The organism is Shewanella sp. MR-4 (assembly GCF_000014685.1).
Taxonomy (GTDB): domain Bacteria; phylum Pseudomonadota; class Gammaproteobacteria; order Enterobacterales; family Shewanellaceae; genus Shewanella.
Window position 1 is genome coordinate 402,308 of record NC_008321.1, and the last position, 115,343, is coordinate 517,650.

Consider the following 115,343-nt stretch of genomic DNA (forward strand, 5'->3'; position numbering starts at 1 on the left):
GATTTTTGACCCTGAGCTGAATCATCATTTACCGCCTAATGCCATGTCGGCCTTGTATCAATTTGGCCGTTTTATTGTCGATACCGGGGAGCACGCCGAGCGAGGCGAACCAGTTGAGGCGGTAAAACAATTGATCCGTAAGATTAATTACGAAGACTATTTATACGAGACCAGTACCAGCGCTAAGGCCGCCGAGATGCGGATGAAAAACATCTCCGAGCTCTATCGCTGGGTGACGGAAATGCTCTCGGGGGATGAGTTAGAAGAACCCATGACCTTGCCTGAGGTGGTTAACCGCCTGACGCTTAGGGATATGATGGAGCGTAACAGCGAGGATGAAGGCGGCGATCAAGTGCAGTTAATGACGCTGCATGCCTCTAAAGGGTTGGAATTCCCCTTCGTGTTTATGGTGGGGGTTGAGGAGCGCATTCTGCCGCATCAAACCAGCATAGATGAAGATAACGTCGACGAGGAACGTCGTTTGGCGTATGTGGGGATTACGCGTGCCCAGCGCGAGCTGTGGTTTACTCTTTGCCGAGAGCGTCGCCAGTTTGGTGAAACCATGCGCTGCGAGCCGAGCCGTTTTCTGCATGAGTTACCGCAGGATGACCTTATTTGGGAGAACCGTAAACCGCAGCAAACCGAACAGGAGCGCATGCAGACTGGCCGCAGCCATATCTCAAATTTAAGGGATATGTTTAAAAAGCAGTAATCACAAGATTCATCATGTGATTACTGCATTCAGGCACAGACCTGTTGTGTGGTGTCTGACAATAAAAAAGGTGAGGCTAAGGCACCGCCTTGGCCAAAGCGATAACCTAATGCGTGGAAGATTTTTATCTGCTCGGCGGATTGCAGGCCATCGACAAAGGTTTGTAAGTCTAAGGTCGAAGCCGCTTTCTGGTAAGCCGACATCAGCTTAATGTGTTGCTCATCCTGCAATTGTTTGGTGATGTTGGCATCGAGCTTTAAGCCCTTGATGGGTAAGAATAACAAACTATTTAATGAGCTGTGGCCACTGCCGTAGTGGCTGATCCCCAAGTTCACGTCCAGCTTTTTCAACAACTCAAAGCCATTAATGTGATTCTCTGTTTCCAGCACTAACGCCTTTTCATTAAAAAACAGCCATAGCTGTGGCAGCGCAAGCTTAGTCTGCTTTAGGGCGTTTTTGAGTCCACGCAGCGCGTGCTTATGCTTTAGATGTTGGCTCGATAGCATAAGGTGTAATTCAACTTTATCCCCTTGGCTGGCAAGTAGTTGATGATAGCTCTTATCCAGCAAGCTAATCGTATACTTATCCAGTTCGACCATCAGGTTCGCTTGTTCGGCTAACTGGCTGAGGATCTCCTGTGGAATGGTGCCCCACTGTGGATGTTCCCAAGTCAAACGGCATTCTAATGCTTGGGTTTGCTGCGTCTGTAAATCGACAATCGGGCAAAATTGCAGTTGTAACTCACCGGTTTGTAATGCCTGTTTAAAATCATTCTCGAAGGCAATGTCCTGCATCTTTTGCTGAGAGGCGCTATCGTCGAAGATGACATAACAGCCTTTGCCATTCGCCTTGGCTTGGTACATGGCGGTGTCGGCATTGCGCAGCATAGACTCACTGGTATCTAGCTTATTGCCACTGATGGTGATGCCAATACTGGCGCCCGAATGAAACTCGATTGCCCCTAAGGTATAGGATAGTGAGATTTTTTGAATCACCCGCTCGGCAACATCACGGGCATCGTTAATACCATTAATGCTATCGAGCAGGATGACAAACTCATCGCCACCGAGTCTGGCTAAGGTATCGTTACTGCGAATACAGGCGCGTAGGCGGGTAGCGGTTTCAATTAAGAACCTATCCCCCTCTAAATGCCCCATAGTGTCGTTAATTTGCTTAAAGCGGTCAAGGTCGATAAAGAGCAGGGCAAACTGCTCTAGGCTATGGCGCCGCACGTGCTTTATGGCTTGGTTGAGTCGCTCCATAAACATGGCGCGATTCGGCAGCCCTGTGAGCGCATCGTGCTTGGCATCATGCACTAGCTTGGCTTCCATATTGCGGCGTTGGCGGATTTCTTTTTCAAGATCCTTATTCAACTCGGCAAGAGCCGTGGTGCGTGCCGCGACTTTTTCTTCTAATTCTTCATAGCTGCGGCGCAAAGATTCTGCCGTTAGCTTTTTCTCGATGGCCGCACCGATATGCTGGGACACAAAAGTCAGCAATTCCAAATCTTTAGTTTGGTAGTTTTGGGTCATGCTGAAACTGTAGATGGTCAAGGCGCCACGCACTTCGTCATGGATAAACAGTGGAATACCTATCCATTGATGCATTGTTTGGGTGTGGTTTAGTGCGGGGGCTTTAGCGTAAAGCTCGCCAGAGATGATTAAATCATTGAGATCATTTCGGTCGAGCAATAATGGTCGCTTGTGTTTGAGCACATACTCGGTCAGCCCATCCTGCAAGGGCCTTGAACCTGGATGCTGGTTGCCTAATTGCGACACGTAAAACGGGAAGGTTAAGTGAGTGCCTTCTTCATTCAGCAGAGCGATATAACAGTTATTGGCGGGGATAAGATGGCGGATAACATTATGTAGCTGGGCATAGAAGTCGGGGTTATCAGAGCCTGAGCTAGCAAGCTCAGCAATCTCAAATAACGACTTTTGCAACCGCTCGGCTCTACGTCGCTCATACACTTCTTGCTTGAGTTTATCGTAGGCTTGGCTGAGTTCCTTGGTGCGTTGCTGAATGGCTTGTTCTAGTTGTTCTTGATGTTTAAGCCTTTCCATCACGCCGGCAATGTGGTGGCAAATAAAGGTCATTAACTCGACCTCGATATCGCCGTAATTTACATTGGTATCATAGGTCTGTACTACGAGTACCGCGGTCACTATGCCTTCATGTTTAATGGGGACGCCTAGCCACAGGTGACAAGGCGAACCGAGATTCAGTATCTCCCCAGCATGAACCAATTCATCGACTTTAGTCTCATCGCACAATAAGGTTTCACCCGAGCGAAAGACATAACCGGTTAATCCCTGTTGTAGCAGGGTGGAGAGCGATTGTTCAGGATAGAGTTGGGCTGGGTGGGCGTCTTTTTCATCGGCGAAGAAGGGGACAGAAATGTCTCCGCTATTCACATCTAGAGTGGCAATAAAAAAATTATCGGCAGAGATCAGTTGCTTTAGGTGGTGATGCACACCAAGATAGAACTCTTCGAGGGAAGGAACCTGCGTCGCAATATGGGATAATTCGAGTAACGCATTTTGAACGACTTCGGCACGCTTATACTTATGCGCCAAATATTTGAGGCGATTAAGTCTCTTTTTTAAGCGTTCAACCTCATGAGCTCGAGGCGGGGTAGTTCCATCTTCATCCCTAAACATGATACTCACTAATCAGTTCTGCGTTAATTGTTTACCAAACGTTATAATTAACATGAAATACCGTAACATCCAAGCCATATTTACGATGGTGTTTCGCTGAAAAAGCATGCGAATGTATCAAAACTTGAGCAGTCAGTAAAAAAAGTGCAAAACAGCTATAGACTCAAGGGCTATTTGTCCATACTATATGCGGCGCTAACCAAGGCGAGCGCCCATAGCTCAGCTGGATAGAGCGCACCCCTCCGGAGGGTGAGGCCGAAGGTTCGAATCCTTTTGGGCGCACCATTTCTCCGAATGAGTTGTGAGCTTGAAGGTTAGCAGTAAAGTGAAAGTCAGTGGTGATTGTAGCTCAGTTGGTAGAGTCCCGGATTGTGATTCCGGTTGTCGTGGGTTCGAGCCCCATCAGTCACCCCATTTCATTTACATCTCGGTGATTAGCGCAGTCCGATGGCGCATCCAGATTTTTGGATAAGAACGGACCAGAGGGTTTGACTCTCTTTAGTTAAAGTAAATTTCGGTGATTAGCGCAGTCCGGTAGCGCATCTGGTTTGGGACCAGAGGGTCAGAGGTTCGAATCCTCTATCACCGACCACATTATTCGCATAACTAGCGCGCTTGATTTTTCAGGCAAATAGTTAACAGTTACGGTGATTAGCGCAGTCCGGTAGCGCATCTGGTTTGGGACCAGAGGGTCAGAGGTTCGAATCCTCTATCACCGACCAATTACATTGAAGCCTCAGAATTCCTTAGGGATCACTGGGGCTTTTTTGTATCTGTCTCTCGGTTGTATGCCTCTGTTCAAGCCTTGCCATCAGGCGTTATTGCACAACATAGTTTGTGGCGCCCCAAGCAATTCTTCCCGCTCAAATAATTAAGGCTCCCTAAGGAGCCTTAATGCAAACATATTCGACTTAGTCGATATTCTCTGGCGGTACTATAAAGCCTTGATAGGCGTCAGTTTTAAGCTCATTAAATCGTTCTAACTGCGCTTTCTCTTGGATACCAGTCACTATCACCTGAATATCCAATCCTTTGGCCACATTGATAATGGCGCGGCAGAGCTCGCTATTATGTGAGGCTTCGTCATAGTAGGAGAAGGATTGATCGAGTTTCACGTAACTCGGTCTTAGCTCTTGAAGGTACGACATAGATCCAAATTGGCGACCAAAGTGGTCGATACCAAACTTAGCACCATTATCACGAATGATATTACATAGCTGCACACAGGATTCTAAATCGCTGTAGACGCCTGCTTCGGGGATTTCAAAGCATATACGTTCTACCTGTGGCATGCTGCGCAAGAAGTGATTGAGCCAGTCGTGGAATTGAGTATCACTAAGGCTCTGATGTGTCAGGTTGATTGCCAGTGGTTCATAGTTACGCTCAAGCAATTTATGCTCATTCACAGTCTCAATCAGGCATTTATCGAGCAGCGAGCCGAGTGACAGTAGCTCGATATAAGGCATAAACTGGCCTGCATGGGCCACCTTATCGCCAAGTTCAAGTTGGCAGTAGAGTTCTCGCTGTGCAACACCTTCCCCATTACAAAATTGGATGGGTTGCCAGCGGAACTTAAACTTCTTATTGCTGATGGCATGGCTTAAGTTGTCGCGCCACTGCTCTCTAGTGAATAGCTGTTGCTCTGTGGTTTCAAACCAATGGAAAGACTTATGTTCTTTCAGCGCTTTTTGCAGCGCGTTATCCGCCTGCGCCAGAATATCTGACACCTTCATTTGACCGATGCGTTCAGCAACACCGATGGCAAAGTTCTCATTGGGCTTACAGCCTGCTTTAGAGATCTCTTGGTTGATGGTGCGGATCAGGGTTTGCAGGTACTTACTGATTTGATCGTGTTCGACATCGGTAACGAGGAACGCAAATTCAAATGCGGCAATACGCGCCACGACGGATGGGGTGATCTCATTGAGTTGCTCGACCAGTTTTTCGGCCAACAGGCGAATGGTTTCATCCCGAACCTGATAGCCATATTTACTGTGTACCTCCTCGAGCCAATCGAGCTTAGCTAAGAAAAGGGCACCGCTGCTCGGTTCACTTAACCAGCCGTTGAGGCGGCTGACTACGTATTGGCGATTAGGCAGTCCAGAGGCGGGGTCGGTGAGGTTCTTTTTGCGTAAAGAGCCGACTTCTTCATCAAGTGATTGGAACAATTGCTTGAGCTGGGCTGACATGCTGTTGAATGCGGTAACCAAGTCCTTGAGCTCAGTGGTCTTGGGCAGCGGCATATCGGGACCAAACTGGCGAGCCGCAATCTTTTTGGCATGATCAGATAAGGCATGCAGTGGTTTTAAGATCCAGGTTAAGCCTAATCTTGCGGTAAAAATGGCGACTAAAAAGAGCAATGAGAAGGCGATAATGGTATTAGACATAATGCGCCATAATTCATGGTAACCAAAACCTGGGTGCGCGGTGATTTCTAGTTGTGCGAGTTGTAACCATCCCGAAGTAATAGTGCTTTCTTTTTTGATGGTTTTAAACAGGTTGAGATTGATGAACCATTGAGGCACGTCTTCAATTTTGAGTGGGTTGTTCCATTCTTGTTGTTTGCCATCAACCATCCAAGTCAGCTTAATGTTTTTGTAATAGCCGCCCTCAAAAATCACATTGACTAAGGTTTCGGCTGCGGCGGTATCGCCTGCTTGCAGTGCTGGAGTAAGCATGAGTCCAAGCGAGGTACTGGTATTGTTTAGATCCGATTCCATTTGCTTGGTCAAAAAGCTTTGTGTCTCAGTAAATTGCACATAGCCAAGGCTTGCAACAACCAGCAAGAACAGGCTAAAAAGCAGCGAATATATCTGTCTAAACAGTGTCATCTTTGGTGCTACTCCAGTTTTAATTTGGGCTGCCTGAGTCGGTCAACCCCTAACCTATGGTTAAGGTCATTCCATTTTTCGAGTCGTGTCGACGAGCCTGCTAACACACCTCGTCCCTGTTCTTTATTTAGCCATAACTGTTTACCGTTAAAGCTGTAAACAGGGATGAGATCTTTACGCTGAGTCGCAGGTTTAATGACATGGTCGAGGTTATCGAGAACTAAAGGGACTGACGAAGGGGTGTCATAGTAAGCCAACACCATATGATACTGATTCACGCTCGTGGCCTTAACCATAGTGATCCGCATCTTATCTTCGGGCACGCCTAATTGGAGTAGCGTGAAATATTTGGCAATGGAAAAGTCCTCACAGTCGCCACCATTTACGCCAATAAACTCCATTGGAGTCGCCCAGTAGTTTGATTCTCCCCATAACTTGATGTCATCGACGAAGCGGAATAAGTTAAAAAAGTTGTTCACTTTTAATAGTTTATCTTTTTCGTCGAGCGTGCTGGCTTCAGCCACCACTTTAAACCAAGCTCTTGCACGCATACCCGCGCGCTCACCATAACGCTTCTCCAGCGTTGAGGTAATTTTGGCTTCATCCAGCTTTTGGGTCGGGCTGGCATATAAACAGCCGACCGCAAGCGCAGACGCGATTAGGCTTAAGCGACAGGCCCGCAAAAACGAATTGTAATCCCTTAGCCTGCCGTTCATAGCCTATTCTGTTAGCCTTTATTTAGTGGGTTCATCAACAGAGTAAATCGTCCATTTCATATCTGTCGTCGTATCATCACCAGTCACTTCCGCGACTACGCGGCGGTTACGGGTTTCTGCATCAGGCGTATGCTCGAGTACCAATGGACGGCTAGAGCCGTAGCCAATGGCTGTGAGTCGAGATCTGTCGATGCTGAAGCGGTCTGCTAGCACCGCGGTGACGGCATCAGCACGTTCTTGAGAAAGTACGGCGTTTCTTTCATCTGTCCCAGTGCGGCTAGTGTGACCTTCGATGGTCACTTTAGTCGTGGGATATTGACGTAAAAACATCGCAATTTCTTCAATCTGAGGATAGTACTCTGGTGCAATATAAGCTGAGTCGTTTGGAAATAATACATTGATTTCCTTACGCTCATTAATCGCTTTTACTTGACCGCAACCATAATTATCCGTACCTGCGCCTTTGGCGGTGTCGTTGCAACGCTCACGAGCTTCAATCACGCCATCACCATCCTTGTCGGACAGATCATAGGCCTGAGTCGTGGTCATTTCTTCAATATTAACGGTATCCCGCATGGAACAACCAGCTAAAAGCGCCACGCTCATAAATAGAATTAGGGTTTTCATTGGTTGGCTCCTCCCTCGTAGTTGCGTTCACCACGCCATGCTTCTGGGCGAGTAACTTTTAAGGAGTCAAGTAAACGTCCAGTAGAGTTGAGTACGCGATATTTTGCAATGATTTCATCGTATTCGGCTTGTAAGTAATCTTTACGTGCCTCAAACAGCTCGTTTTCGGTATCGAGTAAGTCGAGTAAGCTGCGTTGGCCTAAGTTAAACTGTTGGGCATAGGCAGATTGGGTATCTTTTGCTGCCATAACATGGTCGCGAATATATTGCTTCTGTGGGGCCAACATTTCATAGGCGTTCCACGCCAAATTCACGCCCTCAACCACCTCGCGCTGTGCGCGTTGGCGGATTTCTTTAGCTTCACCTAACTTGTAGGCGGTTTCCTTTTCGCGGGCAAGATCTTTACCGCCAGCGAAGAGGTTGTATCTCACTCGCACCATGGCGACGAGATCGTTGTTATAGCCTCCGACGTTTTGGCTGGCTAATGCGCTAACACCGTCTTCGCCGCCGACATCGTTATTCCAGTTACCATTTAGCTCTAACGAGACTTGTGGGTAGTAGCTGGCTTGAACCGATGAGCGTTCGTTCTCGGCGGCACGAATATCATTGGCAGCCGATTTGAGGATCGGATGATTTTCTTGCGCATCGCTAAGACCTGAATTGAGATCTTTCGGCAATAAATCTGCATCTGGTACTGGTTGGATCAAGTCCACGGGATCGGCCGCGATCACACGAATAAATTGTGCTTTGGCATCCAGTAGATTATTGCGGGCAGAAATCACATTGGCATTGGCACGTGCAAGACGGCCGGTAATTTGCGAAAGATCCGCGGTAGAGCCTAAACCTGAATCGGTACGTTGTTTGATTTGCTCATAAATCTCTTTGTGGCTGTTGAGGTTTTTCTCTGCCAGCTTGAGTACTTCATCGGTACGCAGGTAGTTTAGATAGACTTTGCTGACATCCAGCGCCATGTCTTCTGCTGCGGCAAGAAGTGCCCATTGGTCTGCACTGGCTTCAAAGCTATAACGATCAACTTCACTGCTGGTATAAAAGCCATCAAATAGCATTTGCTTTAAGCTAACACCAAACTCACCACGGTTGAGTTCAGCAACCCCATCGCTATCAACATCACCCACATTTGGACGTCGGCGGGTCGATACGCTGTCGGTTTGTTCATAGCCATAGCCGCCAGTGACATCAATAGTTGGCATATAGCCAGCAATTGCTTGGTTCACTTGCTCTTCTCTGGCTTTGAAGCGGTTAAAGGCAACGCGTAGATCAGGGTTTGTATCGAGTGTGTATGCTACCGCTTGCTCTAGTGTTTGGCTTTGAGCCGAAAGTGGTAACAGGATCACTGACAATACAATCGCTAGTTTTGAACATTGAAATTGTTGTCTTACTGAAGTCTTCATTGCAAACCTCCCGGTTTATAACAGGCTTAACGCTCTCTGAGCGCGGTATCCTTAGCCCTTAAAATTGGATTTAAAATGTACTCAAGAATGGATCTTTGTCCGGTGATGACATCAACGGTTGTTAACATCCCCGGGATAATTGGCATCTGTGTGCCATCGTCTTTTACTAAACTGGATTCTTCTGTTCTCACCTTTATAAGGTAGAAGCTATTTCCTTCTTCGTCCTGTGAAGTATCAGCACTAATATGCTCAACTGTACCTTTTAGGCCGCCGTAGCGCGTAAAATCGTAGGCTGTGACTTTCACCACTGCAGGTAATCCCGTGTGCAGAAACGCGATATCCTTTGGCAGGATTTTCGTTTCTATTAGCAACTGATCTTCTGAAGGAACGATTTCTACAATATCGACGCCAGGCTGGACAACCCCGCCTAAGGTATTGATATGCACAGACTTGATGGTGCCGTTAACGGGAGAAGTAATAATGGCTTTACTCACCTTATCCTGTGCCCCGACTTGGGCTTCATTCATGCGTGATAAGCGAGTTTGAGTTTCGTTAAGTTGGGCGCGTAGATCGGCTGCATAGACAAATACAGCTTCACGGCGTTTGAGAATGGCTTCGTCTAATGCAGCCTTCAGCTTAGGTCTGAGTAATCGTAAGGAGTTTAGCTCACCTTGGGCATCGTTAACGGCACGTTCTAATTTGAGTAATTCGACTTCGGGCACGATGCCCTTTTTGGCGAGTGGTCGAGTGAGTTCGAGTTCCCTCGAAATCAGTTGCATACTCGTTGTCAGGGTCGTGGTTTTTGAGGCGAGATCATCAATTTCCTGTTGTCTTTGCTGGATTTGACGCACCAGAATTTCCAACTGGTTACTCAGATTGTCTAAACGGCCGTTGTACTCTTCTTGCTGTCTTTTCACCAACGCGGGCTCTGCCTCTGTCAGGCTTTCGGGGAAGACTAAGGCTTTTTTGGTGATTTTAACTTGCTCACGCCAATCAGATGTCATGTCTGATATCAGTATGCTATCCAACTCGGCACGCATACGGATAACATTGGTTTTTAAACCAAAAACCTCTTGCTCTTGTTGTGCGAAATCGGAGCGAAAACGAGTGTCATCGATGCGAACTAAGGGTTGTCCCTTAGTCACTATATCCCCTTCTCGCACGTAGAGTTCCTGCATGATCCCACCGTCGAGACTCTGGATCACTTGCACTTGCGAAGAGGGTATCACCTTACCCGAACCTGTGGTGACCTTATCCAACTGGGCAAAACCTGCCCATAACAGGAAGCAGACCACCATAGCAGCTAAGGCCCAGATGATGAGTCGGTGTCCACTAGGGGCATCAGTCATCATTGCACCATAAACATCATCCACCATGTCTAAATCGTGTGCGGTTAGATTTTTACTCATTTTTTAGCGCCTCCGGTGACAAGGCCAAAATTGAGTTTTTCTAACACTTCGGCCTTAGGACCATCGGCAACCACATGGCCGCGCTCTAGCACGATAATTCGGTCAACTAGTTGCAATAAATGCATTTTGTGAGTGATCAGCAGCAAGGTTCTATCCTTACTGACATTTTGCATAGAGCGAATAAATTGCTGCTCGGCACGGGCATCCAAACTGGCTGTGGGTTCATCCATTAACAGCACTGGCGGATCATTTAGTGTCGCACGGGCAAGGGCAACGGTTTGTCTTTGACCGCGGCTCAGTGACATACCACCTTCACCAACCTGTTGATCCAGACCTTCCGCTTCCAAGTGAGTGAACTGGCTAACACCAGACAGTTGGACTGCACGGATAAGTTGGTGCTCGGTTACTTGGCGGGTACCGAAAAGAATGTTATCTCTGATGGTGCCGTGGAAAAGGGTGACATCCTGTGGCAGATAGCCAAAGTTACGACGTAGATCGCTTGGGTGGATTTGCGCCGAGTCAACACCATCGTAACGCAGGCTCCCAGTTGTTGGTTGAAATAACCCAACCAAGAGTTTGGCTAGGGTGCTCTTACCCGACCCATTACGGCCAATAATAGCGATGCGTTCACCCGGATTTATGGTGAGAGTCATAGGGTAGAGCACTGGTTTTTCTGAGCCTGGGTAGCTAAAACCAACATGATCGGCGTTGATTTTACCCATCAAACGCTGTTTGCTGACTAGGTGGCCTTTATTCTCGAATTCGTCTTCTTGCACCATTAGCTCGTTGAGCTGGCGTAGTGCACTGGCGGTATGGTTAGCGCGGGTCATCAAACCAGCTAGCTGCGCCATTGGTGCTATGGCTCGGCTCGATAACATCACGGCCGCAATAATGCCCCCCATAGAAATGGCGTTATCGGCAACTCGGTATACCCCTAAAATCACTACGCATACAACCGTAAATTGTACGATGAAGTTAGCCATATTGGAGACCGAGTTGGAGAGCTTTTTCGATCTTAATTGCCAGTTAGCACTATGACCAATCATCTGTTGCCAGCTTCGTTGAACAATCCCTTCGGCACCATTGGCTTTTATCGATTCAAGTGCGGAAAGACTTTCGATCAGATGGCCGTGTTTTAAGCTAGAAAACTTATTACCTTCTTCAATCGCGGCTTTTAGCTTAGGCTGGGTATAAAGGGTAAAACCGATAATGATTAAGCCGCCGACCACGGGAATGACCGCTAAATCTCCCGCCACAATATAGATAATGATGATGAAAAATAGTGCAAACGGTAAGTCGACCAAGGTTGTGATGGTCGCTGAGGTTAAAATTTCCCGAATATTATCGAATTCTCCAAGCTGCTTGGCCATGCCGCCAATACTCGGGGATCGTCTCTCTAGCGGAATACCAATGGCTTTGGCAAATAACCGAGACGACACTATAATGTCGACCTTTTTACCTGCTACATCAATTAAGTAGCTACGTAATTGCCGCATGACTAAGTCAAACAAATAGGCAATGGATGCACCGATGGCGAGTACCCATAGGGACTCAAAGGCTAAGTTAGGCACAACCTTGTCATACACATTCATGATAAACAGCGGAGAGACTAACGCAAAGATGTTGACTAGCACCGAGGCGATTAGCGCATCTCGATAAATGGGTGCCGAGTCTTTTAAGGTTTGTACTAGCCAGTGAGTTTTATTGTCGTGCAAGTAAACATCGAATCCCATGTCGCCACGGTATTCTTGTTTAACGAGGAATAAGTAACCAACATATAAGGTTTCGAGTGACTCTATTGTGAGTACTTCTTCTCCGCCAGTTTCTGGCAATTGAATAACCGCTCTATCGGACTCGAGTTTGAGTTCACGCAGGATACATGCTTTCTTGTCTTTTAATAACAAGATGCACGGTAGCAGTATCGGGGAGATTTCGTTTAACCCTTTACGCGACAATTTGGCCGCTAATCCAGCTCGAGAGGCTGCTTGTGGTACTAAATCTGGTGTTAAAACTGCCCCAGACAAGGGCAGACCTGCCGCAAGTGAATCACTTGAGCATGGGTTTCCAAAGTGTTCAGTGAGTAACACTAAACAATCAAGTAGAGGGTCGACTATTACCCGCTGTGAAGCGGAAATAGTCCACTGCTCAACTTTTTCTGAGGCTGTAACAGACACCTACTTATCTATCCTTTGATTTTTATTTTATTATCAGAAGTATGGGTCATGATGGCCTATATTTCTATAGGCCACATGAACTGATTGTTTAAGGAATGATAGTACCGTTATTGTGATGAGGGTCTGTCAGTGATGTTACGCCCTGTGGAGCTTCTGGTGTGACGGGCGCTGCATCGATGATCAGAGGACCGTTACCATTGGAACCTAGTAGGCCATTGATGACGCCAGCATTATCAGTTGCGCTATATTGGTCAAAAAGATTTACTCCATCTAGCACTATATGCTGATCAAACACGCCGTCCTTATTGGCATCGATATCAATGACTGTCGAACCATTATCTAAGCTAAACTTCAGATAGCTTTCTAGAGTATTAGCGGTTTCTCCTTGGAGTAAGTCGCTAAGATCTAGCTTATCTTCTCTTACATTAAAGTCCATGATGTGGTCTGTACCTTGATCGGCATCTGCGTAACGCCATACAAAAGTGTCAGAACCGCCATCTCCGCGAAGCACGTCATCACCTAGGCCACCAATCAAAGTATCATTGCCATCGCCACCACGAAGACCATCAATACCTGCGCCACCTATAAGTAAATCATTACCCGCACCACCATAGACCATTTGGGTGCCTTCACCACCATATACAGTATCGTCACCCTCACCGAGATTAACTGTATCTGATTTAGGTTGAACCTCATTTAGCACGTTTTGTTTTAGGTGATCGTAACGATTCACGATAGCTGTATCAGACATAAACTTACTGGTCAGCACATCCTGCTGTGACAGTTGATTGCTCACATTGGGTAAGGAGCTACCAGTTTCTACTATGTTATTAGCGGTTGATATGCCAAGATCCACAAAGTCGTTGCTAGCACCAGCTTTAATGTGCAATGAGGTATCTAGATTGATAATGTCGACTGAGGTTTTTGACGCTACAGTTTCATAACCACCCAGTGAGGTTGCAAACTGACCTTTATCTCCCCAATTGTTGAGCAAGAAGGAGTCTACGCCTTGAGCTCCTTCATACATGATTGGTAACACTTCGACAGCATTGAGATTAATATTTAACTCTGCAGTGCTGAGGTCTCCATCGCTATCTTCAATGGTGTAGTTAAATGTGTCGACAGCATTGTCCGGGATAAGGCTACCCACAGTAGTTACCTGGTAGCTATAGCTGCCATCGCTATATAACTTTAGTGTTCCGTAAGTACCCTGTACCACAAAGGTGCCGTGGGATTCGGATGCGTTACTGCCATTATGTGACAATCCGTAGATTTCCATATTGCCGTCGGCGCCTTGGATATCATTGTGGAGCACATTACCGTTGACTGTGGGTAGTTCGAAGCCATCACCAGGGATAAGTTTTACTACTAATGGGAAGCTGGTCGATCTGTTTTCAGCAGTTTCAATGCTGGTCACAACATTGCCGTGACTATCTAAGAAGCCCATAACCTGCAGGGTGTAACGAGCACCATCATAAACAAACACAGAAGATGTATTGGCAACGGTGACGATGTCGGGTGGATTGTTGCCGAAATTTCCTCCTGTTTCATTATGGTTAAACTCAAGCGTAACTTTGGCGGGGACACCATTAATCATTAAGGTGACTTCAAGTGTTGCCTTAGTTATTGCTGAATATCCATTGATAGGATAGTTAAGGTGCGTGAAAGTCCCTAAAACTATGTTTTGATTTAAACCAACATCACCAACTTGAATATTGGTATTCTCATCAAAGTTATAGCCAGAGCGAGGTTCCCACGATTCTACGTTACCCCAACGAATCCTGTCGTGTGCAGTATCATCGTCATTACTGTCGTAGATTCTTACATCGGAATCACTGGATTCGGCTATCCACCCTGTCCATTCAGCAGTGATTCCGCGCACTTCAAAGCTATCAATTAGTACATCGACATTATTAGTATCATCGACAGCGATGTGTTGACTATCTGCAACTAATACCGTTACATCGGCTTTTACTGTCTGACCACTAGAGTCAGTTGCGACAACCTTAATGCCACTCACAGATAGCGAATCATAGTCGATATTATGTGGCAGTTTGCCAAGGAGTTCAGCTTCAACAACCACAAAACCTTCTTTACCGGCTGCAATTGCGTTCCCATTCCAATCCAGTGTCAGTTTTAGTAAATCACCTCTGCCAGGCATTGAACCAATTAAAACGCCACCCTCGATTCTCCAGCTCATCGGTTGACGTATGCCCTCAACATGGATATTGCTTATGTCAGTGCTAAAGCTGACATTGTTAATATTTTTGTCACCTGCCTTGAAGACTAAGGTGTCGGAGTCTGTATCCATTACATCGGTTAACGACTTGGCTTCAGCAAGGCTCGTAAAGGCAACTGGTGTTATAACGCTAGCCGTGCTGCCGCTGGCATTTAAATGTACTGTAAAGTCGTCTTGGCTGGAATCTCCATCACTGTCGGTGACATCAACAATGAATTTTAAATCCATATCGGTTGTGGAGCTGACGATAGTTGTTGCAGTGGTGCCAGTGAGTTGGAAGGCTGTATTGCCCACCGCACTTAGTTTTACATAACTTATAGCCCCCAAATCACTAATGGCCTCGCCCGATGAAATAATACCATAACCAAGTAGTTGGCCGCTGCTACCATAGGCTTCGTAAAGCACGGTTGGTGCGCCAGTGAAGGTAAATTTAGCCCCTGCAACATCTTGTACATAATCAACAATAAGCTTCTCTGTACCGGACACTGTTACTCCATCTTCAACTCCGAAACCATTATTGTTACCGTTTACGCGCGCAATTTGACCATTATCTTCTGCACGTAAAGAGAAGAGTATAGTGCTAAGGTTTGGAACTTCAGTAATGTCTCTGTAAACGTTGGTGGTACCTGCACTGTTCTGGGCGATATAAAATATTTCCTCCATTCCACCTAAGCCCTTAAGGGCGCTCACGCTGAAGGACTCTAGTGTGTCAATAGCTTGTTGCAGTTCCAGCTGGTACTGATAGCCATCACCATCAATGTCATTGGGGTCAAGTTTGAGGGTGAATATAACATTATGATTAGTGTTGTATTTATCATAGGCAGCAGCGCCACCGCTGCTTATGGTATAAGCAATTAATAAGTCTGGTTCATCTTTATCAATGAAGAAGTAAACATACTTGCCGCCAGCTGTGATGCCTGAATCCGCGAAGGTTTTATCTGTACCGTTCCAACCCGTAATATTGGCCGTTAAGCTGGCGCTGTATTGATCGGGATCTTGGTTATCATTACCATCGGCACCGCCTATTTGTAACACTCCATTGATTGTAGTGTTGTTTTTGTTGTCGCCAGAACTGTTTAGGGCGTCTAGCGACAGAGTGTCGTCGGTGACAGTAACGCTGATTGTGTTGCTGATTACGCCGTTGCTACCTGCAGCCTCAATCACTATGCCACTGATAAGAGCATCAATATTGATAACTTCGTCATTAGTACCTGACTCGTTGGCTACGTGTTGAAGGTTGTCGAGTAGGGTTACCTCTACACTAACATTACCAGTTTGGCCTGCACCAATGTCGCTGCCGCTCAAAGACAGCTGTAGTACCTCAATACCGTTAAGTTTACCGATCAACACTGTTCCGCCATCTCTGGCTTCCCAAGTCATGATGCCAATGAGGCCAGCTATGGTGACGCCATTAATGTTACCATTAATATCAATAATATTGCCGAACTGGAAGCTTGTTAGAGCACCATTGCCAGCAGTAAAACTAACGTTGGCTGTGACCTTGGAAGTTGCGTCTACTGCACCACGCAGACTGGCTTCGTTTACTGTCACATTGGTGTTTTGCGCACCTATTACACGTGCGCTGTCGCTGCCTTGGGTAGAAGTGTTGTTGTTGGAATCAGTCTGGGTGGCGGTCACTGTGATGTTTTGGCCGATAGCTGGCGCGGTTTCACTCCAGCTGATAACGCCGTTAGCGTAGGTATAGTTATCAAAGGTCAGGCTACCACTGCCATTATCAGTGAAGTCAGCAAAGCTCAGTTGAATTGCGGCACCGCCATCAATGGTGAGTGTGACATAGCCACCGGCTTCAAAATCAGTACCGTTGATTGATACGGTAAGCTGCACACCATCGTTGCCCATTTCAGCCGCAGTTAACAGGCCATCACCTGGGTTACCATCATCAACAATTAGTACGGTTGGTGTATTAGGTGCCGAGGTGTCGACCCCAGCGGTATCGACGCCGCTGGTGCCGAGGTTGCCGTTTAGATCTGTATAGCTGCCGGCGGTGACAGTAACACTGGCGGTGCCAGTGAAGCCTGGGGTCGGCGTGAAGGTTGCAGTCCAATTGATACCATCTGTGCTGCTAAGGTTACTGAGCGTGCCGCCCACAACCACTAAGTCAGAGGCGTCAAAACCGGTGACTTTCTCACTGAAGGTGAAGGTCACTTCACTGGTTTCGCCAACCGTTAGCACGTCATCGACAATGTTCACCACGACGCTTGGGCCTTGGGTATCCACGCCTGCAGTATCACTGCCGCTGGTGCCGAGGTTGCCGTTTAGATCTGTATAGCTGCCGGCGGTGACAGTAACACTGGCGGTGCCAGTGAAGCCTGGGGTCGGCGTGAAGGTTGCAGTCCAATTGATACCATCTGTGCTGCTAAGGTTACTGAGCGTGCCGCCCACAACCACTAAGTCAGAGGCGTCAAAACCGGTGACTTTCTCACTGAAGGTGAAGGTCACTTCACTGGTTTCGCCAACCGTTAGCACGTCATCGACAATGTTCACCACGACGCTTGGGCCTTGGGTATCCACGCCTGCAGTATCACTGCCGCTGGTGCCGAGGTTGCCGTTTAGATCTGTATAGCTGCCGGCGGTGACAGTAACACTGGCGGTGCCAGTGAAGCCTGGGGTCGGCGTGAAGGTTGCAGTCCAATTGATACCATCTGTGCTGCTAAGGTTACTGAGCGTGCCGCCCACAACCACTAAGTCAGAGGCGTCAAAACCGGTGACTTTCTCACTGAAGGTGAAGGTCACTTCACTGGTTTCGCCAACCGTTAGCACGTCATCGACAATGTTCACCACGACGCTTGGGCCTTGGGTATCCACGCCTGCAGTATCACTGCCGCTGGTGCCGAGGTTGCCGTTTAGATCTGTATAGCTGCCGGCGGTGACAGTAACACTGGCGGTGCCAGTGAAGCCTGGGGTCGGCGTGAAGGTTGCAGTCCAATTGATACCATCTGTGCTGCTAAGGTTACTGAGCGTGCCGCCCACAACCACTAAGTCAGAGGCGTCAAAACCGGTGACTTTCTCACTGAAGGTGAAGGTCACTTCACTGGTTTCGCCAACCGTTAGCACGTCATCGACAATGTTCACCACGACGCTTGGGCCTTGGGTATCCACGCCTGCAGTATCACTGCCGCTGGTGCCGAGGTTGCCGTTTAGATCTGTATAGCTGCCGGCGGTGACAGTAACACTGGCGGTGCCAGTGAAGCCTGGGGTCGGCGTGAAGGTTGCAGTCCAATTGATACCATCTGTGCTGCTAAGGTTACTGAGCGTGCCGCCCACAACCACTAAGTCAGAGGCGTCAAAACCGGTGACTTTCTCACTGAAGGTGAAGGTCACTTCACTGGTTTCGCCAACCGTTAGCACGTCATCGACAATGTTCACCACGACGCTTGGGCCTTGGGTATCCACGCCTGCAGTATCACTGCCGCTGGTGCCGAGGTTGCCGTTTAGATCTGTATAGCTGCCGGCGGTGACAGTAACACTGGCGGTGCCAGTGAAGCCTGGGGTCGGCGTGAAGGTTGCAGTCCAATTGATACCATCTGTGCTGCTAAGGTTACTGAGCGTGCCGCCCACAACCACTAAGTCAGAGGCGTCAAAACCGGTGACTTTCTCACTGAAGGTGAAGGTCACTTCACTGGTTTCGCCAACCGTTAGCACGTCATCGACAATGTTCACCACGACGCTTGGGCCTTGGGTATCCACGCCTGCAGTATCACTGCCGCTGGTGCCGAGGTTGCCGTTTAGATCTGTATAGCTGCCGGCGGGGACAGTCACACTGGCGGTGCCAGTGAAGCCTGGGGTCGGCGTGAAGGTTGCAGTCCAATTGATACCATCTGTGCTGCTAAGGTTACTGAGCGTGCCGCCCACAACCACTAAGTCAGAGGCGTCAAAACTGGTGACTTTCTCACTGAAGGTGAAGGTCACTTCACTGGTTTCGCCAACCGTTAGCACGTCATCGACAATGTTCACCACGACGCTTGGGCCTTGGGTATCCACGCCTGCAGTATCACTGCCGCTGGTGCCGAGGTTGCCGTTTAGATCTGTATAGCTGCCGGCGGTGACAGTCACACTGGCGGTGCCAGTGAAGCCTGGGGTCGGCGTGAAGGTTGCAGTCCAATTGATACCATCTGTGCTGCTAAGGTTACTGAGCGTGCCGCCCACAACCACTAAGTCAGAGGCGTCAAAACCGGTGACTTTCTCACTGAAGGTGAAGGTCACTTCACTGGTTTCGCCAACCGTTAGCACGTCATCGACAATGTTCACCACGACGCTTGGGCCTTGGGTATCCACGCCTGCAGTATCACTGCCGCTGGTGCCGAGGTTGCCGTTTAGATCTGTATAGCTGCCGGCGGTGACAGTAACACTGGCGGTGCCAGTGAAGCCTGGGGTCGGCGTGAAGGTTGCAGTCCAATTGATACCATCTGTGCTGCTAAGGTTACTGAGCGTGCCGCCCACAACCACTAAGTCAGAGGCGTCAAAACCGGTGACTTTCTCACTGAAGGTGAAGGTCACTTCACTGGTTTCGCCAACCGTTAGCACGTCATCGACAATGTTCACCACGACGCTTGGGCCTTGGGTATCCACGCCTGCAGTATCACTGCCGCTGGTGCCGAGGTTGCCGTTTAGATCTGTATAGCTGCCGGCGGTGACAGTAACACTGGCGGTGCCAGTGAAGCCTGGGGTCGGCGTGAAGGTTGCAGTCCAATTGATACCATCTGTGCTGCTAAGGTTACTGAGCGTGCCGCCCACAACCACTAAGTCAGAGGCGTCAAAACCGGTGACTTTCTCACTGAAGGTGAAGGTCACTTCACTGGTTTCGCCAACCGTTAGCACGTCATCGACAATGTTCACCACGACGCTTGGGCCTTGGGTATCCACGCCTGCAGTATCACTGCCGCTGGTGCCGAGGTTGCCGTTTAGATCTGTATAGCTGCCGGCGGTGACAGTAACACTGGCGGTGCCAGTGAAGCCTGGGGTCGGCGTGAAGGTTGCAGTCCAATTGATACCATCTGTGCTGCTAAGGTTACTGAGCGTGCCGCCCACAACCACTAAGTCAGAGGCGTCAAAACCGGTGACTTTCTCACTGAAGGTGAAGGTCACTTCACTGGTTTCGCCAACCGTTAGCACGTCATCGACAATGTTCACCACGACGCTTGGGCCTTGGGTATCCTCGCCTGCAGTATCACTGCCGCTGGTGCCGAGGTTGCCGTTTAGATCTGTATAGCTGCCGGCGGTGACAGTAACACTGGCGGTGCCAGTGAAGCCTGGGGTCGGCGTGAAGGTTGCAGTCCAATTGATACCATCTGTGCTGCTAAGGTTACTGAGCGTGCCGCCCACAACCACTAAGTCAGAGGCGTCAAAACCGGTGACTTTCTCACTGAAGGTGAAGGTCACTTCACTGGTTTCGCCAACCGTTAGCACGTCATCGACAATGTTCACCACGACGCTTGGGCCTTGGGTATCCACGCCTGCAGTATCACTGCCGCTGGTGCCGAGGTTGCCGTTTAGATCTGTATAGCTGCCGGCGGGGACAGTAACACTGGCGGTGCCAGTGAAGCCTGGGGTCGGCGTGAAGGTTGCAGTCCAATTGATACCATCTGTGCTGCTAAGGTTACTGAGCGTGCCGCCCACAACCACTAAGTCAGAGGCGTCAAAACTGGTGACTTTCTCACTGAAGGTGAAGGTCACTTCACTGGTTTCGCCAACCGTTAGCACGTCATCGACAATGTTCACCACGACGCTTGGGCCTTGGGTATCCACGCCTGCAGTATCACTGCCGCTGGTGCCGAGGTTGCCGTTTAGATCTGTATAGCTGCCGGCGGTGACAGTAACACTGGCGGTGCCAGTGAAGCCTGGGGTCGGCGTGAAGGTTGCAGTCCAATTGATACCATCTGTGCTGCTAAGGTTACTGAGCGTGCCGCCCACAACCACTAAGTCAGAGGCGTCAAAACCGGTGACTTTCTCACTGAAGGTGAAGGTCACTTCACTGGTTTCGCCAACCGTTAGCACGTCATCGACAATGTTCACCACGACGCTTGGGCCTTGGGTATCCACGCCTGCAGTATCACTGCCGCTGGTGCCGAGGTTGCCGTTTAGATCTGTATAGCTGCCGGCGGTGACAGTAACACTGGCGGTGCCAGTGAAGCCTGGGGTCGGCGTGAAGGTTGCAGTCCAATTGATACCATCTGTGCTGCTAAGGTTACTGAGCGTGCCGCCCACAACCACTAAGTCAGAGGCGTCAAAACCGGTGACTTTCTCACTGAAGGTGAAGGTCACTTCACTGGTTTCGCCAACCGTTAGCACGTCATCGACAATGTTCACCACGACGCTTGGGCCTTGGGTATCCACGCCTGCAGTATCACTGCCGCTGGTGCCGAGGTTGCCGTTTAGATCTGTATAGCTGCCGGCGGTGACAGTAACACTGGCGGTGCCAGTGAAGCCTGGGGTCGGCGTGAAGGTTGCAGTCCAATTGATACCATCTGTGCTGCTAAGGTTACTGAGCGTGCCGCCCACAACCACTAAGTCAGAGGCGTCAAAACCGGTGACTTTCTCACTGAAGGTGAAGGTCACTTCACTGGTTTCGCCAACCGTTAGCACGTCATCGACAATGTTCACCACGACGCTTGGGCCTTGGGTATCCACGCCTGCAGTATCACTGCCGCTGGTGCCGAGGTTGCCGTTTAGATCTGTATAGCTGCCGGCGGTGACAGTCACACTGGCGGTGCCAGTGAAGCCTGGGGTCGGCGTGAAGGTTGCAGTCCAATTGATACCATCTGTGCTGCTAAGGTTACTGAGCGTGCCGCCCACAACCACTAAGTCAGAGGCGTCAAAACCGGTGACTTTCTCACTGAAGGTGAAGGTCACTTCACTGGTTTCGCCAACCGTTAGCACGTCATCGACAATGTTCACCACGACGCTTGGGCCTTGGGTATCCACGCCTGCAGTATCACTGCCGCTGGTGCCGAGGTTGCCGTTTAGATCTGTATAGCTGCCGGCGGTGACAGTAACACTGGCGGTGCCAGTGAAGCCTGGGGTCGGCGTGAAGGTTGCAGTCCAATTGATACCATCTGTGCTGCTAAGGTTACTGAGCGTGCCGCCCACAACCACTAAGTCAGAGGCGTCAAAACCGGTGACTTTCTCACTGAAGGTGAAGGTCACTTCACTGGTTTCGCCAACCGTTAGCACGTCATCGACAATGTTCACCACGACGCTTGGGCCTTGGGTATCCACGCCTGCAGTATCACTGCCGCTGGTGCCGAGGTTGCCGTTTAGATCTGTATAGCTGCCGGCGGTGACAGTAACACTGGCGGTGCCAGTGAAGCCTGGGGTCGGCGTGAAGGTTGCAGTCCAATTGATACCATCTGTGCTGCTAAGGTTACTGAGCGTGCCGCCCACAACCACTAAGTCAGAGGCGTCAAAACCGGTGACTTTCTCACTGAAGGTGAAGGTCACTTCACTGGTTTCGCCAACCGTTAGCACGTCATCGACAATGTTCACCACGACGCTTGGGCCTTGGGTATCCACGCCTGCAGTATCACTGCCGCTGGTGCCGAGGTTGCCGTTTAGATCTGTATAGCTGCCGGCGGTGACAGTAACACTGGCGGTGCCAGTGAAGCCTGGGGTCGGCGTGAAGGTTGCAGTCCAATTGATACCATCTGTGCTGCTAAGGTTACTGAGCGTGCCGCCCACAACCACTAAGTCAGAGGCGTCAAAACTGGTGACTTTCTCACTGAAGGTGAAGGTCACTTCACTGGTTTCGCCAACCGTTAGCACGTCATCGACAATGTTCACCACGACGCTTGGGCCTTGGGTATCCACGCCTGCAGTATCACTGCCGCTGGTGCCGAGGTTGCCGTTTAGATCTGTATAGCTGCCGGCGGTGACAGTAACACTGGCGGTGCCAGTGAAGCCTGGGGTCGGCGTGAAGGTTGCAGTCCAATTGATACCATCTGTGCTGCTAAGGTTACTGAGCGTGCCGCCCACAACCACTAAGTCAGAGGCGTCAAAACCGGTGACTTTCTCACTGAAGGTGAAGGTCACTTCGCTGGTTTCGCCAACCGTTAGCACGTCATCGACAATGTTCACCACGACGCTTGGGCCTTGGGTATCCACGCCTGCAGTATCACTGCCGCTGGTGCCGAGGTTGCCGTTTAGATCTGTATAGCTGCCGGCGGGGACAGTAACACTGGCGGTGCCAGTGAAGCCTGGGGTCGGCGTGAAGGTTGCAGTCCAATTGATACCATCTGTGCTGCTAAGGTTACTGAGCGTGCCGCCCACAACCACTAAGTCAGAGGCGTCAAAACCGGTGACTTTCTCACTGAAGGTGAAGGTCACTTCGCTGGTTTCGCCAACCGTTAGCACGTCATCGACAATGTTCACCACGACGCTTGGGCCTTGGGTATCCACGCCTGCAGTATCACTGCCGCTGGTGCCGAGGTTGCCGTTTAGATCTGTATAGCTGCCGGCGGTGACAGTAACACTGGCGGTGCCAGTGAAGCCTGGGGTCGGCGTGAAGGTTGCAGTCCAATTGATACCATCTGTGCTGCTAAGGTTACTGAGCGTGCCGCCCACAACCACTAAGTCAGAGGCGTCAAAACCGGTGACTTTCTCACTGAAGGTGAAGGTCACTTCACTGGTTTCGCCAACCGTTAGCACGTCATCGACAATGTTCACCACGACGCTTGGGCCTTGGGTATCCACGCCTGCAGTATCACTGCCGCTGGTGCCGAGGTTGCCGTTTAGATCTGTATAGCTGCCGGCGGTGACAGTAACACTGGCGGTGCCAGTGAAGCCTGGGGTCGGCGTGAAGGTTGCAGTCCAATTGATACCATCTGTGCTGCTAAGGTTACTGAGCGTGCCGCCCACAACCACTAAGTCAGAGGCGTCAAAACCGGTGACTTTCTCACTGAAGGTGAAGGTCACTTCACTGGTTTCGCCAACCGTTAGCACGTCATCGACAATGTTCACCACGACGCTTGGGCCTTGGGTATCCACGCCTGCAGTATCACTGCCGCTGGTGCCGAGGTTGCCGTTTAGATCTGTATAGCTGCCGGCGGTGACAGTAACACTGGCGGTGCCAGTGAAGCCTGGGGTCGGCGTGAAGGTTGCAGTCCAATTGATACCATCTGTGCTGCTAAGGTTACTGAGCGTGCCGCCCACAACCACTAAGTCAGAGGCGTCAAAACTGGTGACTTTCTCACTGAAGGTGAAGGTCACTTCACTGGTTTCGCCAACCGTTAGCACGTCATCGACAATGTTCACCACGACGCTTGGGCCTTGGGTATCCACGCCTGCAGTATCACTGCCGCTGGTGCCGAGGTTGCCGTTTAGATCTGTATAGCTGCCGGCGGTGACAGTAACACTGGCGGTGCCAGTGAAGCCTGGGGTCGGCGTGAAGGTTGCAGTCCAATTGATACCATCTGTGCTGCTAAGGTTACTGAGCGTGCCGCCCACAACCACTAAGTCAGAGGCGTCAAAACCGGTGACTTTCTCACTGAAGGTGAAGGTCACTTCACTGGTTTCGCCAACCGTTAGCACGTCATCGACAATGTTCACCACGACGCTTGGGCCTTGGGTATCCACGCCTGCAGTATCACTGCCGCTGGTGCCGAGGTTGCCGTTTAGATCTGTATAGCTGCCGGCGGTGACAGTAACACTGGCGGTGCCAGTGAAGCCTGGGGTCGGCGTGAAGGTTGCAGTCCAATTGATACCATCTGTGCTGCTAAGGTTACTGAGCGTGCCGCCCACAACCACTAAGTCAGAGGCGTCAAAACCGGTGACTTTCTCACTGAAGGTGAAGGTCACTTCGCTGGTTTCGCCAACCGTTAGCACGTCATCGACAATGTTCACCACGACGCTTGGGCCTTGGGTGTCGATGATCACATCTTGGGTCACTGTCTTAAAGTTACCCGCAACGTCTGTCACTGTGGCGTTCACTGTGTAGGTGCCATCGGCTAACACTGTGCCAGTCAGATCCACACTCCAGTTACCTTGTGCATCAATCACTAAGCCGTTGCCCACGGTATAAGTATTACCGTTGATGGTGACGGCTAAGGTGCTGTTGTCATCCAAATCGACGGTGCCGTGGAACACTAAGGTGTTGTCGTTGGTGATAAAGTCGCTGCTGGAGCTACCGGTGTCCTGGGTGATGCTGGTGATGGCCACGGTGTTGCCGTCGCCGTCCTCATCAATCTTGGTATCAATCACTACATCTTGGGTGACGGTTTTGCTGTTGCCGGCCAGGTCAGTGACGGTGGCGACCACAGGGTAGGTGCCATCAGGCAGCACGGTACCGGTCAGGTCCACACTCCAGTTACCTTGCGCATCAATCACTAAGCCGTTAGCGGTGGTGTAAGTCACCCCGTTGATGGTGACGGCTAAGGTGCTGTTGTCATCCAAATCGACGGTGCCGTGGAACACTAAGGTGTTGTCGTTGGTGATAAAGTCGCTGCTGGAGCTACCGGTGTCCTGAGTGATGCTGGTGATGGCCACGGTGTTGCCGTCGCCGTCCTCATCAATCTTGGTATCAATCACCACATCTTGGGTGACAGTTTTGCTGTTGCCGGCCACGTCAGTGACGGTGGCGACCACGGGGTAGGTGCCATCAGGCAGCACGGTACCGGTCAGGTCCACACTCCAGTTACCTTGCGCATCAATCACTAAGCCGTTAGCGGTGGTGTAAGTCACCCCGTTGATGGTGACGGCTAAGGTGCTGTTGTCATCTAAATCGACGGTGCCGTGGAACACCAAGGTGTTGTCGTTGGTGATAAAGTCGCTGCTGGAGCTACCGGTGTCTTGGGTGATGCTGGTGATGGCCACGGTGTTGCCGTCGCCGTCCTCATCAATCTTGGTATCAATCACCACATCTTGGGTGACAGTTTTGCTGTTGCCGGCCACGTCAGTGACGGTGGCGACCACGGGGTAGGTGCCGTCAGGCAGCACGGTACCGGTTAAGTCGACGCTCCAATGGCCATTTGCATCGATCACTAGACCATTACCTATGGTGTATTCCACGCCATTGATCGTGACAACCAAGTTACTGTTGCCATCTAATTCTACGGTACCTTGGAACACTAAGGTGTTGTCGTTGGTGATAAAGTCTGTATTGGAACTACCTGTATCTTCGGTGATACTTGTAATTGTTACAGCGTTATCTCGTCCCAGTCCTATCTGTGTATCGACAATCACATCTTGCGTTGCACTAGTGGTGTTACCAGCAATGTCGGTGACAGTGGCGACCACGGGGTAGGTGCCGTCAGGCAGCACGGTGCCTGTCAGGTCCACACTCCAGTTACCTTGCGCATCAATCACTAAGCCGTTGGCGGTGGTGTAAGTCACCCCGTTGATGGTGACGGCTAAGGTGCTGTTGTCATCCAAATCGACGGTGCCGTGGAACACTAAGGTGTTGTCGTTGGTGATAAAGTCGCTGCTGGAGCTACCGGTGTCTTGGGTGATGCTGGTGATGGCCACGGTGTTGCCGTCGCCATCTTCATCAATCTTGGTATCAATCACCACATCTTGGGTGACGGTTTTGCTGTTGCCAGCCACGTCGGTGACGGTGGCGACCACAGGGTAGGTGCCGTCAGGCAGCACGGTACCGGTCAGGTCCACACTCCAGTTACCTTGCGCATCAATCACTAAGCCGTTAGCGGTGGTGTAAGTCACCCCGTTGATGGTGACGGCTAAGGTGCTGTTGTCATCCAAATCGACGGTACCGTGGAACACCAAGGTGTTGTCGTTGGTGATAAAGTCGCTGCTGGAGCTACCGGTGTCTTGGGTGATGCTGGTGATAGCCACGGTGTTGCCGTCGCCGTCCTCATCAATCTTGATATCGACATTACCATTATCAGTGGCATTGCCCGTATTGCCAGCTGGATCTGTCACTGTTGCGGTTGCAGTATAACCACCATGAGGAATTGGATTAATAACATCAACAGCATATGTTCCGTCAGGATTCACAGTGGTGGTAAGAGTTTGCTGCACCCCATTGCTGTCAGTAACAACAATAGTGATGACGCTGCCAGGGGCGGCATCCGTTGTACCTGTGATGGTTGGCGTGGTATCTCGGGTATCATCAGGCGCGCTGACGGTAATAGTGGGGGCCGTCGTGTCGAGTAGTGCGGAATCACTGCCTTCAGGCGAAGTATTACCCGCTGGATCGGTAATGGTTGCAACTACAGTGATAGTTTCACCTTCAGCTGGCGCAGGAAGTGTTAAGTTTACATAACCATTATTTATATCTTCTTGTGTCAACACATAGTCAACACCATTCACTGTCAGGGTATCGCCTGCATTCGCACCTGTGCCGCCTAAGCCGATGGTCACACTGACGTCTGTTGCCCCGCCGAGCTCTGCATTACTGATAAAACCATCATCGTTTGTATCAGTGGTAATGGTAACGCTTGGTGCACCATCGGCTACAGGCGTGACATTAATGGTTAAAGTTGCAGTCGAACCAGTATTAGTGGTGTAGGTAATCACTGGAACTTGGCCGTTCCAATCTGCATTAGGGGTAAAGCTGTAAGAGCCATCGGCATTGAGTACTAAGCTGCCGCCTTCGAGAGCGACAGTTGTGCCTGCAGCAAAGGTGCTGCCCGATACTGTAAAGCTCACCACACTTAAGCTGGAATCGACATCGGTGTCGTTGTCGAGCACATTGCCTGTGGCGACGGTATCTTCATCGACGGTATTGGTGTCGTTTGCTAATACCGATGGGTCATCAACTGGGGTGACGTTAATCGTTAATGTGGCAGTCGAACCAGTATTGGTGGTGTAGGTAATGACAGGAACTTGGCCATTCCAATCTGCATTAGGGGTAAAGCTGTATGAGCCATCGGCATTGAGCACTAAGCTGCCGCCTTCGAGAGTGACGGTTGTGCCTGCAGCAAAGGTGCTGCCCGATACTGTAAAGCTCACCACACTTAAGCTGGAATCGACATCGGTGTCGTTGTCGAGCACATTGCCTGTGGCGACGGTATCTTCAGCAACAGTATTAGTGTCGTTGGCTAATACCGATGGGTCATCAACTGGGGTGACATTAATGGTTAAAGTTGCAGTTGAGCCAGTATTGGTAGTGTAGGTAATCACTGGAACTTGGCCATTCCAGTTTTCATTCGGGGTAAAGCTGTACGAGCCATCGGCATTGAGTACTAAGCTGCCGCCTTCGAGAGCGACGGTTGTGCCTGCAGCAAAGGTGCTGCCCGATACTGTAAAGCTCACCACACTTAAGCTGGAATCGACATCGGTGTCGTTGTCGAGCACATTGCCTGTGGCGACGGTATCTTCAGCAACAGTATTGGTGTCGTTTGCTAATACCGATGGGTCATCAACTGGGGTGACATTAATGGTTAAGGTCGCGGTTGAGCCAGTATTGGTGGTGTAGGTAATAACAGGAACTTGGCCGTTCCAGTTTTCATTCGGGGTAAAGGTATAAGAGCCATCGGCATTGAGTATAAAGCTGCCACCTTCGAGCGTAACAACTGTGCCCGCCGCAAAGTCGGTTCCGTTGATATTAAATCCAACCACACTTAACACATTGTCGGCATCGCTGTCGTTATCGAGCACATTGCCAGAAGCAACAGTATCCTCATCGACCGTAATACTGTCGTTAACTAATACCGAAGGAGAGTCGGTTGCTACGGTTTGCTCTGGTGTGGCAGTTGTGGCTGCGGTGAGCGTTTGTCCTGAGGTTGAATAACCAGATGTCGCTAAGGCTTCTGTGCCATCACGGGCTAAGGTGACATAGCCTGAGTTACCGTCACGGCCAGCTGGTGCATTACCTGCGGCGGTTTCTGGTAAGTTTTGGGTTGGGTCCTCACCCGATGCAATGAGATCTTGCAATGCTTGAATTTCATCTAGGGCAGCTTCATTTGCCGTGTTGGGGGCGGCAGCTGTTGCATTAGGGGGAACTTCATTAGAAAGTTTAGTACCATCATCAAAGGTGATTTCGTAGGTCGCATTTTCACCAATATGTAGCACAGCACCTTTAGGGAGTTGCTCGCCATCCTTAGCGGGTTGATTTGAACCATTAACCTCGACTTCGATTTGCCCTTTGACTAGTTTCAGCAAACCTTTCTTTGTAGTAATGATCGATCCCATAATAAGCTCCCAACACCCGATGGTGTTAATCAAAAGATGCGCAAATCCAACAAATGTGTTGGGCTTGTGATGCAAGTGATGAAATTTTAGCTTGGCACTAATGGGAAGTCAATTTTTTGACGCAGCTATATAACTTGCTATGACTGGGTTTTACAGAGAGTGGTGCGAAAAATTGGCGTTTAAATCTGCCTTAACTAGATGTGGTATCTTAAAGCAGAATAGGCGCTGCATCTAGTACCCTTGTTTTATATATAGAAACATATTTATAACAAATCGATCTGTGTATAGACATTAAAATTTTATGAATTCTGCTAAAACGGAAGTGATTGGTTAGATTTGAGGGGCCGCAACTCCGATAGGAGAGCTGCGGCTATAGCAAATTACAGGTTAACCGCCTGGCGATAACTTTGATTCGCGTTACCTTGTTCGCCGAGTTGTTCTTGAATACGGGCAAGTGATAACCAAGACGCTTGGCTTGGGGCGAGACGACACACATTCTGCCAGCAGGTTTTAGCTTCTTTCATGTCGCGGGTTTGTTGGTACAGTAGTGCTAAGCACTTTTGGTAATCAGCATTGTTCTCATGGGTTATTTCATGTTTGAGCAATTGCTTGCGGATCTCTTCGTCATGGGCGGTGACTATTTGTGGTATCACTTCTAACAGTGCCGACTCTGGCGAGCTACGTAGCTTTTTCGAGAGTAATTTAAGCGCTTGATCTTTGCGATTGAAGCGGCATAAGCCCATGGCATATATTGCTAAAAACTCTGACTGATTACGTTCATCACGGGAGAGCCATTGCCAGCATTGCTCTAGGGCATCTTCCCCTTTAAGACTCGCAGCTTTTAACAGGGCGCAATGGGTTTCAACACTCAGTGCATTTAGCTTGGCATCCTCTAAGATCTGCCGTTTCTTCAGTATTGGCAGCAACAGCTTAAGCGCCTCCCAATCTTCTTGCGCCCGGTACAACTCTAGGGCGAGTTTCAGCACTGGGGCTTTACTCTTGCTAGTTGGGGCTAACTTATCGAGTTCCGCTCTGGCTAAGGCGAGTTCCCCTTGCTTGAGCAAGTAACGTGTACGAGTAGTCGCCACCGCATTGGCCGTCATAGGTTGGGCTTCAGCGCGGGCAAGGTATTGATCTCGCTCGGCGATTTTATTTTGATGTTGCGCAGCACGTGCAGCGGCTAACAAATTTAATGCTGGCAGTTCACCGTTGTCAGCCCCTTTAATCATGGCGCGCTCTGCCGCTGGCCAATCTTCTTCGGCAATGGCGAGTGCGCCGATTAGGGTGTGTTTCTTGGCGGAGCGGCGACGCCAATGCTGCGGGATAAAACGGCTGCGAAGCAGCAAATTAATCACAGTGATCACTAGCCATTCCAACACTTGGAACAGGGCATAGAACACGATTAACATGATGATCCCAAAGACTAAACTGGTTTCAAGCTGGTAATCACCCGCGGCAATATACACATAGCCAGTATTGCCGACAATCCAAGGGCTGATACACAGGCCTATTAATATGATCCCAAGAAATATCAATGCCTTAATCATAGCTGTGGTTCCTCTGAAGAGGTGAGTTCACCATAGCTGGTTAACTGTAATAACAGCGGTTTAGCGGCAAAGGATTTCAGCGTAATAGGGTCAAGCTCCAATGTCGCCAGTTTGTCGATTTCGGCAATCGCTTCACTAGTTTGATGGGCTTGAACATCAAAATAGGTTTGGATCCACTGGCGTGCCATCATCAGTGATTGATGATAAGCCGCTCTATCATAGCGATAGAGTGCTAGTTGCGATTGCAGCAGCTTATGGCGAATATTCTCGACCAAATACCATTTTTGCTCCGGTGCGAGCAGGGCAGGCGCATCGGCGGTTCTGTGGCGAATGGTAACAAAATCTTGGGTTAACGCCTTCCAAGTTTTACTTAGATTACTTTGCCAATCATTCAGATCGCCAGAAATGGTTGTATCTTCAGGGGCGCTTGCGTCAGCATCCGCGCGGCTGAGGGGTAACTTGTCGAGTTGGTCGATTAAGGCATCGAGAGCCAATACACTGCCTTCAATATCCGCACTCTTAATGTTTGTGGTTGCGGCAATATCCTTGGCCAGCGCCTTACGGATTGGCAGTAAAGCAGGGTTATTCATTGCGGCAATGGTTTCGTCGGCGGACTTTAGTAAGTCAGTTGCCGTACGTGGATCTTTTTCGAGCCACAGCTTACGACCTGCCATATTCACTAGGTATTCGGCTTCGGAGGCCATCCAGTGGGTTGGGCTACGCTGGGCCAGCTTATTCAACCTGTCCTGCAACTGGCTTTGATCCGTGGCGAGTTTAGCTAGCTCTTGGAAGGTTTTGGTATTCGACAGCTGTTGCTGTTCCAGTTGAGCAATGCGCTGATTAGGAACGAGTAACGCTTGCTGTAATTGATCTTGCAGGGCTAAATTTTTCGTCGCTTGCAATTGAAGCTGTTGCTGCATTTGTTGATACAGCAAGTAGCCCCCACCGAGGGTGCATGCAGTTAAACCTAACGCTAATAGCACACCGAAACGAATGGCCCAGGAGCTGCGATTCACTTGCACCACTTGGCGAGTCGCTTGGGTCGATTCAGGTTTGCTGGCTTGCGGCTTAGTATCGGCAGGTTTGACGGCTTTATCTTCGAGCTGATTGACCTGCGGTTCAGTCGCTTGGGTCTTTGCAGCAGCGTCATCGGTATTGACCGATGGAGCGGGAACTGGGGTAGCCTGTGACTCTGGGCTTTGGGCGTCGTGCTTGTTGTTATCCATTTAACAGTCCTTAAAATCATGCTACTGCCGAAATTCGAGTAAAATCGGGCTAAATAGCGCTTAGAGTTTAAGGGCGTTTAGCACGGCTTTGCTGTTGGCGGCATTGGCATTGGTGACTTGGGTTATACCAAAGGCATGAGCTTGAGCTTCTACTCGGTTACTGGGGACTATGATATGACATGAGCGCAGCCATGCAAATAACTCTTTTGGCACTAGATTAATCAGATTATCCAGTACTTCACCACTCGTTATGACGATAGTATCTATCCCAAAGTCTCGCCATTGTTGACTAACAGCGGCACCATCGAGCGGCGGGCAAGCGCGTTGATAGACTTCCCAATAGCGCACCTTCGCGCCTCTGGCATTCAGTTGCTCGGCGAGGGCTTCACGACCACCGACGCCACGAATGATAGTGATATGTTTACCTTGGATATGTTGCAGTGCTGGCAGGGTAAGCAAGCCTTCCGTTTGCTGGCAATCGTCCGGTGCTTCGAGAGCCTCAATTCCCTTTTCTTGCAGCGCTTCCCAAGTCGCATGACCCACGGCGAAATAAGGCACGCTTGGCCAGTCTTTAACTTGGGCAGTATCGACTTTAAACGCAGCATCAGCAAAGCTCACCGCATTGGCGCTGATACAGATAACCATATCGACATCGGCTAGGGGATGTGAAGTGTCAGGTGGCAGCGGAGGCGTTGCCTCAACACAGAGGAGCGGAGTAACGCAGTGGTCGATACCCTTTTCAGTTAAGGCATCGACCATGGACTGATTGCGCCCCTCGGGGCGCGTCAGTAAGACTTTCATCGTCTTAGGCTTTTGCGTAAACAGCGTCGAGGATGCTTTTGGCGCCTTTGCTGAGTAGTTCTTCAGCCAGGGCCACACCGAGTTTCGTTGCTTCGGTCTTTGGACCTGTAATCACGCCTTCGATGATTTCGCTACCATCTGGGTTACCTACGAGGCCGCGCAGTGTCATCTCATCACCGTGGATTTCGGCAAAGGCACCAATAGGTACTTGGCAGCCGCCTTCGAGGCGAGTATTCATGGCGCGCTCGGCGATCACGCGGTAGCGAGTCTCTAAGTGTTCTAAAGGTGCTAGGAGTGCTTTTACGCGTTCATCGTTAGTGCGGCACTCGATACCGACAGCACCTTGACCGTTGGCGGGTAAGGATTCTTCCGCAGAGATAAAGCTGGCGATACGCTCAGACAATTTCAGGCGGATTAAACCTGCAGCAGCCAGGATAATCGCATCGTATTCGCCGTTATCGAGTTTCGCGAGGCGAGTACCGACGTTGCCACGCAGATCTTTGATAATCAGGTCTGGACGTGAGGCGCGCAGCTGGCACTGACGACGTAGGCTTGAGGTGCCGACTGTGGCGCCAAGTGGCAACTCACTGATTGACTTATAAAGGTTAGACACAAAGGCGTCGCGCGGATCTTCGCGCTCACAAATCACTTCCAGTCCTAAGCCTTCGGGGAAATCCACTGGCACGTCCTTCATCGAGTGCACAGCGATATCGGCTTGGTCTTCCAGCATGGCGACTTCGAGTTCTTTTACGAACAGGCCCTTACCACCAACCTTAGCTAATGGGGTGTCTAAGATAACATCGCCCTTAGTGCTCATTGGCAATAGCTCCACCACGATACCTGGGTGAACGCGTTCTAATTCTGCTTTAACAAATTCTGCTTGCCACATGGCCAGCGGGCTCTTGCGGGTAGCGATACGTATGCGGTTTTCAGACATGCCTAGTTTCCATCCGAGATCTTAGTTGCGCCAATGCTAACATTGGCTATTCGTGAATGTAAGGAAGGCGTATCGATTCTTTGAAGTCGGCGGCGTTCTAAATTGGCTTAAAGTGTGACGAACTTCTCATTTGGTTGCTCAACTTTGCAAAAGTGTTAACATGAGCACACTTCTTACTCGTGCTTAAGTGTCGTGTTCTTGGATGGATCAGCAAGGTCAATTTCCTGATATTGCAGAAAGACTTAATCAAGTTCGTATCGCACGAGCTTTAGCCTTGTTGTCGCCGCTTCAAAAGCATTTGTTCCGTTTGATCCCCTTCCTTATTCAGCAGAATAGCGTCCAGTATCCCGGCTTTGTCGATGCCGACACGCCGTGTGGGATCCAAGGTTATCGTCCTGATTCACTTGAGGCACAGGCCTGTGATGTATTTAAGCTCCCCTTTATTGCCAGCGAGGTTGAAAATCCGGCCTTTGAAGGCGTTTACGCTATGGGTAGCACGGCCAGTTTTGGCCAGAATGCCAAGAGTGATGTGGATGTATGGCTAGTGCACCATGCACAGCTGTGTGATGAGGACTTAGCCTTAATCAAATTAAAAGCCGAGCGTTTAACTGCTTGGTTTGCCGAATATCAATTTGAGGTGAACTTTTACTTAGTTCACCCGCTGCAATTTTCTGGCGATAAATCGCAGCGTTCCGGTTGCCAATCGTCGATGGCCCATGAGCACAGCGGCAGTACGCAACATTGGTTATTACTTGAGGAGTTTTATCGCAGCCAAATTCGGTTAGCGGGTAAAACCATTGCATGGTGGCCCGATGCCAAGCTTAATCCTGAGCTGTTGTACCTAGGTAATGTGCACGAGCTACCGGCGAGTGAGTACTTTGGAGCGTCGCTGTGGCAGCTCTATAAAGGCCTTAATAAACCCCATAAGGCGTTGATAAAAGTACTGCTACTGGAAGCCTACGCGAGTGAATATCCTCACTCGCAGCTGTTGTGCGACAGGTTATGGCAAAAGACCTTAGCGGGGGATTTCTCCACCTCTAACGATGCCTATTACGCGATTTATGAGGTCATCGAAGCCTATCTATTAAAGCAGAATGATAATCGTCGACTTGAGATTGTGCGCCGCTGTTTTTATCTCAAATGTGGCGTGTATTTAAGTATCGCGGATCAAGGCAAAGACTGGCGCTACGCCAAAATGCAAAAGCTAGTGCAAGAATGGCAGTGGCCCGACAGCTTAATTTCGACCTTAGATGACTGTGAGCATTGGCATAGCGGACAATTGAACTGGTTCAATGAACAGCTCAACGAGTTGCTGCTGGCGAGTTACCAAACGCTGCTGCGCTTCGCCTCGACCCATGAGTTGAATGAGGGGCTCAGGATTGAAGAGTTGGGGATGCTCACCCGCAAGTTGCACACTTACTTCAGCCAAGATGAAGATCAAATTGCTAAGTTAAATCTGCTCTGGAGTCGCTCGGTCGCCGAATCTGAAGTGACCATGGTGTCTAGCGCCAAGGAAAACCAATATTACCTTTATCGTCAGGGGCCAAAGCCGCAAAATCTGTTGGGCGAATCGGCGATATGTAAGGGGAAAACTCCCTCAGCATTGATGATCTGGGCCTGCTTGAACGGCGTGTCGACGCCAGAAACCAAATGGTATGAGTTTGGCCAGAGTAAGGTTAAGTCTCGGCGCCTAACCGAGGCGGCGCGGCGGCTCTTGAACTTTATCGACCACGACTGGCGGGTGTCGAAACTCGACCTATGCCAGCCCTGGCATTTTAGAAAGCTGATTTTTGTTCTTAATCTCGACTGCGACCCTACCGTCCACTGGCATGGGCAAGAGATGATGGTCGATGTGATGAATGCCAACGTGTTTTCATTGGGCCGTAAGAAGGAAAATATGCTCGGCGCCCTCGATGCCATCTGTCTCAATAGTTGGGGAGAGTGGCAATGCCACCGTTTTGAGGGCGAAACCGCAGTATTGCAGGCGCTATCGTTTGTCACACCGGGATTAAGGCGAGCGACCCATCCGGTGGATATGGATGTGATTAGCTGCTCACAAAAACTCAGGCCTCAGCTTAAGTTAGCGGTGAAAAACCTGCTGAAACAAACTGTGCGCCTATGTCAGCAAGTGCAACAATCGAGCACTTTAGTGCAGCCGCTGCAAATCAGTCATACCCGTTATGGGATCTTCTTTAACCCCTTGGGGATGGCGTATCAGGACTTGAGTGATGCTAAATCCTTCTATCAGCAGTTGTCACGCAGTCATTTGGTGCAATTGCCTCGGCCCGAGTTGGGCGACGATCCTTTTTCGAGTATGCCAAAAATTATTCAGAACTTCGCGGCTAAAGGAGCGATTCAATATTTTCTGCGCCAGCGGCCCGAAAGTTTGGATGTGTTTATTCTCGATGAAGATAATCAGCTCAGCCATTATGTGCAGCCTGGCTCGAATATGATGGAGTTGGTGAACAAAGTGAGTCATCACTATGTATTTGATGAGTATTATGCTTCGAAGGCGAGGTTTAATATTCCGCAGTTTTTCCATCTCGTGCGGGTAGCGGGCGAGTTGACTGTCATGCCCTTTGGGGTCGATATCAATAACGCTAACGTGGAGTTTTAAGCGGGAATAGCTCCCGCTTGTTAAAGCTGCACGCGCTTATTAGAAGCTCAGTGCGATACCGCTCTGGCGAAGGATTGAGTCCTGTACAAAGGGCATAAACTCGCCACCATTACGGCCATCAATCCATTTACCATCAACAAAACCAAAGTGATAGCCACCGAAACGGGTTGCAACCCAAATCTCATGCAAAGGCTCTTGTTTGTTGATAACAATTTTCGAACCATCGACAAATTCCAGCTGTAACACGTTACCGCTGGCATCAATATCGACATCGGCGTCTTGTTCATCAATTGCGGTTTCGATAGCGGTCTCTATCGCTTGGAACATGTCATCGGCGAGCTGGTGAAATTCTGTATCTGTCATGGCCATGCATTTCTGTCCTTTGCTTTCGTCAAGATGGGTGCGATTATAAGGCTATTAGTCACCAGATGCACAGATGTTGAGAAAAATGAGACTGTTTTTATTGTTATTGCTTGGTAGCCTATTCATTACAGCATGCGGTCAAAAAGGCCCCCTGTATAAATCCTCTCCCGCAGAGGTGAGTCAGCCTACAGAAATTAAGGCGCCGAAGAGTGAGGCAACCCCTGCCGAGCCGGCGGAGCCTCAAGCTGAAACTGAAAAAACACAATAATAATCAGCATAATTACAACAAAGCGCAGTAAGGAATCGGACATTGGATCACTTTCTCTACCAAGACAATACCCTGTACGCCGAAGGCTGTCGGGTCAATGATTTAGCCCAGCAGTATGGCACGCCATTGTATATCTATTCCCGTGCGACGCTCGAACGTCACTGGCATGCGTTTAACAATGCGGTGGCCGACCATCCACATTTAGTGTGTTACGCGGTGAAAGCCAACTCGAACTTAGCCGTGCTAAACGTCTTGGCTCGTTTAGGCAGTGGTTTTGATATTGTCTCGGGCGGAGAGTTAGCGCGGGTGATTGAAGCCGGTGGCGACCCGGCCAAAGTGGTATTTTCGGGCGTGGGTAAAACCGTTGCCGAAATGGAACAGGCACTTAACCTCGGTATTTATTGCTTTAATGTCGAATCGAGCGCCGAGCTTGAGCAGTTAAATCAGGTCGCGGGCCGCTTAGGTAAAATTGCTCCCGTGTCATTGCGGGTGAATCCCGATGTCGATGCCGGTACGCATCCTTATATTTCGACGGGCCTTAAAGAGAACAAATTTGGTATCGCTATGGATGAGGCCGAAGTTGTATTCGCCCGTGCCCATGCGCTGCCACATTTACAGGTAAAAGGGGTCGATTGCCACATTGGTTCACAACTGACTGAGATCCAGCCTTTCCTCGATGCGATGGACAGAATGTTAGCCCTTATCGACCGTTTGGCCGAGCAAGGCATTGTGATTGAACACTTCGATGTGGGTGGTGGTTTAGGGGTGACCTATGATGATGAAACCCCGCCACATCCTGATGTTTACGCCGCAGCCCTGCTCGCGCGTTTAGGCGATCGCAAGCTCAAGTTAATTTTCGAGCCGGGTCGTGCCATTGCCGCTAACGCGGGTATTTTCGTCACGCAGGTGCTGTACCTTAAAGAAAACAGCGATAAACGTTTTGCGATTGTCGACGGCGCGATGAACGACTTAATTCGTCCCGCACTCTATAGCGCTTGGCAAAATATCATTCCGGTAAATCCAAGGGATGAACAAGCGCAAGTATTTGATATCGTAGGGCCTGTGTGCGAAACCGGTGACTTTTTAGGTAAAGACAGAGCACTTGCGATTGCGGCAGGGGATTTATTGGTTGTGCGCTCGAGCGGTGCCTACGGTTTTGCCATGGCCTCTAACTATAACACTCGTCCCCGTGCGGCCGAGGTGATGGTCGATGGTGACAAGGCTTATCTGGTGCGTGAGCGAGAAAAATTAGCGCAGCTCTGGCAAGGTGAGCAACTCCTGCCGTAAACTAGAAAATTATATTGATTCAGGCGCTTGGCTAGTTAATGGCGGCGCCTAGGCTTAAAGGATAAGTATCTTGATCCAATTCACTAAGATGCACGGACTGGGCAACGATTTTATGGTGGTCGATGGTGTCACGCAGAACGTGTTCTTTTCGCCTGAGCAGATCCGCCGTTTAGCCGACCGTAACTTTGGTGTCGGTTTCGATCAACTTTTACTGGTTGAGCCGCCCTATGATCCCGATTTGGATTTTCACTATCGTATCTTTAATGCCGACGGTGGTGAGGTCGAAAACTGCGGCAATGGCGCCCGTTGTTTTGCGCGCTTTGTTCGTAATAAAGGGCTGACGAATAAGAATAAAATTCGTGTAAGTACCTCGGCGGGTAAGATGACTCTGCGCCTCGAACGTGACGGTACTGTGACTGTGAATATGGGCGTGCCTGTGCTCGATCCTAGCCAAATTCCTTTCAAAGCCAAGAAGGCCGAAAAAACCTATCTGCTGCAAACGTCGCAACAAACCTTTTTATGTGGCGCGGCGTCGATGGGTAACCCCCATTGCGTGCTCGATGTGGAAGATGTTGCTAACGCTAATGTCGCCGAGATTGGTGCACTGCTCACTAAGCATGAGCGTTTTCCGCGCGGAGTAAACGTCGGCTTTATGCAGGTAGTGAACTCGGGCCATATCAAGCTTAGAGTTTATGAACGCGGTGCGGCCGAGACTTTAGCCTGTGGTACTGGGGCTTGTGCCGCTGTGGTGGTTGGGCAAATCCAAGGCAAACTCGATCAACAGGTACGTGTCGACTTGCCCGGGGGCACCTTAACCATCAATTGGGAAGGCGAAGGCAAACCCCTGTGGATGACGGGGCCAGCGCAGCACGTTTACGATGGACAAATTCAGTTATGACCGAGCCTTTGATGCCGCAGACCGATCTTCCCTTCGATGAGTTGATTATTCGCGAGTACCTACTCGATAACCCAGACTTTTTTAATCGTTATCCCGAGCTGTTACTTGCGATGCGCTTACCCCATTCGGAGCGCGGCGCGATTTCCTTGGTCGAGCGTCGTCAAGAGTTACTGCGCCAACGGGTTGGGCAACTCGAAGAAGAAATCACCAGTCTGCTGGCGATGGCAGCGCGCAATGAAAAGATATTCCTCTTTAATACCGAGCTGTCTTTTAAATTACTCAATTGCGTTAATTTAGAAGCCCTTAAAGAAGTGCTGGCCGATAGTTTAAAGACGCAGTTTAATTTTACCCATGTGCGCCTGATCAGCGTGTTAGATGCTGATGTGGAGATGCAAGTGATTTGGGCTCAGCGTTTGCGCAAGGATTACTACTTTGGCCGGTTAACCCAGCAAGAAGCGAAACGCCTGTTTGGTAGCGAAGTGGGCTCTGTCGCGTTAGTGAAATTAGCCGATGAGATCCCGATGATTTTTGCCGTTGCTAGCCAAGATGCGGCGCATTTCCATCCCGATATGGACAATATGTTGCTCGAACAATTGCGCCGATTACTCGCACATATGCTGGCCAAGCTTTAAGGTACATGGTTCGCCTTGCCTCAATTGCATAATGATGAGGAGATGGAGATGACCCCGCAGTGTCAGTCCTATTTGCAGCAGTTTGAAACCTATATGCAGTCTGAGCGCCAGTTATCGGCGCATACGGTTCGCAATTATATGTACGAATTGCAGCGGGGAAGCGAGTTACTGCCAGAGGGCGTCGATCTGCTCAATGTGGGTCGTGAGCATTGGCAACAGGTGCTTGCTAAGCTGCATCGCAAGGGCTTGAGCCCGCGCTCGCTATCATTGTGGTTGTCGGCCATCAAACAGTGGGGAGAATTTTTATTGCGCTCAGGCGTGATTGAACTTAATCCTGCCAAGGGGCTGAGTGCGCCCAAACAAGCCAAACCGTTACCGAAGAATATCGATGTCGATTCTATCTCGCATCTGCTCGCGATTGAGGGCAATGATCCGCTGACCCTGCGTGATAAAGCCATTATGGAGCTGTTTTACTCTAGTGGATTGCGCTTGGCTGAACTGGCGGCGCTGGACTTATCCAGCGTGCAATACGACCAGCATGAAGTGCGCGTGTTAGGCAAAGGCAACAAAGAGCGCATCGTCCCCGTTGGGCGTTACGCCATAGAGGCCATCAGTGCTTGGCTTAAGTGCCGCAAACAAATTTCCTGTGAAGATAATGCATTGTTTGTCACGGAGAAGGGCAAGCGTTTGTCCCATCGCAGTATTCAGGCGCGCATGAGCAAATGGGGTCAGGAGCAGGCGCTTTCTATGCGGGTGCATCCCCATAAGTTACGCCATTCCTTTGCGACGCACATGCTGGAATCCAGTGCCGATTTGCGGGCGGTGCAGGAATTATTGGGTCACGAAAACCTGTCGACCACGCAAATTTATACCAGTTTAGATTTCCAACACTTAGCTAAGGTGTATGATAACGCCCATCCTAGAGCGAAAAAACAACAGGATAAATAATGCGTTGTTATCTTAGACCCCAGAATATTCGTGCGATCAGCTTCGATCTCGACGATACCTTATACGATAACGAGCCTCATATTCTGAATGCCGAAGCTGAGCTAACACAGTTTTTGCATCAGGCTTTTCCGCTGACTCAGGCTTGGCAACCGCAGCAATGGCGACTGCTCAAGTTACAGTTGCTACAGCAAAATCCAGCCTTAGCCCATGACACCTCGGCGGCGCGAATTGCGACTCTGCATAAAGGCCTTTCGCTGCTCGGTTATAGCGAGTCGGAGGCAAAACGGGGCGCGCAGGAAGGTTTGGATTGTTTTTATTTCCATCGCAGCCATTTTCAGGTTTCAGACGAAGTCTTGGCACTGCTCACGCGCTTATCGGCCCATTTTCGGTTGATTGGTATCACCAATGGTAATGTGGACGCACAACGCATTGGCTTGAGTGAGGTGTTCGAGTTTGTGCTGCATCCTGGTAGTGGTGTGCGGATGAAGCCTGCTAAAGATATGTTTTCACAAGCCTGTGAAAGGCTGGATATCGGTTTAGATGAACTGCTGCACGTGGGTGATAGTATGAATGCCGATGTTCGCGGTGCGCGCTTAGCGGGCTGCCAGTCGGTCTGGCTCAACCCGAGTTTTGGCCGCGTGGCGTCGTTGCCCATTGCTGCACTGTTACCCCATATGGAAATTGCGACCCTCGATGCTCTGCTGGAGATCTTGTTGCCTTAATTTGGTTTAGGAAAGTTGAGCTAAGTTATCCGCTGAATTAAGCGATAGCTTAAGGTGATAAGGATCAAAGATTGCTTCACGGCTTTGCCGTAGAGTGTTCGATATATTCACTCGGTTGTTACGCCATCACTGTCAAGGAACTGCTATGGTGCGTTTAAGTCTGTTGCTCCTCTTGAGTCTCTCGTTTATTGCCCCTGCGTCGGCGCACGAAATCCACTCCGGTGGTGGTTTTATGGCGGGCTTTAACCATCCCGTTTTAGGTTTTGACCATCTCCTTGCCATGCTGAGTGTGGGCATGCTCAGTACTCAATTGGGCGGCCGCGCCATTTGGACTGTGCCCTTAGCCTTTGTGTGTTTTATGTTGGTCGGTGGCATTTTAGGCCTGTATGCGATTCCGGTGCCCTTTGTCGAAATTGGCATTGCCCTATCTGTCTTATTGCTTGGGCTGGCGATAGCTTTTGACCGCCAACTTCCGCTGTTGTTTGCCATGGCTTTTGTGGGCGTGTTTGCGATTTTCCACGGCCATGCCCATGGGATGGAAATGCCCGAACTCGCCAGTCCCATACTCTATGCCTTCGGTTTCTTGTTTGGCACTGCGGTCATTCATCTTGGTGGGGTCATGTTAGGATTAGGCATGCAGCGCGTGACGGGCCAGCGCAGCTTAATGCGGGTATCGGGCGTTGCGATTGCCGCCATGGGTGGATATTTACTCGCTGGCTTTTAATGGCTTAACGCGCCTTGAGTTGCTTAGTGCAATGATGGGCGCGGCGCAGCATTTGCGTGACCTGTCTTCGGCTGGCGTGCATGTCGGCATCCCCAACGCGAAAATAAGTCCCCGCATAAGGATCTGTGCCGATAAACACGGGCTTTAGGTGCTCTGGCGCGAGTGGCACGCGAATCCTTATCAGCTTTTTATTCATAATTTCAATTAGCTGTACATCAGAAATCGCCAGGATATTATGGCTGGTGCGGCTTGGATCATCGAGGATTTCCCAAAACTCCTGCAACACGGGCAGGGGATTCGGAATGCCTTCAATGGTGAAATGACCATGTTCTTCACGCACCCCGAGGATAATCTCGCCACCTAAGGTGTTAGCGAAGGAGCTATAGGTCGCCCAAATATCTTCGGGGAGCTGACCTTGACCATCGCGGCCCCGCGCGAGTTTGAACTCCACTTGGGCGGACTCATGCAGTGAACCAATATCATCGAGTGCGAATGTTGGGTATGTCATGGCGGCGGCTCCTTGCGTAGCACACCACTTTTTGTAACACGCCAAAATAACAAAGGCCAGCAGTTGTGCTGGCCTTTGTTGTGAATCAGCAGTCTGTACTAGGCGAGTTGTAGCGCCTTAGGGAAGAGAATGTTGTTCTCTAAATGGATGTGTCGGTGCAAGTCTGCCTCAAATTCGACCAGAGTCGCGTAACAAACGCGCCATGTGGTGCAGGCGTATTCCGGCGGCGTAAAGTCATTGGTTAACTCGTGTAGCTTTTGCAAAATTTGCCCAGCTTCTTCGTGCTCGTATTGCATCGCATTGATGGGGTTGCCTATATGGCCAAAACAACCTTGCACTTGTTCACCTTGGCTCATGGCGCGGATCGCCGGGAAGAGGATATTTTCTTCCTTCATCAAATGCGGCATTAAGTCTTCAATTAAGGCGCGCACCCAGCCAGCGAAGGGAATAATCTCGGCATAATGCTCACCATGGGCGCGAACCATTTTCTCTGAATATTCGAGCAATAACGGCGCCTTAGCGCGAACGTATTGATGGTGGGTACGCTCGATATAATCGATCAACTGGTCGAGTGGCAATTGATTGAGTTCATCTTCTTTAGCTCCCGAGTGGGAAACGGCCTCCAGTGCGGCGACGACTTGCTCAGGATTGGCCTCTGCTCGCTCGCAGGCATTAACGAGTGCTCGACCACCCCCGCAGCAGAAATCGATACCAAATTGGCTAAACACGTGGGCGCGGCGAAAATCCTCTGCGACCAATTCCCCCACTTTGCGTTCAAGCCATGGGGTGATTGAGGCTGACGGTGCTTCAACTGGGTTTTCGGATGAGAGATGGGCAGATAACATAGCAACACTCCAAAGCGAGAATAATTTTACATGCATAATATTTGCAGCTTTATATTCGCGCAATAAATCCTGACTAAATTAGTCGGGCATATCACATTTCATGCTGTGAAATATCTCTAAGGGAGTAGCTTTAGGTCAGCGCTGTTCTATTACTTTGCTGTGGCAGGGAATTGTCGCTAATAAAGCAAAAAGGCGAGTCATTGCTGACTCGCCTTTTTAATACAACAGCTTAATCCTTGCGGATTAGTTCATGCCGTATTTCTTTAATTTTTTACGCAGAGTACCACGGTTGATACCTAGCATGTTTGCTGCGCGGGTTTGGTTGCCGCGAGTGTGTTGCATGATGATGTCAAGCAGAGGTGCTTCAACTTCACTTAGCACCATTTCATACACTTCTTGTGCTTCCTGACCGTCCAACTGTGCGAAGAAGTTAGTTACGGCACGCTTAACAGCGTCACGTAATAACTGGGGCTTGATAGTGCCGTTTGCGGTTTCGATTTTGCCAACGGTAAGCTGGTGAACTTCTGTGTTAGTTGTCTGATCAAACATTCTATTCTGCTCTTTATTAATTCTGTACTAATTCATCAAAATAATATTCCACCAGGGAATACTGTTCTGCAGCGGTTTCCAGCTGATTAAAGTCAGCCCGAAATTGGCGCTGATCCTCTTGGTCTAGGTACCATCCAATATGCTTTCTGGCGAAGCGGATACCCTTATATTCACCATACAAATCATAAAGTTTGGTGAGGTGTTCCAGCATCACTTGACGCTGTTCAGCCACCTCAATGGGCGCTAGCTTATTACCCGTATCCAAGTAGTGCTGGATTTCTCTGAAAATCCAAGGCCGTCCTTGAGCACCCCGTCCTATCATCAGAGCATCGACACCGGTATAGTCCAGCACGAAGCGGGCTTTCTCCGGACTGTCGATATCCCCATTCGCGACAACAGGAATCGAGACATTCTGTTTAATTGCTTTGATGGTGTCGTACTCGGCGTCGCCTCTGTACATGCATTGTCTCGTGCGGCCGTGAACGGCGAGCGAGGCGATACCACAATCCTCTGCAATCTGGGCGATTTGAACACCGTTCCTGTGTTCAGGCTCCCAGCCTGTGCGAATCTTTAACGTGACAGGCACCTCTACTGCAGCGACCACGGCTTGTAAAATTTCTTTCACTAAGGGTGGATTTTGCATTAGGGCAGAACCTGCCAGCTTTTTATTCACTTTTTTTGCCGGGCATCCCATGTTGATATCAATGATGTGGGCACCTTGTTCGACGTTGAACTGGGCGGCCTGCGCCATTAACTCTGGATCTGCACCTGCAATTTGCACTGAGCGAATACCTTCCTCGCCGGAATGCGTCATACGCTGGCGGCTCTTATCTGTGTCCCAAACTTCAGGATTCGATGAAAGCATCTCCGACACCGCTAAGGCTGCGCCATAACGAAGACAGAGATTACGGAAAGCTTGATCGGTGACACCTGCCATTGGTGCCACGATCAGCTGATTCTTCAGTTGATAGGGTCCAATCTGCATTTACTGTTTCACCTTAGCTCTTCAAAGGGGCGCTATAGTAGCCCTTTTTATTGGCCGTGAAAAGGTCAATAAATGACCTAGGAGCAATTTTTTTTCTTGACTTTTTAGCCTTGAGAAGTCATCGACAAAATAAGCCTAAGCCAGTGGTGGCGCATGTTGCGCCACCCTTTAGCGTTATTTGCGCTTACCTGTCAAGCGGCTCCAATCTTCTTTGTGAGCGGCTTCGTCCATATCAAACCATTGGCTATAGAAGTCAGAGATTTCTTGCGCTTGCTCTTTAAGCAGTCCAGAGAGGGCTAATTTACCGCCAGATTTGACGCGCTCGGCGATAAGGGGGGCAAGTTCACGCAGTGGGCCTGCGAGAATATTGGCAACTAACACATCGGCCTTAAGATCGGCGGGTTGATCTTCTGGCAGATAAAGTGCTAATTGGTCGGCAACATCGTTACGCTCGGCATTGGCTTTAGAGGCTTCGATGGCTTGATAGTCGATATCGATACCTGTGACCTTTTTTGCGCCCAGTTTCAGCGCCGCCACGGCAAGAATGCCTGAGCCACAGCCAAAGTCGATCACTTCTTCATTGCTGAGATCTAAGCTATCTAACCACTCTAAACACAGTGCTGTCGTTGGGTGAGTGCCTGTGCCGAAGGCCAGGCCCGGATCTAAGATCACGTTCACTGCGCTCGGATCGGGAACTTCACGCCAGCTTGGGCAAATCCATAGGCGTTTACCGAATTGGATTGGGTGGTAGTTATCCATCCACTCGCGAACCCAGTCTTTATCTTCAATTTGCTCGATTTTGTGGCTGAAGTGCTCGCCTAAAAACGGCAGGGTTTTCAGCATCTCGATAGTCGGTGCGAGATCCGTGTCCGCCTCGAACAGGGCAACTACTACGGTATCTTGCCACAGAGGGGTTTCGCCCAGTTTAGGCTCAAAAATCGGGGTGTCTTTACCATCTTCAAAGGTAATAGAAACGGCGCCTTCTTCCATAAGTAAGTCGCTGATGGTTTCAGCATCGTCACTGTTAGTGTTAATGCGAAGTTGGATCCAAGGCATGGGTAAAATCCTGTGGCTAGGTTTAAAAAATATCGCGCTATTGTATACCCAAACTGCGCTAATTTGCAGAATTCGATGGCAATTAAACGTGAGTGATGGTGATGAGGTGGGTTGAGGGATTCGTGCTAAAAATCTAGGGAGTTTTGGGTAGTAAACGAGGTTTATTTCAGCATGGACAAGGAGTTAGCTTGTCAGCTGTTGGTTGTACGCAAAATCGAACCGCTCGTTTCGATTTTTAATATAAAGCCATGAAATATAATGGTTAATTGGTTTTACCTTTGTTTGGTTTTTACGACTTTTTTGTGATCCTCTTCTAAGAGTTGACGCTTATCCCGTGAGTTGCCTCACGCTTTAAATCTGTGACACTCAGCCGCGTTTTTTGTAGCTGCTATGGTGTAGTTTGCAAAGAGGCGTCAACAAACCATTAAAGGGTAAAAGCAAGATGACAAGCGTAACGCGCGTTCACACTAGCGTGAAAACACAGGGGATAGGTCACCCTTGGTCGGCTAAGGCCGATAGATTACAGAGCGCGACTGGTATTATGCTGGGCTGCTTTCTGTTGTTACATATGCATTTCGAGTCGAGCATTCTGCTGGGTAAAGAGGCCTTTTACCATGTGGTGCAGTTGCTCGAAGGCGGTATGTTTAGCAGTACAGGCCATGGCTTTCCGATTGTCACTAAAGTCTTCTCTGTGTTTATGCTGCTCGTGGTGATTTTACATGCAGCCGTTGCTCTTAGGCGGTTTCCGGCGCAGCTTGGGCAGTGGCGAGCGTTGCGATCACATTTAGGTGGCATTAAACATCGCGATACCCATGCTTGGTTTTGGCAGTTGATCACGGGTTTTATTCTGTTTTTCTTGGTGCCTGTCCACCTCTTTACCATGATCTTAAATCCTGAAATTGGTCCACATTTATCGGCCGAGCGTGTCTATCACGATAATGCTTGGTTGCTCTACGCTCTGTTGCTGCCCGCAGTCGTCATCCACGCCATGATTGGTTTATACCGAGTGGCGGTTAAATGGGGCATCACGACCCAGCGCTCTGGCTTACGTAAGCTTGCTAAGGTATTGATTATCTATTTGTTATGCCTAGGTGGTGCGAGCTTAGTCTCCTATATGTTTATCGGTAGTGAGCTAAGTGTGCCGGTGCAGCCTTACGTGCCCCATTGATTGAAATCCAATTCTGCTGCGTTTATCCCTGATGGATTTGGGCGCAGCAGGATTTTGTTTCGCTGCTAATATTTAAGCATTCGATTAATTATTCGCCTCCTAGTTGATCTAACTCAGGTTTTTTGATGGATTTGTGAGCGATATTAATTTTCGAGGACAACTTATTAAGCAGGGCTCTTAGGAGCCTGCGGCGCGAGGCGAAAGCAATGGCAATCAAACTAAGTATAAAAAAATGGAGTGCGTGGCTGGATTTAAGCCAGAGTTTGTCGGGTGTCATTCTGGCGGTGTTTTTGTGGACCCACTTAGTGCTGGTGTCGTCCATTTTATTGGGTGGCGATGCCATGAACTGGGTGGCTCGCACTATGGAGCTGAGTTTTCTCTCCAGTGATGGTCATGGCTATCCCTGGGTGGTGACTTGTATTGCCGTCGGTATTGCCGCCCTAGCATTGGTGCATGTGATTGTTGCACTGCAAAAGTTACCCATGAGTTTGCGCCAGCAAAGAGCGCTAAAACAACAGATGCAAGTGATTAATCACAGTGATACACGCCTCTGGCGTTGGCAGGCCATTACGGGCGTGGTGATCCTGTTATTGCTGCCAGTGCATCTATGGCTTATTGGCTCGGCGCCAGAAACCATAGGCCCGCAGGGCAGTGCAGAGCGGATTTGGAATCAAGGCGTGTGGATGGTGTATCTGCCACTATTGCTGACGGTGGAGTTACATGCGGCCATCGGGATTTACCGCGTAGCACTGAAGTGGGGTGCGGCGCGGGATCTCAATAGTCGCAGCCGTTTACGTAAGATTAAAACCATTGTGAGTATCGCGTTTGTCACTGTAGGGATTGCCTCCTTATTGGCATTTTTACCCCACGCGAGTTAGCGAATATAACAAAAGAGTGTTGTCCTAAAACAATAACAGCAGTACCCGTTAAGGAGCAGGCGTGAAACTGATTTATACCGATTCATTAGTGGTTGGTGCCGGATTGGCTGGCCTGAGGGTGGCCATTGCCTCTAAAGAGCGCGGGTTAGATACCTTAGTGCTTTCGCTTATTCCCGCCAAACGTTCTCACTCCGCTGCAGCGCAGGGGGGAATGCAGGCCAGTCTTGGCAATGCCGTCAAAGGCATGGGCGATGATGAAGACGTGCATTTTCAAGATACGGTGAAAGGATCGGACTGGGGCTGCGATCAAGAAGTCGCCAGAATGTTTGCCCATTGTGCACCTAAGGCGGTGCGTGAATTAGCCAACTGGGGCGTGCCTTGGACACGTGTGACTGCAGGCCCAAGGGAAGTGATTGTTAACGCCCAAAAAGTCACATTGCAGGAAGCCGAAGAAGCCCACGGTCTGATCAATGCTCGCGACTTTGGCGGCACTAAAAAGTGGCGCACCTGCTATACCGCCGACGGTACAGGTCACTCCTTACTCTATGCCATGGATAACAAAGCGATTTCGTTGGATATTCCTGTTCACGAGCGCGTTGAAGCACTGGCGATAATCCACGATGGTCAACGCTGTCACGGAGTGATTGCCCGCTGTTTAATCACGGGCGAGCTGCGTGCCTATGTGGCTAAATCGACCACGATCGCCACCGGTGGCTATGGCCGTATTTATGAAGTCTCAACCAATGCGATTATCTGCGAGGGTATAGGTCAGGCGCTGGCGCTCGAAACGGGGGTCGCGACCCTTGGCAACATGGAAGCGGTACAGTTCCACCCAACGGCAATTGTGCCCGTGGGGATTTTAACCACAGAAGGTTGCCGCGGTGATGGTGGCTTGCTGCGGGATAAAGACGGTTACCGTTTTATGCCGGACTATGAGCCAGAGAAGAAAGAACTGGCGTCGCGGGACGTGGTGTCTCGCCGCATGACCGAACATATGCGTAAAGGTAAGGGCGTCGATAGTCCCTATGGCCCACATTTATGGCTCGATATCACCCTGCTTGGGCGCAAGCATATCGAAACCAACCTGCGTGAAGTGCAGGAGATTTGCGAAAACTTCCTCGGTATCGATCCCGCGAAGGATTGGATCCCCGTTCGTCCAACTCAGCACTATTCCATGGGCGGGATCCGCACTAAGGCAACGGGCGAGAGTCCGCAGCTTAAGGGCTTATTCAGCGTGGGTGAGGCGGCCTGTTGGGATATGCATGGCTTTAACCGATTGGGCGGCAACTCGCTCGCCGAAACTGTGGTTGGCGGCATGATTATCGGCAAATATGTGGCTGATTTTTGTGAGAATAACAGTCTTGAAATCGACACTCAGCTTGCCGAAAAGTTTATGCGGCAGGTACAGACTGAAATTGACACCTTAGTCGATGGTGAAGGTCATGAAAGTCCCTTTGAACTTAAGCGCGAAATGCAGCGGATTATGATGGATTACGTGGGGATTTTCCGTAATGGCCCAGAACTCGATAAGGCGGTGACAGAGCTAAAGGTGCTGCTTGAACGCTCACGTAAGCTCGGAGTTAAGTGTAAGAAACGCCATGCCAATCCTGAGCTAGTAGAAGCACTAAGGGTAAAGCGGATGCTTAAGGTGGCGTTAACGGTGGCCTGTGGCGCAGCAGCGCGTACCGAGAGCCGTGGTGCCCACGCCCGTGAGGATTATCCGCAGCGTAATGACAGAGACTGGCTCAACCGTACTCTCGCAAGTTGGCCCGATGCCGAGGCGTTGGCCCCCGTTTTAAGCTACGAGCCGCTGGATGTGATGAAGATGGAGTTGCCGCCGGGATACCGGGGTTACGGTATCGATAATGCCATTGTTCACCCTGATACCGCTAAACGCGAGCAGCAAATTGCCGAGATTTTGGCCGGGCTGGGTGATGATGCTGACCGTTACCAGCGCCAAACGGCGCTGATGCCCTTCGAGCTGCCGCCTAGCCTGCAAGCAAAAAATGAACGTTTAAGTGATACCTTACAAAGACCATCTGCCAATGCGCTAGGAGAAAAATCATAATGAGCCAAGGTCGCCAGCTAACCTTTAATATTTTTCGTTATGATCCGCAGGAGCCAAACGATAAGCCGAAGATGGTGCGTTATCAGCTCACCGAAACGCCGGGAATGACGGTATTTATCGCACTCAATAAACTTAGAGAAGAGCAAGATACGTCGTTGCAGTTTGACTTTGTCTGTCGTGCGGGGATCTGCGGTAGTTGCGCCATGGTGATCAATGGTTTCCCTACTTTGGCTTGCCGTACTTTAACCGCCAAATATCCTAAGGGCGAGATCACCCTGATGCCACTGCCAGGCTTTGAATTGATTGGTGATTTATCAGTTAACACGGGTAAGTTTATGCGTGAACTCGCCGAGCGATTAAAGCTGTGGTTACACCCTAAGGCGAATGATATCAGCATCCACCGCCTCGAAGAACCGATGGCGCCTGAGGAAGCGGCGCGTCTCTATGAATTAGAGCGCTGCGTCGAGTGTGGGGTTTGTGTGTCAGCCTGTGCGACTAAGCAAATGCGTGAAACCTTTGTCGGCGCAGTAGGGATGATGAAAATCGCCCGCTTTGAACTCGATAGCCGCGATGCACGCACGGCTGAAGACTTTTACCATGTGATTGGTAATCAGGATGGCGTGTTTGGTTGCATGACCTTGCTCGGCTGCCAAGACAACTGTCCGAAGGATTTACCCCATATGCAGCAGATTGCCTATCTGCGCCGTAAAATGGCGATGACCTTGGTTTAAAATCTCTTTAGCTGTTTGATTCAACATAAAAAGCGCCTTCGTAGGCGCTTTTTATGTGTGGGTCTTAACAGGCATAAGTCTTATGAATATTAACCTGCTTAACCAATCCCTCTGAGGCCGCTAAAAAAGTATTAAAGTGCGGACTTGCCATATGTTCGTCCAGTGCAGCTTGGGATTGCCACACTTCATACACCCAAAATTGGTTGGCATCATCTAAGGCATTATGCAGTGTGTATTCTATGCAACCTGCCTCAGTGCGGGTATCACTCACCAACTGTTTGAGCACCCTAAACAACGCATCGCTTTGGCCCGAATGTGCTTGGACTTGCGCAAAAACCGTGATTTTCATTGGCTAAATCCTTCCAGCACAATTTTCCCAATCGCTTTGCCCGACTCTATTTGGGTATGGGCTTTTAGCAAATTCTGTGCATTGATGGTGCCGTAATGTTCACCAAAGGTGCTTTGGAGTGTGCCTGCATCGATAAGTTCGGCGATACGATTCAGCAGGTGATGCTGGGCAATCATGTCTTCAGTTTGATACAGGCTGCGGGTAAACATAAGTTCCCAATGTAGTGACAGGCTTTTACGCTTAAGTTTCATTACATCTAAGGGGCCGACAGGATCGTCAATCAGCGCCAGCTTGCCTTGCGGTCTGAGGACTTTTACGATTTCGTCAAAATGTTTATCGGTTTGGGTCAGGCTAATCACATGGGTGACATCGGCAATATCCAACTTTGCCAGTTCCTGCGAGAGTGGCTGTTGGTGATTGATAACCTGATTAGCGCCTAACTTTTTCACCCAAGCGGCAGATTCTGGGCGTGATGCCGTGCCAATCACCTCGGCGCCTGTCAGTTTGACCGCAAGCTGAGTGATGATAGAACCTACGCCGCCTGCGGCACCTATAATCAAAATCCGCGCATTCGTGGCCGAGCCATCCTGAGGTAAGCCTAAACGGTCAAACAGTAATTCCCAAGCCGTGATACTGGTTAGTGGCAGGGCGGCAGCCTGGGCATTGTTTAAGGTTTGAGGTTTATGGCCAACGACGCGCTCATCCACTAACTGGTATTCGGCATAGCTGCCGCTGCGGCTAATATCGCCGGCATACCAGACTTCATCGCCCACCTTAAACAGGCTAACTTTATCCCCTACGGCTTTAACGACACCGACCGCATCCCAACCGAGGATTTTATATTCCCCTGCTGGAGCTGAGCTTGATATGCGGATTTTGGTATCGACGGGGTTAACGGATATGGCTTTCACCTCAACTAACAGGTCAAAACCTTGTGGTGTTGGTTCGGGTAAGGTGATGTTCTGTAATGCATTGGGTGCATCGATGGTTCCCGCGGTTTGATAACCTATGGCTTTCATATTCTTCCTCTATGGTGACTCGTGTCTGTACTTGTCAATGGCAACTATTGTGTGGAATATTAAAGCCTAGATAAACGGGGTAAACTTTGTAATTTTTTCAAAGGATTTTTGAAAATCATGCTGCTGAATGATCTCGCACTATTTGTTCGCGTTGCCGATTGCGGCAGTATTTCTGCAGCGGCTGCCGAGATGGAGCTTTCTGCGGCTTCGGCCAGTGCAGCGATTAAACGCCTAGAAAAACAGCTTGATACTAGTTTATTTGTGCGCACGACCCGTAGCCTTAGGTTAACCGCCCAAGGTGAGCGTTATCTAATCCATTGCCGCCGTGCCTTAAGTGATCTCGCCCTCGGAGAGCAGGCGATCGCCAGCGATAAAGGCAAGATATCTGGCACCTTGAGCCTATCGGTTTCATCCGACTTTGGGCGCAACTTATTTGTCCCTTGGCTCGATGACTTCCTGTTAGATTTTCCGCAGCTACAAGTACGTTTGCATTTAGGCGATAACATCAGCAGCTTTTACCACGACAAAATCGATGTCGCGGTGCGTTACGGTAAGCCGCAGGATTCAAATCAGGTCGCCTTCCCGATTTGTTCTGTTGATAGGGTGTTATGTGCTTCGCCTGAATATCTAGCAAAGTTTGGCAAACCCGAAACCTTAGAGCAGCTAACTCAACACAATTGCTTGTTTTATAAGTTAGATGATAGAACCCATGACCAATGGCAATTTGAACGGGATGGGCAAGAATTTAAAATCCGCGTCACGGGGAATCGTAGTGCGAACGATGCGGAAATTGCACGCCGCTGGGCAGTTGCAGGGAAGGGCTTAGTATTTAAATCGAGCCTAGATCTGGCTGAAGATATTATGGCGGGGCGCCTTGTGCCCTTGCTGCCTGAATATCGAGGAGAGGCGGTTAATCTATACTTAGTGTGCCCTGGGCGTGAGCATGTCACACCCGTCGTGCTATTGCTGCGCGAAATGCTTAGACAACAGACCCAAACTTTAAGCCGTGCCTTGGTGGTGTATTTAAAATCTTAAACGCAGTTTACACGCCATTTGAATTCAAACCTGATTTGAACCTTTGATGTTTAGCGATGAAGCGACGATGGCTATGCCCCGTTAAAGGCTGTTTAATGTCGGAGGATTCTGTTCGAGAAATGGCTAACAAAGCGCAATAAAAAAGCCGCATTAAGCGGCTTTCCGTGGAAGATGGAGCTCGGATTAAGACTTAGCGCGTTTCATTGCGGTGAAGAACTCTTCGTTGGTCTTAGTCATCGCCAGCTTATCGATCAGGAATTCCATTGCGCTGACTTCATCCATTGGATTTAAGATCTTACGCAGGATCCACATCTTTTGCAGTTCATCAGGCGTGGTCAGTTTTTCTTCGCGACGAGTACCACTGCGGTTGAAGTCAATCGCTGGGAATACGCGTTTTTCAGCGGCCTTGCGTGACAGATGCAGTTCTTGGTTACCAGTACCTTTAAACTCTTCGTAAATCACTTCGTCCATTTTCGAGCCGGTATCAACCAGTGCGGTAGCAATAATAGTTAAACTGCCGCCATTTTCGATGTTACGAGCCGCACCGAAGAAGCGCTTAGGACGGTGCAGGGCGTTTGCGTCCACACCACCAGTTAACACTTTGCCCGATGATGGGATAACAGTGTTGTAGGCGCGAGCCAAACGAGTGATAGAGTCGAGTAGGATCACAACGTCTTTCTTGTGCTCAACTAAACGCTTGGCTTTTTCAATTACCATTTCAGCCACTTGTACGTGACGGCTGGCTGGTTCGTCGAAGGTTGATGCAATCACTTCGCCTTGAACTAGGCGTTGCATCTCGGTCACTTCTTCAGGACGTTCATCGATCAGCAGTACCATCAACACGACTTCAGGGTTGTTGTAGGTGATTGACTGAGCAATGTTTTGCAGTAATAAGGTTTTACCCGCTTTTGGTGGCGCGACGATCAGACCGCGTTGGCCCTTACCGATAGGAGAGCATAAATCCAGAATACGGGCAGTGATGTCTTCAGTAGAGCCATTACCACGCTCCATACGCATACGTTCTTCTGCGTGGAGTGGGGTTAAGTTTTCAAAGAGGATTTTGTTGCGAGAGTTTTCGGGTTTATCGAAGTTAACTTCGTTAACTTTTAGCAGGGCAAAATAACGTTCACCTTCTTTCGGTGGGCGAATCTTACCAAAAATGGTGTCGCCCGTTCGCATGTTAAAGCGGCGAATTTGGCTTGGTGATACATAAATATCGTCAGGGCCAGCTAAGTAAGATCCATCTGCACTACGTAAGAAACCGAATCCGTCTTGGAGTATTTCTAATACACCGCCACCGAAAATGTCTTCGCCACTTTTGGCGTGGGCTTTAAGAATAGAGAAAATAATGTCCTGCTTGCGAGCACGGGCCATATTTTCGAGTTTCATATTTTCGGCTAGCGAGACTAGGTCGGATATCGGCGTGTCTTTTAATTCAGTTAAGTTCATGTTGGGGATCTTGTGTTACGCGACAAAGCTTACCGCGATCAATCAGTAAAGTTTGTGATTCAGGATAGTGATTGACGAGCGAGAAGTGGTTTAGTTAGAAAGAATCTGGTTATTAAAGTAGCACTAACAAAGCGGGGCGTCCAGAAATTTAGGGGTATTCCGGCACAATTAATTAAAGCTTGTGCCGGAGGTCACTCATAGCGACAACAAATTAGATTTGTGCGTCGATAAACTCTTTTAATTGAGTTTTAGACAGTGCGCCAACTTTGGTCGCAGCTAATTCACCGTTCTTGAACAACAGTAAAGTTGGGATACCACGAACGCCATATTTCGCTGGAGAAACGTTGTTTTGGTCAACGTTTAGTTTAGCGATAGTTACACGACCTGCGTACTCTTCGGCAACGTCGTCAAGGATTGGCGCGATCATTTTGCATGGACCACACCATTCAGCCCAGAAGTCTACCAATACTGGTAAATCGGCCTTTAATACGTCGTTTTCGAAGCTGTCGTCGCTCAGGTATATAATTTTATCGCTCATGATGTTCTCCAGTTTGGTTGCCATTGCTGGTTTGTTAATGGCTTACCATGTATATTGGGGCTGAAAAATAGCTTTTCAAGTTACCTTTTTACAATGTGGCTATTTCAAACGATCGAGTATCTTATTGCAACCCCAAATGGTATGCTTGCGCTATGAGCCAAACACATTTATCTAATCAAAAATTTGCCGACCTTCCTCTACATCCAGAGGTAAAACAGGCCCTTGCCGAAAACGGCTTCGAATTTTGTACGCCAATTCAGGCGTTATCATTACCCGTATTACTTCAATCAAAAGATATCGCCGGCCAAGCTCAAACGGGCACAGGTAAGACAATGGCGTTTTTGGTTGCCACATTTAACCATTTATTATCGACGCCAATTCCTGAAAACCGTCAGCTTAATCAGCCGCGCGCCATCATTATGGCCCCAACTCGCGAGCTGGCGATTCAAATTGCAAAAGACGCGATTCTACTTGCCAAGCATACTCACTTAAAGGTGGGGATTGTTTACGGTGGCGAGAGTTATGATGTTCAGCGTAAAGTACTCGATCAAGGTGTTGATATCTTAATCGGGACGACTGGACGTATTATTGACTATGTGCGTCAGGGCATTATTAGCTTAAATGCGATCCAAGCCGTAGTGTTAGACGAAGCCGATCGCATGTTCGACCTCGGTTTTATCAAGGACATTCGTTTCCTGTTCCGACGTATGCCCAATGCCGATCAGCGTCTGAACATGCTGTTCTCGGCGACACTTTCGATGAAGGTGCAGGAACTTGCCTATGATCATATGAATGATCCTGTGAAAGTCGAAATTGCCCCAGAAGAAAAAACCTCCAAGAACATCAAAGAAGAAATTTTCTATCCCTCCCAAGAAGATAAAATTCGTTTACTGCTGACATTGATTGAAGAAGATTGGCCCGAGAAGGCCATTGTTTTTTCAAACACTAAGCACAGCTGTGAGAACCTATGGTCTTGGCTTGAAGGGGATGGACATCGCGTTGGTTTGCTGACGGGTGATGTACCGCAGAAGAAACGTATTCGTATCCTGGAGCAATTTACTCAAGGCCAACTAGATATTCTGGTCGCGACCGATGTTGCTGCACGTGGACTACATATCTCCGATGTTTCTCATGTCTACAATTATGATTTACCTGATGATTGTGAGGACTATGTTCATCGTATCGGTCGTACGGGCCGTGCGGGTAACAAAGGCGTATCTGTTAGTTTCGCCTGTGAAGAATACGCACTGAATCTGCCTGCGATTGAAAGCTATATCAATCACTCCATTCCTGTGAGTAATTATGACCGTGATGCGCTGCTGGATGATATTCCACCGCCGGTTAAAATTCATCGCAAACACCCCGCTGGGGCGCGCAATTTACGTGAGCGCTCTGGAGCTGGTCGACCTCAAGGTGCCCATCGCAGTGGTGGCCGTCCACCTCGTCATGACAGGACGCGTAGACAGCCGTAAATGCCAACACCCGCTTATGCCGCCATTACTTTAGGCTCTAACAGTTTTAATATGCTGATCGCTAAGACAAAAGGCGGTCGGCCACATATTATTGCTAAATATAAGCGTAAGGTTAGGTTGGCAGAAGGCATTGGTGAAGATGGCCATTTAACTACGGAAGTGATGCAGCGTGGCTTAGATTGCCTAGCGATGTTTGCTCAAATGTTAGCGCTGCATAAGATCCATCCAAATCATGTCGCTGTGATTGCTACGGCGACACTGCGTACCATCAATAACGCCGATGAGTTTAATCAGAAGGCGATCCCACTCCTAGGCCATCCTATTGAAATTATTTCGGGGATGCGTGAGGCCGAGCTGATTTATCAAGGCATGGTGGCGACTACTTGTGGCCAAGGTCGACGGTTAGTCATTGATATTGGTGGCGCCAGTACCGAGTTTATTATCGGTGATGGTCATCAAGTTCAGTTTAAGACTAGTTTACCTATGGGCAGCGTGACTTTTAATCGTCGTTTCTTTAGCAACGCTCCGTTGCAAGAGCTCGATTTTGAAGATGCCAAGCAGGAAGTGTTGGAAGTCTTAGGTGAACATAGACAAAGGTTAAAAGACTTAGGATGGCACTGTGTCGTTGGCGCTTCTGGTGCGGTGCAATCAGTGGTCGAAGTCTTAATGCACCGTAAGTTGTCTGAAACCATTACCTTAGCCGTGCTGACACAGCTTAAAGCGGAAATCCTTGCCGAAGAAGATGCGAGTCTTGCGGGGATTATCGGCCTAAGCGCCGAACGCGCACCGACATTTGCCGCTGGGGTGGCGATTTTACTCGCGCTCTTTGAACTATTGGGAATTGAGCAGTTGGCGCTATCGGGCGGCGCATTGCGTGAGGGCGTGTTAGTCATGCTGGCACAGCGGATTTTAGAAGAAGCAATTTAACCTCAAATCCATTTTAAAATAATAAAGGCCGCGAAGTTTACACTTGGCGGCCTTTATATTTAGCGACTCGAGATTACTTTAATATCTCGACTAAATCTTTTTCGAGCGAGACGGTTGGGCGTTCAACGATACGGCCAATTTCCTTACCTTGCTGTAGCACGATAATGGTTGGAATACGCTTAAACTCGTATTTTGCCGCCAGCCCTTCGGGATCTTGCTTGCTGCGATCAACCCCAATATAAGTCACTTTGATATTGGGGTTAGCCACTTCTTCCATAATGCGAATAAAGCGTGGTGTTTCGCGATGGCAGTCTGGGCACCAAGTGCCGATGATGACCACGATTTCGGTTGGCTCAGCGATGTTCTTAAGAGGGGCTAAGGATGCTGTATCCACCTGATAGCTCTTGTAGCCCTCTGCAAACTCATTGAGATCTTTTACTAAATGTTGCGCTTCAACTACACCAGTTAAAATCACTTCTTGTTTCTCCTCGCTGCAGGTGGCAATCAAGCCCTGTTGTTGCTCTTCAAAGCCACAGCCGCCATTTGCCAGTACCTGGCAACTAAAAAATAACGCGGTCGTGGCGAGTAATGCTTTAACGTTATTGTGCATGATATGCCCTCGAAATCGAAGAAGAATAATGAGATTGCATTCAAACACTAATTTGCGTTTTCTAAAAGTTGCGAATGAATTTGCTGCAACCCAGATCACGTCTTGCTAATGTAAAATCTAAATCTTGTCCGCTAAATACAGGTTTTAGTTACTGGGCTTGCTCTAATAATTTGGTCAGAATGGGCTTATTGGCATCGGGGAAATCGTATTGGCTTAGCTCATGTTTATTGACCCAAGCAATCTGTTGCCCTTCAAGCCCTTGCGCCTCTCCCGTAAATTCACTCACAGTGTGAATATCGAGTAACACTTGTTTATCGGGATAATCGTAGCTTAGCGCCATAAAAGGTTCGCTTGTGCTGACGATTAAAGCAACTTCTTCTTTTAGCTCACGAATTAAGGCTTGGGTGACTGTTTCGCCCTGTTCGACTTTACCGCCTGGGAATTCCCACTTGCCGCCTTGATGCAAATGCTCTGGGCGCTTAGCGAGTAGGATTTGCCCGCTAGGGTTGAGGATAATGCCGACGGCAACATGAATGCGTTTTGTCATAAAATTCTGCTTATAAAGAACTGAAACGGGCTAATTATTGAGGCTTATTCTTTAAAGAAACTCTCTTCGTCGTAACCGAGTTCATCTAACGCGTCGAGGTCAAACTCAGATTTGACGGGAATAGCATGTTTTTCGGAGGCCCAATCACCTAGGTCAATCATCTTGCAGCGCTCGCTACAAAAAGGTTTGAATTCCGATTGGGGTACCCATTCTACTGGGGTTTTACAAATAGGACAGTTGACGGTTAATGGCATAATAGACTTCTCCTTAGCAGTCGACTGAGTGAACAAAGGAATCGCTGAGTATCAAAGCGTGCCAAGAGCGGCAAGTGACGGCTTAACTCTGCAGAAACATAGAAGTCGTTAGTGTAAAGGCTTCAGGCACAGGTCGCTAGTAAGAATTCGATGCTACGGTCGGAATGGCGTTGTTGGTCGAATTGGACAAAGTGGATAGCGTAGCGATTTCGATGACCACTGATGGTGGGGTAGCAGCCGTGGGCGGCATCGACTCTGACTCTTACTAGTGAGAGTGCTTGAGCACTATCTCCCTGGTAGAAACCAGCGTGTGCGGTGGCATTATCGAAATGGGCGGTGCTGCGGGTAAGTTGGAGTAAAAGCGTGATGGGAGTGAGAAGGGGATCAAAATGGCTGATCCAAGCTTGGTAGTCCTGTTGTCTTTCTTCCCAAGGTTTAGCAAGCCAAAAATGCAGTTGGGGAAGGTCGAAGTTGCAGCAGGCGCCTGGCATGCCAAAACGCTGTCGCAAGGCAGAGAGAAAGCGGTCTTGTTTGAGTTGACTACCACAGCGCTCAGGGCGTTGTAATTGCTCTCTGGCTTGCGTCAATGATTGAATGTAAAACTCAATCTGTTCGCTATCGACATGGTCAAGCTCTTGCCATTTACCCAGTTGTAGCAGATTGCGCTCGATATCTTTAAGGACTTCATTGCGATAATCGCAACGCTCGGATAATTCGCACAGGGAGAAAAGAGGGTAGAAACATCTATGCTGGTGGTCGTGATTTAGATTATTACCGAGCTGTTTATTGAGATATTCGAGGCGCAAATAGCTGCGAATCTTCTCATTTAATGGCTGTTCGTAAACTAAGTCAGTCATGGGCGTTATGATTACCGGATAATTGTAAATAGCGTTGGTGCAATGCTTGCACCTCTTGCTTTAGTTTTGATATCTCTCCCTGATTATCAATAATATCGTCGGCTCTAGCGAGTTTGTCACCGCGACTACATTGGCTATTAATGATGTTATTTACCTGAGTGGCGTCCACATTGTCCCGATTTACGGTACGGCTTACTTGCAACTCCGGCGAAATATCCACCACTAAAGTCCGATTGACTAACCTATCTAACCCGTTCTCAAATAGCAAGGGCACAACCATAATTACATAGTCTGAGGTGGCATTTTCAACTTGAAAAAGCATTTCTTGGCGGATCATAGGGTGGAGCAACTGATTCAACCATTGGCGTTCTTGCTCATTGCTAAAAACCCGTTGCCGCAGTTTTGCGCGGTCAAGCTCACCAGTCTCGGTTAATATTTCAGTGCCGAAGTGAGCGATAATTGCTTGAAGTCCTTTTGAGCCTTTCGCGACCACTTCGCGAGCGACTACATCGGCATCGACTAAATCGACACCTTCTTCGGCAAATAAATTGGCAACGGTAGTTTTACCGCTACCAATGCCACCCGTTAGGCCTACGACAAATTTGGACATAAGATTCTCGTATAGATGATGATCTTCATCGATTCGGACTATCCCGCACAACCTAGGCGCTAAAGATTAAAGAGGCGCATCCAGTTTTTATAGCGTACTTAGATACCAATCGACTATGGGTTGTCCCCATATCAATGCTATCCACCCAGCGGCGGCAATATAAGGCCCAAAGGGAATAGGGTTTGCGAGCTGATTACGTTTGAGCACGATGAGCGTGATGCCAACAAGGGCACCAACTAAAGAGGACAGTAAAATGACTAGGGGGAGCATCTGCCAACCCAGCCATGCACCAAATACGGCGAGCAGTTTAAAGTCGCCATACCCCATGCCTTCCTTACCTGTGAGTAGCTTAAACAGCCAAAACACCGACCAGAGACTCAAATAGCCCGCTGCAGCGCCTATAACGGCATCGGTTGGCGTGGTAAAGGTATGATTGAGGTTAATGAGTAATCCTAGCCATAGGAGTGGAAGGGTCATCTGGTCGGGAAGCAGCATCTCATCCAGATCGATACCCGTTAATGCAATCAATACAAAGGTTAATACCGCAGCAAACACAAATTGCCAGCTAGGACCAAAATGCCAAGCGAGCGTTGCAACGAGTAACCCTGTTACTAACTCAATAATTGGATAGCGTGAGGATATTGGTGCATCGCAGGCAGCGCATTTTCCTCTGAGCATTAACCAGCCCACAATCGGCAGATTATGCCAAGGTTTGATTGCGGTTTTACATTTAGGGCAGGCGGAACCTGGTACTACTAGATTGTATTTTTCAGGGTAAGTATCTATCGGCTTATTGAGCTTTTCGATACCAATCTGCTTTACCACATCTACATGGTATTCTTGCAGATATTGATTACACTCCTGTTGCCATTCGCGCTTCATCATTACCGGAAAGCGGTGAATGACGACATTTAAAAAGCTACCAATAGTGGCAGCAAACACAAAACTTAACGCAATAAATAGCCAAGGACTCTGCGCAAGAGAGTGGCTTAAAAGAGAAATAAAGTCTGACATTAGTGGTTCTTATTCTTACTCATTAAATCAGTTAGTTGGGTTCGCTGCGTTAAGCTTAACCTACGACATTACCCATTTGGAAAATCGGTAGATACATACCGACAATCAAACCGCCGACCAAGATGCCAATGACTACCATCATAATGGGCTCGATAAGGCTTGATAAGCCATCAACGGCATCATCGACCTGCATTTCATAAATATTGGCTACTTTATTGAGCATACTATCGAGTGAGCCAGACTCTTCACCGATCATCACCATTTGGATCAGCATATCGGGGAAAAGCCCTGTGGTACGCATGGCGACGTTCATCTGCATCCCAGCCATCACTTCTTGGCGTACTTTCAATAGTGCCGATCGATAAACCGCGTTGCCAGAGGCGCCGGCAGCTGACTCCATACCATCGATTAAAGGCACCCCTGCCGCAAAGGTGGTGGCTAAGGTGCGGGAAAATCGTGCCATGGCTGCTTTATGCAATATCTCACCGATAATGGGAATCTTAAGCACAAGTTCATCTATTCGATCCCTAAACATTTGTGAATTGCGGTGGGCACGGACAAATAACCAGATACTGATAGCTATGGCTGCGAAGAATATATACCAAGAACTCTGTAAAAAACGCGAAATGCCAACGATCATCTGGGTAAAAGCTGGAAGCTCTGCACCAAAGCTTGCAAAAATTGATTCAAATTGCGGTACAACAAACAACAGAAGCAGTGTTGTTACTGCTATCGCTACCACAACGACTGCGGCAGGGTAAAACATCGCCTTTTTAATTTTCGACTTTAAGGCTTCGGCTTTTTCTCTGTATGTTGCAATTCGGTCAAACACTGCATCAAGAGAGCCTGAATGTTCACCCGCTGCGACAAGATCGACGTAGAGATCATCAAAATAACGTCTATGGGGGCGTAGTGAGTCTGATAGTGGAATACCCGATTGTACTTCTGACAATATAGTACCGAGTAACTCGCGCATTTTTTGCTTTTCATGGCCGCGGCCGAGCATTTCTATTGTGGTGACTAAGGGGACACCTGCTGCCAGCATAGTCGCTATTTGGCGTGTTACCATGGCGATATCCATAGGTTTGATATCGGGATTGTGAGCGAAAAGAGGTGATGCTTTTTTGCGTACAACTTTAGGGTTTACCCCTTGGAGCTTAAGCTGACTTTTCACCTCGGCGACACTGGTGCCTTTTAATTCGCCACCGGTTTTTTTGCCATCACGGTTTAAGCCCTTCCACTCAAAGGTATAGATCTTAGGTTGGCTTTTTTGCTCGTTCTTTTTGGCACGAGGCTTTTTTACTGTCGTTGCCGTAGCCATAGATAGTCCCTATTAGGCATTAATTAGCTATGAGTTTATTGTCACTAGATTAGTATACATAGCGAAATAAAAAGTGGTTATATAAAACCGTTCAGCGAGCTATGTAGCGTAGCCAAATAACTATGCGTTTTAAAAACTTGTGACTCGGTTTACTTCGGCAATACTGGTTACCCCTTGGATAACTTTAAGAAGGCCCGATTGACGCAGATCACGCATCCCCTGTGCTTTGGCTTGCTCGGCAATTTGTAATGAATTGCCGCCTTCCATAATTGTACGAGCGATTTCATCGGACATTTTCATTACTTCGTAAATACCCACCCGTCCTTTATATCCGCCAGAACAATGCTCACAACCTACAGGTTTATAGGTGGTAAAGCCTTGAGCGATTTGCTCATCGGTAAAGCCTAAACGTTGCAATTCATGTTCTGGAATATGCTCTGCTTGCTTGCATTCCGGGCAGAGTCGTCTAGAAAGACGCTGAGCAATAATCAGATTCACTGAACTGGCGATATTGTAACCAGGTACACCCATATTAATTAAACGGGTCAAAGTTTCCGCCGCCGAGTTTGTGTGCAGTGTTGATAATACTAAGTGACCCGTTTGCGCGGCTTTAATGGCAATTTCGGCGGTCTCAAGGTCGCGGATTTCTCCCACCATAACGACATCGGGGTCTTGACGCAAAAAGGAACGTAGCGCTGAAGCAAAGGTTAAACCCGCCTTTAAATTAATATGGACTTGGTTAACCCCTTCAAGGTTGATTTCTACCGGGTCTTCGGCGGTAGAGATATTGCGCTCGGCAGTATTGAGGATATTTAACCCTGTATAAAGCGAAACCGTTTTACCCGAACCTGTAGGACCTGTGACTAAGATCATCCCTTGGGGTTTGGCGAGCATCTCAAGGTAAAGCTTTTCTTGATCGGGTTCATAACCTAGTTTTTCAATGCCGAGCTGTGCGGAGGAGGAATCTAATATCCGCATTACAATTTTTTCGCCCCAGAGCGTCGGTAATGTGCTCACCCGAAAGTCGATGGACTTAGTGCGGGAAAGCTTCATCTTAATCCTGCCATCCTGAGGAACGCGGCGTTCGGCAATATCGAGTTTCGACATTACCTTTAAGCGCGCCGATAACCGCCCTGCTAGGCTAATTGGCGGTTCGGAGACTTCATGCAAAATACCATCGATACGGAAACGAATGCGGTAGCGTTTTTCATAGGGTTCAAAGTGAAGATCTGATGCCCCCTTACGAATTGCATCGGTTAATATCTTATTGATATAAATGACGATTGGTGCATCATCACTACCGTCACTTGTATTCTCGTCTTGGCGTTTATCGGTATCGGTAACTTCTATGCCGGCTAAAGCCGCTTCATCCATACCTCCTAAATCAAGGCTGGTAATATCCTCTTCGAGTACCTTTTCGAGGGCTTTAGCGAGCTTATCTTCTTCAACTAGAATGGCTTCGGCATGTAGGCCCGCACTGAATTGAAACTCTTCAAGTGCAGCAATATTTGTAGGGTCTGATGTCGCAATGTAGAGGCGATTACCGCGTTTAAATAAGGGTAAACAGCGGTGCTTTTCAATCAGCTTTTTATTGGTAAATTCTTCGGGAATGGCACTGAGTTCAAACTCGGCTAAATCTAGCAGCGGGGTGCCATATTCTTCATAGCAAAGTTCGGCAACCGAGCGTGCCGAAATCAGCTTAGTTTGTACTAGGGTGCTAACGAGTGCCTGTTTTGTCTGTCTGGATTTAGCGATAGCGCCCGCCATCTGCTCTTCATTTAGCAGGCCTTTACGAATAAATAAGGTAGATAAACCTAAATGAAGGCCTGTAGATGGCATATCTGCTCCAGTGTGTAATGACAATTAGAATAGTAACATTGGTTTAAAAATTTGTCATTGGAGTTGCTTACATTAATGCTACATTAACAAGGTGTTGGTCGCGGATCTACAAGTCATGCGGATAAAAAGTCATCGTTAAATGGGGAATGTAATTGAAGGCTTATGCTTATCTTGTGTTAGTTGGGCTAATTAGTTTTTTTTTGTTAGGGACTACCTTCGCTCTTGATGTTAATCATGTGTTTTCAATTAATAATGAATATGATTTAAAGCGAATTTTGGCAATTGCTTTTATTTGGCTTATGGTGTTAATGCTCAGCTTTAAAAGGGAGCATTATCTGTTGCGACTAAAAAAACAATCTATTGCTTTTTTAGTCTTTTTTTTTGGACTGGGGAGTATTTCAGCTTTATACAGTCAACATTCGTTTTGGAGTTGGATTGAGTTAGGCAATATCTTATTGTGCCTGATTGGCTTATATTGTTTTAGTAGCGTTTTAAGAAGTTTGTCTACCTCACAGGTTTATCGTTTTTGTTATTTTTTTTCGCTCGTCATTTCAATTGCTACGTTACTTAAATATCTGCTTTTTTTAGTTTTTCACTATATTGAACTACAGCCATTTAATATTCACGGGCTTATTTATGGCTATGTGAATGTTAGATTTTTTAATCAGTTGCAGGTGATGATGGTTCCATTGCTGCTTTTGCCTTTTTTTTCTTCAGAATTGAAGCGGTTCTCTGTGATGTCGTTAATTTTAATCTCATTGCACTGGATGGTATTACTGCAAACAGAGGCGAGGGGCGCCATGGTTTCACTCATTAGTGCGATGGTTTTGATATCGTTTTTTTTGGGAGCAGATATTCGAAAGTCGTTAATCGCGGTTGTTTGTCGAGCGATTTTATTAGGTATTTCCCTCTGGTTACTTTTTATTGTCATCATCCCCATTCTCATCATGGGGGATAACTTTGCCCATCTTCGTGGGGGCAGTTCAGGCCGTTTAGACTTGTGGATGTATGTTGTTAATAATATATCTGAGCATCTTCTATTGGGTCATGGCCCAATGGCATTTGCTTGGGCCGAGAATAAGCCGCTGCCCCATGCTCATCCCCATAATTCTGTTATGCAATTACTATACGAGTACGGCGTCGTGGTTTGTATGGGGACCATCTTATGGGTTGGGAGCTATTTAGCTAACTTACTGGCGAGTTTGAAGCAAGAAACGAATGTTAATCAGTTGCCTATCATAATGTCGTTGCTTACGGCATTAATTTATTCACTGTTTAGTGGCGTGGTGGTGATGCCCTTTGCGCAACTACTGTTGGTGTTTGTGGTATCGGTGACGGCTCTGCCATTACCAGCAGTGTGTTATCCGGTGAGTGCACTGGTGCGGGGGATAGCAGTGATGGGCGTTTCATTACTAAGCTGGGCATTATTGGCGAGTTATCATCATTCGCAGTTATTATCTGCCTTATTTCCGCGATTTTGGGTCAATGGGTTACTGAGTTACTGAACAAAAAGGCCGCAGTAGCGGCCCTTTAACACATTGATGCTAGCTATTGATTAAGAGCCAGCTGAACAGGTTGCAGTACCCCAATCACAAGTAATTGTTGTCCCAGTCTCATCTTCTGCAGTGAAGGTTTCTGGACCTGATAATGAAGCCAGATCTGTCGGTGTGGTGGGGGTACTTGTGTCAGCGCATGACACTGCTTTGTAGTCTGGTACTGTTGTTTCACCTATAACTGCTGCGGAAGCTGCTTTGGTCCAAGCACTGGCTTCGCTTAAGCAGGAGTTGATTTTACTTTTGTTGACGTATTCTTTATACGCAGGCAGTGCGATTGCAGCCAAAATACCGATAATCGCGACGACGATCATTAATTCAATCAGAGTAAAACCCTGAGCCTTTTTATTTAACGTTTGGTTCGTTGCTTTCATGTTTCTCTCCAGTTTACGCAGTGTCACAATTAATTAGCCAATTTTACTTACTAGCTACCCTGTCGTCACCCTAGCGATTGTTTATCAAGCGAACTCCATTATGTCACTTAACTCACAAACACATAACAAACGGTGGTGTAACTATATTTTAGAGAATTTCAGAGAATGTTATCTCAGTGAATACTATTTCATTGAGCACCATCCCAGTCTCTGTGAGTACTACCTCTGTCTCTGTGAGTACTAAGGAGTGTTGTAATATCAGTATTTGCGGTATCAATACCAATTTTTACGCAACAACTTAGTAACAACGTTTCTTGTATATGCTATACCTTATTGAATCGTCAAGCATTTTATGCAATTCATTCATATGGCATAACCATTACCTCTTGTTATTACTCCCCTTTAGCTACTTAAAAAGCTAGCTTTGCAAGTTAAAGAGCAGGCCTTGCGAGCGTGCTCGAAGGTGCGCCTATGTACTCGGGGGCGCTTTAACAATCGGTTGATTTAACCCATCAATTACTCTGCCGTTACCGTAGTCAAAGAACTTCTTGTTCAAGTCAATCGAGCTATTGATAAGGGTAGGTTAATGTTGTTGGGTTTAGGTTTTGGTTGGGTGACATAACACCGCATTTACCTTGCTAAAAGTTAGTACAAAGTCATCTAAATTGAAACATATTTTTCAGCAAAAATATTAATGAAATGATTATTTTGTATAAAAAAATAGCAATAGGCAGAGATGGGTTATAAAAAATTGTTGCAACGATATTTAATTGACGAGTTTTGCGCTTAAGTCAATTTTATGTCGTATGAAGTGTGAGCGTGGAATGTGTGTTAAGGAGTGAGCTTTAACCATATACATAAAATGATGTTGTTGATTGATTTTATTCTATCAAGCTTTATGGTGTAGAAAGCTCAATAAGGTTGTCCTCTATACTATTGAATTTTTGATTGAAGGGGAAAAGTCGTTTGCCTTCTCTGTAGACACTGTTTGCTCGCTCTTGATTCCCCTGCAATTGATAGGCAGTAGCAAGATCTTGATAGAGTCTAGCTCTTGGCCAGTAATTCAATTTTTGCTCTGTGGCTGCAATAAAACGTTCTATTGATTCAGTATTTTGTCGATTTGTTAATAAAGGCGACGTAAGCCAAGCATAGTCAATAGTTTCTGATATTGCTATTGGATTTATGATCTCTTGCAGGTAGGTCATATCACTATGGCCTGTTTGCTGAAAATGACGCAGGCGATTAAGGGTGTGCAATCCTGTTAACGTAAAGCACAGGGTTAGAGCGGGGATGATCAATGCCGTAAGTTTGAAGTTTAGGGCTTGGGGTAGTGTGGTTTTTTTTTCTATAAAAGCTGATTTTTCAATCATGTAAGCTGTAAAAGTGAATGTAATAAACACAATTGCAGCATGGTAAAAGGGCAGCTCTGTCATAGAGTGAAAAGCCGCGGGGAAGATAATTGATAAGTAAAAAATCCCCTTACGCCATCCCAAGGCTAAGTATCGGTAACCAACGAAAATAAATAAAATTACAAAAGAGATAAGGGGCAATAGGCCTCCTTCGACTCCCCAGAGTAAAACTTCATTATGTGGATGGGCTGCATTATTCGCGAACTGTTCTTTACTAAACTCGTGGGTTTCAATGTATTCGGCTTGGGCTTGATGAAAATTAACGCTAAAGCCGCCATAACCTACCCCTGTGAGTAGATTTTTTGCTATTAAACCTAAAGAAATAAAATATAAGGTAGGTCTGATGTTTTCGACGATTTCACGGGGCTTAAATGTTGAGTCCATTAGGTTGAGTATTAGCGGTATTGCTAGCCCGAGGAGAATGGCATAATACCAGTGTCGTAGGTGTGCTCTATTTGCTTGACGGTATAATAATGGTGCCGTCCCTATTAAAACGATAAACAAGGCGATAGTTGCGGTTCTTGAGGTGTTAAGCATGATGATCCAGGCCGCAACCAGTCCTGCAAGATTAATGATGTATTGCTCAATCTTTGAGGTATGTTTATTGAAGGCTAAGTTGAAGGTAGCCAGTGCAATACCCATTACGGCAAACGTCGATATGACATTGGGTTGCTGAAAAATGCCTGATGGTCTCAAGTTGGGATTATGTTGCATCCATACTGTGTCAGGAAACACATACTGTTGGGTGAAACAAATCCCTCCTTCAATGATTATACCAACCTGTATCCATGGGATAAGTTTATGCCATTTTTCAACGGGTAAGTTGATTTGATACAAGCTGAAAAGAAATGCAAGACCTGCAGTTAAACCAATCAGCCGTTGTGTACTATGGATGAGTAGCTCATTGTTGCTATAGAGAATAGGTATAAATAATGACGCGACAAAAAGACTTGTGGCAACTAATAAGGGGGAGTAGTAAATCTCACCATTTTGGCTGCAATGCCACAGACCCAAGCCGATTAGTATCGATACAAAGCCCCACGTCATTAAGTTGAAAGGTGCTGTGAGGCCTACGCCACCGTAGTTATATTGGTAATAATGCATGCCAGCCGCAAACAAAAGTGCAAAAATAAAATAGAAACTGCGTTGTACGGTGGTCATGGCATTCCCTTTGAGCCCGAGTGTTTAGTGTTAACTGTGGGCTCGTAACTTTTATATAACACTATCGTAGTCTAAGGGATAAATCCAATGCTTTTAGATGCTTAGTCAGCGCACCAACGGAAATATAATCCACTCCGGTTTTGGCAAACTCACCTAGGGTCTCTAAGGTGACATTGCCCGAGACTTCAAGTTTGGCGCCGCTGCCTTTAGCTTTGTATTGGTTATTGAGTTCAACCGCTTCGACCATCATGGTGATGTCAAAGTTATCTAACATGATGATATCTGTGCCTGAATCTAGCGCTAGTGCCAGTTCTTCTAGGGATTCGACTTCAACTTCTACGGGTTTATTGGGGTGCAAGCTGCGCGCAGCATCCACCGCTTGGCGAATGCCACCGCAAGCCATAATGTGATTTTCTTTAATTAAGAAGGCATCAAACAAACCGATTCGATGGTTTTTACCGCCGCCACAGGTGACCGCGTATTTTTGAGCCGTGCGAAGTCCTGGGATGGTTTTGCGAGTATCGAGTAAGCGTGTGTGAGTGCCCGCTAACTTATCCACATAATGTTTTGTCAGTGTCGCGACTCCTGACAAGGTCTGAATAAAGTTCATCGCAGTGCGCTCGCCCGTAAGGATAGTGCGGGCAGGGCCTGATAGTTCACATAACACTTGGTTTGGTAGCACGAGATCGCCATCATCAACATGCCAGTGCAGTGCGACTTCGCCACCTAATTGATTGAAGACTTGTTCGGCCCAAGCTTTTCCGCAAAAAACTCCTTCTTCGCGGGTGATTAAGGTCGCTTCGGCATATTTATCAACAGGTATAAGTTGGGCGGTAATATCGCCGTAGGCAATGGCTTTGCTGTGCTCGTTGATCTCGGTTCCACCAAGGTCTTCATTGAGGGCGGTTTTTACGGCGTGGCGAATATCGTTCTCTAGCATGATTGGGTCCTTGCATTCTTGCATGCCACAGATGGCGTGCTTGAAATTGCTTGCTTGCATTTAGGGCTAAGATTACCACCTAGTGCGGGTGATAAAAAGTCACAGGGAGTGGGCCGATTGAGATTATCGTGCTAACTGATGATGATTTGGGGCGTGGCTGGTTATTTAACCTTTGTCATTGAATTGCATATATTCAGTCACTTAATGCTGTTAGAGTAGTGGCATTATGCCTGTAATATAGGAAGAGCTTATGCGCTTTGATGCCGGATGGTTTTCCTCGGCTCGACGCTGTGAGTCATCGCATTTTAACCGTCGCCCATTTGGGGAAATTAGCCTGTTGGTGATCCACAATATCAGCCTGCCAGCGGGATGCTTTGGACTTCCCTATATTGATCAATTATTTCAAGGGTGTTTAGATACTGAGGCCGATGATCGTTTCGCCGATTTAGCGGGGCTGCAAGTGTCAGCACATTTTTTAATTCGACGCGATGGTGAATGTGTGCAGTATGTCAGTTGCGAAGATAGAGCCTGGCACGCAGGTGTATCTCGTTATGGCGAAAGGGAAAATTGTAATGACTTCTCTATCGGTATCGAGCTTGAAGGCACAGATACTGAGCCCTATACTGCGGCCCAATATCAGCAGCTTACAGAGTTGACTCTAGCCTTATTGGCGCAGTATCCCGCATTAACAGCGCAGCGGATTGTGGGGCATTGTGACATTGCACCGATGCGCAAGACGGATCCAGGACCAAGCTTCGACTGGGAAAGGTATTTAACCGCGCTAGGCTAGCAGCAAAGAGGAGCAAGCGAGGGGGAGATATTTTCTCATCACCCTGAGCGTTTCCGGCTTTTTTACAAGGAGTATTACCGATGGCATTATTTTCATTACTGGTCGCCATTCTTGTGGAACGATTGAAGTTCCTTCCCGCCTCGTGGCAGAGCGATCGCGTGCTGCAATCCTATCAATCGACTTTTTTTGGTGACAAAGCCTCGTTAACCAGTACCAGTATGTTGCTCGCTTTAGTGCTGCCGGCTTTAGTGGTGCATATATTAGGTTGGGTTGCGTCAGGCATGTTTTGGGGGCTGTTAACTCTCGCCCTGTGGGTGGTAGTGGCAATTATTTGCTTTAATCATCAAAAACAGCGCGATAGCTTTAAAAAGTATATGCAGGCGGCGTGTCGCTCCGACGTGCAAGCCTGTTACCACTATGCCGCCGAATTAGATTGCAGTGAGTGTTTAGATACGGTGTCTGAAAAAGACTTAGGCGCCAAGGTCGGGCAGAGTGTTGCCTGGATCAACTATCGCTACTATGGCGCCGTGGCATTATGCTTTATCTTCCTAGGCCCAGTTGGCGCAGTCTTATATTGCACCGCGCGTTTTTACGCTGAAGAGAATATGCGAAAATCCCTCAACTTACCGTTAATTGACGACATTATGTTCGTTCTGGATTGGATCCCGAGTCGGATATTTTCCTTTGGCTATGCGCTCAGTGGTCAGTTTAGTGAAGGGCTCACGGCTTGGCGTGACCATGCCTTAAATATCAATGCGAGTGCCAGAAGGGTGGTGACAGAAACGGCGTTAGCCTCCCAGCCGCTGCCAGAGGAGTCGAGTGCACCAGTTTGTGTACAGTCGACCTTGGCATTATTAGTTTTAAGTAAACGCAACTTTACGCTGATGGTTGCGGTGCTGTCGCTGTTGACCATTTTTGGCCTAGTGACCTAACACATCTTCATTATTTAGGGTTAGGGCGTGTTGACGTTTCGAGATTAGATTTTGTTCGTTCTGGCAAGCACGTGCTCGCGAAACGAGGAATGAAGTGTAGTTATTCTACTCAAATGACGAGTGACAAAGAGCAAGGGCTTGCCAGGCGAACCCTTCGGGCTGCATTTGGCTGGCGTTTCTGCCGCGTTATCGTCCGTTTATGTAGAATAACTACACAGCACGGACTTTGCCTTGCATAAAAGCCAGCCAAATTGCTGCAAAAATAACCCTGAAACGTCAACACGCCCGAATTAATCAGGAATTGGTTTGCGAGTGCGGCCAATTCCTTTTTTGTTTTTAGAGGCGCCTAACACGTCCTTTTGGCGAGTTCACAGAATAGGTTTCTCAGACTGTTTTTTCGAGTGACTTTCGGTGAAAATACTTCTTACTCAGTGGCTTATTGGATAAGGGGCTCACTATGTCAAATGGTCTGACCCCATAGTGGTATTTTTAGGCTATGCTCTCACATCGTGAGCGGTTTTGAATGTGATCACCTTTTAAGGTCGATTTTCAATCTAGACATCAAAAGTGTGATTTGATAAAGTGCGCTCACTCATAAAAATTGGTAAGACCAATTTACAACGGAGCTGAGTGCCTAATGGCCTATAGTAAAATTAATCAGCCAAAAATTTCTGATGTGATCATGGCGCAACTCGAGCAGATGATCCTCGAAGGCAGTTTACAGCCGGGTCAGAAATTACCGCCGGAGCGCGAACTGGCCATCCAGTTTGAAGTGTCTCGCCCTTCACTGCGTGAAGCCATTCAAAAGCTTGAGGCGAAAGGGCTGTTAATGCGCCGTCAAGGCGGCGGTACTTATGTCAAAGAACAACTCTGGCAGAGCCTTGCCGATCCTATCGTTGAATTAATGACTGCCGATCCAGAAAGCCAATACGACTTGCTGGAATTCCGTCATGCAACCGAAGGCATGATGGCCTATTTTGCCGCCCTGCGTGGCACAGACGCCGATATGCAGAATATCAAGCGTATGATCCTTGAGGTGGAAGCCGCCACCAATATCGAACAACAAGCCGCCGCGATTGTGCGTTTCTATCGCGCCGTCGCCGAAGCGTCACACAATGTGGCTATGTTGCATCTCGTACTCAGTTTAACCCCTGTGCTGCATAAGAATGTGGCGCAAAACCTGGAGCTTTTAAGCCGCCGCGAAGAAGCCTCCACTATGGCCAACGATCACAGACGTGCTCTGCTCGCTGCTATCGTTCGTCGTGATCCTGAAGCCGCCAGAGAAGCCTCGAATGAACACTTAAGTTACATCGAAGAGGTGATGTTATCTGTGCGGGAAGAAGATAGCCGGTTGCAGCGAAGTTTGCGCCGTTTAAAGAGTGGCGCTTAAGTTCCCGACTTTAGCACTCGCTAAAGCGGAATATGCCGCAAACACCATTCATTATCATGTATATAGAGAAGGACAGTGTCATGTCTGAAGATATGCTACAAGACTTAGATCCGTTAGAGACTCAGGAATGGGTTGACGCCCTGCAAGCAGTATTAGAACAGGAAGGCCCTGAGCGCGCCCATTTCTTATTAGAGAAACTGATCGATAAAGCCCGTCGCAATGGCACACACTTGCCTTACACTGCGACCACGGCCTATTTGAACACTATTCCAGCGGGTCAAGAGCCGCACATGCCTGGCAACCAAGAGATGGAACGTCGCATTCGCGCCATCATCCGTTGGAACGCCTTAGCTATGGTTCTGCGTGGTTCTAAGAAAGATTTAGAGTTAGGCGGCCATATTTCGAGTTTCGCGTCGAGCGCAACCATTTATGACGTGTGTTTCAACCACTTCTTCCGCGCGCCAAACGAGAAAGACGGCGGCGACTTAGTGTATTTCCAAGGCCATATTGCCCCAGGTATCTACGCGCGTTCATTCTTGGAAGGCCGTTTAACTGAAGACCAACTGGCTAACTTCCGTCAAGAAGTGGATGGCAAAGGTTTATCTTCTTATCCGCACCCTAAGTTGATGCCTGACTACTGGCAATTCCCAACGGTTTCGATGGGCTTAGGTCCAATCCAAGCGATTTACCAAGCGCGCTTCTTAAAATACCTGACTGACCGTGGTCTGAAAGATTGTTCTGATCAAACCGTTTACTGCTTCTTAGGTGACGGTGAGTGTGACGAGCCAGAAGCTTTAGGTGCTATCGGTTTAGCCGCCCGTGAAGAATTAGACAACCTAGTCTTCATCATCAACTGTAACCTGCAACGTCTGGACGGCCCAGTACGCGGTAACGGTAAGATCATCCAAGAACTGGAAGGCGAATTCCGCGGCGCTGGCTGGGAAGTGGTTAAAGTGATTTGGGGTCGTTACTGGGATCCATTATTAGCCCGTGATACCAGCGGTAAGTTACTGCAGTTAATGGAAGAAACCGTTGACGGTGAATACCAAAACTGTAAAGCCAAAGGTGGCGCTTATACTCGCGAACACTTCTTCGGCAAATATCCAGAAACCGCCGAAATGGTAGCGAACATGTCAGATGATGACATTTGGCGCTTAAACCGTGGTGGTCATGACCCAGTTAAAGTTTACGCGGCATTAGACCATGCGCGTAAGACTAAAGGTCGCCCAACTGTGATCCTAGCGAAAACCGTTAAAGGTTACGGCCTCGGTGATGCGGGTGAAGGTAAAAACATCGCACACAACGTGAAGAAAATGGGTATCGAGTCTATCCGTTACTTCCGCGATCGTTTCAATATCCCAATTCCAGACGATCAATTAGAAGATCTGCCGTTCTACCACCCAGGTCCAGATTCGGAAGAAGTGAAGTACATGATGAGCCGTCGTGCCGAGCTGCACGGCAGTGTGCCACAACGTCGTGAGAAGTTCAGCGAAGAGCTGGAAATTCCATCACTGAAGATTTTCGACTCGATTCTGCAGGGTTCTAACGGCCGTGAAATTTCGTCAACGATGGCGTTTGTTCGCGTACTGACGGCACTGTTAAAAGACAAGAAGATTGGCAAAAACATCGTGCCAATTATTCCTGACGAAGCGCGTACCTTCGGTATGGAAGGTCTGTTCCGTCAAGTGGGTATTTATGCTCACGAAGGCCAAAAATACGTTCCGCAAGACTCTGACCAAGTGGCTTACTACCGTGAAGATAAGTCAGGCCAAGTACTGCAGGAAGGTATTAACGAATTAGGTGCTATGTCATCTTGGGTATCGGCAGCGACCAGCTACTCAGTGAACGATGTGCCAATGATCCCATTCTACATCTACTACTCAATGTTCGGTTTCCAACGTATTGGCGACATGGCTTGGGCTGCGGGTGATATGCGTGCTCGCGGCTTCTTAGTCGGTGGTACTTCTGGCCGTACAACCTTAAACGGTGAAGGTCTGCAGCATCAGGACGGTCACAGCCACGTACTGGCTAACACCATTCCTAACTGTATTACCTACGATCCAACTTACGGTTATGAAATTGCCGTTGTGGTACAAGATGGTATTCGTCGTATGTACGGCGAGAATCAAGAAGATATCTTCTACTACCTGACCACAATGAACGAAAACTACGAGCAGCCAGCCATGCCAGAAGGCGCAGAAGTTGGCATCGTTAAAGGTATCTACAAGTTAGAAACCGTTGCCGGCTCGGGTAAAGGCAAAGTTCAGTTAATGAGCTGTGGCACCATTCTTGAGCAAACACGCAAAGCGGCTCAAGCACTGGCAAAAGACTTCGGTATCACTGCCGACGTATTCAGCGTAACCAGCTTCAACGAACTGACTCGCGATGGTCAAGCGGTTGAGCGTTGGAACATGCTGCACCCAACTGAAACGCCAAAACAAGCGTATATCAGCCAAGTGATCTCCAGTGATGCGCCTGCAATCGCAGCGACTGACTACATGAAGATCTACGGTGAGCAGTTACGTGCATACATGCCAACCGATTACAAAGTGTTAGGTACTGACGGTTTCGGTCGTTCAGACAGCCGTGACAACCTGCGTCACCACTTCGAAGTGGACGCTAAGTTCATCGTTATCGCGGCACTGAAGTCACTGGTTGATCGTAAAGAGCTGCCTGTTGATGTGTTAGCGAATGCCATCAAGGAATACGGCATCGACGCTGACAAGATCAATCCACAGTACGCGTAAGAGGCAATAAAAATGGCTGAATTAAAAGAAGTTTTTGTTCCTGATATCGGCGGCGATGAAGTACAGGTTATCGAAATCTGTGCTTCTGTGGGCGATACCTTAGCAGCGGAAGAGTCGATTCTGACCGTTGAAAGCGACAAGGCGACCATGGACATTCCTGCGCCTTTCGCGGGTGTGTTAGCCGAATTGAAAGTGGCCGTCGGTGACAAAGTCAGCGAAGGTACTTTAATTGCGATGATGCAAGCAGCGGGCACGGCTAATGTTCAAGCTGCGCCTGTTGCTCAAGCTGCCGCTCCTGCGCCAGCCCCAGCAGCACCTGCACCAGTACAAGCGGCTCCAGCCCCTGTGGCTGCCGCGCCAGCGACGGGCGCAACCCAAGTGGTTGAAGTTACTGTGCCGGATATCGGTGGTGACACCGATGTGTCTGTTATCGAAGTCTTAGTTGCCGCTGGCGATAAGATTGAGGTTGACGCTGGCCTTATCACGCTTGAAACCGACAAAGCGACCATGGACGTACCATCGCCATTCGCGGGTGTGGTAAAAGAAGTGAAAGTGGCAGTGGGTGACAAGGTTTCTCAAGGCTCATTAGTGATCATGCTCGAAGTGGGCGGCGCGGCACCTGCTGCAGCGCCACAAGCGAGCGCGCCAGCAGCCTCTGCACCTGTCGCTCAAGCGGCTCCTGCTGCGCCAGTTGCTCCAGTCGCCGCTGCAGCACCAGTGGTTGCGGTTAAAGAAATCCAAGTGCCTGATATTGGCGATGCGAGCAATGTCGATGTGATCGAAGTGCTCGTGTCTGTGGGCGATGACATTACAGTTGATCAAGGTTTAATTACCCTTGAAACCGATAAAGCGACCATGGAAGTACCAGCGCCATTCGCCGGTAAACTGTTGTCGTTAACCGTTAAAGTGGGTGACAAGGTTTCTCAAGGTAGCGTGATTGCGACGATTGAAACTGTGACAGCAGGCAGTGCGCCAGCGCCAGTAGCTCAAGCCGCAGCACCTGCACCAGTTGCCCAAGAAGCGGCACCGGCACCTGTTGCTGCCGCTCCTAGCCGTCCACCAGTTCCACATCACCCAAGTGCGGGTGCGCCAGTGGCAACCGGTGTGGTTCATGCGTCTCCAGCGGTTCGTCGTTTGGCCCGTGAATTTGGTGTGGACCTTACTCAAGTGACGGGTTCAGGCCGTAAAGGTCGCATCATGAAGGAAGACGTACAGGCGTATGTGAAGTACGAACTGTCTCGTCCTAAGGCGACAGCAGCAACTTCAGTTGCAACGGGTAACGGTGGTGGTCTGCAAGTGATTGCTGCACCGAAAGTGGATTTCAGCAAGTTTGGTGAAGTGGAAGAGATTCCATTGAGCCGTATCCAGAAGATCTCTGGTCCAAACCTGCACCGCAACTGGGTAACTATTCCTCACGTGACTCAGTTCGATGAAGCTGATATCACCGAAATGGAAGAGTTCCGTAAGCAGCAGAACGACGCGGCGGCGAAGAAAAAAGCCGATTATAAGATCACTCCGCTGGTCTTTATGATGAAAGCCGTGGCGAAAACGCTGCAACAGTTCCCAGTGTTCAACTCAAGCTTAAGCAGCGACGGTGAATCACTGATCCAGAAGAAGTACTACCACATCGGTGTGGCGGTTGATACGCCAAACGGTCTAGTGGTACCTGTGGTACGTGACGTGGATAAGAAAGGCATCATCGAGTTATCTCGTGAGCTGGCCGATATTTCTGTCCGTGCCCGTGACGGTAAGCTCAAATCTGCCGATATGCAGGGCAGCTGCTTCACTATTTCAAGCCTAGGTGGCATTGGTGGTACTGCGTTTACCCCAATCGTTAACTACCCAGACGTGGCGATTTTAGGTGTGTCTAAATCTGAAATTAAGCCTAAATGGAATGGTAAAGAGTTCGAGCCTAAATTGATGTTGCCACTGTCGCTATCATACGATCACCGCGTGATCGATGGTGCTATGGCTGCACGCTTTAGCGTGACCCTGTCAGGAATTCTGTCCGATATTCGTACTTTGATTCTGTAAACAAATAAGGCTGCTCATCTCGAGTGGCCTTTTGTTTATTGTGATCAGTATCAAACACAGGTTAAAATGCGCCCACCTTACGCGCTGGCGCATTTTCGGTTGGCAGGATTACTCTCCTCCAACGGATTGAATGAGAATTAGAGGAAAACATGAGTAACGAAATCAAAACTCAGGTAGTGGTATTAGGTGCAGGTCCTGCGGGATATTCTGCTGCCTTCCGTGCGGCTGACTTAGGTCTGGAAACCGTTATCGTTGAACGTTTTAGCACTTTAGGTGGCGTGTGTCTGAACGTGGGTTGTATCCCATCTAAAGCCCTGCTACACGTTGCTAAAGTGATCGAAGAAGCCAAAGCCGTTGCTGCACACGGTGTTGTGTTCGGCGAGCCAACAATCGACTTAGACAAGTTACGCAGCTTCAAGCAAAAAGTGATCAGCCAGTTGACTGGTGGCTTAGGCGGCATGTCTAAAATGCGTAAAGTAAACGTTGTTAATGGCTTCGGTAAATTTACTGGCCCTAACAGCTTAGAAGTGACTGCGCAGGACGGCACTGTGACTGTTGTTAAGTTTGACCAAGCGATCATCGCTGCGGGTTCTCGCCCAATCAAACTGCCATTCATTCCCCATGAAGACCCACGTATTTGGGATTCGACCGACGCATTAGAACTGAAAGAAGTTCCTGGCAAACTGCTGGTAATGGGCGGCGGTATCATCGGTTTAGAAATGGGTACTGTTTACTCTTCTCTGGGCAGTGAAATCGATGTGGTTGAAATGTTCGACCAAGTGATCCCAGCGGCTGACAAAGACGTCGTTCGCGTATTCACTAAGCAAATCAAGAAGAAATTCAACCTGATCCTCGAAACTAAAGTGACTGCGGTTGAAGCCCGTGAAGACGGTATCTATGTTTCGATGGAAGGTAAGAGCGCGCCAGCAGAGCCAGTACGTTACGATGCAGTGTTAGTGGCAATCGGTCGTACCCCTAATGGCAAGCTGATCGACGCTGAAAAAGCGGGCGTTAAGATCGATGAGCGTGGTTTCATCAACGTAGACAAGCAATTACGTACTAACGTACCGCACATCTACGCTATCGGTGACATCGTTGGTCAACCAATGTTGGCTCACAAAGGCGTGCACGAAGGCCACGTAGCGGCCGAAGTGATCGCGGGTATGAAGCACTACTTCGATCCAAAAGTTATCCCATCAATCGCTTACACAGACCCTGAAGTGGCCTGGGTTGGTCTGACTGAGAAAGAAGCTAAAGAGCAAGGTATTGCTTACGAAACAGCGACTTTCCCATGGGCAGCCTCTGGCCGTGCAATCGCTTCAGATTGCAGCGAAGGTATGACTAAGCTGATTTTCGATAAAGACACTCACCGCGTTATCGGTGGTGCTATCGTGGGTGTGAACGGCGGAGAACTGTTAGGCGAAATCGGTCTGGCAATCGAAATGGGTTGTGATGCTGAAGATTTAGCATTAACCATCCACGCTCACCCAACTCTGCACGAGTCAGTGGGTCTAGCGGCTGAAATCTACGAAGGTTCTATTACTGATCTGCCAAACCCAAAGGCAAAGAAAAAGTAAGCTGAAATCTTTTTTAAAAAGCGTCCATTAGGGCGCTTTTTTATTGTCTCGATAAAATTGTAACGTAAGTGTGAATAAGCGGGTGAATTGAGGCTTTTGAACTGCTACAGTACATTTATACCCAAGCGACCTCAAAATACGAGTTTCAGAGCGCCTAGGGGGCTTCGATTCAAGGCGCATCAATGAAAAAATGTCGGCCACCTTTTGAATTGATGCAACACGGAAGTGGAGTGCCCTAGGCGCTCCGTCCCGGCGGGGTTTAACGCACTTTATGCCGTGTTGGCTATTTTTGACTTAGCCCACTAGGCCTACAAATAGCCGCCTTGCTTAAAGTGCGTTAAATTCCCGCTGAATTCTGCATTTTGAGGTGGTTTGGGTATATGTATGAAGTAAGTCATCAAATGCAAACAAGAATATCTAAAACACTTCTGGCATGTTTCATCCTTTTTGTCTCTGGTCTGAACATGGTTTGGGCCGGTGGATTTGTGCAGCGTGTTTTCACCGACAGAGATGGACTAGCCGCCACTAGTATCCGTGGCTTGACCTTAGATGACCATGGTTTCATCTGGGCGGCGACGGAGCAGGGCTTATATCGGGTTAGCAATTCTAAGGTCAGACGCATAGACAAAACGGGCAGCGAGTCCCGTCTTGCGGATGATTTCCTCAACTCAGTGGTTAACGTAGGGCAAGACAAGCTGCTGGTGAGCACCAACGCGGCGCTTTACCTCTACGATATCCGCAACAATCAATTTACCCTGTTTGGCTCCCCCGATTTGTTTCCGCACTTTCCCGGTGGCGCCATGTTGTCTGCTGCGCGCATGGATGCACAGCATTGGCTATTACTGATTGATAATGGCCAGATTTATCAATATTCGCCTACGACTTCTGAACTCACTCTGGTGACTCAACTGGCGGTTAATCGCGATCTGCCTTGGCGCAAGCTATTGGTGCTACCCAATGAGCAAATACTACTGGCGGGGCAATTTGATTTATTGCTGCTGGATAAGACAGGTAAAACCTTAAGCAAATATCCTTGGACTGAGTCTATGGGAAGCATTCTCGATATGCTTGAGGATACAAAGCATAGAGTTTGGTTGGCGACGAGCCGCGGCGTGTATCGGTTTGATCCCAGCTCGCAGCAACTTGAGGCTGTGGCAGAATTACCCGATTGGAGCACAGTGATTGTTGAGGATCCTAAGGGGGCGTTGTGGTTTGCCAGCCGTTTTGGTCTGTTGAAATGGTCACCTGAGACGCACCAGATTGAGAGTTATCAAGAGGAACTAAAAAAGCAGGCCAATATGGAAATCCTCAAGGCCATGCTGTTCGATGACTCAGGCTTAATGTGGGTGGGCGGCTCGGGTGATGGTTTGGCATTGTTGGCATCACAGCCCGATTTTATCTTAGAGACTTATACGGCAGATAAACCTTATGCGCTGAGCGATGCCATGATTTGGTCGATTCTAGCAGCACCAGAGGGGCTCTGGTTTGGCTCATCCAATGTGATGTTTATTGCCAAGGATACTCAGCAAGCTATTGATATTCCGATTGAAGGCTTGCTCTCCCATGAGAGCATTTACGATATCAGAGCATTTTCTGAGCATTATTTGCTGGTCTCTACCACTAGTGGTTTGTTTGTAGTCGATAGGACAACCTTAAAGGGACAGAGCTTTGCACAATGGATAAATGGGCAGGATGAATTTAAAAACAAGCTGGTTTACCGCACCTATATCGATCCTTTGTTAAAGGGGCGAGTGTGGATTGCCAGTTCCAATGGGCTGTATTTCTGGGAGCTCGGCTTAAAAGCGCCACAAGCATTTAATATCGATAAGCTCTCTGAAGGGGATGTTGAGCCGAAGCGCCCAGCGATTCGAACCTTGTATCGTGCCTCCGATGGCAAACTTTGGATTGGCGGTAAGCGAGTTTTTGGCTATCTAGACGAGGCGAATGAATTCCATGATCAGCGCAGCCTATTTAATGGCTTGAGTGCCATGCCCACCGTTAGCCATATCGAAGAAATGTCTCCAGGGATCATGTGGTTTGGCTCCTACGAAAAGGGATTATTCGAGTATCACCTCAATAGCAGTGAACTGGTTTCTCTAACCGCGCTGTGGCAAGTGAGTTGCAGCTCAGTGTTTTTTATCCAAAAGACGCCTAAAGCCAATCTGGTAGCCTGCGCCGATTCGCTTATCCGCCAAGATATCGCAACTGGGCATATCGAAATGTTTAATCAACTCGATGGGTTAATTTCCGATGAAATGAATGAAGGTGCGTATTTTTATTCGCCTGAGTTGGGCTTGTATCTTGGCACACCGGATGGCGTCATGCACCTCGATGTGGATAAGCTGACCAACCGGATCACCGACGATCATGTGATGCTCGAGTCTGTGTCTGTCTATTACGATAACAGTACGGAAGTCTCCCTACTGCCCCAGCCCATGATGCAGATTAAGCCCGATGCCAGCATGGTGAGTTTGCAGATCACAAACCTTGATTATCTCGATGATTCGCCGATTCAATTTAAATATCGGCTGCGTTATCAAGGAGAAGATGATAACTACGTACTGCTCCAAGGCGAGTCACAGATAAACCTCGCCGGACTCGCTGCGGGCGAGTATGGGCTGGAGATTTTAAGCCAAGTGAATGGGATCTGGTCGGATAAACCCTTCGTTTATCCCTTCTATGTTGAGCAACATTGGTGGCTAACGCAGGGCTTTAAGGGCATATTACTGTTGGTGTTTTCGATAATTGCCCTGAGTCTGGCCTGGTATCGTCAGCGCCAAGTTCGTACTTTTATGGCGATGAACCAAGCGCTGACCGAGAGTGATGATCGCTTGCGCCAGTCGTTGCGCGGCAGCGATTCCGATCTCTGGGAATGGCACCGAGATACCCAGAGCTTTTACCTCGATAACCGCGGTTCTGTGCTTGGCAGCCACGCCAATGAGATAGTTGCGACCCTAGAGACGCTTCCAGTCCACCCTGAGGATAGGGGTAAAGCCTTAGCTCAGTGGAACAGTATGCTGGCGGGGGAAATTGACAGATTTGAGGCTGAATATCGTTATCAGCGTCGCAGTGGTAATTGGGGCTGGTTAAGGGTGCGCGGGCGTCCTGTGGCTCGTAATAAACAAACCCAAGTTATTGAGCGGGTAGCGGGTATTTATAGTGATATTACCTTACAGCGTCAGCTAGAGGATGAAATCAATCTCCTCGCTCAAGCCTTTGAGAATACCTCCGAGGGGGTGTTGATCTTAGACGTGGATGAAAACATTCGGGTGGCGAACCATGCGGCGCAGCAAATTATAGGTTCGGAGCAGCATAATCTTGTTGGCCAATCATTTTCCCAATTTGTGCAAATGAAGGATGGCCTATCGGCGGAAGTACATCAGTTACTCGGTCAAGACAGTTCGTGGACGGGGGAACGTGAGTTAGTGGGGCAGAATGGGGTGATTTGCCCCGTATGGCTTAACGTCTCTGTGATGCAATCTGCTAGCGATAGTTCACTGCATTATGTCATTGTATTTTCAGATATCACCGAGCGGAAACGTACCGAGGCGGACTTAAGACGACTGGCTAATTATGATGTGTTAACTGGATTGCCGAACCGCTCTTTATTTTCTTCTAGGTTATTACAGTCGATACAAATGGCGCAGCAAAGCGGTGAAAAGCTGGCGTTGTTATTTTTGGACCTTGATCGATTTAAGCATGTTAACGACTCCTACGGCCACAGTATGGGCGATGCCTTGTTGGTTGAAGCTTCAAACCGCTTGCAGTCTTGTATCGGCAGTGAGCATTTATTGTGTCGTTTTGGCGGCGATGAGTTTGTAATCCTGCTTAGAAACGCTAACAATCTCAATGAAATTAACCATATTGCCGAGCGATTACTCGCGCAAATTGTCGCGCCATTCAAATTGTTTGGTCGGGAGTTTTACATTTCGACCAGTATCGGCATCAGTATTTGGCCCGATGATGCGGTGCAGCCCGAAGCCTTTATTAAAAATGCCGACCTGGCCATGTACCACGCCAAGGAAGAAGGGCGCGGCAACTTTAAATATTATTCCTCGGAGCGCAATGCCCAAGCCTTATATCATTTACGCTTGGAGGCGGATTTACGTAAGGCCATCGAGCGGGAAGAGTTTGAACTCTATTACCAGCCGCAAATTGATATCTTACGGGGCGATAAATTTATTGGGATGGAAGCCTTAATTCGTTGGCGCCATCCTAAGGAAGGTTACATCCGTCCCGATATTTTTATTAAGGTCGCCGAAGCTTGTGGTTTAGTGGTTGAAATCGACCGCTGGGTATTTCGTCGAGCCTGTTTAGACGGTGCTAAATGGGTAAAACGTTGTGCCACACAGTTTAAATTGTCGGTGAATATTTCGGCGGTACATTTCCGCCAGCCAGATTTTATTGACGGCATAAAGAAAATTTTGGCCGATACACAAATGCCGGCTTCATCCCTCGGGTTAGAAATCACCGAAGGGGTGTTGATGAAGGAAGTGCAAGCGGCGAAAAGTCACCTTACTCAGCTTAAAGAATTGGGGATTGAAGTCGCTATCGACGACTTTGGCACTGGCTATTCTTCTTTGGCATATTTACGTCATTTTGATGTGAACACATTAAAGATCGACCGCTCATTCTTAATTGATATCGCCACCAACTCTGCGGATCAGGCCATTGTCAGTAGTATTATTGAGCTGGCTCGTAACTTAAAATTAACCGTAGTAGCTGAAGGAGTCGAAACCGTTGAGCAGTTGGAGCAAGTCTTTAGCCGCGGTTGTTATATTGTGCAGGGCTATTACTTTGCAAAACCTATGTCGGTCACTGACTTTGAGCGGTATTTATTGCAAAAATGTACGTTGAGCTCTTAAGGCTGAGTGTATTCCCTCAAGCCGCAGGTACTTTTATTTGCGGCTTTTTTGCTATTATTTTGAGCTGCGTTCGCGGCGTTTAAGTTAATTATTTGACTTAGGCATAAGATGATGTCGTTTATTTTGTATCCCTTACTCACTCATCGGTTCAGATAAAATATCGCTGACGGTTAAATCAATAAATTTGTTAAGATAAGTTGAATTTTTTATCCAATAAAAAGTAGCCCACTATGATGCGTCGAATATTCGCTTCTGTCTTTTTATGTTTACTGTTAACGCCCTTGTATGCGGCAGAACGGCCTAAGGTCGGGCTGGTGCTCAGTGGTGGTGGCGCTAAAGGTGCCGCCCACGTTGGCGTACTTAAAATCCTAGAAGAACATCAGATCCCCGTGGACTATATCGCAGGCACCAGTATCGGCGCTTATGTGGCCGGCATGTATTCATTGGGTTACAGCGCCAGTGAAGTCGAAGCCATTATGATGGGCGTTGATTGGGATAGCGGTTATTCGGATACCATTCCGCGTAATGTCCTGAGTTATCGAGATAAACAGTTACGTGATCGTTACAATATCCCCCTCAACATTGGTTACAACGAGGGTGAAGTCCGAGCTCCGAGTGGTTTGTTGCGTGGACAAACCATGTCACAGTTATTACGTCAATCGACCGATCTTGTGCAGCAGTTTGGCGATTTTGATGAGCTAGCCATCCCTTATCGTGCCGTCGCAACCGACCTAGAAACCAGTTTACCCGTAGTGCTCAACCATGGCAGTTTAGTCAAAGCCATGCAGGCATCTGCGACTGTGCCGGGTGCGCTGCAGCCGACACAAATCGATGGCAAGTTATTAGTCGACGGCGGAATAGCCAACAATATGCCCGTTGACGTGGTTAAGGCCATGGGCGCGGACATTATCATTGCCGTGGATATCGGCTCGCCACTGGTGACCAAAGATAAACTCGATAGCACGATTGCGGTGCTCGATCAGTTATCTAACTTCTTGACCAATGCCAGCACCGAAAAGCAAAAGCAGCTGCTAACAGATAGAGACGTGCTGATCCGTCCCGCGATCGATGCCTTAAGCACGACTGACTTTACCATCATGCCTTTGGCCCTCACGCTAGGGAAAGAAGCCGCCAATGGTCAGCTGGATAAATTGCAGAGCATGAGCGTCAGCGCCGAAGAATATGCAGCCTATGTTGAAGCCAAGAAGGTTAAGGGCAAAAAATTAATGGCGGATGTGGCGCATCCAATCCAAGAAATTGTGTTCGATAATCAGTCGAAGGTGAGCCTTAACTTATTGAAGGAAACCTTAGATCTCAAAGCCGGCCAAGCCGTGACTAAGGATGAATTAAACGAAGCGTTAAAACGCATCTATTCCCTTAATAAATTTGAGCGCGTGGATGCCGAATTTATTGAATCCGAAGAAGGCCGCGTGCTGACAGTGACCACTCGGGCTAAATCATGGGGGCCAAATTACTTCCAACTCGGTTTTAACTGGGAGGACGACTTTAGCACCGAATCGGCCATTAGTTTCGATATGGCCTATACCATGACCGACTTAACCTTTAATGGCGGTGAGTGGCGCAACGAAGTGAAGCTTGGGTTTGAAAAGCTGTTTGCGACCGAGTTTTATCAACCCTTGGATAGGGATCAAGATTTTTATAGCCGAGCACGTTATCAATACGATATCCATAACTGGGATCTATACGATAACAATAACCGCGCCCTTATCTTCGACAAGAAGACCCACACTGTTGAACTGGGCATTGGCTATAACTATGTTTTACAAGGTTTTGTTGAGCTAGGTTTAGTGGCTGAAAAGGGCGTTATCGTTAATGATGCCTGGTTGATTAAGGATTTCGATTTTAAATCCTATGGCGCTTACTTAAGAGCGGGTTATGACAGTTTAGACAGTATCAGCTTCCCGACATCGGGCAACCGTATCACCTTAAACGTCTATGTGCGTAACGAAGATTTTGACGATATTGTCGATAACAATGAAAACGAATATAGCGTGCAGATTGAGGCCGATTGGAAGGGGGCGCTCAGCGTAGGTAATCATGCCTTTGTGGGGAAAGCTTCGGTTGCGACCAACAATAACGATGGGCTTAACACCTTACACTTGTCGGATTTAGGGGGATTCTTAAATCTTTCTGGCTATCACAAGGACTCGCTGACTGGCGCCCATAAACTCTTTGGCGCCTTTGTTTATCAGTATGATTTAGGCCGTGATGCCTTAGGAATGACGGATTATCCGCTCTATTTAGGCTTAAGTTTAGAGGCGGGGAATGTCTGGTTTGAGCGAGATGAAGTCTCACTCTCGGATCTGATTTACGCCTCAAGCCTATACATAGGCACAGATACCTCCATGGGGCCGGCAGCATTGGGTTTTGGTGTGACCGATATGGGTGATAAATCCATGTATTTATTCATTGGTAAGGCGTTCTAATTACCCCGAAGGGCATAACTGAGGTTATGCCCTTCGTTTTTATCAACAGTACATAATTCCCGTGTAGCTTCAAAACCGCAGTTATACTCGTTTGCTGAAATATCAATAAGTGTCATAACCTTTTACAAAATCTTGCTACAGCCTGACAGGGCAAAATGCTAAGGTTTTGCGGGATAAAATAACAACTTTAAACGGAAGCTGAGGAAAACAATGAAGAAGATTAGCACACTGGCGCTGGGGATTGCCTTGAGCCTAGGTTTAGCCGCTTGCAGCAGCGAGCCTAAGACTGAAGTCGCCGCGGTTTCTGGCATTGAATTACAAAACTTTGATGCCTCAGTTCGCCATCAAGACGATTTCTACTACAGCGTGAACGGCAAATGGTTAGCGAATACGCCCATTCCAGCCGACAAATCTAACTATGGCGCATTCTCTGTGCTGTACGATCAAAGCCAAGATGCATTGAAGAAAATCATCGATGCCGCCGCTGCGCAAAAAGATGCCGCACCTGGCTCGAATAATCAAAAAATCGGTGACTTTAACGCCAGTTTTATGAACACCGATTTGCTCGAAACCTTAGGTGTGACCCCGCTTAATCCACTATTGGCCGATATCGCAGCGGTGAAAACCCACAGCGAATTACCTGCGGTAATGGGCAAATTACTCACCAGCGGCTCAGGCATTCCTTTTGGTTTTTACGTGAACAACGACGCTAAAAACTCTACCCAATATGCGGTGTATTTAAGCCAGTCAGGCTTAACCCTGCCAGATCGTGATTACTACTTAAAAGATGACGCTAAGTTTGTCGCTAACCGCCAAGCGATGGCGAAATATGTGACCGATATTCTGACCGAAGCGGGCTACAAGAATGCCAAGCGCGCGGCGAAAAACGTGGCCGACATCGAGATGATGATCGCTAAGAGCCAGTGGAGCCGTGTTGAATCTCGCGATGCGAACAAGGCTTACAACAAGCTGAGCCGTGCTGAGCTGCAAAAGCTGACCGGCAAGTTTGATATCGATGCCTTTGCGACCAGTGCGGGCCTTGGCGATAAAGTGACTGACATCATCGTGCGTCAGCCATCTTATTTCGAAAAATTAGGCGCTAACTTTGATGCCTTCCCCGTTTCTGCTTGGCAGGATTACTTAACGTTCCACTTAGTGGATAGCTATGCCGAGCTACTCAGCAAAAACTTTGTTGACCTAAACTTTGCCTTCAAGAGCAAAACCTTGATGGGTATCGAAGAGCAACAACCACGCTGGAAAAAGGCTGTGGATGGCGCCGACCAAGTGATTGGCGAGTTAGTGGGTGAAGAGTATGTGAAGCAATACTTCAAGCCAGAAGCCAAAGCCCGCATGGAAACCATGATCAAAAACCTGATCAAGGGCTTTGAAGTCAGTATCAATGAACTCGAGTGGATGACGCCTGAAACTAAGGTCGCCGCACAGGAAAAACTGTCTAAATTTACCTATAAAATCGGCTATCCAGACAAATGGAAAGACTACACTGCGCTAGAGATCAAGCCTGATGAGCTGGTGGGCAACTATATGCGTTACGCCCAGTTTGAATATCAAGACATGATCAACAAGCTTGGTAAGCCTATTGATCGTACCGAGTGGCATATGACGCCACAAACAGTGAACGCCTATTACAGCCCTGTAAGTAATGAAATCGTGTTCCCTGCCGCGATTCTGCAACCACCATTCTTCAATATGGATGCCGATGATGCGGTGAACTACGGTGGTATCGGTGCGGTGATTGGCCACGAAATCAGCCATGGTTTCGACGACCAAGGCGCTAAGTACGATGGCGATGGCAACCTGCGTGACTGGTGGTCGGATAAAGACCGTGAAGAGTTCCAAAAACGTGGTAAGCAACTGTCTGCGCAGTATTCTGGCTATGAAGCCCTGCCAGGTAAGTTTGTAAACGGTGATTTAACCTTAGGCGAAAACATCGGTGACTTAGGCGGTTTAACGGTAGCGGCGCGTGCCTACGCGATGAGCTTAAATGGTAAGCCTGCCCCAGTGCTGGATGGTTTAACGGGCGAGCAGCGTTTCTTCGTCGGTTGGTCACAGGTATGGCGCCGCAATTACCGTGATGAAGAGTTAGGTCGTCGTCTGCTGACGGATCCGCATTCACCTAGCCACTACCGCGCTATGGGTACGCCTCGCAATATCGAAGCCTTCTACAAAGCCTTCGAGATGAAAGAGGGCGATAAGATGTACTTAAAACCAGATGAGCGCGTTAAAATCTGGTAACCCATAGGTTTGTCTCGTCCTAAGATAGGTTGACAGTTTTTAGGCCAGCTCCAGTAGCTGGCCTTTTCTATTGTGCACCTGATTAGGGGTTGCCATATTCAAACTCAGATGCGGTCTCATATCGTTGTATATTGCTATCGATTCTCTAACAAGTATCTTCAGCTCCGCAAATGTCCTACATCGGTGCAGTAAAAACTCCTGCTTCAGTATGCCATTTACTCTTTCTGCTAATGCATTTTGGTAGCAATCATAACCATCCGTCATTGACGGCTGGATTTGGCTCGCCTGAAGCGCATTCTGATAAACGGCTGAGCAGTACTGTAAGCCTCTGTCTGAGTGATGCACCGCGTTGCCGATATAGCGCTTATCTTTTATGGCCATTTTTAACGCTTTCACCACACTCTCGGCTTTCATGTCTTTACTCACGTGATGACCGACTATTTTACGAGAACTGGCATCGGTGATCAGTGACAGGTAGTGCACACCTTGGTCTGACTCAAGATAGGTGATATCACTGACCAGTACATGCCCTGCATCATGCAGTCCTTCCTCTTTCAGCAGATTAGGATGCTTCTTCATCCAGTGTTTGCTGAACGTGGTTTTGGTGTAGCTTTTCTTCGGTTTAACCAGTAAACCTTCACTTCTCAAATAGGTAAAGAACCCATCTCGCCCGAGTTTAATATCGTGCTCAACCAGCTTGGATTTTATCAACGTGTAGAGCTTACGGGCCCCTAACCTTGGCATATATTTACGCCAGTACTGGACCCAGTCTTTGATGACCGATAGCTCAGCTCTACGACTTTCCATTCGAGCAACTGCCTGATAAATACCTTGCCTCGACATACCCGCAGCACGACATGCGGCAGCGAGGTTTATTTCGCCGTTGTTTTTTGCTTGCCAGACGTACCGGATAAGTACTTTTTTCTGAGGCCTGCTCCATATTCATTGTCCATGATATCAACCATGCCATTGAGGATTTTGTTACGCAGTTTCTCTTCTGCTAACTCACGTTCAAGGCGCTTGATCGTTTCGGCAGGGGTTTCTTTTGACTTAGGCATAAGGGGATGCTGAAAAGGTTTCGACCAATCGAGTCTACCATGTTTTCTAAGCCAAACGAGTACCGTTGAACGGCCTTGAATACCAAAATGGGCTTGGGCTTGTTTGTACGTCATTTCGCCTTTTTCAACACGCTCTACAACGCCTAATTTAAAAGCTAAGGTGTAATCTCGTTGTGTGCGCTTACGGCTTGAGTTAATTGATGTTGTCATAAAGAAGTCCTCTTTATGTCAACGTATTTCAGGACTAGACAGTTGAAAACGAAAAAGCCAGACGGATGTCTGGCTTTTTTATTTTGCGTCAATCACTGCTGTGATTAGCCCAAAATAGTCGGTAAATCTAATAGGCTGTCGACTTGGTGATGGGCGACAACCCATTTGGTCTGCCCGCGTTGCTCAGGTGCGGGAATCGCAACGGTCTGCATATTGGCAGCGCGGGCGGCGATCAGACCATTGAAGGAGTCTTCAATCGCGAGGCAATAGCGCGGATCGACCCCTAAGGCGGCAGCGCAATTTAAGTAAACCTCGGGATGGGGTTTGCCATAGGTGAGAGCCTCTGCCGATTCGACTGCCATAAATTGCCCTTCAAGCTTAAGTCTTGATAGTACTGCATTAATCAAAGCCGTTGGTGAAGAGGTGGCTAAGCCTATCTTTAAGCCTTTGGCTTGGCAGTAATCAATGGCTTGTTGAACGCCTTGCATGGCTTCGCCCGTTCGCAGGATTTCCTCTGCGACTCTATCAACAATGGCGGTGCTGACCTTGGCATTGTCGTAGTCGGCCCAAGGCGCTTTGTGATACCAATAGTCGACACATTGATCGATACGTAAACCTGTGGTTTGTTGAATCGTTTCGATAGTGACTGGCACGCCAAGCGCCGATAAGACTTCATACTCAACCCGCTGCCAGAGGGGTTCTGAATCGATTAACACGCCATCCATATCAAAAATAACAGCTTGAATACTAAGGGATGTCATTACTACTCCAAGGGATGGGAAGGATTACTAAGCACTATGCTCTGGGAGCTTGAGTGTAAGTTTAAGCTCAGCATCTTCAAAGTCTAAAAGCACAAAGTTTAAAAAAATTTACCCTAAACAGGATTTTGTGAGCAAAAAAATAATCGTTCGATTTTAAATTGATTAACTTATGTTAACTATTTGTCGCTTATGGTTTTTTGTCTGTTTTCAAACTATTGTCTAATTTCCCTTGTTTCATTCTTGCCGTAAGTTGGGCTGCACCTCCGGATTTAGCCCTTATTTCGTCTTTCGCCGAGTGTGACCTGATTCATACTTTTGCAAAGCTGTAGTATACTGCTGGCCGGAAATACGGGTCGATCATGTCGGACTGTCAGCTTCAATTGAGAAGACGTGCAGTTTCGTTGTTAGAGCGCCAAACAAAGAGGAATGTTGCCGTGCTAGAAGCATATCGTAAACACGTCGCAGAACGTGCTGCAGAGGGCGTAGTCCCTAAGCCATTAGATGCACATCAAGTGGCTGAACTGGTTAAATTGGTTCAAAATCCCCCCGCTGGTGAAGAAGCCGTTATTCTTGACCTGCTAGAAAATCGAATTCCCCCCGGTGTTGACGAAGCTGCTTACGTAAAAGCCGCTTTCTTAGATGCGGTTGCTAAAGGCACTGCAACTTCACCTATCCTGTCTGCCGAACGTGCGACTGAGTTATTAGGCACCATGCAAGGTGGCTATAACATCGAGCCGCTGATCGCTCAGTTAGATAATCCAGCTCTGGCACCATTAGCCGTTAAAGCACTGTCTCACACTCTGCTGATGTTTGATTCTTTCCACGATGTGGTTGAGAAAATGGAAGCGGGTAACGCCTATGCTAAACAAGTGGTTGAAGCTTGGGCAAATGCAGACTGGTACTTAAGCCGTCCAAAATTAGCGGACAAAGTGACTCTGACAGTATTCAAAGTCTCAGGTGAAACCAACACCGACGACCTGTCACCGGCTCCTGATGCTTGGTCACGTCCAGATATCCCGTTGCACGCCTTAGCTATGCTGAAAAACGCGCGTGATGGTATCGAGCCAGATGTACCAGGCAGCGTAGGTCCAATCAAGAAATTAGAAGAACTGAAAACCAAAGGTTTCCCATTAGTTTACGTGGGTGACGTTGTAGGTACAGGCTCATCACGTAAGTCAGCGACTAACTCAGTACTGTGGTTCATGGGCGATGATATCCCATTCGTACCTAACAAACGTGCTGGTGGTTTCTGCTTAGGTGGCAAGATTGCTCCGATTTTCTTCAACACTATGGAAGATGCGGGCGCGCTGCCAATCGAACTTGACGTCAGCAAAATGGAAATGGGCGATGTAATCGACATTTATCCATACGCTGGTGTTGTTAAGCGTCATGGCACAGAGGAAGTCATTTCTGAGTTCAGCCTGAAAACCGACGTATTGTTAGACGAAGTGCGTGCGGGTGGCCGTATTCCACTGATCATCGGTCGTGGTTTAACTGACAAAGCTCGCGCAGTATTAGGTTTACCTGCTTCTGAAGTATTCGTACGTCCACAGGATATCGCTGATTCTGGCAAAGGTTACACCCTTGCGCAGAAGATGGTTGGTAAAGCCTGTGGTGTTGCTGGCGTGCGTCCAGGCCAATACTGCGAACCTAAGATGACGTCTGTCGGTTCACAAGATACTACAGGTCCTATGACCCGTGATGAGCTGAAAGACTTAGCCTGTTTAGGCTTCAGTGCCGATTTGACTATGCAGTCATTCTGCCACACTGCGGCTTATCCAAAACCAGTTGACGTTAACACTCACCACACTCTGCCAGACTTCATCATGAACCGTGGCGGTGTGTCTCTGCGTCCAGGTGACGGTGTTATCCACTCTTGGTTAAACCGTATGTTATTACCAGACACAGTTGGTACTGGTGGTGACTCACATACGCGTTTCCCAATCGGGATTTCATTCCCAGCAGGTTCTGGTTTAGTGGCATTCGCTGCCGCGACCGGTGTGATGCCTCTGGACATGCCAGAATCAGTATTAGTGCGCTTCAAGGGCAAGATGCAACCTGGCATCACCCTACGTGACTTAGTACACGCGATTCCATTAAAAGCGATTGAAATGGGTCTGCTGACCGTTGAGAAGAAAGGTAAAGTGAACATCTTCTCTGGCCGCGTACTGGAAATCGAAGGCTTAGAAACCCTGAAAGTAGAACAGGCATTCGAACTGTCTGACGCTTCTGCAGAACGCTCTGCAGCGGGTTGTACTATCAAGTTAGACAAAGAGCCAATCATCGAGTACCTGAACTCGAACATCACTATGCTGAAGTGGATGATCGCCGAAGGTTACGGTGACCGTCGTACTATCGAACGTCGTATCAAAGGCATGGAAGAGTGGTTAGCGAATCCTGAGCTGATGAGCGCAGACGCCGATGCCGAGTACGCTGCGGTGATCGAAATCGATCTGAACGAGATCAAAGAGCCAATCCTGTGTGCGCCAAACGATCCAGACGATGCAGTATTGCTGTCATCTGTTGCGCAAACTAAGATTGACGAAGTGTTCGTGGGTTCTTGTATGACTAACATCGGTCACTTCCGTGCGACCGGTAAGATGTTAGACAAGTTCGCTAAGACGCTGCCAACACGTCTGTGGATTGCACCACCGACGAAGATGGACAAAGACCAGCTGACCGAAGAAGGTTACTACGGTATTTTCGGTCGCGTTGGTGCGCGTATCGAGATCCCAGGCTGTTCACTGTGTATGGGTAACCAAGCACGTGTGGCTGAAGGTTCTACTGTGGTATCGACTTCTACCCGTAACTTCCCGAACCGTTTAGGTACAGGCGCTAACGTTTACTTAGCTTCTGCGGAATTAGCGGCAGTAGCAGCCCTGTTAGGTCGTCTGCCATCGGTTGAAGAATACCAAGAATACGCTAAAGAGTTAGATGCAACTGCAGCTGACACTTACCGTTACTTGAACTTCGATCAGATCGATTCTTACACTCAGAAAGCATCACAAGTGATCTTTCAATCAGCTGTATAATCGATTGATATGATAATGAAAAAGCCAGCGAAAGCTGGCTTTTTTGTTTCTCTATTTTACCCGTTGTTATTCTGCTTATTAAGACTGCGTAATCGAGTTAAGAGCAAATTCACAACCTGGAGTGACTCGCACTTTGCGCTTTCAAGGCGTACTTAGCGCCACTCAACACTCATCATTAATTAAGCTTGCTGGGCGTGCTCTGAATACTGGTTATGTAACACTTCGAGCAATTTATCTTCTAATTCGAAACGGGTTTCCATGGTGTGGGCCAGTTCGGAAAGATCCTTATCGAGCTGATACAGCACTTGGTCGTCCTGCGCTTCGGCGTACTTATCATTAAAATCTAATGCGGCGTTGGTGGTTGGCGTGATCTTCGGCAACACTTGCTGGGCTAAGGTTTTGCTCGTAGCGCCAAATTTTTCACAGGCATTAACCACTTGGTCATAGACTTCGAAATGGCCTTCGGAGACGTAATCGACTAATAAATCACAAAAGGATTTCACATGATCGAAGGAGGGAAGGGATTTTTCGGCTTTCCCGTAAGGGGGAAGTCCAGCTATCTGGCAGTAATGCACCAAGAGTTTACGACGATTTTCTAGCCATTGATCTATAAGCTTATTTGAACCGCCCCACTTTTGTTCTGCTTTTTCGAGTTCTCTCAGCATGATGCATTCCATTTAAGTGCCAGGACATGACTCTAATGTAGGGGAGAAACAGCTCTTGGATCAACCCTTTTTATCGGGATTTGCGAGAATAAGCAGATGGACAAACCAGCTGTTTTGTATAAAAAAATGCGGAAATAAAAAGCCCAACGATAGAAACCTATCGTTGGGCGAGTAATGTATATAGCAGGCTCGATGCGACGAGCTTCTTGATTGTTCTTGCTAGCGCAAACTTTTTATACCAAAGGCAGGAAACCAGCGCAACTTTTTTCTGTCTTAGTGTGACTTTGGGTTCGATTAATAAACAGTATGTTATCTTGCTAGCATTTTGACGATAAGTGCTTAAATGGACAGCAATGATGGGGAATAGCTCACATAAATTTGCACATAAAGGTTACATTATCCGCGTAAATGCTAAACTACCGACCCAGCGGATCTCAATAAGTCTAGGAATCAAGCCAAATGGCAGAATTAAAGAATGATCGTTATTTACGCGCCCTACTAAAACAGCCTGTTGATATGACCCCAGTGTGGATGATGCGTCAAGCTGGCCGTTATCTTCCTGAATATAAAGCGACTCGCGCTCAAGCGGGTGACTTCATGTCTTTATGTAAAAACCATGAATTGGCTTGTGAAGTAACGCTACAACCGCTGCGTCGTTATGAGTTGGATGCAGCAATTCTGTTTTCCGATATTCTGACTGTTCCCGATGCGATGGGTTTAGGTCTGTATTTTGAGGCGGGCGAAGGCCCACGTTTTGAGCGCCCAACAGACACTATCGATGCCATCAAAAAATTAGCCGTTCCCGATCCAGAAGATGATCTGGGTTATGTGATGAAAGCGGTTAGCACTATTCGCCGTGAACTGAATGGTCAAGTGCCATTGATCGGTTTCTCTGGTTCTCCTTGGACACTCGCGACTTACATGGTTGAAGGTGGCTCGAGCAAAACCTTCGAAAAAATTAAGAAGATGGCCTACGCAGAGCCAGCGGCGCTGCATATGTTACTCGACAAGTTAGCCGATTCTGTGACTCTGTACCTGAATGCACAGGTTGCTAACGGTGCTCAATCGCTGATGATCTTCGACTCATGGGGCGGCGCCTTATCGCACACGGCTTACCGTGAATTCTCACTGCGTTATATGCAGAAGATTGTCGATGGCCTGACTCGTTTTGCCGATGGCCGCCAAGTACCAGTGACCTTATTCACTAAGGGCGGTGGCTTATGGTTAGAAGCCATGGCAGAAACTGGCTGTGATGCTTTAGGTTTAGACTGGACTGTCGATATTGCCGATGCCCGTCGCCGTGTCGGCCACAAAGTGGCGCTTCAGGGCAACATGGATCCTTCTATGCTGTACGCGCCAATTCCACGTATCGAAGAAGAAGTGGCTCAAATTCTGGCGGGCTATGGTGAAGGTACAGGCCATGTGTTTAACTTAGGCCATGGTATTCACCAGCACGTTGACCCAGAGCATGCGGGTGCCTTTATCAAGGCGGTTCATGCTCAATCTAAGCAGTATCATAAGTAAGCGATACTGAAGAAAAAACGGACCTTAAGGTCCGTTTTTTTATGCTGTGACTCTGTGCTAAACAATGTGTGCTTAACGTCAACTCGGCTCGGATTATGCCTTTCTCCCCAAGCACAAAGCAGAGGCATTAAAGGGGGTTACAAGCGGGTTTAGAACATAGGGTATTGATTAACATCTAACTTTTAAAAACTTATTTATCGAATAGCTGCGCTAAATCAAAGGCGTTTTAAACAATTAAATGCATGCTATTGCTTACTTTAGCAACGGATAAAGCAAAGTGATATTTAATACTATTTGCAAATGAGATATGTTGCAGGACGCGTTAAGGGACTATGAAAGCCGTTAATCAACTTAATTACGAAAGCCGTGGTAAGAGATGCACATTGGCAACAAAATATTGGTATTTATTGCAGGATTCTGTCTACCAGCGGTTGTGCTTGTGTCCTATTGTCTTGGCTATTGGTTCGACCATAGGGTCGAGTTGCTGCGGCAGGACAATATCCAGCATGAACTCACAAACGTTCAACAGCAGTTTCTTATCGATATCGACCGTTTAAGTTTTCTCACCCAAATCTATGCCTCTCCGCTGTCTCGAGTCGATGGCGAACTGCTGCAATCGATAGAATCATCATGGCTTGAGAGTGCCATGTCCGCCAATCTGCATTGGTTTATTCTGCAAGCTGGACAGCTGCAGAGTGTCCTCGCTAATACTTCCAGCCTTGCATTATCGACCCAACAAGAGATTGCCGATGCGGTGCTCGCCGCCAATAAACCAAAGGTTGCAGGGGCTTATCTTGCCGGAGATACAGGCTTAGTCGTCACCGCGGTTGCCGTCGCGCCCGAGGAATACGTGCTCTTGGTGCGGCAGATATCGGCGCAGGATTTATTGGAATATGCCCAAGCACCATTAGTCACTCAGGTGTTGATGAGCCGCAGCAACACCACGGTTGCTAAAGATTACCTCAGCTTTGTGCCCATCCCGAGTTTATTGAATAACGCGCCATTGTATCTGCAGGTGCAGTTTTCTACTGATCCCTTGCAGGAGGTCAAGCTCGATCTCGATTGGGTTTCAGTCGGCATTATTTTACTCGGTGTATTAATTGTTGCGCTGGGCTACATTTGGCTCCGAACTGGTCTTTTAAAGCCGTTTCAGAGCATGATGCAGCAGTTGGCATTGGTCGATCCTATGGCAAGCGTTTATCGGCCTGTGAGCGGCGAAGGTAACGCCGAGTTAGAAGTGCTGGCAAGCCGTGTAAACAGCTTACTTGCTCGCATATATCAGCAGAAAGAACGCGGTAAAACTACTCTAGAATCGATTGCCGAGGCGGTGATCCTGACCGATATCGATGCCAAAGTGATCTACATGAATCCCAAGGCCGAGTCCTTGCTCGATGTTGCCAGTTGTTATGCCGTTGGCCAGAGCCTAGCATCGTTATTAAAAGCGGGGGAGCAATTAAATCAAGCGGTATTCCAGTGTATGCGCCTAGGTGAGACTACGCCTCAAGTCGCTAAAATCAAGTTATTAACCGCAACACCACGGATTATCGAACGCAGCATTAGTAACGTGTTGAACCACGATAAAGAGATTACCGGCACTGTGGTGGTGCTGCGAGATATTACCCAAGAAGAGCTGCTCAAGCGTCAGCTACAAAAACGCGCCAACTTCGATGGCATTACCGGCTTGCTTAATCGGCAAGCCTTTGAAGAGCAGTTACCGCAGTTCGCTGGTCAGGCTAAGCGCTTAGCCGTGTGTTATCTGGATTTAGAGCAGTTTAAGCTGATAAACGATAGTTGTGGTCATACCGCTGGCGACCGCATGTTGGCCATGGTGGCGCGGGCGATTCAATCCTGTCTGGGGCCGCAGGCATTATTAGCCCGTTTAGGTGGCGATGAATTTGGCTTGGTCATTTGCGACAGCACTGCCTTGGCTGTGGCGCAGCAGCTAAAACAAATTATCGCTCAGGTATCGCTGCAAGTGCTGCATGATAAAAACTGTAACTATAAAGTCGGTTTGAGTATCGGTGTCGCCTTTGGACGAGCGCCCTATATCAATGCGTTAGAGCTACTCAAGGATGCGGATATTGCTTGTATCGCCGCCAAAGCCAAGGGCACAAACCAAATCCATTTTTATGATGATAAAGATAAAGAGCTTACCTACCAGCGCAATGCCCCAAAATGGGCGGTGCGTATCGCGCAAGCGATTGAAGAAAATGAACTCCTGCTCTACTACCAACCGATCCGCGGTTTAGGGGCGAGTTCTAAACGGCAACGGATGGAAATCCTGCTCAGGATCCAAGAACCCTGCGGCCGTATTTTGGCTCCAGCGCAGTTTATTGCCGCTGCTGAGCGCTTTAAGTTGATGCCTGAAATCGATAAAGAAGTGATACGTAAAGCTTTTTTATGGCTATCCTTAAATCCTCAGCTTTGGCCGGATCACTGTATTTCAATCAACCTTTCAGGCAATAGCTTAGGCGCCGAAGGCATGGTGGAATATATCGCTCAGCAGCAACATATTTTCGATATTCCGAGCCAGTGTGTTTGCTTTGAAATCACCGAAACCACGGCGATTCAAAATCGCCACCGCGGCATGGAGATGCTTAGGCAGCTGCGTAAACTCGGGTTTTCCTTTGCATTGGATGATTTTGGAAGCGGCTTTGCGTCCTATGGTTATCTGCGGGAGCTACCAGTGGACTATGTCAAAATTGATGGTTGCTTTGTGAAAAACCTTGCGGTTAATGCCAAGGATTATGCCATCGTCAAATCGATTCAGGACGTGTGCCGAGTGATGGGGATTGAGACCGTCGCCGAATTTGTGGAAAACCAAGATATTATCGATAGATTACAGGTGATTGGTATTAACTATGCTCAAGGTTATGCGATAGGACGGCCGCAACCTTTGACCAGTTATTGCGAACCGTTTGCAGTACCGCAAGCACAACGCGCATAAAGGATTGCGATTTTAAGACGGTTATGCCAATTTACCTTGGAACATAATTAACACATTGGTAACAAGGGAATGGTTATGGATGGACTGACGGGTAAAGTGGTCATTATTACGGGCGCTTCGGAGGGAATCGGCCGTGCGCTGGCCATCGCCATGGCGCGGGTGGGTTGCCAACTGGTGCTCAGTGCCCGTAATGAAACACGTTTGGCATCCCTTGCCCTCGAAATCGCTAACTATGGTCCGACTCCCTTTGTATTTGCCGCCGATGTCAGTAGCGCCTCCCAATGCGAAGCCTTAATTCAAGCCACGATTGTCCATTATGGTCGCCTCGATATTCTAGTGAATAATGCGGGCATGACCATGTGGTCACGTTTCGATGAGTTAAATCAGTTGTCTGTGCTTGAAGATATCATGCGAGTCAACTACTTAGGGCCAGCGTATTTAACTCACGCCGCCTTACCCTATTTAAAGTCGAGCCAAGGTCAGGTGGTGGTGGTTGCCTCGGTAGCTGGGTTAACGGGCGTGCCGACACGCAGTGGCTATGCCGCTTCTAAACATGCTGTTATCGGCTTTTTTGATTCGCTGCGGATTGAACTGACGGATGATAATGTGGCCGTGACTGTGATTTGTCCCGATTTTGTCGTTTCACAGATTCATAAACGTGCACTCGACGGTGAGGGTAAGCCACTCGGAACATCCCCAATGCAGGAAGCGAAAATTATCACCGCCGAGCAGTGCGCGAATATGATGCTCCCAGTGATAGCGACCCGAGGTCGGCTGCTTATTACGTCGCTACGCGGCCGACTCGGGCGCTGGCTAAAGCTGATTGCGCCAGGCTTAATCGATAAAATTGCCCGTAAGGCGATTGCCTCGGGTCGTTAATGGTTATTTTCCATTGTTAAGGTGTTTAACAATGGTCTGCTCGGCTTCGCTTTGGGTGGCCTTATCGCCATAGGCCTGAATATGAACCTGAGCTTTGTGTCCCGTGAGATCCTCTGCAATATGTAGCCAGTCTGGATGCCAGTAAAAATTCTGCCCAGATAAGGTTTGCCAATTGTGCACGCCAGACTTTTCACCTTGATAAATAATATCTTTGATTGAATAACCCATCCCTAACCCCTTATTTTATTGTGAGCTATAGATAGTGCGCCCACAAAATGACAACGAGTGTGCTTAAGTTCACGCTTTCGAGCAAAAATAAACCTCGCATCGGCGAGGTTTATTGTTTATCCATGCTGAAACATCAGCATCTTAATCTCATGAAACTTAAGGTTTGGCACATTGACTGGGAGATCCAACGCCTTTCCACAATGTGCTGCCATCGCTAACTGACAGAGGGATAAAGCTTAAGCCTTGGCTCATGTTTGCTGGTGGCAAATCGGTTTCAAGCTCATACATGCCCATAGGAACCGCTCCTTGGCTGGCGTTTGCCGCTACCTGCGCGGCGGCGAGGCTGGAGTAACGCAGGCCCAACATATCAAAATGGCTGCGCCAATCTTTGCCTGTGAGCTTACTCAGGGACACCAGCATAAAGTCATTGCCCGGAATATCCCTCACTGTTTTGCCGCCGTAAACGCTATGGCCCTCGTATGGGAAGAGTTCAAAGCCCAGTTTGCTGCGGTTAGCCTCCCAGTCGCTGGCACTATTGGCATATTTACCAAAGATGCGGCTGTGCTGATATAGCAGGGTAAAGATATTGAAACCATTGCTTAGGCTGGTACCGTCGTTAAGCGTCATGCCATGGGCTTTTAGCGCCATTTGGATGTAAAACGCCATGCGATAACCGTTGTGTATCGCGTAGGCATTGCTTGCCCAAGGGGCGGTGTATCTGTCTTCGCCCACATCGAGCACTTTGCAGTTGGCGCCAAAGACCACGCGTTTGCCACTGGTATCAGTGGTGCCTGCCGCATCGGACATAAACACATAGAAGAGATCTTTGTGATTCATATGACCATCGGTGATGCTGCTCGTGTTGCCGTCGCGCAGATAATGGGTCTTCCACAACACCACATAGGGGAAAATATTGTTGGAGTTTTCCCCCGCGCGGCTGCCATAACCAGCCCAATTGTCGCGATTGGCGGCAGTGGCATATTGCACATTGAGGCGGTTGGTTTGCAGATTGTGGCCGAGTTCGTGGTTATCTCCCCAACCCGTTGGCGAAATATTCCAAGCCGCATCCCATGGATTACCGCTACAACCCGAGCCGCAGTGGGCGTTTTGGTCATAGTTAGCGTGTTGGATGATGCTGCGGGTATGCAGGCTAGCATCGGTGCAGTCTGCGCCAAACAGTGCCTGACAGCTTGCAAGCACATCCGAGGGGAGAGATTCACTTAAGCTCTTACCTTGGATTTTCAGCCCAGCGAGGGTATACACGCTGTTGATATGATCCTCGACAATGCTCTTGAGCAACGCATTGACATCCGGGATCTTACCGCCAATCGCATTCATAAAACGGTCACGGCGCAAATGCTGCTCGGCGCCATCGGTGCGAAGATCCACATGGGGCAACTCGGTATTTTGGATCTTATCGTTAAAGGCCGTGATTTCTGCGGGATTAGAGAAATCCATAATGCTGGGGTGCTTAGCCACATTCTTGGCTTGCACATCGACACTGAGCGCACCTTCGCCACCACTGATATAGAGATAAATAGGGCCGCCATAGGGGGTTGAGAATTCAAGACTTTGCCCTTTAGCGAGCTTGAGGCGTTGCTGGGTAAGTTCCAGTGGCGCGCGGTAAACCTTTTGCTCATAGGCGCGGTTAGTATTACGTCTATGATAATTCAGCTTAATTTCGACATTAGCTTCTGTATTATCTAAGCGATTGAGTGTGATGGTCTGCCCGGGTAAGGCGTACCAGCCCGTTGTTGTCCACTGGCCAGAATAAGGTACTGTGATGCTCTTACGCTCCGATACTGTGGCAGGATAAGCGTAATGGGCATTGCTACCCTTACTTAGATTGGTCTTGTCGGTGACATACTCACCTAAGTCAGGTTGGGCGAGGTTGTGGGCGCGGGCATAGCTGACTGTCCAATCGGCAAACAGGGCTTGCTGCCACTGGGCGGATTCGCTGTAGGCGATGGGATAATCGATTTCACTGCGATACTTGTCAGCGAGGAGTAATCCCGCTTTCATCAAGCTAAAATTAGGGCTGTTAAAAGCATCGATATCATTGTTATCTAAGGTTTCGGCATTGCTGCGATACCAATCTGCACCCGCCTTGAAGGCCTCGACAAAGGCGCTGCCGTTACAGCTTAAATAGTTGCCGCCGCAGTCATTGAGCACTTGCGTATCGAAGCGTTGTTCGCGCAAATTTGCCAGCAGGGTTTCGACATCCGCGAGCGTCTTATCTTCCGCCAGAATAGTGCTCACACTCAGATTATTGGCATTGAGTTTCGACCAATAGTTTCCTGCAGTAGAGAGCCCCATCTCAAGATAGAGTGGTGAGAGCATAGCGCTTTGTTCGCGTCGATAGTTTGAGAGCAGCAGCGGGATCCCTGCCGCCTTGGCTTTAGTGATGGCCGCTTGAATGCCCGCGTAACCTAGGTTATCGCGGTCAATATCACTGATAACGATTAAATCGGGTTTTAAGGTATCGATACAGCTGGCAAGGGCGGTGTAATCACAGCTATTGGCGTCGTTGATGCTGTGGGGGTCGGGGTAGTACTTGCTTAGCCACGTGCGGATCCCTTCGTTATGGGGAAAATACCAACTGTCGGCGCGACTTGGCATCTGTGCCGTGACTATACTCAGGCCATTCTGCTGATCGCCGCCTTTGGTTAGCCATCCGATGAGGTTTTTCAGCAGCTTATCACTCTGATCCGAATTATTTACCGCAAACAGGTTGCCACCCATGGCGGCATAACGCTGGCCTTGTTGTTCACCCGCCATCACTAAACCGCGTACGGCGCTGGCGCCGCTGCCATCAACATTGGATGGCAGTAAGGTAAAAGTGTTTTCCGGCATAAAGCTCGAAAAGGTGATGGAATCGTGGGTCGGATGCCAACTGATGCTGTTACCCACACCTTGATAGAGTTCGGTGATTTGTGTCTTGCGGGCGGTCTCTATGTTCGCCAGTTCGGTGGTGCTGAAATCAATCAGCTCGTTAGCGCTGGCAAGGGTATGGTCTTGATGGCGAATGGCATTTTCAGCATTGCTGATAAAACTTGGGGTGATAGTGCAATCTGCGCTTATCGTCGCAGTGATGTAGGTCAGTGCGGTCAGCGCGCCGCCACAGCCGCTAATGCTATCCAGTACGAAACCGTTGTCGGCTTGAACGCTAAAGCTGGCACTTTTACCCGCATCGACCTTTTGGCTGCTAGGGATGAGCTTACCACCCAAGACTGAACTGGTACTCGCTGTATATTGAGTCACCACAGGAGGTTGGACTGGCGGCTCCGGCGGGGGTGTTGTGCTACCCGTGTCCTCTGAGCCTCCGCCACAACCCGCGAGTATCAAGGCGATGGCGGCAGAAATGAGTCTAATCTCCATGGAGAATCCTTAGCATTTGTAGGTAGTTAACATTTGCGTAGCATTGTATAGGAATAATGCGGGTGAAAGTAGGTTTTGATTACTTAAAGTTGATATAAATCATTAACTTAAATTTGGCGTCCGTCAAATTTAAGGCATAAAAAAACCGGCACATGGCCGGTTTTTTTAAATGAATTGAAGCTTAGCCCTGTTGTTCGCGGGCAATGGCGCGATAGCCGATATCGGTACGGAAATACACGTCGTCCCAGTGGATTTCATCAACCAGCAGATAAGCGGCTTTTTGTGCTTCGGTCACAGTGTGTCCTAGGGCTGTAGCGCATAGTACGCGGCCGCCGTTAGTGACCACATGGCCGTCTTTCATCTCAGTTCCCGCGTGGAAGACTTTGGCATCGTGATTACCTAGGCTTAAACCTTGGATCACATCGCCCTTGCGGTATTCATCTGGGTAACCGCCAGCGGCTAATACAACACCGACTGCGGCGCGAGCATCGTACTCGGCAGTCACTTTATCCAGCTCACTACGGGTCGCGGCTAAACACAGCTCAACCAGATCTGACTTGAGGCGCATCATAATAGGTTGGGTTTCTGGGTCGCCAAAGCGGCAGTTGTATTCCAGTACTTTGGCGCTGCCGTCTGGTGCGATCATCAGACCCGCATACAGGAAGCCAGTGTAAACATTACCTTCAGCCGCCATGCCATCCACGGTTGGGCGAATAACGTTAGCGATTGTCCAATCGTGCACGCTTTGGGTGACCACGGGCGCTGGTGAGTAAGCGCCCATGCCGCCAGTGTTTGGACCGTGGTCGGCATTATCACGGGCTTTATGGTCTTGGCTGGTCGCCATGGCGAGGATGTTTTTACCATCGACCATGACGATAAAGCTGGCTTCTTCACCTTTTAAGAATTCTTCGATAACCACGCGAGAACCTGCATCGCCAAACTTGTTGCCCGCGAGCATATCTTCGATGGCGGCATCGGCTTCAGCTTGATCTTGGGCGATGATCACGCCTTTACCTGCGGCTAAACCGTCGGCCTTGATTACGACTGGATAACCTGTCTTGCCCGTTAGTTCACGCACGAAGGCTTTAGCATCTTGGATTTCGGTACAGTTTTTATAACCCGCTGTTGGGATATTGTGGCGTGCTAAGAAGTCCTTAGTGAACGCCTTAGAGCCTTCTAACTGTGCTGCCGCTTTGGTTGGGCCGAAAATGGGTAGACCCGCAGCGTTAAAGGCATCGACCACGCCCAATACCAGCGGCGCTTCCGGGCCAACGATGGTGAGTTCGATCTGATTGGTTTGCGCAAAATCGAGCAGGGCAGGAATGTCCGTCGCGCTGATGTTGAGGTTTTCTAACTTCGGCTCGAGGGCTGTGCCCGCGTTACCCGGAGCAACATAAACCAGCTCTACCTGTGGGGATTGTGCCGCTTTCCAAGCTAGGGCATGTTCGCGGCCGCCGCCACCAATAACTAATACTTTCATGTTAAGTCATCCCTTTGAGTTTTAAATTCTTGTGGTTAGATTTTTAGCGCTACAGAGTGCGATAAACGAAACAGCCAGCACATGGCGTGCTGGCTGTAGGTGGCATTAGTGACGGAAGTGGCGCATGCCCGTCATTACCATGGCCATGCCGTGCTCGTCGGCTGCGGCGATGATTTCAGCATCGCGCATTGAGCCACCTGGCTGGATGATGCAGCTGATGCCCGCCGCCGCTGCGGCATCGATACCGTCGCGGAATGGGAAGAAGGCATCGGACGCCATCACAGAGTTAACCACTTCTAACCCTTCATCGGCCGCCTTGATACCCGCAATTTTAGCGCTGTAGACGCGGCTCATTTGGCCTGCGCCGACACCGATGGTCATACCGTCTTTAGCGTAAACAATGGCGTTAGATTTAACGAACTTAGCCACTTTCCAGCAGAACATTAAGTCCTTCAGCTCGCTCTCGGTCGGTTGACGCTTAGTCACGACTTTAATGTCATCTAAGCCAACCATGCCTTGGTCGCGGTCTTGTACCAGCAGACCACCGTTCACGCGCTTATAGTCTAAGGTCTTGGTCTTAGTATCCCATTGACCACACTCTAACAGACGCACGTTGGTTTTCTTGGCCACTACATCGCGGGCACCTTGGCTCACGACTGGCGCAATAATCACTTCAACGAATTGACGCTCAACAATAGCGCTAGCGGTTGCTGCATCTAACTCGCCGTTGAAGGCGATAATGCCACCGAAGGCTGACGTTGGGTCAGTTTGATAGGCGCGGTTATAGGCATCGAGCAGATCTTTACCCAGTGCAACACCACATGGGTTAGCGTGTTTAACGATAACGCAAGCGGGTTCGCTGAACTCTTTTACGCACTCAAGGGCGGCATCGGTATCGGCGATGTTGTTGTAAGACAGTGCCTTACCTTGCAGTTGAACTGCAGTTGCGACTGAGGCTTCGTCGATCTTAGTGTCAACATAGAAGGCTGCAGTTTGGTGGCTGTTTTCACCGTAACGCAGATCTTGCTTCTTCACTAATTGAGTGTTGAAGGTGCGTGGGAACTTAGAATCTTCGAAGCACTCATCAGTGCTATGCGCAGGAACCATAGTGCCGAAATAGTTGGCGATCATGCCATCGTAACCGGCAGTGTGTTCGAAGGCGGCAATCGCTAAATCGAAACGGGTCGCGTGAGTCGTGCTGCCATTGTTGGCGGCCATTTCGGCTAATACGCGATCATAATCGGCGGCATTAACAACGATAGTCACATCTTTATGGTTTTTCGCCGCAGCGCGCACCATAGTCGGGCCACCGATGTCGATGTTTTCAATCGCATCTTCTAAGGTGCAACCGGCTTTAGCAACAGTATCGGCAAAAGGGTAGAGGTTAACCGCAACCAGATCGATTGCATTGATGTTGTTGGCAGCCATGACATTTTCATCAAGACCGCGACGCGCCAAAATGCCGCCATGCACTTTCGGGTGCAGGGTTTTAACGCGACCATCCATGATCTCAGGGTGTCCTGTATAGTCAGATACTTCGATAACAGGCACGCCGTTATCCGCTAACAGGCGAGCGGTGCCGCCAGTTGACAGCAGTTCAACGCCTTGGGCGTGTAATGCTTTGGCGAATTCGAGAATTCCGGTTTTATCTGAAACGCTTAACAGCGCGCGACGAATGGGTCTGGCATTATTTGCAACAGTCATTTGGGTACAGGGTCCAGTTATTTTAGTTTCAAGGATCTTTCGGAAAACAGAACAACTTCTATCTGATTCTGCTTTCCAAAAGCCCCTTGGTCCTACTTATATTTTTTGTCCCAACGTCAGGCGCGCGTATTCTACCGTAAAACGGGATTTACGGGTGTTTTTTCTGCGCGATTTCACAATATTGATATCAGAACAAAGTGGAATGATTTGGGGGTCAAGTGTAAATTTCAAAATAGCCCTTGACCTTGGAGTAGGCTCTAAGGTTTATACTCGCTCCATCATATTGATTGTCAGTGTTGCTTGAGGTGATTCCAGTGATGCTGCAAAGGATAGCACTATGTACCGAATTGGTGAGTTAGCCGATTTATGTGAGGTTAAGGCCGATACCCTCAGATTCTATGAGAAGCACGGTCTGCTTTCGCCTTCGAGCCGCACCGACTCTGGCTATCGGGTCTATACCGATGCCGATGCCGCGCGGCTGCGTTTTATTCTGCGGGCGAAGGCGGTAGGTTTTAGCTTGAGTGAAATTAGCGAGCTGCTTTCAATCGAGTTGGATAAATCCAATTGGGCCTGTGCCGATGTGAAGGGCATGGTCGACGTCAAGTTGGCTCAGGTGCAGACTAAGATTGCCGAGTTACTGCATTTTCAAACCAGTTTGCAAAAACTGTCGGATGCCTGCTGCGGCGGGCCGCGTAGCGCCGAACATTGCTCGATTTTAGAAGCGCTGGAGTCGAGTACAGAGCGAGTGCGTGTGGAGCACGACCACGGCCAAACTCCAGATGCGACAACCCTAGATAAGTCAGGGAATTAACTATGTTATTGAAGAATTTTATCGATCTGTTTTTAGATTCCGCCCCTTGGCTGTTGCTCGGCTTGATTCTGGCGGGCCTACTCAAAGTGTTTGTGCCCATGGCTTGGATGCAAAAGCAGCTCGGCGGGCATGGCTTTAAAACCGTGGTGAAGGCGGCGTTATTGGGCGCGCCATTACCTCTGTGTTCCTGCGGGGTGATCCCCGCGGCCGTTGGGCTGCGCCGCTCTGGGGCATCTAAAGCGGCAACCACCTCCTTTTTAGTTTCCACCCCTGAAACTGGGGTCGACTCTGTAACGGTTTCTTACGTTTTGCTCGGCCCTTTTATGGCGATAGTACGGCCGATTGCGGCGATCACTAGTGCTATTGTTGCGGGCCTTTTAGTGGGGCGAGATGATGACGATGGCAAACCTGCTGCTAAGGCCGAGGCCCTGTTAGACAAGGCTCAGTCAGACAAGGCATTCGCTAGCACTGCGCCTGTCGCTTCATGTTGTGCTTCAAAATCCCCGTCGGCAGAGAAAGTGCTCAAAGCCGAAGCGGTAAAAAGCTGCTGCGCATCGACTAAGGCGCCCGCAATCACGCCAGTTAAATCTTCCTGCTGCGGCAGTGATAACGCGAAAGCGCCAGCAACCGAGCCGAAAATCAAAATGACGCCGATGGCTACGCCAAGTCTAATGGCTGCTGGCGGCCCAAGTATGGGCACTGTCGGTATGGTTAATGCGGCTAAAGTCAGTGCGGTCAAGGTTGAAAATGCAGGTTCATGCTGTGGTACTCAAACCGCTGCGCCTGAAAAAATAGTCGTAGTGAAGAAGGGCGCTTGTTGTGGTAGCTCAAGCGCGAAAACGGCAGATAGCCATCAAGCCGAAGGCGAGAGCTGCTGCGCATCTACACAGGATATGGCGACCGAGCTTAAGTCTGAATCTGTGATTGCACGAGTAGGCATAGGTCTTAAATATGCGGCGACGGATCTGGTGCGTGACACTACACTCTGGTTGCTGGTGGGCTTATTCTTCGCAGCCATAGTGCAAACCTATGTTCCAGCAGACTTTTTAGCTAAGTGGGGCGATGGATTGCTGGCCATGCTGGTAATGGTGCTAGTGTCTGTGCCTATGTATATCTGCGCCACGGCTTCGACGCCGATTGCCGCCGGCTTGCTACTGGCGGGTGTCTCCCCTGGTGCCGTGCTGGTATTTATGATGGCAGGTCCTGCAACCAATATCGCGACTTTAGGCGTGGTGACTAAGGAGCTGGGTAAGCGCGCGCTCTATGGCTATCTTGGGGGCGTCTTGGGGGTTGCCTTAGTCGCTGGCGCTTTGGTGAATTATCTGGTCGCCACCTTTGGTTTTGAGGTGATGCCACAGATTGGTGAGCAGCACCAGATGTTACCCGAGTGGTTAGTTGCGACCTCAGGCATAGTGCTCGCATTGCTGATGGCGAAAGTGGTATTCGAGAAAATCCCCCGTAGTTGGCTGCGCCGTAGCGACTGCTGCTCATAGTGCTAACGCTAACTAAAAATCCCCAGCAATGACTGGGGATTTTTTATTATGACACTTTAATGGTGCTGCTCACGCGGCAGAGCGACGCGTGATGCTCAGTCGTTTATTAGTTCGACTTTTTAGCATCGATAAAGGGCAGGGTGCCCGTTGGCAGCACTGTGGTGGGCAGCTTGCCGTCCCATTTCTCTGCCTTGGTCAGTTCGACGAGGTTTTGATTTTGTGCCAGAGCTTCGGCGCGGCTCTTAATGGCAGACGCCTCTGCATCCCCTTTGATCCTAATACTCTCGGCCTCGGCCTTAGCGCGGGCGAGTTGCGAGTCGGCTTCCGCCTGCGCTTGGGTCACGGCGATTTGTGCGCTGACTCTTTCTTTCTCGAGGTTTTGCAGCTGGGTTTGTACCTCAACTTCGGCGCGCATTCTGTCTTCTACCGACTTTTCGTAGGCATTAGAGAAATCGATATTTTCAATCTGCACTGAGGTGATTTCGATGGGGCCTTTGACCGAATGAGTGATGGCGTTTGTCACATCGATACCGAATTTGATCCGCTCCTGCACGACCGAAATTGCTGTGTATTTACCAAAAATGTTCTCAACTTGCGTTGGCACTTGGCGGTCGAGTAGGCGAGCCACCATGGCATCGATACTCTTAAAGTTGGCATAGACCTCTTCGACACGATCCGGCGGCACATTGAAGGTGACTGAGGCATTGAGTGTCGCGGGTTGCTGATCGCGGCTATAGGCTTGCAATGAGCTATAGCTGGTGGTGTGGGTTTGAGTGGATATCTTCACTACTGTATCGAACAGCGGCATTTTAAAACCCAGTCCTGGTTCGGCGGTGCCGATGATCTTACCGTTACGCAAAATCACCCCGCGCTCACCTTGGTCGACCGTGTACCAACTGCCAAAAAGCGAGATGAAGATAATGAGTAAAATCACCAGGGGGATGATTTTAGAGAGGCCAATGGAGCTTGGCAGGTTGAGTTCATTTTTTATCATGTCGCTTCCTTTGCTGATATGTTGCGATGGCGGAATTTATTGGGGCGAAATACGGTTTAATTTTAAACACTTGGCGTTACATCTAGCGTCAAAATGTATCTTAATGGTTAACGGGTGGCAATAAGACTGTATCGAGTTTTCCTATGTGTGACCCAGATGTCATTGCTTATGCTTACAGTGTAAATGTTATTGCGAACTATTCTCACCAAGGTTAGAGTCCCGAAATTAACTCAATTTCTATCATTTCGCCCCGTTTTTGTTTGGTGAAAATCAGGCGCAAAGCGGTAGATTTCAGTGGGTTTAATTGTGCTAACACTTTGTCGTGAGAGGATAAATCCCCGTGTTGCAACTCATCTTTTTGTTGTCGACACTGATGGCTTGCCTGTTGTGTTATCTGAGCAATAAGCAACAAAGACTATTAACCTGCCCCCTTCCTAAGCGGCCATGGCGGTTACTCGCCTATGGGCTTGCCCTCGCTAGCTTGATTGGTTGGCTGAGTCTGTTCACCTTCAGTGCCGCAATGTTTCTCTGGATAGCCCTGTTGATGTTGCTCTCGGGCTTAGTGCCTTTTATCTCTCTTATCGGTCGGAAATAAGCCATGACGCGTTTAGCAGAAAAGGACAAGTTACAACCCGACTGGTGGACTAAGTCACTGGCAGGGTTAGTGTTAGGTTTTACTTTAGCCCTAGGGCTAGTGGGATTATTTGCCTGGTTTGGTCCGGGCGGAATCGATGCCGACACTAAGGTGCAGGTCAATATGTGGTTGATCGCACCCATTTGGTTATCTGTCTTAAGTTTGAGTTTTCTCTTTAAAACAGGACTCAGGGCCATTGGCTATTTAGGCCTGTTTAACGTTTTGACTTATATAGTTTTATATACCTTTAGGTGATAAGGGATGAAAGTTCGCAGTGATGTGTTAAGGGTGTATCAGTCTATCCATATTTGGACTGGGATCATCGCCGGAATAGTGTTGTTTATCGGTTTCTATGCCGGATCGCTCACTATGTTTAAAGGTGCGATTGACGCTTGGTCAATGCCGCCCTCTGTGACTTTGCCGCAAGTCTCTGCTGATAGGCTCGATGAGTTAGTGTCGCAGGTGTTAGCTCGGGACGATAAGGCGAAAAACGGCTTTAGTTTGCATTTGAATGATGAACATCAGTCGCCGATGACTTGGTATCAGCAGGGCTCGGAGCGTGAACTCAGCATGAGTAACCAGCTTTGGCATGCCAGCCTCGACGAGCAGGGGCAATTAGTGACTCAACTAAGCACCCCAAGCGAGCTGGCCGAGCTGATTGACCAATTACACCGCACTGCGGGGATTGCCGGTGAAGTGGGCCACGATCAAGCGGGTGTCTATGTGCTCGGCGTCGCCGCCTTCTTATATTTCTTGGCGCTGGTTTCTGGGGTGATTTTCTTACTGCCCACCTTAACTAAAAGCTTTTTCGCCCTACGTAAAGATAAGGGCGAAAGCCGTTTCTGGCTCGATGCCCACAACTTAGTCGGCATTACTAGTTTGCCATTTCATCTAGTGATCAGTCTGACCGTGATAGTGTTTGCCTTCCATGATCAGCTTTACGATGGGCTTAAGCAGGTGGTTTACGGTGAAAAACCGCTGTTTGCCCAACCCGCACCCGATAGAACGCCCTATACACTCGCCGATTTGCCTAAGGTCAGCACAGTTCTGGCTAAGGTGCAGGAGCTCGCCCCCGAGTATCAAGTGCATGAAATGACCTTTATGAACTTGAATAATCCTCGCGCGACCTTGCGTTTAGGCCTGTACAACCCTAGCGGTTTTATGCGCGGACCAGTCACCGATTACTTATATCTGCATCCCTATAGCCTCAAGATAACCAACAGCACCATTGACCAGAGTGATAAGGGCATTTGGGCCAGAACGGTCGCGGTATTCTTTGGGCTGCACTTTGGCAGTTACGGCGGCGATCTTGGGCGCTGGGTGTATTTCTTTTTAGGCTTGAGCGGCGCCTTTTTATTTTACAGCGGTAACTTGTTGTGGCTGGAAAAGCGCCGTAAAAAACAGGCGAGTGAGCAGACGCGTGCCTGCCGATTAATGGCGAGCGCCACCGTGGGGATTTGCTTAGGTTCGGTTGCCGCTCTGGCGGTGAGCATGCTGCTGGGGAAATGGTTCTACTCACAGGTGAGCAATATTAATCATCTCTATCTGTGGTTGTACTATGTCGTCTTCGCCGCCTTAGTGGCCTATGCCTTCTGGCGCGGCGCGGCTAGGGCGGCACTGCTGATTTTACCTCTGTGCGCCTTGGCGACTCTGGCTATGCCTATTAGCTCTGTGATCGGGCTGTTAGTGCCGAGTCTAGGCTTATGGGCGCCCCATTCTGCGGCAACGCTTGGGGTCGATCTCGTGGCGCTCGGCTTTAGTGGGCTGTTCTACTATGGATACCGACTCACGCGCCATCGCTTATTCAATGGCCCGCAGGACAGTGTCTGGGCGATTCCCAATAAGGATGCTGTGGTCGAGACCGCTTCAAAAACAGTTTGAAAAATGGGCGCCTTAAGGCGCCCATTTTGTTACTGAGCAATAGGCCTTAAGCTTTTGCCGTCGGCAAGCGAGGTTTGCTTCGCACCAGTAAGCGCGCGCCAAGATAACAAGATGTCAGCACAAAACTGGCGGCTAAGTAGAGTAACAAGCCATGTTCGATATGATTAAAGCGACTCGCTGTAACTGGGCCGATAACCGAACCGACGGAATAACTGAGCAACATAATCTGAGTTGCAGACACAATTTGGCTGCTAGGCAGATGATCGCAGGCCAGGCTGATGGCGATAGGGTAGAGGGCAAAGGCACAGGCGCCCAGCAACACAAAGCCTAACCAGAGTCCAACGAGGGATTTCTGTGTCAGTAAAAAGAGTGCCGCAGCGCCAATTAAGCAGAAGGCGGCCATTAAGGCACTCTTCTGGAAGCGTGGAGATAAATAGCTCACTAAGGGCTGGACTATCATGCCGCCCATAATGATCAGCGCCATAAATTGCCCCGTCTGCTGGGCAAATCCCATGTCCTGCGACACATAAACAGGCAATAAGCCGTAAATGGGGCCGAGCAATAATCCCGAGACTAAACAACCGACCACGGCGGGTTTACTCAGGTTTTTAAGATCCGAGAGGGCAATCGAGTGTTGCTCGCTCGATTGCGGTTGACCGCGTTTAACTAAGAGCGCGGGTAAACTGGCGGCGGCCAGTAAACCTATCACCACTAAATAGGGAAGGTTGCCCGTGGTACCTAAGTAATCGACCGCGAGTTGTCCTATTGCCGTGCCGCCGTACAGGGCGGTCATGTACAGGCCTAAGCGTTTGGCCCGCTGTTTTTGGGTGTCGGCCATAAGCAACCAAGATTCGACGACCACAAAAATTCCTGCCACCGCGACACCAGCAACGAGTCGCGAGGCGAGCCAGATACCGCCCTGTGGCAGCAGTACCATAACCACAACACTGCACAATAAGATATTGAGAAATAAAATAAAGGCTTTGCTGTGGCCGATGCGTGCCACGATTGGCGCGATGCAAGGGGCACCCAGCAATAAGCCGAGGTAGAAAATACTCGCGAGCCATGGCGCGAGATCTGGGCTGAGTTCGAAATAACTGAGCGAGAGCGGGATCAAACTCATCAAATAGCCCGACGCGAGGGCAAATAGGCTTAAGCCTGTAACTGGCACAAAAAGTCCTGGCTTTTGAGTCGATTGAGTTAACGCTACATTTTCCACTGGCGGTACCAAACAGGTAAAAAATAAACAGAAGGAGAGATTGCGGGCGCGACTTTAGGCCGAATTTTGTTCAGGGTAAAGTGAGTTAGATTGACTGAGATGGTGAATAATATTTGTGTTTATTATTCATAGAGATAATGGAATTTAAATGTTATTGGTTTGGAGTGCTATTGTACATTTTTGCGAAGGTTTCACTAGGTCCTTGGAATGCAACTTCATGCTTATGCTGTATTAAACATCACCACACGATTTCTCCCTGCCAGCTTTGCCTGATAGAGTGCCTTATCCGAGCGGCGCAGTAAGGATTCTGGTGCATAATCCGCAGTGCTCATAGTGGTAAAGCCGATACTTACACTGACGCTGATCGGTATGCCGTCGAAGTCCAAAGCCGCCTTGGCAATGGCTTCCCTGATATCGTTAAAAAATTGCATAGGCTCATACTCGGTTTGCTCAGGGAATATAATGGCAAACTCCTCACCGCCAATACGAAATAGTTCCGCGGAGCTCGTCATCATGGCTTCAGATATGGCGACAATTTTCTGTAATACATAGTCTCCTGCGGTGTGGCCAAATTGATCATTGAGCATCTTAAAATGGTCTATATCCAACAAACCAAAATAAAAGAGTTGTCCCTTTTCATGGAATGTCTCTATGGCTTGCAGGATTTTTTGGGTAAATACCCGGCGATTACCAGCGCCTGTCAGGTGGTCTGTTGAGGCAAGGTATTCGAGTTCTTTAAGTTGCAGGCGCAGGCTGATATTAAGGCCAATCAAATTAGCTAAACACTGCAACTCTAAGGCGTCTAAATCTTTGTAATGATAAGGCTTGTTGTGGGCGACATTGAGTGTGCCCAAACAAATATTTCCATAAAGGAGTGGGGCATTCATGCTGGTATTCATGCCATTCTGCGCCAGCATGAGGCCATCCAACTTGGTTGATTTAGTGAGGTCGTCGCAAATAAGCACAGTCTTTTCTGAAAAGGCCTGACCGACAAAGCTATTAGCGATAGGCACCCTAAAATCGAGCGGGATCGCCTTATTACCACTGATGGAATAGATTTTTAAATAGTCAGCATCGTCCTTCAAGGTAATGCTAACCCTTTCAGCATCAAATAATTGATATATCCATTGGGAAACATTATCGAGGACTTCTTGGAGGGAGGTTGCTACGGCAAGCGCCTGCACAAATTCCACGGGGAGGCTTATTTGATGTCCTTTCGCTTTATCAGATAAGTTTAAGGGGTTAAAACTTTTTTCCATTGCAATGCCCCTTTAAATCATTGGTCATTCAAAGCTATATCCTAAATGCTTAAATAAGATCCTATCTGGAATATAAATCGAATTTGTACCTGGTAGCAATCTTTGTTTTTTGGCTAAGTCATCTCTTGCTGGTATTTAAGCCCTTGGATCTTGATAAGAACATTAAGCGTAAATGGCAGGTTATTAACCAATGTGCAATTAGATAAGGTAGACTCGAACTCAGAGGGAAAAA

The 115,343-nt window shown here is 48.5% G+C and carries 78 protein-coding genes and 4 tRNA genes (1 of these 82 cut by a window edge); 39 read left to right on the plus strand and 43 right to left on the minus strand.

The genetic code is table 11. From position 1 onward, the window contains the following. Positions 1-712, plus strand: the 3' portion of a protein-coding gene (gene rep / locus SHEWMR4_RS01990) for a DNA helicase Rep (RefSeq protein WP_011621182.1). It extends 1,304 nt beyond the left edge of the window; the window shows 712 of its 2,016 coding nt (coding positions 1,305-2,016); the start codon falls outside the window, past its left edge; it ends in the stop codon at positions 710-712. Positions 713-741: 29 nt separating this feature from the next. Here rep and SHEWMR4_RS01995 read toward each other — a convergent pair whose 3' ends face one another. Then, a complete protein-coding gene (locus tag SHEWMR4_RS01995; protein WP_011621183.1) occupies positions 742-3,372 on the minus strand; it encodes a diguanylate cyclase domain-containing protein in 2,631 nt (876 codons plus the stop codon). A gap of 208 nt (positions 3,373-3,580) precedes the next feature. On the opposite strand from SHEWMR4_RS01995, the gene SHEWMR4_RS02000 reads away from it, so the two are divergent. The 4 genes from SHEWMR4_RS02000 (at position 3,581) to SHEWMR4_RS02015 (ending at position 4,094) form a co-directional block, all read left to right on the plus strand. Further along, positions 3,581-3,657, plus strand: a tRNA-Arg gene (locus SHEWMR4_RS02000). A 53-nt stretch (positions 3,658-3,710) separates the two neighbouring features. Continuing rightward, positions 3,711-3,786: transfer RNA gene (locus SHEWMR4_RS02005), tRNA-His, on the plus strand. 101 nt (positions 3,787-3,887) lie between these two features. Beyond that, positions 3,888-3,964: transfer RNA gene (locus SHEWMR4_RS02010), tRNA-Pro, on the plus strand. 53 nt (positions 3,965-4,017) lie between these two features. Further along, a tRNA-Pro gene (locus tag SHEWMR4_RS02015) sits at positions 4,018-4,094 on the plus strand. 189 nt (positions 4,095-4,283) lie between these two features. Here the strand turns inward: SHEWMR4_RS02015 and SHEWMR4_RS02020 are convergent. From SHEWMR4_RS02020 to hemC, 11 genes are all read right to left on the minus strand, one after another. Then, positions 4,284-6,203 (minus strand): EAL domain-containing protein, encoded by a 1,920-nt coding sequence (locus SHEWMR4_RS02020; RefSeq protein ID WP_011621184.1) that lies wholly within the window; start codon positions 6,201-6,203, stop codon positions 4,284-4,286. 8 nt (positions 6,204-6,211) lie between these two features. Next, positions 6,212-6,919 (minus strand): transglutaminase-like cysteine peptidase, encoded by a 708-nt coding sequence (locus SHEWMR4_RS02025; protein WP_011621185.1) that lies wholly within the window; start codon positions 6,917-6,919, stop codon positions 6,212-6,214. Between the two features lie 18 nt (positions 6,920-6,937). Continuing rightward, entirely contained in the window at positions 6,938-7,546 is a 609-nt protein-coding gene (locus SHEWMR4_RS02030; protein ID WP_011621186.1) for an OmpA family protein, read from the minus strand. Then, entirely contained in the window at positions 7,543-8,958 is a 1,416-nt protein-coding gene (locus SHEWMR4_RS02035) for a TolC family outer membrane protein (protein ID WP_011621187.1), read from the minus strand. Before SHEWMR4_RS02035 ends, SHEWMR4_RS02030 begins: the two co-directional genes overlap by 4 nt. Before the next feature lie 26 nt (positions 8,959-8,984). After that, a complete protein-coding gene (locus tag SHEWMR4_RS02040) occupies positions 8,985-10,367 on the minus strand; it encodes an HlyD family type I secretion periplasmic adaptor subunit (protein ID WP_011621188.1) in 1,383 nt (460 codons plus the stop codon). Beyond that, the gene (locus SHEWMR4_RS02045) at positions 10,364-12,541 is read right to left on the minus strand and encodes a type I secretion system permease/ATPase (RefSeq protein ID WP_011621189.1); all 2,178 of its coding nucleotides are present in this window, start codon (positions 12,539-12,541) and stop codon (positions 10,364-10,366) included. Before SHEWMR4_RS02045 ends, SHEWMR4_RS02040 begins: the two co-directional genes overlap by 4 nt. Positions 12,542-12,629: 88 nt before the next feature. Next, complete coding sequence (locus tag SHEWMR4_RS02050) at positions 12,630-28,883, minus strand: retention module-containing protein (RefSeq protein ID WP_041408673.1); 16,254 nt, start codon at positions 28,881-28,883, stop codon at positions 12,630-12,632. Between the two features lie 380 nt (positions 28,884-29,263). After that, positions 29,264-30,430, minus strand: coding sequence for a heme biosynthesis HemY N-terminal domain-containing protein (locus SHEWMR4_RS02055; RefSeq protein ID WP_011621191.1), 1,167 nt, complete (start codon positions 30,428-30,430; stop codon positions 29,264-29,266). Continuing rightward, the gene (locus SHEWMR4_RS02060) at positions 30,427-31,656 is read right to left on the minus strand and encodes a uroporphyrinogen-III C-methyltransferase (RefSeq protein WP_011621192.1); all 1,230 of its coding nucleotides are present in this window, start codon (positions 31,654-31,656) and stop codon (positions 30,427-30,429) included. Before SHEWMR4_RS02060 ends, SHEWMR4_RS02055 begins: the two co-directional genes overlap by 4 nt. Before the next feature lie 60 nt (positions 31,657-31,716). Continuing rightward, positions 31,717-32,457, minus strand: a complete 741-nt coding sequence (locus SHEWMR4_RS02065; RefSeq protein WP_041408674.1) for a uroporphyrinogen-III synthase — start codon at positions 32,455-32,457, stop codon at positions 31,717-31,719. Positions 32,458-32,461: 4 nt separating this feature from the next. After that, the gene (gene hemC, locus SHEWMR4_RS02070) at positions 32,462-33,394 is read right to left on the minus strand and encodes a hydroxymethylbilane synthase (RefSeq protein WP_011621194.1); all 933 of its coding nucleotides are present in this window, start codon (positions 33,392-33,394) and stop codon (positions 32,462-32,464) included. 202 nt (positions 33,395-33,596) lie between these two features. Between hemC and SHEWMR4_RS02075 the strand changes: the two genes are divergently transcribed. Continuing rightward, on the plus strand, positions 33,597-36,011 hold the full coding sequence (locus tag SHEWMR4_RS02075; RefSeq protein ID WP_011621195.1) for a class I adenylate cyclase: 2,415 nt from the start codon (positions 33,597-33,599) through the stop codon (positions 36,009-36,011). Positions 36,012-36,050: 39 nt separating this feature from the next. On the opposite strand, the gene cyaY is transcribed toward SHEWMR4_RS02075, so the two are convergent. Next, a complete protein-coding gene (gene cyaY / locus SHEWMR4_RS02080; RefSeq protein ID WP_011621196.1) occupies positions 36,051-36,380 on the minus strand; it encodes an iron donor protein CyaY in 330 nt (109 codons plus the stop codon). A gap of 67 nt (positions 36,381-36,447) precedes the next feature. Between cyaY and lptM the strand changes: the two genes are divergently transcribed. The 7 genes from lptM to SHEWMR4_RS02115 all read left to right on the plus strand — a co-directional run bounded on the left by lptM (position 36,448) and on the right by SHEWMR4_RS02115 (position 41,853). Continuing rightward, complete coding sequence (gene lptM, locus SHEWMR4_RS02085) at positions 36,448-36,642, plus strand: LPS translocon maturation chaperone LptM (protein WP_041408675.1); 195 nt, start codon at positions 36,448-36,450, stop codon at positions 36,640-36,642. A 42-nt stretch (positions 36,643-36,684) separates the two neighbouring features. Continuing rightward, complete coding sequence (gene lysA, locus SHEWMR4_RS02090) at positions 36,685-37,929, plus strand: diaminopimelate decarboxylase (protein WP_011621197.1); 1,245 nt, start codon at positions 36,685-36,687, stop codon at positions 37,927-37,929. A gap of 70 nt (positions 37,930-37,999) precedes the next feature. Then, the gene (gene dapF, locus SHEWMR4_RS02095) at positions 38,000-38,827 is read left to right on the plus strand and encodes a diaminopimelate epimerase (RefSeq protein WP_011621198.1); all 828 of its coding nucleotides are present in this window, start codon (positions 38,000-38,002) and stop codon (positions 38,825-38,827) included. Next, complete coding sequence (locus SHEWMR4_RS02100) at positions 38,824-39,459, plus strand: DUF484 family protein (RefSeq protein ID WP_011621199.1); 636 nt, start codon at positions 38,824-38,826, stop codon at positions 39,457-39,459. The genes dapF and SHEWMR4_RS02100 overlap by 4 nt, the downstream gene beginning before the upstream one ends. Positions 39,460-39,507: 48 nt before the next feature. Continuing rightward, positions 39,508-40,407: a tyrosine recombinase XerC gene (xerC, locus tag SHEWMR4_RS02105; RefSeq protein WP_011621200.1), complete on the plus strand. Its 900-nt coding sequence runs from the start codon at positions 39,508-39,510 to the stop codon at positions 40,405-40,407. Next, the gene (locus tag SHEWMR4_RS02110) at positions 40,407-41,129 is read left to right on the plus strand and encodes an HAD-IA family hydrolase (protein WP_011621201.1); all 723 of its coding nucleotides are present in this window, start codon (positions 40,407-40,409) and stop codon (positions 41,127-41,129) included. The genes xerC and SHEWMR4_RS02110 overlap by 1 nt, the downstream gene beginning before the upstream one ends. 145 nt (positions 41,130-41,274) lie before the next feature. After that, a complete protein-coding gene (locus SHEWMR4_RS02115; protein ID WP_011621202.1) occupies positions 41,275-41,853 on the plus strand; it encodes a HupE/UreJ family protein in 579 nt (192 codons plus the stop codon). A gap of 4 nt (positions 41,854-41,857) precedes the next feature. On the opposite strand, the gene SHEWMR4_RS02120 is transcribed toward SHEWMR4_RS02115, so the two are convergent. The 5 genes from SHEWMR4_RS02120 to prmA form a co-directional block, all read right to left on the minus strand. Next, positions 41,858-42,361, minus strand: a complete 504-nt coding sequence (locus SHEWMR4_RS02120) for a helix-turn-helix domain-containing protein (protein WP_011621203.1) — start codon at positions 42,359-42,361, stop codon at positions 41,858-41,860. 98 nt (positions 42,362-42,459) lie between these two features. Next, entirely contained in the window at positions 42,460-43,206 is a 747-nt protein-coding gene (ric, locus tag SHEWMR4_RS02125; RefSeq protein WP_011621204.1) for an iron-sulfur cluster repair di-iron protein, read from the minus strand. 243 nt (positions 43,207-43,449) lie between these two features. Further along, a complete protein-coding gene (fis, locus tag SHEWMR4_RS02130) occupies positions 43,450-43,755 on the minus strand; it encodes a DNA-binding transcriptional regulator Fis (protein WP_006083371.1) in 306 nt (101 codons plus the stop codon). 16 nt (positions 43,756-43,771) lie between these two features. Then, positions 43,772-44,740 carry a tRNA dihydrouridine synthase DusB gene (gene dusB, locus SHEWMR4_RS02135; protein WP_011621205.1) on the minus strand — a complete coding sequence of 323 codons (969 nt, stop codon included), beginning with the start codon at positions 44,738-44,740 and terminating at the stop codon, positions 43,772-43,774. 174 nt (positions 44,741-44,914) lie between these two features. Then, positions 44,915-45,796: a 50S ribosomal protein L11 methyltransferase gene (gene prmA / locus SHEWMR4_RS02140; protein WP_011621206.1), complete on the minus strand. Its 882-nt coding sequence runs from the start codon at positions 45,794-45,796 to the stop codon at positions 44,915-44,917. 442 nt (positions 45,797-46,238) lie between these two features. Here prmA and SHEWMR4_RS02145 point away from each other — a divergent pair, with 442 nt between their 5' ends. The 4 genes from SHEWMR4_RS02145 to SHEWMR4_RS02160 all read left to right on the plus strand — a co-directional run bounded on the left by SHEWMR4_RS02145 (position 46,239) and on the right by SHEWMR4_RS02160 (position 50,641). Beyond that, positions 46,239-46,964: a fumarate reductase cytochrome b subunit gene (locus SHEWMR4_RS02145; RefSeq protein WP_011621207.1), complete on the plus strand. Its 726-nt coding sequence runs from the start codon at positions 46,239-46,241 to the stop codon at positions 46,962-46,964. A gap of 206 nt (positions 46,965-47,170) precedes the next feature. After that, the gene (locus tag SHEWMR4_RS02150; protein WP_011621208.1) at positions 47,171-47,842 is read left to right on the plus strand and encodes a fumarate reductase cytochrome b subunit; all 672 of its coding nucleotides are present in this window, start codon (positions 47,171-47,173) and stop codon (positions 47,840-47,842) included. 61 nt (positions 47,843-47,903) lie between these two features. Continuing rightward, on the plus strand, positions 47,904-49,910 hold the full coding sequence (locus tag SHEWMR4_RS02155; protein ID WP_011621209.1) for a fumarate reductase flavoprotein subunit: 2,007 nt from the start codon (positions 47,904-47,906) through the stop codon (positions 49,908-49,910). Then, positions 49,910-50,641 (plus strand): fumarate reductase iron-sulfur subunit, encoded by a 732-nt coding sequence (locus tag SHEWMR4_RS02160; RefSeq protein ID WP_011070759.1) that lies wholly within the window; start codon positions 49,910-49,912, stop codon positions 50,639-50,641. The genes SHEWMR4_RS02155 and SHEWMR4_RS02160 overlap by 1 nt, the downstream gene beginning before the upstream one ends. A 64-nt stretch (positions 50,642-50,705) precedes the next feature. Here SHEWMR4_RS02160 and SHEWMR4_RS02165 read toward each other — a convergent pair whose 3' ends face one another. Both SHEWMR4_RS02165 and SHEWMR4_RS02170 read right to left on the minus strand, forming a co-directional pair. Then, positions 50,706-50,990 carry a putative quinol monooxygenase gene (locus SHEWMR4_RS02165; protein ID WP_011621210.1) on the minus strand — a complete coding sequence of 95 codons (285 nt, stop codon included), beginning with the start codon at positions 50,988-50,990 and terminating at the stop codon, positions 50,706-50,708. Beyond that, positions 50,987-52,009 (minus strand): zinc-binding alcohol dehydrogenase family protein, encoded by a 1,023-nt coding sequence (locus SHEWMR4_RS02170; protein ID WP_011621211.1) that lies wholly within the window; start codon positions 52,007-52,009, stop codon positions 50,987-50,989. Before SHEWMR4_RS02170 ends, SHEWMR4_RS02165 begins: the two co-directional genes overlap by 4 nt. A 117-nt stretch (positions 52,010-52,126) precedes the next feature. Here SHEWMR4_RS02170 and SHEWMR4_RS02175 point away from each other — a divergent pair, with 117 nt between their 5' ends. Next, on the plus strand, positions 52,127-53,044 hold the full coding sequence (locus SHEWMR4_RS02175; RefSeq protein ID WP_011621212.1) for a LysR family transcriptional regulator: 918 nt from the start codon (positions 52,127-52,129) through the stop codon (positions 53,042-53,044). 183 nt (positions 53,045-53,227) lie between these two features. On the opposite strand, the gene rho is transcribed toward SHEWMR4_RS02175, so the two are convergent. Beyond that, positions 53,228-54,493, minus strand: coding sequence for a transcription termination factor Rho (gene rho / locus SHEWMR4_RS02180; RefSeq protein ID WP_011621213.1), 1,266 nt, complete (start codon positions 54,491-54,493; stop codon positions 53,228-53,230). Between the two features lie 211 nt (positions 54,494-54,704). Continuing rightward, positions 54,705-55,031, minus strand: coding sequence for a thioredoxin TrxA (trxA, locus tag SHEWMR4_RS02185; RefSeq protein ID WP_011070766.1), 327 nt, complete (start codon positions 55,029-55,031; stop codon positions 54,705-54,707). Positions 55,032-55,183: 152 nt separating this feature from the next. Between trxA and rhlB the strand changes: the two genes are divergently transcribed. Both rhlB and SHEWMR4_RS02195 read left to right on the plus strand, forming a co-directional pair. Continuing rightward, positions 55,184-56,503: an ATP-dependent RNA helicase RhlB gene (gene rhlB, locus SHEWMR4_RS02190; protein WP_011621214.1), complete on the plus strand. Its 1,320-nt coding sequence runs from the start codon at positions 55,184-55,186 to the stop codon at positions 56,501-56,503. Continuing rightward, a complete protein-coding gene (locus SHEWMR4_RS02195; protein ID WP_011621215.1) occupies positions 56,504-57,430 on the plus strand; it encodes an exopolyphosphatase in 927 nt (308 codons plus the stop codon). It begins immediately after the preceding gene. A 73-nt stretch (positions 57,431-57,503) separates the two neighbouring features. Here SHEWMR4_RS02195 and SHEWMR4_RS02200 read toward each other — a convergent pair whose 3' ends face one another. From SHEWMR4_RS02200 to pilB, 8 genes are all read right to left on the minus strand, one after another. Then, a complete protein-coding gene (locus SHEWMR4_RS02200; protein ID WP_011621216.1) occupies positions 57,504-58,040 on the minus strand; it encodes a thioredoxin family protein in 537 nt (178 codons plus the stop codon). Between the two features lie 148 nt (positions 58,041-58,188). After that, positions 58,189-58,587 (minus strand): 8-oxo-dGTP diphosphatase MutT, encoded by a 399-nt coding sequence (gene mutT, locus SHEWMR4_RS02205; RefSeq protein ID WP_011621217.1) that lies wholly within the window; start codon positions 58,585-58,587, stop codon positions 58,189-58,191. Between the two features lie 44 nt (positions 58,588-58,631). Then, complete coding sequence (gene yacG, locus SHEWMR4_RS02210; protein ID WP_011621218.1) at positions 58,632-58,841, minus strand: DNA gyrase inhibitor YacG; 210 nt, start codon at positions 58,839-58,841, stop codon at positions 58,632-58,634. 122 nt (positions 58,842-58,963) lie between these two features. After that, entirely contained in the window at positions 58,964-59,698 is a 735-nt protein-coding gene (gene zapD, locus SHEWMR4_RS02215; RefSeq protein ID WP_011621219.1) for a cell division protein ZapD, read from the minus strand. Further along, entirely contained in the window at positions 59,691-60,308 is a 618-nt protein-coding gene (gene coaE, locus SHEWMR4_RS02220; RefSeq protein WP_011621220.1) for a dephospho-CoA kinase, read from the minus strand. Before coaE ends, zapD begins: the two co-directional genes overlap by 8 nt. Before the next feature lie 87 nt (positions 60,309-60,395). Then, positions 60,396-61,322: a prepilin peptidase gene (locus tag SHEWMR4_RS02225; RefSeq protein ID WP_011621221.1), complete on the minus strand. Its 927-nt coding sequence runs from the start codon at positions 61,320-61,322 to the stop codon at positions 60,396-60,398. A gap of 55 nt (positions 61,323-61,377) precedes the next feature. Continuing rightward, positions 61,378-62,643, minus strand: a complete 1,266-nt coding sequence (locus SHEWMR4_RS02230; protein ID WP_011621222.1) for a type II secretion system F family protein — start codon at positions 62,641-62,643, stop codon at positions 61,378-61,380. A gap of 129 nt (positions 62,644-62,772) precedes the next feature. Further along, on the minus strand, positions 62,773-64,482 hold the full coding sequence (gene pilB / locus SHEWMR4_RS02235) for a type IV-A pilus assembly ATPase PilB (protein ID WP_011621223.1): 1,710 nt from the start codon (positions 64,480-64,482) through the stop codon (positions 62,773-62,775). A 152-nt stretch (positions 64,483-64,634) separates the two neighbouring features. Between pilB and SHEWMR4_RS02240 the strand changes: the two genes are divergently transcribed. Beyond that, positions 64,635-65,987, plus strand: coding sequence for an O-antigen ligase family protein (locus SHEWMR4_RS02240; RefSeq protein ID WP_041408676.1), 1,353 nt, complete (start codon positions 64,635-64,637; stop codon positions 65,985-65,987). A 50-nt stretch (positions 65,988-66,037) separates the two neighbouring features. On the opposite strand, the gene SHEWMR4_RS02245 is transcribed toward SHEWMR4_RS02240, so the two are convergent. From SHEWMR4_RS02245 to nadC, 3 genes are all read right to left on the minus strand, one after another. Then, positions 66,038-66,409: a prepilin-type N-terminal cleavage/methylation domain-containing protein gene (locus SHEWMR4_RS02245; RefSeq protein ID WP_011621225.1), complete on the minus strand. Its 372-nt coding sequence runs from the start codon at positions 66,407-66,409 to the stop codon at positions 66,038-66,040. Positions 66,410-67,305: 896 nt separating this feature from the next. Beyond that, positions 67,306-68,979, minus strand: a complete 1,674-nt coding sequence (locus tag SHEWMR4_RS02250; RefSeq protein WP_011621226.1) for a PglL family O-oligosaccharyltransferase — start codon at positions 68,977-68,979, stop codon at positions 67,306-67,308. 61 nt (positions 68,980-69,040) lie between these two features. Next, a complete protein-coding gene (gene nadC / locus SHEWMR4_RS02255) occupies positions 69,041-69,919 on the minus strand; it encodes a carboxylating nicotinate-nucleotide diphosphorylase (RefSeq protein WP_011621227.1) in 879 nt (292 codons plus the stop codon). Positions 69,920-70,169: 250 nt separating this feature from the next. On the opposite strand from nadC, the gene ampD reads away from it, so the two are divergent. From ampD to SHEWMR4_RS02300, 9 genes are all read left to right on the plus strand, one after another. Then, positions 70,170-70,709, plus strand: a complete 540-nt coding sequence (gene ampD / locus SHEWMR4_RS02260) for a 1,6-anhydro-N-acetylmuramyl-L-alanine amidase AmpD (protein WP_011621228.1) — start codon at positions 70,170-70,172, stop codon at positions 70,707-70,709. 80 nt (positions 70,710-70,789) lie between these two features. Then, a complete protein-coding gene (gene ampE, locus SHEWMR4_RS02265) occupies positions 70,790-71,641 on the plus strand; it encodes a beta-lactamase regulator AmpE (protein WP_011621229.1) in 852 nt (283 codons plus the stop codon). Positions 71,642-72,278: 637 nt separating this feature from the next. After that, positions 72,279-73,031, plus strand: coding sequence for a pyruvate dehydrogenase complex transcriptional repressor PdhR (gene pdhR, locus SHEWMR4_RS02270; RefSeq protein WP_011070781.1), 753 nt, complete (start codon positions 72,279-72,281; stop codon positions 73,029-73,031). Positions 73,032-73,111: 80 nt separating this feature from the next. After that, a complete protein-coding gene (gene aceE / locus SHEWMR4_RS02275) occupies positions 73,112-75,778 on the plus strand; it encodes a pyruvate dehydrogenase (acetyl-transferring), homodimeric type (protein ID WP_011621230.1) in 2,667 nt (888 codons plus the stop codon). A 12-nt stretch (positions 75,779-75,790) separates the two neighbouring features. Beyond that, positions 75,791-77,812 (plus strand): pyruvate dehydrogenase complex dihydrolipoyllysine-residue acetyltransferase, encoded by a 2,022-nt coding sequence (gene aceF / locus SHEWMR4_RS02280; protein ID WP_011621231.1) that lies wholly within the window; start codon positions 75,791-75,793, stop codon positions 77,810-77,812. A gap of 149 nt (positions 77,813-77,961) precedes the next feature. Beyond that, entirely contained in the window at positions 77,962-79,389 is a 1,428-nt protein-coding gene (gene lpdA, locus SHEWMR4_RS02285; RefSeq protein ID WP_011621232.1) for a dihydrolipoyl dehydrogenase, read from the plus strand. A 380-nt stretch (positions 79,390-79,769) separates the two neighbouring features. Continuing rightward, positions 79,770-84,254, plus strand: coding sequence for an EAL domain-containing protein (locus tag SHEWMR4_RS02290; protein WP_011621233.1), 4,485 nt, complete (start codon positions 79,770-79,772; stop codon positions 84,252-84,254). 230 nt (positions 84,255-84,484) lie between these two features. Beyond that, positions 84,485-86,701: a patatin-like phospholipase family protein gene (locus SHEWMR4_RS02295; RefSeq protein WP_011621234.1), complete on the plus strand. Its 2,217-nt coding sequence runs from the start codon at positions 84,485-84,487 to the stop codon at positions 86,699-86,701. Positions 86,702-86,911: 210 nt separating this feature from the next. Then, the gene (locus SHEWMR4_RS02300) at positions 86,912-88,954 is read left to right on the plus strand and encodes a M13 family metallopeptidase (RefSeq protein WP_011621235.1); all 2,043 of its coding nucleotides are present in this window, start codon (positions 86,912-86,914) and stop codon (positions 88,952-88,954) included. 39 nt (positions 88,955-88,993) lie between these two features. Here SHEWMR4_RS02300 and SHEWMR4_RS20665 read toward each other — a convergent pair. Continuing rightward, a protein-coding gene (locus SHEWMR4_RS20665; RefSeq protein ID WP_086022258.1) for an IS3-like element ISShes2 family transposase occupies positions 88,994-90,222 on the minus strand; the annotation gives its coding sequence in 2 pieces (ribosomal slippage) (positions 88,994-89,871 and positions 89,871-90,222; 1,230 coding nt in all). Between the two features lie 104 nt (positions 90,223-90,326). Next, a complete protein-coding gene (hxpB, locus tag SHEWMR4_RS02315; RefSeq protein WP_011621238.1) occupies positions 90,327-90,983 on the minus strand; it encodes a hexitol phosphatase HxpB in 657 nt (218 codons plus the stop codon). A 434-nt stretch (positions 90,984-91,417) separates the two neighbouring features. On the opposite strand from hxpB, the gene acnB reads away from it, so the two are divergent. After that, positions 91,418-94,015, plus strand: coding sequence for a bifunctional aconitate hydratase 2/2-methylisocitrate dehydratase (gene acnB / locus SHEWMR4_RS02320; RefSeq protein ID WP_041408678.1), 2,598 nt, complete (start codon positions 91,418-91,420; stop codon positions 94,013-94,015). Between the two features lie 179 nt (positions 94,016-94,194). Here acnB and rsd read toward each other — a convergent pair whose 3' ends face one another. Next, the gene (gene rsd / locus SHEWMR4_RS02325) at positions 94,195-94,680 is read right to left on the minus strand and encodes a sigma D regulator (protein WP_083757874.1); all 486 of its coding nucleotides are present in this window, start codon (positions 94,678-94,680) and stop codon (positions 94,195-94,197) included. Positions 94,681-95,139: 459 nt separating this feature from the next. Here rsd and hemE point away from each other — a divergent pair, with 459 nt between their 5' ends. From hemE to SHEWMR4_RS02340, 3 genes are all read left to right on the plus strand, one after another. Continuing rightward, the gene (gene hemE / locus SHEWMR4_RS02330) at positions 95,140-96,204 is read left to right on the plus strand and encodes a uroporphyrinogen decarboxylase (RefSeq protein ID WP_011621241.1); all 1,065 of its coding nucleotides are present in this window, start codon (positions 95,140-95,142) and stop codon (positions 96,202-96,204) included. 376 nt (positions 96,205-96,580) lie between these two features. Then, the gene (locus SHEWMR4_RS02335) at positions 96,581-99,151 is read left to right on the plus strand and encodes a putative bifunctional diguanylate cyclase/phosphodiesterase (RefSeq protein ID WP_011621242.1); all 2,571 of its coding nucleotides are present in this window, start codon (positions 96,581-96,583) and stop codon (positions 99,149-99,151) included. Positions 99,152-99,226: 75 nt separating this feature from the next. Continuing rightward, positions 99,227-100,030, plus strand: coding sequence for an SDR family oxidoreductase (locus tag SHEWMR4_RS02340; protein WP_011621243.1), 804 nt, complete (start codon positions 99,227-99,229; stop codon positions 100,028-100,030). Positions 100,031-100,033: 3 nt separating this feature from the next. On the opposite strand, the gene SHEWMR4_RS02345 is transcribed toward SHEWMR4_RS02340, so the two are convergent. The 4 genes from SHEWMR4_RS02345 to purH all read right to left on the minus strand — a co-directional run bounded on the left by SHEWMR4_RS02345 (position 100,034) and on the right by purH (position 106,820). Further along, a complete protein-coding gene (locus SHEWMR4_RS02345; protein WP_011621244.1) occupies positions 100,034-100,258 on the minus strand; it encodes a hypothetical protein in 225 nt (74 codons plus the stop codon). 156 nt (positions 100,259-100,414) lie between these two features. After that, a complete protein-coding gene (locus SHEWMR4_RS02350) occupies positions 100,415-103,636 on the minus strand; it encodes an ImpA family metalloprotease (protein WP_011621245.1) in 3,222 nt (1,073 codons plus the stop codon). 181 nt (positions 103,637-103,817) lie between these two features. Next, positions 103,818-105,116, minus strand: a complete 1,299-nt coding sequence (gene purD / locus SHEWMR4_RS02355) for a phosphoribosylamine--glycine ligase (protein ID WP_011621246.1) — start codon at positions 105,114-105,116, stop codon at positions 103,818-103,820. 105 nt (positions 105,117-105,221) lie between these two features. Further along, the gene (purH, locus tag SHEWMR4_RS02360) at positions 105,222-106,820 is read right to left on the minus strand and encodes a bifunctional phosphoribosylaminoimidazolecarboxamide formyltransferase/IMP cyclohydrolase (RefSeq protein WP_011621247.1); all 1,599 of its coding nucleotides are present in this window, start codon (positions 106,818-106,820) and stop codon (positions 105,222-105,224) included. A 337-nt stretch (positions 106,821-107,157) separates the two neighbouring features. Between purH and zntR the strand changes: the two genes are divergently transcribed. Both zntR and SHEWMR4_RS02370 read left to right on the plus strand, forming a co-directional pair. Continuing rightward, positions 107,158-107,631 (plus strand): Zn(2+)-responsive transcriptional regulator, encoded by a 474-nt coding sequence (gene zntR / locus SHEWMR4_RS02365; protein ID WP_011621248.1) that lies wholly within the window; start codon positions 107,158-107,160, stop codon positions 107,629-107,631. Between the two features lie 2 nt (positions 107,632-107,633). Continuing rightward, positions 107,634-109,124 carry an SO_0444 family Cu/Zn efflux transporter gene (locus SHEWMR4_RS02370; protein WP_011621249.1) on the plus strand — a complete coding sequence of 497 codons (1,491 nt, stop codon included), beginning with the start codon at positions 107,634-107,636 and terminating at the stop codon, positions 109,122-109,124. Between the two features lie 106 nt (positions 109,125-109,230). Here SHEWMR4_RS02370 and SHEWMR4_RS02375 read toward each other — a convergent pair whose 3' ends face one another. Further along, complete coding sequence (locus SHEWMR4_RS02375) at positions 109,231-110,118, minus strand: prohibitin family protein (protein ID WP_011621250.1); 888 nt, start codon at positions 110,116-110,118, stop codon at positions 109,231-109,233. 340 nt (positions 110,119-110,458) lie between these two features. On the opposite strand from SHEWMR4_RS02375, the gene SHEWMR4_RS02380 reads away from it, so the two are divergent. Genes SHEWMR4_RS02380 through SHEWMR4_RS02390 form a run of 3 tightly spaced genes read left to right on the plus strand, consistent with a single transcriptional unit; the run spans position 110,459 to position 112,633 of the window. Continuing rightward, positions 110,459-110,713, plus strand: coding sequence for a hypothetical protein (locus SHEWMR4_RS02380; protein ID WP_011621251.1), 255 nt, complete (start codon positions 110,459-110,461; stop codon positions 110,711-110,713). 3 nt (positions 110,714-110,716) lie between these two features. Next, positions 110,717-111,007, plus strand: coding sequence for a hypothetical protein (locus SHEWMR4_RS02385; protein WP_011621252.1), 291 nt, complete (start codon positions 110,717-110,719; stop codon positions 111,005-111,007). A 6-nt stretch (positions 111,008-111,013) separates the two neighbouring features. Next, positions 111,014-112,633: a PepSY-associated TM helix domain-containing protein gene (locus SHEWMR4_RS02390; protein ID WP_011621253.1), complete on the plus strand. Its 1,620-nt coding sequence runs from the start codon at positions 111,014-111,016 to the stop codon at positions 112,631-112,633. Positions 112,634-112,679: 46 nt separating this feature from the next. Here the strand turns inward: SHEWMR4_RS02390 and SHEWMR4_RS02395 are convergent, their stop codons facing one another. Then, positions 112,680-113,852: an MFS transporter gene (locus SHEWMR4_RS02395; RefSeq protein ID WP_011621254.1), complete on the minus strand. Its 1,173-nt coding sequence runs from the start codon at positions 113,850-113,852 to the stop codon at positions 112,680-112,682. A 221-nt stretch (positions 113,853-114,073) separates the two neighbouring features. Next, positions 114,074-115,111 (minus strand): sensor domain-containing diguanylate cyclase, encoded by a 1,038-nt coding sequence (locus tag SHEWMR4_RS02400; protein ID WP_011621255.1) that lies wholly within the window; start codon positions 115,109-115,111, stop codon positions 114,074-114,076. Positions 115,112-115,343 lie beyond the last annotated feature (232 nt).

Coding starts and splice junctions, on each gene's coding strand:
- fis (WP_006083371.1), bottom strand. CDS start 43,755: ATGTTTGATCAGACAACTAACACAGAAGTTCACCAGCTTACCGTTGGC.
- purH (WP_011621247.1), bottom strand. CDS start 106,820: ATGACTGTTGCAAATAATGCCAGACCCATTCGTCGCGCGCTGTTAAGC.
- dusB (WP_011621205.1), bottom strand. CDS start 44,740: ATGCAGATTGGACCCTATCAACTGAAGAATCAGCTGATCGTGGCACCA.
- lpdA (WP_011621232.1), top strand. CDS start 77,962: ATGAGTAACGAAATCAAAACTCAGGTAGTGGTATTAGGTGCAGGTCCT.
- SHEWMR4_RS02345 (WP_011621244.1), bottom strand. CDS start 100,258: ATGGGTTATTCAATCAAAGATATTATTTATCAAGGTGAAAAGTCTGGC.
- SHEWMR4_RS02375 (WP_011621250.1), bottom strand. CDS start 110,118: ATGATAAAAAATGAACTCAACCTGCCAAGCTCCATTGGCCTCTCTAAA.
- SHEWMR4_RS02035 (WP_011621187.1), bottom strand. CDS start 8,958: ATGAAGACTTCAGTAAGACAACAATTTCAATGTTCAAAACTAGCGATT.
- mutT (WP_011621217.1), bottom strand. CDS start 58,587: ATGACAAAACGCATTCATGTTGCCGTCGGCATTATCCTCAACCCTAGC.
- SHEWMR4_RS02065 (WP_041408674.1), bottom strand. CDS start 32,457: ATGAAAGTCTTACTGACGCGCCCCGAGGGGCGCAATCAGTCCATGGTC.
- pdhR (WP_011070781.1), top strand. CDS start 72,279: ATGGCCTATAGTAAAATTAATCAGCCAAAAATTTCTGATGTGATCATG.
- SHEWMR4_RS02340 (WP_011621243.1), top strand. CDS start 99,227: ATGGATGGACTGACGGGTAAAGTGGTCATTATTACGGGCGCTTCGGAG.
- nadC (WP_011621227.1), bottom strand. CDS start 69,919: ATGCTAGAGAACGATATTCGCCACGCCGTAAAAACCGCCCTCAATGAA.
- SHEWMR4_RS02385 (WP_011621252.1), top strand. CDS start 110,717: ATGACGCGTTTAGCAGAAAAGGACAAGTTACAACCCGACTGGTGGACT.
- SHEWMR4_RS02115 (WP_011621202.1), top strand. CDS start 41,275: ATGGTGCGTTTAAGTCTGTTGCTCCTCTTGAGTCTCTCGTTTATTGCC.
- SHEWMR4_RS02040 (WP_011621188.1), bottom strand. CDS start 10,367: ATGAGTAAAAATCTAACCGCACACGATTTAGACATGGTGGATGATGTT.
- aceF (WP_011621231.1), top strand. CDS start 75,791: ATGGCTGAATTAAAAGAAGTTTTTGTTCCTGATATCGGCGGCGATGAA.
- ampD (WP_011621228.1), top strand. CDS start 70,170: ATGCGCTTTGATGCCGGATGGTTTTCCTCGGCTCGACGCTGTGAGTCA.
- SHEWMR4_RS02175 (WP_011621212.1), top strand. CDS start 52,127: ATGCTGCTGAATGATCTCGCACTATTTGTTCGCGTTGCCGATTGCGGC.
- SHEWMR4_RS02120 (WP_011621203.1), bottom strand. CDS start 42,361: ATGACATACCCAACATTCGCACTCGATGATATTGGTTCACTGCATGAG.
- rsd (WP_083757874.1), bottom strand. CDS start 94,680: ATGCTGAGAGAACTCGAAAAAGCAGAACAAAAGTGGGGCGGTTCAAAT.
- SHEWMR4_RS02400 (WP_011621255.1), bottom strand. CDS start 115,111: ATGGAAAAAAGTTTTAACCCCTTAAACTTATCTGATAAAGCGAAAGGA.
- SHEWMR4_RS02390 (WP_011621253.1), top strand. CDS start 111,014: ATGAAAGTTCGCAGTGATGTGTTAAGGGTGTATCAGTCTATCCATATT.
- SHEWMR4_RS02055 (WP_011621191.1), bottom strand. CDS start 30,430: ATGATTAAGGCATTGATATTTCTTGGGATCATATTAATAGGCCTGTGT.
- SHEWMR4_RS02060 (WP_011621192.1), bottom strand. CDS start 31,656: ATGGATAACAACAAGCACGACGCCCAAAGCCCAGAGTCACAGGCTACC.
- SHEWMR4_RS02150 (WP_011621208.1), top strand. CDS start 47,171: ATGGCAATCAAACTAAGTATAAAAAAATGGAGTGCGTGGCTGGATTTA.
- SHEWMR4_RS02100 (WP_011621199.1), top strand. CDS start 38,824: ATGACCGAGCCTTTGATGCCGCAGACCGATCTTCCCTTCGATGAGTTG.
- SHEWMR4_RS02110 (WP_011621201.1), top strand. CDS start 40,407: ATGCGTTGTTATCTTAGACCCCAGAATATTCGTGCGATCAGCTTCGAT.
- SHEWMR4_RS01995 (WP_011621183.1), bottom strand. CDS start 3,372: ATGTTTAGGGATGAAGATGGAACTACCCCGCCTCGAGCTCATGAGGTT.
- SHEWMR4_RS02050 (WP_041408673.1), bottom strand. CDS start 28,883: ATGGGATCGATCATTACTACAAAGAAAGGTTTGCTGAAACTAGTCAAA.
- SHEWMR4_RS02195 (WP_011621215.1), top strand. CDS start 56,504: ATGCCAACACCCGCTTATGCCGCCATTACTTTAGGCTCTAACAGTTTT.
- ric (WP_011621204.1), bottom strand. CDS start 43,206: ATGTTATCTGCCCATCTCTCATCCGAAAACCCAGTTGAAGCACCGTCA.
- SHEWMR4_RS02160 (WP_011070759.1), top strand. CDS start 49,910: ATGAGCCAAGGTCGCCAGCTAACCTTTAATATTTTTCGTTATGATCCG.
- purD (WP_011621246.1), bottom strand. CDS start 105,116: ATGAAAGTATTAGTTATTGGTGGCGGCGGCCGCGAACATGCCCTAGCT.
- SHEWMR4_RS02230 (WP_011621222.1), bottom strand. CDS start 62,643: ATGGCTACGGCAACGACAGTAAAAAAGCCTCGTGCCAAAAAGAACGAG.
- SHEWMR4_RS02200 (WP_011621216.1), bottom strand. CDS start 58,040: ATGCACAATAACGTTAAAGCATTACTCGCCACGACCGCGTTATTTTTT.
- aceE (WP_011621230.1), top strand. CDS start 73,112: ATGTCTGAAGATATGCTACAAGACTTAGATCCGTTAGAGACTCAGGAA.
- yacG (WP_011621218.1), bottom strand. CDS start 58,841: ATGCCATTAACCGTCAACTGTCCTATTTGTAAAACCCCAGTAGAATGG.
- SHEWMR4_RS02170 (WP_011621211.1), bottom strand. CDS start 52,009: ATGAAAGCCATAGGTTATCAAACCGCGGGAACCATCGATGCACCCAAT.
- SHEWMR4_RS02290 (WP_011621233.1), top strand. CDS start 79,770: ATGTATGAAGTAAGTCATCAAATGCAAACAAGAATATCTAAAACACTT.
- trxA (WP_011070766.1), bottom strand. CDS start 55,031: ATGAGCGATAAAATTATATACCTGAGCGACGACAGCTTCGAAAACGAC.
- SHEWMR4_RS02225 (WP_011621221.1), bottom strand. CDS start 61,322: ATGTCAGACTTTATTTCTCTTTTAAGCCACTCTCTTGCGCAGAGTCCT.
- lptM (WP_041408675.1), top strand. CDS start 36,448: ATGTTGAGAAAAATGAGACTGTTTTTATTGTTATTGCTTGGTAGCCTA.
- SHEWMR4_RS02075 (WP_011621195.1), top strand. CDS start 33,597: ATGGATCAGCAAGGTCAATTTCCTGATATTGCAGAAAGACTTAATCAA.
- cyaY (WP_011621196.1), bottom strand. CDS start 36,380: ATGGCCATGACAGATACAGAATTTCACCAGCTCGCCGATGACATGTTC.
- SHEWMR4_RS02300 (WP_011621235.1), top strand. CDS start 86,912: ATGAAGAAGATTAGCACACTGGCGCTGGGGATTGCCTTGAGCCTAGGT.
- prmA (WP_011621206.1), bottom strand. CDS start 45,796: ATGCCTTGGATCCAACTTCGCATTAACACTAACAGTGACGATGCTGAA.
- SHEWMR4_RS02350 (WP_011621245.1), bottom strand. CDS start 103,636: ATGGAGATTAGACTCATTTCTGCCGCCATCGCCTTGATACTCGCGGGT.
- SHEWMR4_RS02020 (WP_011621184.1), bottom strand. CDS start 6,203: ATGACACTGTTTAGACAGATATATTCGCTGCTTTTTAGCCTGTTCTTG.
- zapD (WP_011621219.1), bottom strand. CDS start 59,698: ATGACTGACTTAGTTTACGAACAGCCATTAAATGAGAAGATTCGCAGC.
- SHEWMR4_RS02370 (WP_011621249.1), top strand. CDS start 107,634: ATGTTATTGAAGAATTTTATCGATCTGTTTTTAGATTCCGCCCCTTGG.
- rhlB (WP_011621214.1), top strand. CDS start 55,184: ATGAGCCAAACACATTTATCTAATCAAAAATTTGCCGACCTTCCTCTA.
- SHEWMR4_RS02250 (WP_011621226.1), bottom strand. CDS start 68,979: ATGACCACCGTACAACGCAGTTTCTATTTTATTTTTGCACTTTTGTTT.
- ampE (WP_011621229.1), top strand. CDS start 70,790: ATGGCATTATTTTCATTACTGGTCGCCATTCTTGTGGAACGATTGAAG.
- SHEWMR4_RS02295 (WP_011621234.1), top strand. CDS start 84,485: ATGATGCGTCGAATATTCGCTTCTGTCTTTTTATGTTTACTGTTAACG.
- SHEWMR4_RS02335 (WP_011621242.1), top strand. CDS start 96,581: ATGCACATTGGCAACAAAATATTGGTATTTATTGCAGGATTCTGTCTA.
- SHEWMR4_RS02245 (WP_011621225.1), bottom strand. CDS start 66,409: ATGAAAGCAACGAACCAAACGTTAAATAAAAAGGCTCAGGGTTTTACT.
- zntR (WP_011621248.1), top strand. CDS start 107,158: ATGTACCGAATTGGTGAGTTAGCCGATTTATGTGAGGTTAAGGCCGAT.
- hemC (WP_011621194.1), bottom strand. CDS start 33,394: ATGTCTGAAAACCGCATACGTATCGCTACCCGCAAGAGCCCGCTGGCC.
- SHEWMR4_RS02145 (WP_011621207.1), top strand. CDS start 46,239: ATGACAAGCGTAACGCGCGTTCACACTAGCGTGAAAACACAGGGGATA.
- SHEWMR4_RS02165 (WP_011621210.1), bottom strand. CDS start 50,990: ATGAAAATCACGGTTTTTGCGCAAGTCCAAGCACATTCGGGCCAAAGC.
- xerC (WP_011621200.1), top strand. CDS start 39,508: ATGACCCCGCAGTGTCAGTCCTATTTGCAGCAGTTTGAAACCTATATG.
- hxpB (WP_011621238.1), bottom strand. CDS start 90,983: ATGACATCCCTTAGTATTCAAGCTGTTATTTTTGATATGGATGGCGTG.
- SHEWMR4_RS02025 (WP_011621185.1), bottom strand. CDS start 6,919: ATGAACGGCAGGCTAAGGGATTACAATTCGTTTTTGCGGGCCTGTCGC.
- rho (WP_011621213.1), bottom strand. CDS start 54,493: ATGAACTTAACTGAATTAAAAGACACGCCGATATCCGACCTAGTCTCG.
- SHEWMR4_RS02030 (WP_011621186.1), bottom strand. CDS start 7,546: ATGAAAACCCTAATTCTATTTATGAGCGTGGCGCTTTTAGCTGGTTGT.
- coaE (WP_011621220.1), bottom strand. CDS start 60,308: ATGTCCAAATTTGTCGTAGGCCTAACGGGTGGCATTGGTAGCGGTAAA.
- hemE (WP_011621241.1), top strand. CDS start 95,140: ATGGCAGAATTAAAGAATGATCGTTATTTACGCGCCCTACTAAAACAG.
- pilB (WP_011621223.1), bottom strand. CDS start 64,482: ATGCCATCTACAGGCCTTCATTTAGGTTTATCTACCTTATTTATTCGT.